Here is a 115,343-nt window from a genome sequence, read left to right on the forward strand (position 1 = left end):
ACGGGGTTGATAGGCCGGGTGTGGAAGCAACGACTAGCGAGTTGTGGAGCTGACCGGTACTAATAGGCCGATCACTTGTCTACTACGCACCAGCTTCCATCACGTGAGTGGTGGCGTTGGGTGTGTGCGATGAGTGCACGAGCATGAAATGAATCAGACCTCGGTTGAGGTCGATCTTCGATGACACTGCTGTAGTGTTTCGCGTCCATTGTGTGGTTCTCGGGAGAGAACCTGCGCAATCTTGTGCTGCTTCGGTGGCGGGGGGTTGTGTGTGGTGGATCCTGGCCTTTGTGGTCCGGTGGTCATAGCGGTGGGGAAACGCCCGGTCTCATTCCGAACCCGGAAGCTAAGCCCACCAGCGCCGATGGTACTGCTCGGGAGACTGGGTGGGAGAGTAGGTCACCGCCGGCCACTCACTCTTTTGCAGTGAGAATGTGGTTGAGGGGAGTGGCACCGCTACGGCGGTGCTGCTCCCCTCTTCTGCGTTCCCGGGTCACTCGGTGGTGCGCGGAAGGTTCCGGGCGAGGTCGGCGGCGCAGCCGACGTCGTGCCACTGCCGCCAGTCCCCGACGACGATCAACCGGTCCCGGGCGCGGGTCACCGCGACGTTCAGCAGGTTCGGCGTTCCCGCCACCCACTGCCGCGATCCGACGGAATGCCCGCCGAGGACGATGATGACCACCGCACGCTCCTGCCCCTGGAACGTGTGGACGGTCCCGAGCTCCACGGTGGCGTGGGCCGAGACCACGTCCCTGAGGCCGGCCACCACGTCACGGAACGGACTGATGACGGCCACCGACACCGCGGTGTCCTCGGCGTCCAACGACCCGAGAACCTGGGCGACGACGTCGGCGTCGGCGGGGGAGAAGTGCCTCCCGGGCGGGTGGGGCACGTCGATCCACCGGCTGTCGCCCACCGCTTCGACACCTTCCGCGGGACCCGTGACGCGTCCGGAGACCATCTCGCCGTCGTAGGCCATCTCGTTCGCGATGGTGAACATCGGGTCGAGACAGCGGTTGTGCACGAGGAGGGGTGATCCCACCCAACCACCGGGACGTGCTGTCCCGCAGCGGGACACCGCGTCGGCGGACCGCTGCACCGAACTTCGGGTGGGGGACAGCTCCGGGGGAGCGTCGTGGTGGGCGAGGAGCCGTTTGACGAGGACGTCGGGCAGGGCGACCACCGGCTCGAGCTGCTGGGGGTCACCGACGACGAGCGCCCGACGGCAACGGTGGAGACCCCCCACGGCCTGGGCCGGCGTCGCCTGCCCCGCTTCGTCGACGACGAGCCACCCGAGGGCGCCAGCCTCGACACCGGAGAACAGGCGGGCCATCGAGGCGAAGGTCGTCGACACCATCGGGACGAGCAGGAAGAAGGACCGCCACACGTCGGTGGCGAGCCGGTTCGCCTCGGGTTGCCGCACCTCCCCGGATTGCAGGTGCATCCAGGCCCGGAGGTTCGTCGCCACCTGCTGACCCGCCCGACGGGCGAACTGCTCGTGCACGGCCATCGCGGCGCCGAACACCTCGCACTGCAGGGCGTGCAGCTCAGCATCGACCCATGCTTGCCCCTTCTCCTGGTCGGCGCGGGTCCGGGACCACCACGCCTCGTCGACCGCGGCGGGTCCCAGCGCGGCGGCTGCCTCCCGCGTCCGACGCTCCGCCTCGTCGCGGGCGGTCCCGGCGTCGAGGAACGCCGCCTCGAGCCGGACGTGGGCCACGTGGGCTTCGGACACCACCTCGGCGAGGGACCGCAGCCGCTCTTCGGCTGCGGTGGAGTCGGTCACCGCTCGCTGGAACGCGGCCTCGGCCTCCCGCGCCGCGGCGGTCTTCCCCACGCGGGCCCAGAAGCCCGGGCGCGCGGCGCGCAGACGGACGACGGCGTCCGCGGCGAGGCGGGCGCGCTCCTCGGCGGCGGGGATCTCGCGGCGAGCGGCCGCGGCGGACGCCGTCGCGGCGGTGATCCCGTCACGGGCCGCCTCCCACCGCGCCGTCGCGGCGTCGGCACCAGCGCGGGCGACGAGCGCCGCGTCGCGGCCGCACGCCACGCCGACGAGGTGGGCCTCGACCGCCTCGAGAGCGGTGGTGAACCGTCGTCGCGCCGCCTGCCAGTCCTCGAGCGAGCCGCCCTGGCGGAGCGCTCCGAGAAGGTGGTCGCCGGGGTCGTCGGCCTTGAGGTACCGCCCGACGACGGTGCCGAAGCGGTGGCCAAGGCTGCGCCGTCCCAGCGTCGCCGCGGCGAGTCCCCAGGCGGGGGCGTCGTCCGTGAGCAGGCCGGGCCGCCCGCGGCCGGAGGACGGGTCCGGGGCGGTGGCGTCGCGGAAGTACGACACCTGCTCCCGCCACCCCTCCGCGATCTCCCCGAGGCCGGGAACCTCCTGGCTGACGTTCGCGACGGCCGCGTTGTTGGAGGAGGCGACGACGACCTCGAACCCGGTGAGCCGCTCGTCGACGCGGTGGAACCGGCGGGTGCCACCCTGGGTCAGCGGAAGCGTCTGTGCCGCACCGAAGGCCGAGCGCGGATCGTCGAACCCGACCATCACGCGGGCGCGGTCGGAGACCACGGCGGCGTAGAACTCCCGCAGCAACGTCGTCTTGCCCGTCCCCGGCGGACCGTTCACCGCGCACACCGGGGCCTCGCTCGTCAGGACGGCCTGGACGGCCACCTGCTGCGACAGCCGGGGCATGTTCTCGCCGGGCCAGGTGGACCGGGGGAGCGACAGGGGGTCCAGGAGCCGCTCACGGGCGTCGCGGCGCAGGACGTCGACCGCACCGGGCGGGGTCGCGCCGGGCCGACCGGTGAGGAACGTGGCGGCGGCCGGGGACGTCGGGTGGTTCGCGACGTGGAGGAGGTCGGCACGGTAGAAGCCGCGCGGCGGCGGGGAGGCCGCCTGGTCCTCCGGCACCCAGCGCGCGTCGAACCGCACGTGGCCGGTGCCGTCGTCGACGACGCCGAGGACGGCGCGGACGTGGTCGGCCGGTCGCCGGTCCTCGTCGTGCAGGACCTCGGTGAAGGCCTCCACCAGCGCCTGCTCGCGACGTTCCACGTGGCGGAGCGCGTCGGCGGTCCCACCCGGCGTCGTGCGCACCGCGGCCGTGAAGTCCACGAGCGGGTGGTACTGCAGGGATCCCTCGACGGGGACGCCGACCGCGTCGACGAGGAATTCCGCGCGGTACGTCAGGGGACCGTCGGTGCGAGCGGGGCGCACGGACTCCGTCAGGCGCAGGTCGTCGGCGAAGGCGGCGAGGAGGTCGTCCTCGACCTGCCGTCGCGGGACGCACCCCACGAGCACCGAGCACACGAGCACCTCGCCGGCGCGAGGTGCCTGCGGGGGCCGGGGCGGCCAGATCCCGTCGAGGATCTCCGTCCGCAGCCGTCCGGAGGCCCGGTACCGCGAGTCCTTCGGCACCTCGGGCGTCTCGAACCGGTCGAGGTCGGCCCAGGCCAGGAGCGCTCGTCGCGCGGCGTCGTCCACCCGTCGCAGAGCGGGCGTCGAGGTGGCCGCGGAAGGGATCACCCGACGACCATGGCAGACACCCCCGACAGGACGTCAGCCCTGCAGGTGCTCCAGCACCCGCCCCCAGTCGCCGGCGGGCAGGCTGTCGTGCTCCCGGTGCCAGGCGATCGCCGCGGCGAGCTCGGCGCGGGTCGGCACCCCCGCGGACCCGCCGAGCCGCTGCACCGACAGCGACGCCGCCAGCACCGCGAAGCCCACCGACGTCGCCAAGGACCACCCGGCGGTCCGGCCGCCGCAGAACGCCGCGACGAAGCAGTCGCCGGCCCCGGTCGGGTCGACCGCGTCCACGCGGGGGGCGGCGACCTCGCAGCGTTCCCCGGTCGCCGCGTCGACGGCGATCGCGCCGGCGGACCCGCGCGTCACCACGACGAGACTCGTGCGCGCGGCGAGGGCGTCGAGCGCGGCGGAGGCGTCCGTCGTGCGGGTGTACGCGAGGGCCTCGTCCTCGTTGGGCACGAACGCGTCGAGCTCGGCGAGCCGGTCGAGCACAGCGGTGTCCCACTGCTCGGTCTCGTCCCAGCCGACCCCGCCGACGACGAGCGTCCCGGCCGCGCGCACCTCGGCGACCCAGGCGGGGATCCCCTCGGCGATCCCGACGTGGCAGGCGCCGACCGAGGGCAGGGGAACGGGCAGTGCGTCGGGCAACCACGTCGCGCGCTCCTCGTACGTGACGAAGCTGCGGTCGGCGGCGTTCGTCAGCGCGACGGTCACCGCGGTGTGGGCGTCGGGGAGCTCGGCGAGCCAGCGCAGGTCGAGGCGGTCCTCGGCGGCCAGTTCGGAGCGGACGGCCGCGCCGAACATGTCCGACCCGGTCGCCCCGACGAGCGCGGTGCGGAACCCGAGCCGGGCGCCGGCGACGGCGCGGGTGGCCGTCCCGCCGGCCGTCACCGTGAACCCGTCGGCGAACACCTCGGCCCCGATCGTGGGGGCGGCGACGCCGGACATCACGAGGTCGCAGAACACGCGCCCGCCGAAGACGAGGTCGAGGTCGGACACGGGCGGGCTCCTCGCGGACGGGTGATCGATCGTGCAGGCGATTGCGCAACAGACTAGTCAAGGATGCGCGTTCGGTCATAGTCTGCGTGCGTGAACGAGCAGCGAGGGGTGGGCGCGTGAAGCTGGCGATCCTCGGGGGTGGCGGTTTCCGCACCCCCTTCGTGTGGCAGGCGCTGTTGCGCGACCAGGGCGACCCGCGGATCACGACGGTGACCCTCCAGGACGCCGACGAGTCGCGCCTGGCGGGGATGCGCTCCGTGCTCGACCAGCTCGCCGAGGGGTTCACCGACCCGCCGCGGCTGGAGACGACGACGGACCTCGACGTCGCGCTCGAGGGCAGCGACTTCGTGTTCTCCGCCGTCCGCATCGGCGGTCTCGCCGGTCGCTGCGCCGACGAACGCGTGGCCCTCGACCTCGGCGTCCTCGGCCAGGAGACGACCGGCCCCGGCGGCCTGGCGTACGCGCTGCGCACCGTGCCGTTCATGGTCGACGTCGCCGAGCGCGTGAAGCGCCTGGCCCCGTCCGCGTACGTCCTGAACTTCACCAACCCCGCGGGCATCATCACCGAGGCCATGCAGGGCGTGCTGGGGGACAAGGTCCTCGGCATCTGCGACACCCCCTCCGGCCTCGGCCGTCGCGTGGCGATGCTCCTCGGCTACGACCCCGACCACGCGCGCCTGGACTACGTCGGCCTGAACCACCTCGGCTGGCTGCGCCGCGTCGAGGTCCACGGCCGCGACGTCCTGCCCGACCTCCTCGGCGACGACGGGCTGCTCGCGCACCTGGAGGAGCAGCACGTCTTCGGCGCCCCCTGGCTCAAGACGCTCGGCGCGATCCCCAACGAGTACCTCTACTACTGGTACCGCAACGTCGAGGCCGTCGCCCGCATCCGCGAGTCCTCCCTCACCCGCGGGGAGTTCCTGCTCAAGACGCAGGGCGACTTCTTCGACCAGCTGCCCCGCGCCGGTTCCCGCGCCGCGCAGCTGTGGCGCGACACGGTCCTGGACCGCAGCGCCAGCTACATGGCCGAGGCCAAGGGCGGCGAGCAGGGTGCGCCGGAGAACCCCGAGCCGCCGGAGACCGACCCCTCGCAGCAGGGCTACGCCGGGGTGGCGCTCGCCGTCATGGCCGCCATCAGCCGCAACGAGCCGTCGACCGCGATCCTCAACGTCCGCAACGGCGCGACGATCGCCGGGCTGCCGGCCGACGCCGTCGTCGAGGTCCCCGTGGCCGTCGACGGGTCCGGGGTCCGCCCGTTCGCGACGGCTGCGCCCGACCTGCACCAGCTCGGGCTCATGCAGCAGGTGAAGGCCGTCGAGCGGCACGTCATCAACGCCGCCCTGCACGGCGACGAGTCCGAGGCGCTCATGGCCTTCGCGACGCACCCCCTCGTGCGCTCGGTCGACATCGCCGAGAAGCTGCTCGCCGGGTACGTCGACCGGATCCCCGAGGTCGCCGCCGTCTTCGGCCGGTCCTGACCCACCAGCTCGCCCCCCGACCGCAGAACCCCTCAACGAGGAGCCCCCGTGCACGACGACCGTTCCCTGGTCGAGGGCCGCGTCCAGCGCGTCCTGAACCACCGCATCCGCCCGGCGGTCCACCCGCAGCGCGTCCCCATGACGCTCTCGGCGTGGCTCGTCCCGGACGAACCCGTGCCCGCGCGCGACGCCGTCGCCGCGCTGGAGGCCGGGGAGTTCGGCGAGTTCTCGATCGGCACGACGTGGGGTCGGCCGTGGTCGACGACGTGGGTCCGCGCGCAGGCGCAGGTCCCGGCCGAGTGGGCGGGCAAGCGCGTCGAGGCGCAGTTCGACCTGGGGTTCATCGGTGACTGGCCGGGCAACCAGGCCGAGGCACTCGTGCACTCCCTCGACGGGGTCCCGATCAAGGGTGTGGCCCCGGACAACAAGATCGTCCCCGTCGTCCGCGACGCGCAGGGCGGCGAGACGGTCGACTGGCTGCTGGAGATGGCGGCCAACCCCGACATCATGGCCGACGACATGCGGCCGACCCCGCTGGGCGACAAGTCCACCGCGGGCGAGAAGCACCTGTACACCATGAAGGTCGCCGACCTCGTCGTCCTCGACGAGGAGGTGTGGATGCTCGCGGTGGACGTCGAGTGCCTCGACGACCTCATGCGGCACCTGCCGGAGAAGGAACCCCGCCGGTACGAGATCGCCCGTGCGCTCGACCGCGCCATGGACGCTCTCGACCTCGACGACATCTCCGGCACCGCGACCGCCGCGCGCGCCGAACTCGCGAGGGTCCTCGCGGCGCCGGCCGTCGGCAGCGCGCACACGCTGTCCTCCGTCGGACACGCCCACATCGACTCGGCGTGGCTGTGGCCCCTGCGCGAGACGCAGCGCAAGACCTCCCGCACGTTCGCCAACGTCACGGCGCTCGCGGACGAGTACCCCGAGTTCGTCTTCGCCTGCTCCCAGGCCCAGCAGTACGCCTGGGTCAAGGAGCGCTCCCCCGAGGTCTACGCCCGGATGCAGGCCGCCGCGAAGGCCGGCCAGTGGGTGCCCGTCGGCGGCATGTGGGTCGAGGCCGACGGCAACCTGCCCGGCGGTGAGGCCCTCGTCCGGCAGTTCGTCACCGGCAAGGCGTTCTTCCGCGACGAGTTCGACGTCGACTGCAAGGGCGTCTGGCTGCCCGACTCCTTCGGCTACTCGGGTGCCTACCCGCAGATCGCGCGCCTCGCGGGCATGGACTGGTTCCTCACGCAGAAGATCTCGTGGAACCAGACGAACAAGTTCCCGCACCACACCTTCCGCTGGGAGGGCATCGACGGGACGCAGATCTTCACGCACTTCCCGCCCGTCGACACCTACAATGCGATCTTCTCCGCCGAGGAGCTCACGCACGCCGTGGAGAACTACTCCGAGAAGGGGCGCGGCACCCGTTCGCTCGCCCCGTTCGGCCACGGTGACGGCGGTGGCGGCCCCACCCGCGAGATGCTCGAACGCGCCCGCCGGTTCGCCGACCTCGAGGGCTCGCCCAAGGTGAAGGTGCAGGACCCGAACCAGTTCTTCGCCGACGCCCGCGCCGAGTACCCCGCCCCGCCCGTGTGGGCCGGGGAGCTGTACCTCGAACTGCACCGCGCGACGTACACGAGCCAGGCGCGGACCAAGGCCGGCAACCGCCGCAGCGAGCACCTGCTGCGCGAGGCCGAGTTGTGGGCGACGACCGCGGCGCTCAACGTCCCGTCGTACTCCTACCCGCACGCCGAGCTCGACCGGCTGTGGAAGATCGTGCTGCTGCACCAGTTCCACGACATCCTCCCCGGCTCCTCGATCGCGTGGGTGCACCGCGAGGCCGAGCAGACGTACGGCCAGGTCCGTGCCGACCTCGAGGCGCTCGTCACCGAGGCCGTCCACGCGCTCGGCAGCGGGTCGCGCGTCCTGCTCAACACCGCCCCACACGACCGCACCGAGGTCGTCGACGGCCGGCTCGTCCACGTGCCCGCCTCCGGGGCGGCCGTCCTCGCGGACGCCGCGCAGGAGGGCACCACGCCGGTGGTCGTCACGCGCACCGACGGCGGACTCGTCCTGGCCAACGGCGTCCTCACCGTCGTCGTCGACGGCGACGGGCTGCTGTCCTCCGTCGTCGACGAGGTGAACGACCGCGAGGTCCTCGCCCCCGGGACGCGCGGGAACCTGCTGCAGCTGCACAGCGACTTCCCGAACTACTGGGACGCCTGGGACGTCGACCTGCACTACAAGAACCGCGTCGTCGACCTCGTCGCGGCCGACGAGGTCACGGTCGTCGAGGAGGGTCCGCTGCGGGCCCGCGTGCGCGTCGTCCGCACGGTGCGCAACTCGCGCATCGAGCAGGAGTACGTCCTCGCCGCGGGGTCGGACCGGATCGACGTCCACACGCAGATCGACTGGCACGAGCAGGAGAAGTTCCTCAAGGCGGCGTTCCCGCTCGACCTGCACGCCGCGGTGAGCTCCTCGGAGATCCAGTTCGGCCACGTGCAGCGCTCGACCCACACGAACACCAGCTGGGACCACGCCCGCTTCGAGACGGCGATGCACCGCTGGGTGCACGTCGCCGAACCCGGCTACGGCGTGGCGGTCGCCAACGACTCCACCTACGGCCACGACACGACCCGCGCGGCCCGCGAGGACGGCGGCTCGACGACGACCGTCCGCCTGTCGCTCGTCCGCGGTCCGAAGATGCCGGACCCGCAGGCCGACCAGGGCCGGCACGTCCTGTCGTACTCCCTCGTGCCGGGGGCGCGGATCGCCGACGCCGTCCGCACGGGCTACGACGTGAACCTCCCGCTGCGCGAGGTCGACGGCCCGGCCGAGCTCCCTCAGGCGCCGGTGACCGTGACCGGTGACGGGTCGACGCTGGAAGCCGTGAAGCTCGCCCAGGACGGCTCGGGCGACGTCGTCGTCCGCATCTACGAGGCGTGGGGTTCGCGCGCGAAGGGTGTCCTGCGGACGTCGTTCCCGATCGCCGAGGCCACCGTCGTCGACCTCCTCGAGGACCCGGCGCAGGACGGGTCCGCGGCCGCCCGCGGGGTCGCCTCGCTGCTCGAGGACGGCAGCGTCGGTTTCGCGCTGCGGCCCTTCGAGGTCCTCAGCCTCCGGCTGGCCCGCGCGTGAGGGAGTGGCTCGAGCCCGAGCACGTCGGGCGCCGCCGCGAACCGCTCGGCACGGTCCGGCGGGCCGTCCCGGACGACGGGTTCACCTGCGTCGACCTCGACGGCGACTGGGAGTTCCAGCTCCGGCCGCACCCCGAGGCCGCGGAGCTGAGCACCTGGCTCACCGCGTCCGTCCCCGGGTGCTGGACGACCGAACCCTCGCTGTGGGGGGAGGTCGCCGACCCGCCCTGGTACACGAACGACCAGATGCCGTGGCCGGACCTGCCGCCGACCCCGCCCACCGCGCACAACCCGACCGGTGTGTACCGCCGGGACGTCACCGTCCCGGCGGACTGGGCCGGCCAGCGCGTGCTCCTGCACGTCGGTGCGGCCGAGTCGACGCTGCTGGTCCGCGTCGACGGTGAGCCCGTCGGCTCCAGCACGGACTCCCACCTCGCGGCCGAGTTCGACGTCACCGCCTGGGCCGCACCCGGCTCGACGGTGCAGGTCGAGCTGACGGTCGTGAAGTGGTCCGCGTCCACGTTCGTCGAGGACCAGGACCAGTGGTGGCACGGCGGGATCACCCGTTCCGTCCGCCTCTTCACGCGACCGTCGCTGCACCTGTCCGACGTCCGGACCGTCGCCGCCGCCGACGGAACCCTCGCCGTCGACGTCCGCGTGGGCTGCGACCTCGGGGAGGGAGCCCGCCGCGGCTACCTGCCCGACGGCTGGCGCGTCGCCGTGAGCCTCGGCGAGACCGCCCTGACCTTCGACGCCGCGGCGCACGCCCGCGACCTCGACGACGAGCGCCTCTCCCTCTACCGGGGTCGCGCCCGGTTCCGCGGCGAGTTCCCCGGCATCGCGACCTGGACGGCGGAGACGCCCGTCCTGCACGACCTCACGGTCGAACTGCGCGACGCCGAGGGGACCCTCGTGGACTCCGAGGTCCAGCGCGTCGGTTTCCGCACCGTCGCCGTCGTCGGTCCCGACCTGCTCGTCAACGGCCGGCGCATCTTCGTCCGCGGGATGAACCGGCACGACCGCGACCCCCTCACGGGTCGCGTGGTGACGACGGCGCAGGTCCGCGAGGAGCTGCTGACCCTCAAGCGGTTCGGGTTCAACGCCGTCCGCACCTCGCACTACCCGAACGACCCGACGTTCTACGACCTCACCGACGAGCTCGGGTTCTACGTCGTCGACGAGGCGAACATCGAGTCGCACGCGTGGGCGCACGAGATCTGCGACGACCCGGCCTACCTGCCCGCGTTCACGCAGCGCGTGGCGCGGATGGTCCGGCGCGACCGCAACCACCCGAGCGTCATCGTCTGGTCGCTGGGCAACGAGAGCGACTACGGCGCCAACCACGACGCCGTCGCGGCGTGGATCCGCCGCGACGACCCGACCCGGCCCGTGCAGTACGAGGGCGCGATCAAGGACGACTGGTCCGCGGGGTTCGCCTCCAGCGACATCGTCTGCCCCATGTACGCGCACCTGGAGCAGATGGTCGAGCACGTGACGCAGCGCCCGCCGCTGCGGCCGGTCATCCAGTGCGAGTACTCCCACGCCATGGGGAACTCCAACGGTTCGCTGTCGGACTACTGGGCGGCCATCGAGTCGCTGCCGGGTCTGCAGGGCGGGTTCATCTGGGAGTTCGCCGACCACGGCATCCTGCAGCGCGAGGACGACCGGCTGCCCGCCGGCCGCGCCGGAGCGGGGCAGTTCGCCGACGGCGTCCCCGCGCCGGGCTACCGCTGGGCGCACGGCGGCGACTTCGGGGACACCCCGAACGACGGCGCGTTCTGCCTCGACGGGGTCGTGCTTCCCGACGGCACGCCGAAACCCGTCATGTACGAACACCGCGAACTCTCCTCCCCCGTGCGGTTGACGTACGCCGACGGCGCCCTGCGCCTGCGCAACGCGTACGACTTCTCGGGCTTGGGGCACCTGCGCGGGCAGTGGGTCCTCGAGGCCAGCGACGGGACGTCGTCCTCCGTGCCGGCGCAGCTGCCCGACCTGGGGCCCGGCTGCACCGCGACCGTCGACATCCCCAGGGAACTCGCCGAGGCCGGGGCCGGTGAACGGTGGCTGCAGCTCGTCGTGACCCAGGCAGAGGGCACGGCGTGGAACCCCGCGGGCGCCGAGGTCAGCCGCCCGTGCGTCCGGTTGCCCGACCGGGACCGGACCCCGGCCGGGGAGGCCGCGCCCGTGGCGGTCGACGTCACCGGAGCCGTGGAGTTCCCGGGCCTGGCCCGGCCCGAGCTCACGCTGTGGCGGGAGCCGACGGACAACGACGACATCGCCGGTGACGGCGGGCGGTGGGTGGCCGCGGGTCTGCGCGACGCGCAGCCGGCCGTCGTGGTGGTCGACGGGTCGAGCGTCACGTCCGTCCTCAAGACCACCGCGGGCGAGGTCCGGCACGTCCAGCGCTTCACGCGCGGCGAGGACGGGCTGCGCGTCGAGGACACCGTCGAGCTGCCCGAGGGTCTCGAGGACGTCCCGCGCGTCGGGGTCCGCATCCCGCTCGCGGGCCGCGCCACCGGCGCCCGCTGGTTCGGCACCGGGCCGTGGGAGACCTACCCGGACCGCTGCACCGCGCCCGTCGGCTGGCACGAACTGCCCGTCGCCGACCTCGCCGTCCCGTACGTGCGGCCGCAGGAGAACGGGGCGCGGACCCACGTCCGCGAGCTCGCCGTCACGACGACGGCGGGGGTCCTGCGGTTCTCCTTCGACCAGCCGGTCACCGTCACCGTCCACCCCGACGCCGTCGTCGTGGACGTCGCGCACCGGGGTCTGGGGACGGCGTCCTGCGGCCCCAACGCGCTGCCGCCGTACCGGGTCGCGACCGGGACGCACCGGTGGTCGTGGTCCGTGCAGTCCTCGGAGCTCGCGTGAAGCTGCTGCTCGTCGGGCTGGACGGGGTCCGTCTGGACCTCGCCCTGCCCGACGTCGTGGCTCAGGACCCCGCGTTCGCGGTCCCCGACCACCCGGCGGACCCGAAGTTCGGGGCCGCTCCCCGGCAGACGCCGGTGGTGGAGGGCACGACCGAGCGGGTCGCCCCGACGCTGACCCGGCTCGCGGCCGGCGGCCGGGTCGTCCCGGTGTGGATGACGCCGCCCACCGACTCCGGTCCGGGGTGGTCGTCGCTGCTCACGGGCACGACGCACGAGCAGAACAACGTCTGGTGGAACGAGTTCGTCGGCCACCGGCTCGCGCGCTGCCCCGACCTGCTCTCGCAGGTGTTCGCCGCGGACCCCCGGGCGCGGACGTTCGCGGCCTGCACGTGGCCGGCGCTCGTCGACCCCAGCGGCCCCGGCCCGGTCGTCCACAGCCGTCCCGACCAGCAGGTCGGCGGTCAGCACCAGGTGTTCGGCGCCACCGACTTCAGCGACGGGTGCCGGTCCGCCGACCGGCAGGTGCGCACCCGGGCGTCGTGGGTGCTCAACCACGAGGGTCCCGATGCGGCGTTCGTCCACCTCGAAGGGCCGGACGAGGCCGCGCACCGGCACGGCTCGGCCGGGCCGGAGTACCTCGAGGCGCTCGCGACCGCCGACGAGCACGTGCGGTACCTCGTCAAGGCCGTCGCCGAGCGGTGCGAGCAGCTCGGGGAGGACTGGCTCATCGCGGTCACGACCGACCACGGCCACAAGCCGGAGGGTGGGCACGGGGAGGACGAGGTCGTCGTGCGGCGTTCGTTCCTGCTGCTGCACCGCATCGGCGGACCGTTGCCGCAGGAGCTGCTCGACCTCGGGACGCTGCGCAGCCACGAGGTCGCGCCGGCGCTGCTGGCCGCCGTCGGGGTGCGCCCGGGCTCCTACGCCGCCGACCACTCCGTCGGGGAGCTGCGGGACGTCCCCTCGGTCGGCCCCACGCGGGACCTGCGCTTCGAGTGGTGAGCCCTTCCGCCCCCCTGTCCGTGGGCGGAAGGCGTGCTCTCGGCCCGGAACGGGCTCCTCGAAGGGCGGAAAGAGTGTTTTCCGCGCGGCGTCAGGGGGTGGGGGTCAGGAGGAGGACGAGGTGTGGACGAGTTCGACGGCCACGCCGGCGTGCTGCAGGGTCGAGCGCGTCTCCTCGTCCGGGTGCACGTCCGTGACGAGGTGCCGGTAGGCGCTGACGTCGCACACCGTCGCCGTCCCGCTGCCGGGGAACTTCGAGGCGTCGGCGAGCAGGACGACCTCGTCGGCGGCGGCGATCATGGCGCGCTTGACGGGGACCTCGTCGGTCACCGTGTCGACGGAGTGGCCGCTGCGGCGGATGCCGCTCGTCCCCAGCAGCAGCAGGTCGGCGCGCAGCTGGCGCAGGCTCTCCTCCGTCAGGTAGCCCACGAGGGAACGGTGGGCCGGCCGCACCTGGCCGCCCAGCAGCACGAGGTCGACGACGGGGTCCTCGCACAGCTCGGCGTAGACGGCGAGGTTGCGCGTGACGACCGTGATGGGGCGTCCGTGCAGGTACCGGGCGACCCGGCCGACCGTCGTCCCGATGTCCAGGAGCACCGACTGGCCGTCCTTGACCCGGGCGGCCGCCGCACGGGCGATCGCCTCCTTGGGTTCTGCCTGCCGGTCGACGAGGTCGGCGTAGACGTCGTCGCGCACGTCGACGGGGCGGGCGCCGCCGTGGACGCGTTTGAGCAGACCCGCGTCGTCGAGCTTGACCAGGTCGCGCCGGATCGTGGCCTCGGACAGCCCCAGGCGCTCGACCAGCTCGGCGACCGCCACGGGCCCCTTCAGGCGGACGACCTCGACGATGGCCTCGCGCCGCTCCTTTGCTTGCACGATCGACAGAATACCTTGCGCGTTCGCGCATCTGGCAAGTAGCGTTCGCGCAACAAGCCCAGCGCTGGCTGCCGAGGATGACTGAACGGTCACGGCGCCCGGATGTCGAGAAAGGTCTCGCCATGAACCTGTCCCGTCGCAACCTCCTCCTTGGTTCGGGGCTGGCTGCCCTGGGAGCCGGGGCACTGTCCGCCTGCTCCACGAGCGCCGGCGGATCCGGAGGCAGCGGAGGCGGCTCCTCGAGCGGCCTCGCCCTCTGGTACTGGAACGGCGGTCTCAGCGACAAGGTCGTCGAGGCGTCCAAGACGCAGTTCCCCAAGGACGACATCAAGCCCAACAAGGTCGGCGGCGACTTCAAGCAGAAGCTGCAGACCACCCTCACCGGCGGGTCCTTCATCCCGCAGATCACCGGCGTCAAGGGCGAGGACATGCCCTTCTTCCGCTCCGTGGCGGACAAGTTCACCGACCTCAACGAGTTCGGCGCCAAGGACATCGCGGCGACGCAGCTGGCCTGGAAGTGGGCCGAGGCGCAGACCTCGGACGGCAAGCAGCTCGGTTTCCCGATCGACATCGGCCCGACCGCCACGTTCTACCGCGCCGACATCCTCGAGCAGGCCGGGCTGACGTCCGACCCGACGGCCGTCGCCGCGGCGACCACCACCTGGGACGACTACTACGCCTTCGGCCAGGAACTGCACGGCAAGGTCCCGGCCAGCTTCCCGGTCCCCTCGCTCGCGACGGTCTTCCAGATCATCGTCGGCCAGCTGAGCAACCGCTTCGTCTCGAAGGACAACACCTTCACCGGCGGCAGCGACGAGATGAAGCAGGCCTGGGACACCACGGTCAAGGCGCAGGCGCTCGGCATCAACGCCAACGCCGGGCAGAACCTCGGCCCCGCCCTCGCGGCCGGCACCATCGCCATGGACCTCGGCGCCGCCTGGCACGCCCTCGACATCTCCGACGCCGCGCCGGAGACCAAGGGCAAGTGGCGCATCGCGAACAACCCGGTCAAGCCCACGAACTTCGGTGGGTCCTTCCTGACGATCCCGTCGGCGACCAAGGACAAGCAGGCCGCCTTCGACGTCATCAAGTGGATCCTGAGCACCGACAACCAGGGTCAGGCCTTCACGGACGCGACGATCTTCCCGGCCGACCCCGCGGCCTGGAAGCTGCCCGCCCTCACCGGTGGCGACGAGTTCTTCGGTGGCCAGAAGACCATCGACATCTTCGGCCCCGCCGGCGAGAAGGTCCCCGAGCAGTACGTCGCGGCGTCCGACTCCGCCGTGTCCGCCGCGTTCTACAACGAGCTGACGAACGTCGAGGCCAACGGCAAGAACCCCGACCAGGCCTGGACCGACGCCGTCGCCGCCGCGAAGGACATCGCCTCGCGCCAGGGCGTGAAGTGAGCTCGGCCAGCCTCGACCGAGGGTTCCGGCGCAGCAGGTCGCGACCCCCGGGTCAGAAGCCGGCCGTGACCGGAGCCAGGAGGAACCCCCTGCGGTTCTGGCCGCAGTACATGGCCGTCAGTCCCTTCTTCCTGCTCTTCGCGGCGTTCGGGCTGTTCCCCCTGGTGTTCTCGGCGTGGCTGGCCTTCCACCGGTGGGACGGGATCAGCCCGGTCACGTTCGCCGGGTTCGACCAGTTCCGGTTCCTGCTGGCGGACGCGACGTTCCGCAAGGCCGTCGTCAACACCATCATCATCTGGATCATGGCCACCGTGCCCATGCTCTTCATGTCGCTGGGCCTGGCGTCGATGCTGAACTCGGTCAAGCGGTTCAAGACCTTCTACCAGGTGGTCCTGTTCCTGCCGAGCGTCACCTCGATCGTCGCGGTCGTCATCTTCTTCAAGGCGATCTTCGACAACCAGGTCGGCGTCGTGAACCAGGTGCTCGAGGCGGTCGGCCTGTCGGGCGTCCAGTGGCTCAACGGCTACTGGACCATCAAGATCGTCCTGGCCGTCATCATGACCTGGCAGTGGGTCGGCTACAACGCCATCATCTACTACGCCGGTCTGCAGGCGATCTCCGGTGAGGTCTACGAGGCGGCCAAGATCGACGGCGCCGGCGTCCTGCGCACCTTCTGGTCCATCACCGTCCCGCTGCTGCGCCCCGTCATCATCTTCACCGTCGTCGTCTCGACGATCGGTGGGATGCAGACCTTCGCCGAACCGCAGGTCCTCTTCGGGTCGAACGCCTCGATCAACCCGAACAGCGGTGGCCCCGGTCAGGCCGGTCTCACGATGGTCCTGTACTTCTACCAACAGGCCTTCAACAACAACAACTACGGCTACGGCGCCGCCATCGCCTACGGCGTGTTCGCCATCGTCGCCGTGTTCACCCTCATCAACTGGCGGATCACCGCCCGTGCGGAGAAGTGACCGACATGGCTGCTGAGAACACGGCGACGCTCGCCCGCAAGGGGTCCTCCCGGCCGGCCCAGGCCCTCAACGGCAAGGGGGTGCGCAGCGCGTCCCGGTGGGCGCACCTGCCGCTGGTGCTCGCCACCCTCCTGCTCCTCTTCCCGTTCTACTGGACCGTGGTCATGGCCACGAACACGAACGCGGACTACTACGCGACCCCGCCCAAGGTCGTCCCGGGCACGCACCTGCTGGAGAACATCGGCTCGGTGCTGACGAGCATCAACTTCTTCGGCTCGATGGCCAACACGGCCATCGTGGCCGTCTCGGTGACGGTGCTCGTCCTGTTCTTCGACTCCCTCGCGGCGTTCGCCTTCGCCAAGTACGAGTTCCCGGGCAAGAAGTTCCTCTTCGGCCTCATGCTGGCGTTCTTCATGGTCCCGGCCCAGCTGTCGACCGTCCCGCAGTTCATCACCATGATCAACCTGGGGTGGGTCGGCACCCTGCAGGCGCTCATCGTGCCCGCGGCCGCGAACGCCTTCGGCATCTTCTGGATGCGCCAGTACATCTCGACGTCGATCCCGGACGAGATCCTGGACGCCGCCGTCATGGACGGGTGCGGGTTCTTCCGCCAGTACTTCCTCGTCGTGCTCCCGGTCATCCGGCCGGGTCTGGCGTTCCTGGGGATCTACACGTTCGTCCAGGCGTGGAACGACTACGTCTGGCCGCTCATCGTCCTCATCAACCCGGACATGCTGACCCTGCAGGTGGCGCTGTCGCAGCTGAACGTCAGCCGCGGCACGGACTACGCCGTCGTCATGGCGGGTGCGGTGCTGGCGATCATCCCGCTCGTCGCGGTCTTCCTGGTCTTCTCCAAGCAGTTCGTCGCCGACTCGGTCAAGGGCGCGGTCCGCTGATGGCGCGGACCGTCGTGCGGGCCGCGCGCCCGGAGGAACGCCCGGCGGCCGAGGCCCTCGTGGGGGCCGCGTTCTCCGCCGAACCCCCGGCGCCACGGCCCGCCGACGGTTCCGAAGACTGGTCCGACCACCTCCCCAGGGTCGCGGTGGACGAGGAGTCCGAGCGGGTCCTGGCCACCTCCGTCGTGCGGTTGTGCGGGCAGTGGTGGGGCGGTCGCCGCGTCCCGGCGGCCGCCCTGGCCGGGGTGGCGGTCGACGCCACCGCCCGCGGTCACGGCGTCGGGCGCGCGCTCGTCGCCGACACCTTCGCTGCGGCCCGGGAGGCCGGGGCGCTCGTCGTCGCCCTCATCCCCTCCACCCACGCCTTCTACCGCAAGGCCGGCTGCGGGATCGCCGGCCGCCGCTCGGTCTACGCGGTCGGCACCCACGACCTGCGCGACCTGCCGCGCGACCGGTCGCTGAGCTACCGCGCGGCGACGCCGCAGGACGCACCGCGCGTCGCCGAGCTCGTCGCCGCCCACGCCACCCGCACGAACGGCGTCCTCGACCACGACCGGGGCACCGGGTCCGCGGTCCAGTACGTCGCGGAACGCGACGGTGCCGTCGTCGGCTGGTGCGCCCTCGGGCGTCGCCCGGTCCGCCCGGGGCACGGCGGGAACTACGCCGTCACCGTGCTCGACCTCGTCGGCGCCGACCCCGCAGCGGAGTTCGGGTTGTGGCGCGACCTCGCCGCCGACGAACCCAGCGCCCGCGAGGTCCACACCCTCGTCCGGCCCGGTGGACTGCTCGAGCAGCACCTGCCCCGGCAGACCGACGTGGTCGAGGACTCCACCTGGATGCTCGGGCTCCTCGACGTCCCCGCAGCGCTCGCGGCGCGCGGGTACCCGCACGGCGTGGCGGGTCGGGTCGTCCTCGACGTCACCGGGCACGGTGTCCTGACGCTCGACGTCGCGGCCGGCGTCGCCCGCGTCACGGACGGCGGCACCCCGACCGTGCAGCTCGGCCCGGCCGACCTCGCGTCCCTCTACGCCGGTCACCTCGACCCCGTCACCGCCCGCCACACCGGTGCGCTGCACGGCGAGGACGACGCCGTCGGCCTGCTGCGCACGTTCTTCGCCGGACCGCCCGCGGTCCTCGACCGTCCCTTCTGAACCACGTCCACGAAGAGAGAACACCCGTGACCCTGCGCTGGGGAGTCCTCGGACTCGGCACCATCAGCCGCGCGATCCACCTGCCGCTCATCGCCCGGTTGCCCGGGCACGAGCTCGCGGCCGTCGCCGACCTCGACCCCGAGCGGTGCGCCGAACTGGCCACCGCGTACGGCGCCCGGGCGCTCACCCCGGAGGAGCTGTTCGCCGCCGACGACGTCGACGCCGTCCTCGTCGCGACGCCGGGCCGGCACGCCGCGCACGCCGTCACCGCCCTGCGGGCCGGCAAGCACGTCCTGGCGGAGAAGCCGTTCGCGCTGTCGGCCGAGGAGGTCCGCGAGGCCATCGCCGTGGCGCGCCACACGGGGCTGCACCTGCAGGTCGGCTACATGAAGGTGCACGACCGGTCCGTCGAGGTCGTCCAGGAGGCGTTGGCCGGTCTCGGCGAGGTCCGCCTCGTCCAGATCAGCGTTCGGCACCCCGTCGACGCCCCGCAGGTCGAGCACCTGCGGATGCTGCCGCCGGGGCCGCTGCCCGCCGCGGCCGTCCCGCTCGTGGCCGCCGACGACGCCGCGGAGAACCTCGCCCTCGACGCCTCCGTCGGCGCCGACACGGCCCCGCAGCTGCGCCGGCTGTTCCGCTCGGTCCTGTGCGGATCCGTCGTCCACGAGCTGTCGCTGCTGCGCGGTCTGGGGTTCGGGTCGCCGGACGTCGACCACGTCGACCTCCTCGCGTGGGACGGCCTGGCGCCGCCGACCGTCTTCGCCACGGGCCGCCTCGCGGGCCACGCCCGGTTCGTCCTGGACTGGGCGTGGACCCCGGACCGGCCCGACTACACCGAGACCGTGCGGATCACCACGACGGCCGGTGAGGTCGTCGTCGACGTCGCCCCGCCGTACCGCCTCGACGCGACGAGCCAGGTCACCGTCACGGGCCCGACCGGGACGCACCGTCCGCCCGCCGGGGCCGACGGCGCGTTCCAGCGCCAGCTCGAGGCCTTCGCCTCCGCCGTCGGCGGCTCCGCGCCCCACCCGGACTCGGCGCCCGAAGGTGCCCTGCACGACCTCGCCGTCCTGCAGCGCATCGTGGAGCTGGCCCGGTGACCGGCCCGGGCACGGGGCACTGGATCGCCGGTGCCCCGGTGAGCTTCGGCGTGTGGGGTCCGCACGCGGGCGCCCCCGACGGGGACGGCGACGCCATCCTCGGAACGCTGGCCTCCCAGGGGTACACCGGCAGCGAACTCGGCGACACCGGGTTCCTCGGCGACCCCGGCCAGACCGCGACCGTGTTCGCCGCGCACGGTCTGGCGCCGGCCGGCGTGTACGTCGGTCTCCCGCTGGCGCAGGGGGAGTGGAGTGCGCAGGGCCGCGCGGGTTTCGAACTGACGTGCCGCACGCTGCGCGCCGTCGTCGACCGCCACGCCCTCGGCACCGCGTCGTCCGGTGCGCCGGCGGCGCGGATCGTCCTCGCCGACGACGGCGCCCCGGGCCTGGCCGCGCCCCGGGACCCGGCCGACGAGTCCTCGGGGCTGGACGCCGCGGCCTGGGCGAAGGCCGTCGACCTGCTGGCCGAGGCCGTCGCCGTCGCGGCCGACCACGGGCTCGCGACGACGTACCACCCGCACCTCGGCACGTACGTGGAGTCGACGTGGGAGGTCGACCGCCTCCTCGCCACGACGCCGCTGACCGTCACCCTCGACACCGGTCACGCCCTGCTCGCCGGGACCGACCCCGTCGAGGCCGCCGTCCGCTGGGCGGACCGGATCGACCACGTCCACGTCAAGGACGTGCGGCTCGCCCCCCTGCAGGAGGCGCGGCAGGCCGGGCCCGCGTCGTTGCGGGACTGGTGGGCCGCGGCGAACGTGCCGCTCGGACGGGGGGACGTCGACCTCGCCGGTGTGGTGGACGCGTTGCGCCGCACCGGGTACGCGGGGTGGCTCGTCGTGGAGCAGGACGCCGCCCCGCACGGCGGGCCCCAGCTGGCGCAGTTCGCGGCCGACCAGGAGCACAACCTCCGGGTGCTGCGCGGGTTGCTCGGCGACGACTGAGAACCGAGCAGGACCGACCTCGCACGGCCTCGTTCGGACCTCAGTCGTTCTGGGCGGTCCAGGCGGCGTGCAAACGCGAGTAGGGCCCGCCCGCGTGGGCGAGTTCCGTCGCAGGCCCCACCTCGACGACGTGACCGGAGTCCACGACGACGACCGTGTCGGCGGCCTCGGCCGTCGACAGCCGGTGGGCGATGGCCACCGAGGTGCGTCCGCTGAGGACTCCTTCGAGCGCCCGCTGCAGGCGGACCTCCGTCGCCGGGTCCACCGACGACGTCGCCTCGTCCAGGACGAGCAGGTCCGGGTCCGCGAGGTGGGCGCGGGCGAGGGCCACGAGCTGGCGTTCCCCGGCGGAGAGCCGTTCCCCGCGCTGACCCACCGGCGTGGCCAGCTCCTCGGGCAACCCCTCCAGCCACGCCGTCAGCCCGAGGTCGGCGAACGCCTCCCGGACGTCGGCGTCGGTCGCGCCCGGGCGGCCGCGGCGGACGTTGTCGCCGACGGTCGTGTCGAAGAGGAAACCCTCCTGCGGGACGGCGACCACGCGGCGGTGGAGTTCGGCCGACGGCAGGTCGCGCGCGTCGACCCCGGACAGGAGCACGCGGCCCTCGACCGGGTCGACGAGGCGCGTGATGAGCCGCGACAGCGTCGTCTTCCCCGACCCCGTCTCCCCGACGACCGCCGTGCGTGAACCGGCGGGGAAGTGCAGCGTCACCCCGGACAGCACGACCGAGACCGACCCCGGGTAGGAGTACGCGACGTCCTGGACGCGGACGTCGACCGGGCCGTGGGGCAGGGCGCGGGGTTCGCGGGGTTCGGGCACCGCCACGGGGGTGTCGATGAGGTCGACGACGCGGCGCCACCCGGCGAGGGCGTTCTGCAGTTCGTTGAGGACCTCGGTCGCGGCCTGCACCGGCCCGACCCACAACTGCGCCAGGAACAGGAACGCCAGCAGCTTGCCGAGGGTGATGTCCCCGTCGAGACCGAGCAGGGTCCCGACGACGATGACGAGCGCCACGACCAACCCGGAGACGAACACCCCGGAGGAGAACGTCACGGCCGTCGCGGTCTGCGCCTTCACGGCCTGCTTGCGGTGCGCCTCGATGGCGCCGTCGATCCGCTGCCAGGAGCGTTCGGACGCGGCGTGCGCACGGATGACGTCCGCCCCCACGACGGTCTCGGACACCGCGGCGAGCAGGTCGCCCATGCGCACGCGGACGGCCTTGTAGGCGCGGGTCACCGGGCGCTGCAACCGTTGCCGCGCCAGCACGAGCGGGACGAAGCACCCGAGGACGACGAGGGCGAGCTGCCAGGAGTAGGCGAACATCAGCGCCGTCGCGAGCAGGACCTGCCCCGCCGAGAGCACCAGGACGAGCATCCCGGTCTGCAGGAACGTCGAGATCGTGTCGACGTCGCTCGTCACGCGGCTGACGAGGGAACCCCGGCGCTCGCCGCTCTGGGTGAGGACGGCGAGGTCGTGCACGTGCCGGAACGCGCGCACCCGCAGGCTCGCCAGGCCCGCCTCGGTGGCACGGAACAACCGGACGTTGACGATCCAGGCCGTGCCCGCCGTCACGAGGACGACCAGCGCGGCGACCGAGCACAGCAGGACGATCCGCCCGACGTCGGGGCCGCCGTCGGCCTGCACCCCGGTGTCGATCGTCTGCTGGACGGCGACGGGGACGGCGAGCTTGCCGAGCGTCGTCGCGGCCGCGATGGCGAGCGTGACGCCGATGCCCTCGGCGAACTCGGGGGTGAGTTCCCGGGCGCGGGCGACGACACCGCGCTCGACCGTGCTGGTCTGGACGCTGCTGGTCTGGACGCTCACGCGACCCCCTCCTCGGCGGCGCGTTCGGCGGTGGCCCGGTCCGCGGCGGCGCGGGCGTAGGCGGTGACGAGGTCGCGGTACCCCGCGTCGCGGGCGGCGACCTCGGCGGCCGGTCCCCGGTCGACGACGCGGCCGTGGTCGAGGTGGACGACCTCGTCGGCGAGGGCGATGGTGGCGGGCCGGTAGGCGACGACCACGACGGTCGTCCCGCTGCCGGACTCCTCCAGGCCGTCGAGGACGGCGCGTTCGACGGCCGGGTCCAGCGCGCTCGTCGCGTCGTCGAGGACGAGCAGCCGGGGTCGGCGGACGAGTGCGCGGGCCAGCGCGAGGCGCTGCCGCTGACCGCCCGACAGCGTGGATCCCCGTTCGCCGACGAGTTCGTCGAGGCCGTGGGGGAGCGCGGCGACGAAACCGTCGGCGCGGGCCAGGCGCAGCGCGTGCCACACCTCGTCGTCGGACACCTCCAGGCCGAGGGCGACGTTGCCGCGGATCGAGTCGTCGAAGACGAACGTCGACTGCGGGACGAGCGCGGCGGCCCCGGCGACCTGTCCCTCGGCGAGGCGGCGGACGTCGACGCCGTCGAGGAGCACGTCACCGGAGGTCGGGTCGACGAGGCGGACGAGCAGGCCGGCGAGCGTCGACTTGCCCGACCCCGTGCCCCCGACGACGGCGACGGTCGTGCCCGCGGTGACGTCGAGGGTGACGTCGGTCAGCACGGGCGCGGGTTCGGGGTGGGTCACCCCGGGGTCGGCCAGCGGGTCCGGCGCGGGGGCGGGGTGCCGGTAGGACAGGCCCGTGGTCGTGACGGTGAGCGGGCCGCCGGCCGGGGCGGGGTGCGTGCCCCACTCCGTGCGGGCCTCCTCCTGCAGCACGTCCTGCACGCGGGTGTTCCCGGCGACCGTGCGGGGCAGGTCGCCCAGCAACCACCCGAAGGAGCGGACCGGGAACGCCAGCAGGCTCAGCAGGTAGGCGACCTGCACGAGGTCGCCGACGTCGGTGGCGCCGGAAGCCACCCGCGCCGACCCGACGACGAGCACGAGCAGCGTGCCGAGGGAGGGCAGGGCCTCGATGACCGGGTCGAAGGCGCCGCGCGTGCGGCCGGCGGCGACGTTGGCGTCGCGCAGGCGTTCGGCGTCGGCGCGGAACCGGGTGACCTCCTCTTCGGCCAGGCCGAGGGTCTTGACGACGAGCGCGCCCTCGAAGCTCTCGTGGGCCGTCGCGGACACCTCGCCGCGCAACCGCTGCACGGCGACGACGAGGGGGGACATGCGGCGCTGGTAGACGATGTTCGAGGCGAGCAGCGCGGGCACGACGAGCAACCCGACGGCGGCCAGGACCGGGTCCGCGGCGACCATCGCGATCCCGGCGAACAGGATGAGCACGGCGGTGCCGAGCGCGAACGGCAGGACCATCGTCGCCTGCCAGGTCGCCTCGACGTCGGAACTCGCCGTGGCCAGCAACCGGCCCGCGGGGTGGGCGTGGTGCCACGTGAGCGGCAGGTCCAGGTACCGGCGGGCCAGCAGACGGCGGTACCGCGCCTGGAGCGCGAACGTGAACGCGCCGCCGAAGATCCGACGCAGCAGCACACCGCCGACGAGCACGACGGTGACGGCCATGAGCGTCGCGCCGGCGAGCCACACGTCGCGGACCCCGACCGACCCCGACCCCGTGACGGCGGGGACGACGACGTCGCTCGTCACCCGGCCGACGAGGAAACCCGAGGCCGCGTTGCCGACGCCGTAGATCACCGAGCCGATGATCGCGATGCGGAAGGGGCGGGGCTCTTCGCGGACTCCGCGGGCCAGTGTTCGCACGCCGTCGAGGAACGTTCCACTCACTGCCTGAGCCTTTCACAGGGAAAGCGCTTCCGCCCCGTGGTGGTGTCCCCGGGACGCCACGCGGAGGGCGGGAAAAGATCTAGACATGACCTCTTGACCGTCGATCGTGCACGATCTACGGTCGATGACACCACGAACCGCTCGACGAGGAGCAGGCGCCGACGGCGGCGCCGGAGGAGGTGACGACCGTGCCGCACCCCGCAGGACCCCCGGACTGGATCCCGACCACCGTCAGGAGGGCTGTCTACGATGACGCTCGTGGACCAGACGAGGACCCGTCGTGCACCGGCGCCCAGCCGCCAGATGCTCGCCGACCACGTCTACGACGCCGTGCTCGACCTCCTCATCGACGGGGAACTGAAAGCCGGTGCGGCACTGGGGATCGACGGTCTCGCGCGGGAGTTCGGGGTGTCCCAGACCCCCGTCCGCGAGGCGCTGGCCCGGCTGGAGTCCACCGGACTCGTGCGGCGCACCGCGCTCAAGGGCTACCGGGTGGCGCCCGTGGCGACCCCCGAGGAACTCGTCCGTCTCATGCAGGCCCGGCTCGTCCTCGAACCGGCGCTCGCCGAGATGGCGGCCGGCCGCCTCACCCCGCAGGTCCTCGCCGACCTCGACCGGGCCGTCCACGACCTCGCGACCGCACCGCTGGGGCCGTCGTTCCACGAGTTCCGCCAGTACTGGGAGGCGGACGAACGCTTCCACCGCATCATCGCCGCCGCGACGGGCAACGAGTTCCTGCTCTCGGCCTACCAGGCCCTCGGCGGCCAGATCCAGCGCTTCCGCCTCTTCGGCGGCGGGGGCGTCACCGACTCCGACCACTGCGTCGCCGAGCACACCCGCGTCCTCGACGGCCTGCGCACCGGGGACCCGGCCACGGCCCGCGCGGCCATGGCCGCCCACATCACCGAGGCGCGCGACCGCGCCCTCGGGGCGTACGACGCCCCCGCCTGAACACCCCCGCCTGACCACCCCGCCTGAAGACCCCCAGCCGTCACGCGGCTGCACCCTGCCCTGGAGGGCCTACCATGAGCACCAGCACCGCTCACAACCCCGGTCTGTCGACCGACGATCACAACCCCGGTCTGTCGACCGACACCAACCACTTCCCCCGCTCGGCACCGAGCGACCCGACCGCCCCGCACGTGGAGTCCGCCACCGTCGTCGTCGACGCGGGCAGCGACCGGGGTCCGCTGACCCGGCTCTGGGAGAGCATCGGGTACGACGAGATCAACTGGACGTACACGCCGACCGGCCGGTCCCTCCTGAACACCTTCGGGGAGTTCTCACCGCGGCCCTTCCTCGTCCGGCCGCACTACGTGTTCTGCTCCGGGACGGGTTTCGGGCTGCCGCACTGGGGCAACGGGAACGTCTACCACGAGGACGCGGACGGGAACCCGTACTACGACTTCACCATCGCCGACCAGGCGTACGACGCCATCGTCGAGGCCGGCCACCACGTGCTCATGGAGATCGCGTTCACCCCGCGCGACCTCCTGCCGCCGGAGGCCGAGGAGCTGACCGTCGTCCCGAGCCCCACCGTCTACAGCAACTACGAGGCCGGTGCCTGGGCGTACCCGCCGAAGGACTACGAGAAGTGGCGCGGCCTCGTCGCCGCCCACGTGCAGCACTGCGTCGAGCGGTACGGCGTCGCCGAGGTCCGCGAGTGGCTCTTCGAGCTCTGGAACGAGCCGGACATCTTCTACTGGAAGGGCACACCCGAACAGTTCTGCGACCTGTACCGCGTCACGGCCGAGGCCGTCCGCAGCGTCCTCCCGGACGCGAAGGTCGGCGGACCCGCAGTGACGGGCGGCGGCGTGGAGTTCCTCCGCACGTTCCTCACGTACACCTCCGAGCACGACGTGCCGCTCGACTTCGTCTCGTTCCACACCAAGGGGTCGGCCTTCACCCCCTGGCGGGTGTACGGCCCCACCGGCGGACCGGCCCCGGAGAAGCAGAACCCCTCGACGCACAAGATGCTCTACGAGATCCGCCGCCTGCAGCGCGTCGTCGCGGAGTTCCCGCAGTACCACGGCCTGCCCGCCATCGTCGACGAGTGCGACGCCGGTGTCCCCGCGCACTACAGCGTCTACGACAACGCCAACTTCCAGTTCCAGAACACCGAGTACTACCCGGTGTTCCAGGTGAAGCTGTTCAAGAAGATCCTGGACCTCAACGAGACCGAGACCGTGACGGTCGAGCAGGCAACGTCCTGGAGCTTCTACTTCGAGGGCGAGCGGTACTTCGAGGGGACGCGGGCCTTCCTCACGGCCGGCGGTGTCGAAAAACCGCTGCTCAACGCCTACCGCATGGTGTCCCGCCTCGGCGGCCGCCGGCTGACAGCGACGTCGGACGCCATGAGCCCCGTCGAGGACCTCGACGCCGGTGACGGCCGCAGCATGCGCGAGGAGGTCGACGCGCTGGCCTCGGCCGACGCGGCGGGCCGCGTGAGCGTCGTCGTCTGGCGGCACACCGACGACCAGTACCACGAGGACACCCGGGCGACCCCCGTCGCGCTGCGCGTGGAGAACCTGCCCGACGGGACGTACTCGCTGCACCACCAGCGCATCGACGCCACCCACAGCAACGCCCACACGGTGTGGACGGAGCTCGGCAGCCCGCAGGACCCGACGCCCGGGCAGCTCGCCGCGGTGAAGGCCCGGCAGGGCCTGGAGGACCTCGAACCCGTCCGCAACGTCACGGTGAGCGGCGGGACCTTCGCCACCACCGTCGACCTGCCACTGCCGTCGGTGTCGCTGCTCGTGCTGGAACCGCGGTGACCGCCCCGGAGCTGGACGCCGTCCGGCTGCTCGACGGCGTCGCCGTCCCGCAGCTCGGGGTCGGGGTGTTCCAGGTTCCGCCGGACGACGCCCAGCGCGTCGTCGAGGACGCCCTCGACCTCGGCTACCGGCACGTCGACACCGCTGCCGCCTACGTCAACGAGGCGGGGGTCGGCGCGGCGCTGGCGGCCAGCGGGTTGCCCCGCGAGGACGTGTTCGTCACGTCCAAGCTGCGCAACGGCGACCAGGGGTACGACTCCACCCTGCGCGCCTACGACGACACGTGCGCCCGGCTGGGTCTGGAGCACCTCGACCTCTACCTCGTGCACTGGCCGAACCCGGCGGCCGGGCGGTACGCCGACAGCTGGCGCGCCCTGCAGCGGCTGCACGCCGAGGGGCGGGTCCGGGCGGTGGGGGTCTCGAACTTCCTCGTCGAGCACCTCGACGCCCTGGACGGGGTCCCGGCGGTCAACCAGGTCGAACTGCACCCCACCTACCAGCAGCGCGACCTCGTGGCCGCCTGCCGGGACCGCGGGATCGTCGTCGAGGCGTACTCCCCGCTCGGGCAGGGCGCCGACCTCGCCGACCCGGTCGTCGTCGGCCTCGCCGACGCCCACGGCGTCACCCCGGCCCAGGTGGTGCTGGCCTGGCACCTGCAGTCCGGGCACGTCGTCATCCCCAAGTCCAGCCGCCGTGAGCGGCTGGCCGAGAACCTGGCCGCCGCCGAACTGGTCCTCACGCAGGACGAGCTGGCCGCGGTGACCGCGCTGGACCGCGGCCACCGGACCGGCGGCGACCCGGCCACCTTCTCGCTCAGCCAGATCCGGTAGGGAGGGAACCCTCGATGGCGAGAACGATCAGCCCACCCCCGGCCGTGGCTCCCACGGAGCTCGCGACCACCGGACGCCGCCCCCGCGGGGTCGACACCCGGCGCCAGACGATCTGGATCTGGGCGTTCCTGACCCCGACGATCGTCCTCTACGGCCTGTACACGCTGTACCCGATCGTGGCCAGCTACTGGTACTCGCTCGTGGAGTGGAACGGGTTCTCCTCCAGCCAGCGCTTCGTCGGGATCAGCAACTACCAGGCCGTCCTGGCCGACCCGGCGTTCTGGTCGTCGGTGAAGATCACGCTGGTCTTCATGCTCCTGGTGGCCCCGGCCCGCATCCTGTTGAGCCTGTTGCTGGCCATGCTGCTCAACTCGCCGAAGCTGCCGTTGCGGAACGTCTTCCGGACGGTGTACTTCCTCCCCGTGGTCACGACGACAGCCATCGTCGGGGTCGTCATGCAGTTCGTCTTCGACCCCGCCAGCGGCCCGTTCACGGCCTTCCTCAAGGCGCTGGGCTCCGACGCCGGCATCGACTTCCTCGGCGACTCCGGCACGGCGCTGGTGACGGCTGCCGCGGTGTACGTGTGGAAGTTCTTCGGGATCACGATGGTCTACTGGCTCGCCGCCCTGCAGACCATCCCGAACGAGCTCTACGAGGCCGCCCGCATCGACGGGGCCGGGTCGTTCCACATCTTCCGGTACGTCTCGCTGCCGCTGCTCACGCCGTTCCTGCTCATCATCACCGTGCTCACCGTCGAGGACACCTTCCACGCCTTCGACCTCATGCAGACCATGACCGGCGGTGGGCCCTTCTTCTCCACCGAGATCATCGAGATCTACATCTACCGCTGGGCGTTCAGCGCCTCGATCCCCCAGCTCGGGTTCGCCTCCGCGGCCGCCGTCCTCTTCGGGCTGTTCGTCATGCTCGTCGGCGCCCTGCAGGCCTGGGCCCTCGTCGTGGCCCGTCGCAGCCGGAAGGAGCTCTCGTGACCACGCTCACCCGGTCTGCCCGGCCCTCCTCACCGCCGGCGGAGTCGTTCGGCCACCGGATCGCCCGCCGTGCCCCCTGGTGGGGGGTGCTGCTCCTGCTCGCCGTCCTCGCCCTCGTCTGGGTCTACCCCTTCGTGTGGATGGTGTCCGCCTCCCTCAAGAGCTCGCTGGAGGTGTTCACGGCCGGGTTGAAGCTCGTGCCGGAGGACTTCGCCTGGGAGAACTACTCCCGGGCCTGGACCGACGCGAACTTCGGTCGGTACATGGTCAACACGGTGGTCCTCACGGTCTCCACGGTCGTCATCGTCGTCGTCCGCTGCGCGCTCGCCGGTTACGTCCTGGGTCGCTACGCGTTCCGCGGGCAGAAGGCCATCGTGGGGGTGCTCGTGGCGACGCTCTTCGTCCCCACGGGGTACACGATCATCCCCATCGTCAAGCTCTCGATGGAGCTGGGGCTGCTGAACTCCCTCACGGGGATGGTGCTGGCCCTGTCGGGGGCGGCCAACGTCTCGGCCATCCTCATCTACGCGGGGTACTTCCGGCAGCTCCCCAAGGAGCTGGAGGAGGCCGCGACCGTCGACGGGGCGGGTTTCGGGCGGGTGTTCTTCCAGATCATGCTGCCGCTGTCGATGCCCGTCACGGCCACCGTCGCCCTGCTGACGTTCCTCTCCACCTGGAACGCGTTCTTCCTGCCCCTGGTCTTCTCCTTCAGCGACCCGGACCTGCGGACCCTGTCCGTCGGGATGCAGGCCTTCGTCGGGGAGAACGCCACGGACTGGTCCGGGATGGCCGCCGCCGGTGTCATCTCGATCCTGCCGATCGTCGCGCTGTTCCTCTTCCTCCAGCGGTACTTCGTCGAAGGCATCGCCGGAGCCGTCAAGTCCTGACCCCCAGCGTCACCCCGCGCACCACGAACCCCGCACGACCACTCTCGACGAGGAGAAACGTCATGCCCCAGATCTCGCGCCGCTCACTGCTCGCCGGTGGCGGCGGCCTGTCCACCCTCGCTCTGCTCACCGCCTGCGGCGGCAGCAGCGGCGCCGGTCCCGGCGCCACCGTGTCCCTGCGGTGGTGGGATCACTTCAGCGCCCTGCAGAAGTTCCACGCGGAGTGGGCGAAGACCCAGTCGCAGGCACTCGGCGTCGCCATCGAGTACACGTACAACGACGTCAGTCGCTCCACCGAGGCGCTGCAGCTGGCGAACCAGTCCAAGCAGCTGCCGGACGTCTACAGCAACGTCGTCGGACTGCCCCTGCCCGCCCTCGTCGCCGAGGGATGGGTCCACGAGATCGCCCTGCCGGCGGAGGCGAAGGCGGCGCTCCCCGAGGGCGCCTACACCGAGGGCATCACGACGATCGACGGCAAGCTGTACGGCCTGCCCCTCTTCAGCTACCAGCAGTACGCCGCGGCCCAGTGGTTCAACGTCGACATCGTCTCCGACGCGGGACTCGACCCCGACGCCCCGCCCGCCTCCTACGACGAGTACCGGGCGAACCTGCAGAAGATCAAGGCGAAGGGGGGCGACGCCGCGCCCATGGTGCTCGCCCTGGGTGGGGTCGCGCGGATGCGGGAGCAGATCGACGACCTCGCCCAGGCCGCCGGCTTCCCCGGGTTCCAGGGCCAGAAGTACACGACGGGGGAGTTCGCGTACGACGACGACACCTACGTGAACGCCATCGAGTTCTGGAAGGAGCTCAACGGGTCCGGGCTCATCCTCGCCGGCAGCGGCAGCCTGACGGTCGCCGACGCCCGCACCCGATGGGCCTCGGGCGTCGCCGGGTACTTCCCCGACGGGCCGTGGTGCGCGGGCGGGGCCAAGAACGTCGTCCCGACCTTCGTCGAGAAGATGGGCGTCGGCCCCATCCTCACCCCCGACGGGACGGCTCCCACGACCTACCGCGGGACCCCGCCGTCGCAGTTCTTCATCGCGGGGAACACGAAGAACCCCGAGCAGGCCACGGCGGTCATCGCCTCGATGACGACGACGGACTACCAGAAGGGGCTGGCGGCAGGCATGGACCAGCCGCCGTTCGACCTGTCGGTCGTGGAGTCGGCGGACGTCATCGCCCCGTACAAGAAGCTCTGCGGGTGGTTCGCCGACACGGTGAAGCGGGCGCCGGAACCCGTCGTCCGCAACCCGCAGGTCGCCAAGGTGCAGGCCGCGCAGAAACCCGTCAGCCCGCACCTCGGCGACATCGTCCAGGGCTACCTCGGCGGCGACGTCAAGGACCTCAAGGGCGCCCTGCGGGACCTCAGCGCCCGCTCGAACGCGGACCGCGACCAGGCCGTCGCCGCGGCCACGTCGGCCGGGGCACAGGTGTCCCTGGCGGACTACGCGTTCCCCGACTGGCAGCCGGGGCAGGACTGGATCCGTCCGGCCTGACGGGAGCCCGGCTCAGGAGGGGGAGAAGACGGCGCGCAGGCAGCCGTCCTCCTTCTCCTTGAAGATCCGGTACCCCTCGACCGCGTCCTCCAACGGCATTCGGTGGGTCGCGAGGAACGAGGTCTGCAACTCCCCCTCGGCCAGGTGGTGCAGCAGGCGCGGGACGTACCGCTGCCCGTGCTGCTGCGCCGCCCGGATCGTCAGCCCCTTGTTGAGGACCACGCCCGTGGGGAAGGAGTCGGTGAGGCCGTAGACACCGAGGAGCGCGACGACACCGCCCTTGCGGCAAGCCAGGACGGCCTCGCGCAACGGGGTTGCGCGGTCCGTCTCCACGCGCACGGCCTGCTTGGCGCGGTCGACGACGTTCTGCAGTCCGGTCCCGTGACCCTCCATCCCGACGGCCTCGACGACCGCGTCCGGTCCCCGTCCACCGGTCGTCTCGCGCAGCAGTTCCTGCACGCTGTCGACCTCGGAGTAGTCGACCGTCTCGGCGCCGACGTGCTCGCGGGCCGCGGCGAGCCGCTCGGGGAGGCGGTCGACGACGATGACGCGTTCGGCGCCGAGCAGCTTCGCGCTCGCCGCCGCCATGAGGCCGACGGCACCGGCGCCGAACACCGCGACCGTGTCGCCGGGGGAGATGTCGCAGAAGTCCGCCCCCATGAACCCGGTGGGGACGGCGTCGGAGACGAACAGCGCGGAGAGGTCGTCCACTCCCTCCGGGACGGGGAAGCAGTTCACGTCACCGAACGGCACGCGGACGAACTGGGCGTGCGAGCCGGCGTACCCGCCGAAGGGGTGCGTGTAGCCGTAGATCCCGGCCGAGGGGTAGCCGAGCAGGGGTTGCTGCGCCGCGGCGTTCGGGTTCGTCGTGTCGCACAGCGAGTACAGCTGACGGTCGCAGTACCAGCAGTTCCCGCAGGCGATGAACGACGGGACCACGACGCGGTCCCCGACCTTCCGGTCGTGGACGTCGGGACCGACCTCGACGATCGTGCCGGTGAACTCGTGGCCGAACACGTCGCCCCGGCGCATCCCCGGTAGGTAGCCGTCGATGAAGTGCAGGTCCGATCCGCAGGTCGTCGTGAGCGAAACCTGCAGGACGACGTCGCGGGGGTTCACGACGTGGGGGTCGGGGACGGTCTCGACGGCGAGGTCGTTCACGCCGTTCCACACGAGGGCCCGCATCAGCGGTCCTCCTCCCGGGTCGTGGGCTGGGGTCCGAGGGTGGGGATCTCCCCGGTCTGCAGCAGCGCCCGCAACCGGTAGAGGAACGTGAAGTCCGCTGTTCCCCCGGGCAGCTGCGACCGTGCCCGCACCTCCGAACCGGTGCCGTCCCGCGTGGGGGTGACCGTGAACTCGGCGAACAGGTCGACGGCGCGTTCCGCGCCGCCCTCGGTGTCGTCCTCGGGTTCGGCGACGCCGTCGGGACCCGTGCGGGCGAAGCGCAGACCGTCGGTGGTCTCGGCCAGCACCGTCGAGACGCCCTCCTCGCCGAGGGTCCAGGAGTAGCGGGAACCCTGCGCCGACACGTGGCCGAGGTCCCCGAGGAGTCGCGTCAGCACGGCGGGATCGCGCAGCGCGGCGAACACCTGGTCGGTCGGGCGCTGCACGGTGAGCGTCTGGGACGCGCCCGAGGCCCCGCCGTCGCGGCGGTGGACGTGGGCGAGGGCTCGGTTCAGGACGGTGCGGGGCAGCGCCACGGCGGTCTCCAGGGACGGGGACGACGGATCGGCGGCTGGCTGCACCGGGTCCGACGCTACGGCCGGCCCGCCGGCCCCGCAGTGCGGAACTCCGGGGTGCGAGCCCCGCAGGACGGACCACACTCGGACCGTCCGGAACGACCACGACGAGATCGAAGGAGAACTCCGTGCCCGACTTCGGAGACATCACCGAGAAGGCCAGCGACGCCGCCATCGACAAGGCCGGCGGCGCCGCGGACGCCAAGACCGGCGGCCAGCACGAAGAGCAGGTCGACAAGGTGCAGCAGGCGGCCGACGAGAAGATCGGCGAGTGAGCAACCCGACCGGGTGACCTCCCGGGGTCCACAGGTCCGGAACGGTCCGGGCCTGTGGACAACCCCGGGGGACGAGGGCCCGTTCCGCCTACGGTGAGGCTCCGCCGGAGGAAGGGGTTCCGTGGGAGAGCAGCGCACCGTGCGCGAGGTGGACCGGAGTTTCGCGCAGTGGCTGGCGGAGCAGTGCCCGCACCTGGGGTCGGAGGACCTGGCCGCGCACCTGCGCACGTGGCGGGACTTGCGCCGAGAGGTCCTGGCCGCGCGCGGCGAGGGGTCGCTCGACCGGGTGGTGACGTCCCTGGACCCGGCCGACGTCGCGGCGCTGGTGCGCGCGGCGTGGCGGCGAGCCGACCTCGACGGACTGGACCGCCGCTCCGAGGCCGCCGCGGTCGCGGTCGTGTGGCTGCACCACCTGGCCTTCCTGCGCGAGCGGGGCGAGTGGCGCGGTGGTGACGACGCGGCCGCCGCCCTGGCCGCGACCGCGACGGACCGCCGCGGGGGTCTGCTGGGTCGCGGCGCGCACACCGCCCGTCTGAGCCTGCCCGTCGAACTCGTCCCCCTGCGCCGGACCCGCGTCGTGCGGGACGCCGAGGAGGTGCTCCGCGGACGCGCGGCCGGCACACCCTGGCTCCGGGCGCAGCTCACGGCCCTGGGCTTCCTGCGCCCGGACGGAGGGCGGGGGCCGCAGTGGCCCGCCTGGGACTCGGCGCGCGACGTCGACGCCGCCTTCGCCCGTCGCCGGCTGGTGGTGGCCGACCTCGTGCACCTGCTGCGGCACGACCCCGCGGTCGCGACGGCCCTGGCCCTCGCCACCTCCGACCTGCCCGCCGAGGTCGCCGAGGGTGGGCGGCGCCTGCGCGACCTCGTCAGCACCGGCCGCGCGACCGAACTGGTGGCCGGTGGTGTCGTGCCGGGACGCAGCCCGTGGCGGGTGGTCCGCGGGTTGCAGCTGTCCGTCCACGTCGCGCTCACCCGGCTCGCCGACGAGGGTGCGCTGGACCTGGAGGACCCGCAGGACCGCGCCGAGGCGCGGGCGGGGTGAACGTTCGCGGGATGCTCACGCCCGGGACCCCGCCGACGGTGGAGCCCACCCGCGCCGGGATGACAGGCTGAGCCGGTGGACGACACCCTCGAACCCGGCTCCTACGCGCTCGGCCGGCAGGCCATGGCCGACCTCCGCGCCCCGTTCACCACGTGGCTCGACGAGAACGTGCACGTCGACGAGGAGGTCGGGCCCGAGGCGGTCGTCGAGGCCCTCACCGTCGGCGCGGGCGGTCTGCTGACCCTGCGGCCCCAGGCCCGGCTCACGCGGCTCACCCCCGAGGACGTCGACGTGCTCGTCACGCGGGTCATCCCGGCGATGGTCGAGGACGCCGGCACCGACGAACCGGACGAGATGGCCGAGGACCTGCAGGCCGTCTGGTGGCAGCTCCTGACCTTCCTCGGGGAGACGGGCCGCTGGCAGGGCACCCCGGGCGACCTCGAGACCAGTCTCGTGCTCGTCGCCGGTGAGCCCCCGGAGCTCACGGACGTGCTCGCGGCCGCGGCCGAGGACGTCGAGGAGGGGGAGGAGGACGAGACGGTCCTCGCCTCGTTCCCCGTGCGCGCCGCCCAGGCCGTCTTCGCGCACGTCGGCGACGGGCTCACCGTCCCCGACGACGCCGAGCTCGCGGGCGACGACGTCACCGCGATCCTGGCGGCCTTCGAGCACCCCGTCCCCATCACGGCCGACGAGGAGGGCGAACCGCAGGAGCTCGAGGACGTCCCGTGGCTGCGCCAGGTCGTCCTGCTCATGCTCGACCTCGGCCTGCTCGACGGCGAGGACGAGACGCTGCTCGTCCCCGGCGCCGAGGCCGACGGCTGGCTCGAGCCCACCCCGGAGCCGCGGGAACTGCGCCGGCAGCTCGTCGGGCGCTTCGTGCTGGAGGACCCGGCGACCCTCGACGAGGGGTTCTCGATCGCCGAGGCCGTCCTGCCCACCGTCCTCGCCTCGGCCGTCACGGGCCAGCCCTTCGACGACGCCGCCCTCGACGCCCTCGTCGACAACGCGGCCGTCCTCGGCCCCGCGGCCGGCGTGGCGGTGGAGGAGCTGCGGGAGCGGCTCTCCGACCTCGGGACGCTGGGCATCCTGTCCGAGTCGGCGCCGTGGACGATCGCGCGCGGCTTCTGGCCCGCGATCGCGGCCGCCGCCGAGGACGAGGAGGAGGACGACCTGCTCGGCGGCCTCTTCGGCGACGGCGAACCGCACTGGCTCGAGGGTGTGATGGGCCAGCTCGGCCTCGGCGACGACCAGGTGCAGCAGATCCGCGGTCTCCTCGGCGGTCGCTGACCCGTCGGCGGGCGGGCTGCGGTCAGTCGACCTCGACGGCGAGGTCCGCCCACACCGTCTTGCCGTGCTCGGCCACCTCGACGCCCCACGCGTCCGCGACGGCGTCGACGATGGCGAGCCCCCGCCCGCCGAGCGCGTCGGGCGGGGCGTCCCGGCCGTGCGGGGAGCGCGTCGAAGAGTCCTGGACCGCGATCCGCAGCCGCCGGTCGGCCCCGTCGAAGCGCAGGGCCACACCGGCGCCGCCGCCGGTGTGCACGAGCGCGTTCGTCACCAGCTCGGACAGGACGAGCTCGGCCTCGTCGAGCAGCTCGTCCGTCGACCACGCCGTGAGGCGCTCGCGCAGGAACTCCCGCGCCGCGGCCACGGCCCGGATGTCCGGCGGCAGCCACAGCGCGGCGTCCAGCCGGCTGACGTCGGCGCCGGCGAACGTCGCCACGAGCAGGGCCGCGTCGTCGGTGAGCTCGTGCGGGATCGCCGCCATCAGGGACGTCGCCAGCTCGTCGGCGGTCGGAGCGGGCGCACGGCCCGCGGACTCGCGCAGGGTGTCGTGCAGCGCCTGCTCCCCGCGCTCGGAGCCCTCGCCGAGCACCTCGACGACCCCGTCGGTGTGCAGGACGAGGACGCTGCGGCCCAGCAGCCGGTAGCGGGTCGCGGGGTAGACGGCACCGTGGTCGACGCCGAGCGGCGGCCCGGGGTCGACCACGAGCTCGCGGAAACCCGCGTCGTCGACGACGAGTGGGGCGTTGTGCCCCGCCGAGGCCACGGTGAGCATCCCGGTCGCGGTGTCGAGGCGGACGAGGCAGCACGTCGCGAAGCGCCCCGCGTCGAGGTCGACGAGCAGCCGGTTCGTGCGCTCCAGGGCGGCCGAGGGGTCGTGGCCCTCGCTGACGTAGGCGCGGACGGCGGTGCGCAGCTGGCCCATGAGCCCGGCCGCCCGGGTGTTGTGGCCCTGCACGTCGCCGATGATGAGCGCCACGTCGGTCCCGTCCTGGACGGCGTCGTACCAGTCGCCGCCGATGTCCGCGCCGGCCAGCGCGGGGGCGTACCGCGTCGCGACGTCGAGCCCGGCCCGGTGCGGCAACCGCTGCGGCAACAGGCCGCGCTGCAGGTCGCGCGCCAGCCGGGCCAGGGCCTCGTGCGAGCGGGACAGCTCGATCCGCGACGACCGCTCGGCGTCGAGCAGCTGCGCGCGTTCCAGCGCCACCGCGAGCTGCGCGGCCACCGCCGCGAACAGGCCGAGGTCGGTGTGCTCCAGCGGCGAGCGGTCGCCCCAGTTGACCGTGAGGGTCCCGATGACCAGGTCGTCGCGGCCCGTCAGCGGGACGACGAGCGCCACCCCGATGCGGTCGGGGTCCAGCCCCTCCAGGTCCCGGTAGCGCCCGATCTCGGCGCGCGTGAGGACGACGGGCCGTCCCGTGCGGACGGCCTCGGTCATCGGGGTGTCGGCGTCGCGGGTGATGCGGCGCAACCGGGAGCCGACGGGTTCCGCGATCGGCGGGTGCGACGCCCCGACGAGGTCCGCGCCGTCGACGACGTAGAGCGAGGACGAGAGGCAGTCGAGGACCTCGACGACCGCCGTCGGGATGCGGGCGGTGATCTCCGCCGTCGTCGCGCTCGTCTGCAGCAGGCCCGTGATGCGTTCCAGCAGAACGCCTCGGGTCGCCGTCGCCGCCGCGGACCGCTCGGCCGCGGTCAGCCGGGTGACGTCGACGGCGAGCCCGAGGCTGAGCCCGAGGACCGTCGCCGCCTGCTCCTCCTCGGGGGTGAACCGGGTGGTGCGGGTGAGCACGAGCACCCCGGCCGCGTCCTCCCCGCGGCCGAGGGGGACGACGAGGGCGTGCGGGGCGGGGGCGGCGAGGCCGGGAACGGTGAGGGCGCGGGCGACGAGGAGTTCCCCGCTGCTGCGCACGGCCCACGCGGGGGGTTCGACGTCGAGGAAGGCGTCGCCGTCGACGAGGTGCAGGCGTCCGTGCGGACCGTGGCCGGGACCCACCACCGTCACGACGCTGTGGTCGGCGCCCACCGCCGCACGGGCCGCGCGGCCGGCCGAGCGCAGCAGCGCGGGCAGGTCCCCGACGAGGTCGGGACGTGAGACGGCCTTGAGGTGGCGGTGCAGACCATCGAGCACCTCCGCACCGTAACCGGACGGGCTGTGCAGTCCCTGGTGACTCCGTGTCACGTCCACCGGAGGGTCGACCGTCGCGTCCACCGGGGTGTCCACCGTCCCGGTCGTCGGGTCAGTCGTCGGGTCAGTCGTCGGGTCGGCGTCCTGGTCAGCGGTCCGGGGACAGGCCCGAGGGGCCGCTCGCCAGGACGGCTGCGGCCAGGGCCCGCGAGGCCGGCCGGTCCCGCGTCTTGGGGTTGGTGAGCAGGACGAGGTCGATCTGGCCGAGCTCGGGCAGCTTGTGCTGGGCGCCGAGGGCGACGAGCTGCTGCGGGACGAGCGAGCTCGCCAGGCACGAGACCCCGATGCCCGCCGCGACGGCCGCGATGAGGCCGTTGACCCCGCGGCACACGCACGCCGACCGGTACCCGATGCCCACGCGGTCCAGCGCCTCGTGCATCGCCGTCCCGCTCAGCGACGGCGACGGGTAGACGGCGAGGGGGACCGGCTGGGTGAGGTCGAGCCGGGTCGAGGGGTTGCCCACCCAGACGAGCCGCTCGCGCTTGACGAGCTTGCCCTCCCCGGAACCGCGGGGGCGCTTGCCGATGAAGATGTCGAGGCGGTCGTTCTCCAGCCGCCGGTGCAGCGTCCCGGACTGGTCGACGGTGAGCTCGAGGTCGACCCGGGGGTTCTCCGACCGGAAGTCGCGCAGGATCTGGGGCAACCGCGTCAGGGCCAGGTCGTCGGACATCCCGATGCGCAGGCGACCCACGGGCCGGGCTCCCGTGAAGTACGCCGCGGCCTGTTCGTGGGCGGCGAGGATCGACCGCGCGAAACCGATCATGGCCTCGCCGTCGGGGGTGAGCGTCACCGAGTGGGTGTCGCGGTGGATGAGCTGACGGCCCACGGAGTCCTCGAGCTTGCGGACGTGCTGGCTCACGGTGGACTGCCGGACGCCCAGTCGCGCGGCGGCCTGGGTGAACGAGTGCGTCTGCGACACAGCGAGGAACGTCTTCAGCTGCACGGGCTCGAAGGTTCCCGTCGGCCCCTGTCCGGCGCTCACGTCCACCGCCCCGTCGCGCGGTCATCACGACCCGTGATGACTGATAAGCCCTCAACTGCGGTGCAGCCTACCCCTCGCGTCGCCGATGATGGTGACGCAGCGTCAGTGGCCCGGGGGCACCACCCGGGACCACCACCCCAGGTCAGCACCCGAAGGACAGTACGAGAGGCACGCGTTCGTGACACCGGCAGCCGCCGAAGCCAGCACCGAGTCGACCCCCACCAGCCCCGCCCGGAACCGCACCGCCCGCACGGGCAGCACGTTCGCCGCCCTGCGCGTCCGCAACTTCCGCATCTACGCCACCGGACAGGCGTTCGCGAACACCGGCGTCTGGGTGCAGAACATCGCCCTGGACTGGCTGACCCTCGAACTCACCGGCTCCCCGGCGGCCGTCGGCATCGCCATGGCCCTGCAGTTCCTGCCCATCCTGCTGTTCGGGATGCACGGCGGCATGATCGCCGACCGCTACCCCAAGCGGACCATCCTGCTCGTCACGCAGCTGTGCAGCGCCTCCGTCGCCACCACCCTCGCGGTCCTCACGATCTCCGGGCACATCACCGTCGGCGCCATCTACGTCATGGCCCTCGTCGGCGGTTTCGTCGTCGCGCTCGACAACCCGACCCGGCAGTCCTTCGTCGGCGAGGTCGTCCCCGCGCAGTACGTGCGCAACGCGATCGCCCTCAACGCCGCGGTCTTCCAGACGACGCGCCTCGTCGGACCCGCCGTCTCCAGCATCCTCATCGGGACCGTCGGTTCCGGGTGGGCATTCGCCGTCAACGCGCTGCTCTACGTCGGGCCCACGATCACCCTCGCCTCGATGCGGACGGCGGAACTGCACCGCACCACCCCGTTGCCCCGGGAGAAGGGGCAGTTGCGGTCGGCGCTGCGGTACGTCCGCGACCGCCCGCACGTGGGCTGGACCATCGCCCTCGTCGGCGTCTTCGGCACCTTCGGGCTGAACTTCCCCGTCGTCCTCACCGCCATGGCGTCCGAGACGTTCCACGCCGGTGCCGGCATGTACGGGACGTTCAACATCGTCATCGCCGTCGGGTCCATCGCGGGCGCGCTCATCGCCGGCGGCCGCAGCCACTCACGCCTGCGGCTCATCCTGCTGCTCGGCGCCGCGTTCGGTGCCGCGCAGACCCTCGCCGCGTTCGCCCCGACCCTCACGACGTTCACGGTCGTGCTCGTGGTCATGGGCGTCACGAACCTGGCCTTCCAGGCCATCGCGAACTCCTCGGTGCAGCTGTGGGTCGACCCCGAGTACCGCGGCCGGGTCATGGGGCTCTACGTCCTCGTCTTCATGGGGGGCACCCCCATCGGCGGACCGATCATCGGGTGGATCACCGAGAACGTCGGCGTGCGGGCCGGGATGGCCGTCTGCGGGATCGTCCCGCTGGTCGCCGCCGTCGTCCTCGCCGCGGTCCTCGCGGCGCAGCCGGCCCTGGCGCGTCGACGCCAGGGCGCGGCGGCGCTCGCGGGCTGAGGCTCAGCCGGACTGCCGCACCGCCTCGCGCGCGGCCAGGTCGGCGCGGACCCGTTCCAGCGCCTGTGCCACCGGAACCCGGCGGCCCCGGGCGCCGCGTTCGGCGAGGTCGACCTCGTCCCCGGCGACCTCGGCGTCCCCCACGACCGCCACCCACGGCACCCGGCCCTCGCGGGCGGCCCGCACCCGGCGCGGCAGCGGGCCGTCGGCGTCCACGTCCACCCGGAGCCCGGGGAACCGGCGGGCGAGCCGTTCCGCGTGCTCGCCGTGGCGTTCGCCGCTGACCGGCAGGACGCGCAGCTGCACCGGGGAGAGCCAGGTCGGCAACCAGCCGGCGTCGACCTCCAGGAGCATCGCGACGAGGCGTTCGGCCGAGCCCAGGACCCCGCGGTGGACCATCACCGGCCGGTGACGAAACCCGTCGCGGCCCACGAACTCCAGGCCGAACCGTTCCGGCTGGACGTGGTCGACCTGGACGGTGGACACGGTCTCCTCGCGACCGGCGGCGTCGGCCACCTGGACGTCGACCTTCGGGCCGTAGAACGCGGCCTCGCCCGGCGCCTCGTCGAAGGCGCGGTCGCCCAGGGCTTCCCGCAGGGCCTCCTCGGCCCGTCGCCAGGCGTCGTCGTCGCCGAGGTGCCCCTCCCCGGACCCGCGCAGGGACAGGCGGAACCTGCTCACCGGAAGGCCGAGCAGCGCGTAGGCGGTCTCGACGGTCTCCAGCGCGAGGCGCACCTCGTCGACGACCTGGTCCTGGCGGCAGAAGGAGTGCGCGTCGTCGAGGCTGATCTGGCGGACGCGCCGCAGCCCCGTGAGGACCCCGGACAGCTCGCTGCGGAACATGGAGCCGAGTTCGGCGTAGCGCACGGGCAGGTCCCGGTAGCTGTGCGGTCGCGCGGCGAACACCTGGGTGTGGTGGGGGCAGTTCGCCGGGCGCAGCACGTACTCCTCCTCGCCCACGAGCACCGGCGGGAACATGTCGGCGGAGAACTTCTGCCAGTGCCCGGACCGCTCGAAGAGGGCCCGCTTGCCGAGGACCGGGGTGTTGACGCGGCGGCAGCCGGTCGCCAGGGACAGGTCGACGGCGAGCCGTTCCAGCTCACCGCGGACGACGCCGCCGGCCGGCAACCACAGGGGCAGACCGGGTCCGACGAGCGGTGAGGTGTCGAAGAGGCCGAGGTGGCGACCGACGGACGAGTGGTCCTGGGGTGCGAGGTGTGGCACGGGTTTCCTCCCGGGTTCGTGGGGGTTCCCGGGGACACGAGAAGAGCCCCGGGGGTGACCCCCGGGGCTCTTCTGACGTCAGCTCAGCGCTGACGGCGACGCCGGAGGTGGACCGGCGTCGTCGTGCAGGACGGGCTGAACTTCACCCCGTCACCGTCGCACGACCGGCGGCGTCCTGTCGAGGGGTTTCCCCGTCCCCGGGTCGGAGCGCGCGTCGCAGGGCGCTCGTCCCGAGCTGGAAGGAGGTCCGTGTCACCTCGGCGTCGACGACCATCTGGTAGCCGTGGAACGCGCCCGGGTACACGTGCAGCTCGGTCGGGACTCCCGCCCTCGTCAGCCGCCGGGCGTACTCGACGTCCTCCTCGAGGAACAGGTCGAGCGACCCCACCTCCAGGAACGTCGGCGGCAACCCGGCGAGGTCCTCGGCCCGCGCCGCGGCGGCGTAGGGAGAGACCCCGTCGGCACCCGGTTCGCCGCCGAGCAGGGAACGCCAACCGAACGCGTTGAACTCCGGGGTCCAGATGAACTGCCCCACGGTGGGGTTCGGGTCCGGTGCGGTGACCGTCCGGTCGTCGAGCATCGGGTAGACGAGGAACTGCAGCACGAGGGGGACCTCGCCCCGGTCGCGGGCGAGCAGCGCGAGGCACGCGGCGAGCCCACCGCCCGCGCTGGCCCCGCCGACGGCCAAGCGGGACCGGTCGACCCCGAGGTCGTCCGCGTGGTCGTGCAACCACCGCAGCGCCGCGTAGCAGTCCTCGACCGGTCCCGGTGCCACGTTCTCCGGCGACAACCCGTAGTCGACGGAGACGACGACCGCGCCGAGGAGCTGGGCGTAGGTCCCCGTCTGCGCCCGGTCGGCGTCGGGGCTGCCGATGAGGTACCCGCCACCGTGGATCCACAGCAGGCCCGGTGCGTCGTGGGCGGTTCCGGCGGGCCGGTGGACGAGGACGCGGACCGGGTCCTTCCCCTCGCGCGGCACGAACACCTCCTCCTCCGTGACGCCGTCGGGCAGCGGGGGCGGGGGCGCCGCGGCCAACTGCTCGCGGACGACGGGCAGCGCCTCCGGAGTGAGCTGCAGCGGTGGCAGCTGCTGGAGGGTGTCGAGGAGTTCGGGATCGACGAGGTGCGTGGTGTCCACGGTGCGCTCCGGGTGTCGGCGGTGACAGCGAACCTGTCCTACCAGGTGGTGACGACACCCACCACCGGCGCCACGGGACGTGCACGCTGCGTGGTCCCGGCGACGACCCTGTGGACGACGGACGTCGTGCTCCCCGCTGCGTGGCTAGTTTCCCGGCCACCGGAGGAGGTGGTGCGTGGACGAGTTGTCGGGGTTGTCGGTCGGAGCTGCGGACGCGGCCGCCACCGCCGCGCGCGAGGTCGCGGACGGTACGGCCGACGTGGCCGCCGACGTCGACCGCGCGGTCGCCTCCCTCGGCGGGTGGTGGGGTGTGGCGCGGGACGGTTTCGCCGAGCAGGTCCTCGCACTGGACCGGCACGTGCAGACGCTGCAGACCACGGCCCGCGCCGGCGCCCAGCTCGTGGCCGAGTACGCCCGGGACCTGGGGATGCTGCAGGGGCAGCTGGCCCGGGTGGACGCCGGCCGCGCCCAGGTGCAGACCCGGATCGACGCCGGTGTCGGTGACCTGGCCTCGTGGCACGCGGACTGGGCGGAGCTCGACCGTTGGGAGGCGAGTCGTCGCGTCGTGCTCGCGGAGTTCGACGAACTGACGCAGACGTTCGCGGCCCGGGTGTTCGCCGTCGTCGACCAGGTGCCCCGTCGCCCGCGTCGTCTGGGTGAGCACGTGGACGACGCGGCCCGGACCGTCGGTGGGGCGCTCCTGGACGGGGCGTACCTGGCGGCCGGGTGGGCGTGGGACCGGCCGGGGTGGACGGGGACCGTCCGGAGCCTCCCGGCTGCGACGCTCGACGCGGTCGTCCACCCGGTGCGGACGCTGGCCGACGCGGTGGCCTGGGACGACTGGCGGGACGGACGCTACGGCGCGGCCGGGGCGACGCTCGGGATGGCCTTCGTCGGGCGGAGTCTGAGGGGCGGCCCCCTCGGGAAGACGCTGCCGGAAGGGCACCCCCTCAGGAAGCACCTCGACGACGACGGGAACCCGGAGCCGCAGAGCGTCGACGAGCTCTACGGCGGCGTGGACCTCGGGCGCAGCGAGGTCTTCTTCTCGGCGCACACCCTCGGGCGGCACGTCGACGTGGATGATGAGTTCTTGAAGCGGCGGTTGGAGACGGGGCAGGTGGAAGACGGCGTGGTCCAGCGCAGACCTCCGCCGTTCGCCTCACGGTTCACGGACCGGGAAACAGCGGAGGCGGTCATCACCGGTGCGCTGAAAGCCTCCGCGCCGAAGATCAACGAGGCCATCGACAGGGGAGAGAGTGGATACGAGTTCTCCGCCCCGGCCCCGGCAGGATCGGGGGTGATCTGGAGGAAGACCGCGGCGGGTGACTTCGAGACGGTGGAGGTCTCGACCGTCAAGGTGGTCCTCCTCGAAGCGGACGACGGATCGTGGTACGTCCACACGGCGTACCTGGAAGGAGCGCAGTGAGAGGTGACCTCATCACCGCCAGCCTCTACGGGGACTGGGACTGGGGTTTGTGTCCTCGGGAGGCCTTGGAACACCACCTGCGCATCAACGTGTCGGACTACGCGCTGGTGCGCGACAACTGGAGCTGGTTCCTGGAGGACGCGCGAACCGGTGACTACGAGCGGGAGATCGCCAGGAGGAGCGGCGTCTACTCGGTTGCTCCTCCTGAGGGGGTGTCGTGGGCCCGCTGGGCCGACTGGCTCGAGGGGCGGCTGACCGAGGTCGCGGCGGACGAATCGACGGTCTACGACCTGCCGCGGCACCCGTCCCACTGGCGTGCGTTCGCTGCGGACGTCGACCCCGGGGCGGAGGACTTGGTGCACCGCGCGCTGTCGAGTGTCGAGCTCCCGCAGGTGCAGGGAGTCCGGGACTACGTCGTGGTCGAGGCCCCCGGCACGGTCGGGGTCGTCATGCGTCCCGGTCCGACCCAGACCAGTCCCCGTCTCACGTTCACGTCCTGGCTGGGGGTCGTGGTGGAGCGGACCGACGAGACGCGTGTGGTGCGGGTGAACGCCGTCGACCCGGGGAGGGACGAGCGGTTCCCGGAGTGGCGCGTCCGGTGGCCCGCGCTGACCGCAGCCCTCGGTGGGTGGTTCAGCGACGCGGCCCTCGGCACAGGAGATCCGTGGTACCAGCAGAGCCGGATGCTGGAGCTGGAGAGCGACGAACGACTGGCTGTTCTCGTGCGCGAAGGGCGCGAGCTCCTGCAACTGGACGACGAGGACGTGCTGGCGTTCGTCGCTTCGGCGGGGTCGTGCGTCCAGCCGTCCCACCTGCGGTGGTGGCTGGAGTGGATGTTCTGGCGCGTCGAGACCTTCGACTGGAAGGAGCACGGTGAAGGGTGACCTCCTCTCCGCCAGCGTCTACGGAGAACGCAACTGGGGTCTGTGTCCTCGCGAGGCCTTGGAACACCGTCTGCGGAACGGGGTCTCGGACTACGCGCAGGTGCGCGACGAGTGGAGCCGGTTCCTCGAGCGCGCGCGAACCGCGGATGACGAGCGGGAGATCGCGCAGAAGAGCGGGGTGTGTTCGGTCGATCCTCCGGAGGGGGTGTCGTGGACCAGCTGGGCCGAGTGGCTCGAGCGGCGCTTGACCGAGGTGGCGGCCGATCCCTCGACGTTGGTGACCCTCCCGCAGTTCCTGTCGATGTGGCGCCCCTCCACCGCGCGGCTCGACCCCACGGCGGGGGAGGTCGTCCGACGGGCGGTGGCCGGCGTGTCGCCACCGGAAGGTGGTTCGGTGCGCGACTACGTGGTGGTCGAGGCCGCCGGGACCGTGGGGGTTGCCGTGTGGCCGTCGATCTCGTCGCCGTACCCGGAGTTGACGTTCACGCGAGAGCTCGGGGTGGTGGTGGAGCGGACCGACCGGACGCGCGTGGTGGCCGTGAACGCGGTGGACCCGTGGGTGGACGAGCGGTTCTCGGAGTGGAGTATTCGGTGGCCAGCCCTGACCGCCGCGCTGGGTGGGTGGTTCAGCGACGCCGCGCTGGGTCGCAATGGTCCGTGGTCGCAGCAGCGGGCCATGCTGGAGAGGGAGAGCGACGAGCACTTGACGGAGATCGCGCGGGAAGCGACGGACCTGCTGCATCTGGACGACGAGGTTCTCCGTCACTTCGCGGTGTCGGCTGGATCGTGTGTGCTCCCTCAGGGGCATCGGCTGCGCTGCTGGTTCGGGTGGATGGTCTGGCGCATCGAGACCTTCAAGTGGAAGAAACCTGTCTGAGTGGGCCGAGCCCGGGCCGGCCCCGCCACCGTCGACCCCGGCGGCCGCGGGCATCATGCGGCGGACCCGGCGTCGGGACACGGCGCCGGAGCTGGCGCTGCGCCGGGAACTGCACCGACGGGGGCTGCGGTACCTCGTCGACACCGCGCCGGCAGGGACGAACCGTCGGCGGAGGGCGGACGTCGTCCTGCGGGGGTCCCGCATCGCGCTCTTCGTCGACGGGTGCTTCTGGCGCTCCTGCCCGGTGCACCTGCACCTGCCCCGGGCGAACGCCGCCTGGTGGGCGGTGAAGCTCGCGAGCATCACCGCCCGCGACCGGGACACCGACGCGCACCTGCGCGCGCACGGCTGGCTGCCGGTGCGTGTGTGGGAGCACGAACCCGTCGGGGCCGCCGCGGACCGGATCATCGACCTCCACCACCAGCGCAGGGCGGAACGGCTCAGGCGGCCCGGTCGTCCCGTTCGAGGGCGCGGCTGAGTTCCTCCACCTGCTGCCGCAGGGCGGGGTGGTCGTTGCGGGTCCAGGGTCCTGGGGTCATGAGCTGGCCGAGGTCCCGTTGGAGTCGCCTGGCCTCGGGCAAGCCGTCGTCGCCGAACCGGACTTCGAGGCGGCCGGCGTGCAGGGCTCGGTGGTCCCGCCCGCAGAGCAGGACGAGGTTGTCGATGCTGGTGGGGCCGCCGTCTGCCCAGTGGACGACGTGGTGGACGTGGCAGGCCCAGGCCGGGGCCCCGCAGCCCGGCGCGATGCACCCGCGGTCCCGTTCGGCCACGATCAACCGCTGGGCCTCGGTGGCGTGCCGGTCCAGGGTGTGCAGGGAGCGGGGGCGGCCGAGGCGGTCGATGACGGCGACGGTGACGTCCCCGTCGCAGGAGGCGGCGCGCAGCGTCGCGTCGGCGACGGGGCCGTGGGTGTCGGCGGTGGCAGAACCGGCCTGCAGTTCACCGGTGTCGTCGAGGGTGACGCGGAGGACGACGGTGGCCTTGTGCGCCACGACGGGGTCGACGTCGCTGGCGGGGTGGTGCGCACCCGTCGTCACCAACTCGACGAGGCCGTCATGCCGGCGCTGCCCGACCGAGCGGGTGTCGCTCTCTCCGCCCAGCCCGCTGCTTGCGCCGGTGTCCCCGGCAGAAGCGTTGGGGAGGGGTTTGGCGGCGGCTTCGACGGCGGAGCGGACGACGACGGCCGCGGCCTCGTCCAGGTCGACGGTCATGCGCAGCATGCCGTGGCGGCGGGTGAAGGTGAGGGTGCGGCGGCTGGCGGAGTCCGGTTCGAGGTCGCGGACGTGCCGGTCGACGCGTTCGGGGTCGACGAGGTGAGGATGTCCTCGACGAGGGCGGCGGCGGTGCCCAAGGGTTGGGTGGCGATGGAGGTCGTGAAGAACCCGTCGAGCACGTCACTGCGGTTGTAGGTGGTCCACACGATCTCACCGTCCTGGCGCGCCTTGACTGCGATGGTGCCGCGGCGCAGTGGGGTGGGGATGGACTGCAGGGCGGTGACGGCGCCGTGGAAGTGCGCGAGGGTGGTGTTCCCGGCCGCGAGTTCCCCACCCATCAGAGCGAGGGATCCGCGGTCGCCGTCGAGGCCGCCGATGCGTCCGTCCCAGGGCACGTGAGGGTCGGTGTGGCGGGCGGCGGTGACGTCCTTGCGGGCCAGGGTGCGGGACAGGTTCACCGGGGAGGTGGCGAGCAGGTCGACGACGGAACTCTCGGGGGCGTGCTCCAGGGCGCGGCGCAGGAGGTGCAGTTTGGTGGCGTCGAGGCGGTTGCCGAGGGCGTAGAGACTGCGGGTGAGGTGTTCGACGTCGTCGCGGTCGAGGGTTCCCGTGGGCAGGGTGAGGAGGTCGTCCAGGACGGCCGCCAGACGCGTGAGGGCGTCGGCTGCTTGGTCCTGAACGGTGGGGTTCATGTGTTCCAGGTTAGTCGAACAAGAGCTGTGGTGGTAGGTCAAATGCCTCGTAACTTTGTGCGGCAGAGGAGTTTGCGGACTGTTGGCTGTGGATGGGGGTGTGGACGGTGGTGCCTCGGTCACCGTCCACACCGCCAGCTCCGTCAGCCCCAGACGCGCTCTGCCACGCGCACGACGAGGTCGAGCTTGCGCCACTGCTCGTCCTCGGTGAGGTCGTTCCCCTCCTCGGTCGAGGAGAACCCGCACTGCCCGCTGAGCGCGAGCTGCTCCAGCGGCGCGAAGGTCGCGGCCTCCTCGATGCGCCGCAGCAGGGCGTCCTCGTCCTCCAGGTCAGGAACCTTGGTGGTGACCAGTCCGAGGACGACGCGCTTGCCCGGAGGCAGGAACCGCAGGACGTCCAGGGAACCCGAGCGGTCGTCGTCGAACTCGAGGAAGTAGCCGTCCACCTGCAGGGAGTTGAACAGCGCGTCGGCGATCTGCTCGTACCCGCCCGTCTGCGCCCACGAGGACTTGTAGTTCCCGCGGCACAGGTGTGTCGCGACGGTGAGGTCGGCGGGCCGGTCGGCGATGGCCGCGTTGAACAGCTCGATGAACGCGGGCAGCCGGGTCTGCGCGGTGCCCTCGTTCTTGGGGTCGCCGAAGAAGGTCAGGGAGACGTCGTCGAGCTGGGCGTACCGCAAGCCCTGGGCGTGCAGCCGTCGCAGCTGCTCGGTGTACGCGGCCGCGATGTCGGCCCGCAGCGCGGCGTCGGCGTCCGTGCCCGGACCGCCCTCGCCGTAGGCCGCGGTGCCGTCGAGGGGGATGAAGCTGTTGTGCACCTGGTTGGGCGAGGGCATCGTCAGCTTCGGCACCTGCCCGGCGCCCTGCTCCTGCGCGGCCTGCTGGAGGAAGGCGAGGTGGTCGCCGAAGACCGTGTGCTCCAGGTGGACCGGGGCCGTGGCCTTCACCCGGGTGAGCGGGACGTCGACCGGCTCTCCGTCGAGCGTGCGGAACTGCCGCGTGAACGACTCCTTCGCCTCGATCCCGCCGAGGGAGAGGATGAAGTCCTCGTGCCAGTAGTGGCGGCGCAGCTCGCCGTCCGTCACCACCCGCAGGCCCAGCTCGGCCTGGCGGCGCACCGCGTCGCGGACGGCCACGTCCTCCACCTCGCGCAACTGCTCGGCGTCGATCTCGCCGGCGTCACGGCGGGCGCGGGCCGTCCGCAGCGCGGGTGGGCGCAGGAGGCTGCCGACGTGGTCGGCGTGGAAGGGGGCGGTGTCGTCGCGGCCGGGAGCCGCACTGCTCGACGTCATCGCCCCAGTCTCCTCGCGGGCGGCCGTCTCCACGCGTCGGGCCGGTCGCGCGGGTCGGGCAGGATGGGCGTGTGACCGACCAGGGACCTTCGACGATGCGCTCGCTCGACCGCAGCCTCGACGTCCTCGACACGCTGCAACGCGCACCGGGGCCGTTGCGCCTCAGTGACATCGCGCAGGGCACCGGGCTGACGTTGCCGACCGTGTCGCGCATCCTCGGCACGTTGCAGTCCCGCGGGTACGTGGCGGCCGAGGGGCGACGGTTCCGGATCGGACCGTCCGTGCTGGCGGCGGCGCACTCGTTCCTCGTCAACGACCGCCTCGTCACGACGGCACGCCCGTTCCTGCAGGAACTCGCCGCCGCGACGGGACTCACGTGTTCCCTGTACGAACGCGTGGGGTTCGACCGGGTGCTCGTGGCGCGCGTCGACGGCCGTTTCCCGCTGCGCTACGAACTCCCCATCGGCCGGCGCCTCCCGCTGCACCTGGGAGCCGGGAAGGCGATCTCCGTCGACTTCGGCGAGGACGACCTGGTGGCCCTGTCGGCTCACCTCGAGCGGCACCCGGACGTCAGCGGCGTCGGATTGGACCGGGCGGCGCTCGAGGCCGACCTGGACGCACTGCGCCGCAACGGGTACCACGTCTCGGTGAGCGAGCGGGCGGTGGGGGTGGCCGCCGTCAGCGTCCCAGTCCGCACGCCGGCGGGGGAATTGCTCGGTGCGCTCTCGCTCGCGGGACCCGTCGAGCAGAGCCCGGCCGCAGAACTCCGCGACCGCGCCGGTGAGGTGCTGCGGACGGCGGCCGCGGTGGGGGAGAGCTGGGCCCGCGGTCTGTGAACCACGGGCCGGGCGACCTCAGGCGGCGCGGGCGGTGCCGTCCGCCGTGTGGTGGGCGTCCTCGTCACCGTCGGCGGCGGCGCCGTCCTCCCGGCGGTAGCTGAGGACGAAGGCGAGCAGACCCGCCACACTCGCCGAGACGAGGGTGGGGGGACCGACCACCTCGGGAACGGCCTCGAGCCACGCGCCGCGCCCGAGGACGAGCGCGAGGGCCTGCGCCGCGACGAGGACGATCCCGCCGAGGACGAGGGCCACGGTGGCGAGGGTGAAGAGGAAGCGGATCACGGACAGCGTGCGGGACATCGGTCGGCTCACCTTCGAGACGAGGGGTGGGGGTGGGTGGGTCAGACGGGCAGGGCGCCGAGGCTGATGAGCACCCCGATCGCGAGGATCGGCAGGCAGAAGTACCCGACGAGGGGTTTGAAGGTCTTCCCCGGGTCCGCGCCGGCGATGCCGCTGGCGACGTAGATGGGGGCGGCCGACGGCGGCGACGCACCCTCGGTGGAGGCGAACACCAGCACCGCCGACGCCGCGACGGGAGCGGGAACCCCGGCCCCGACCAGCGTCACGACGGCGACGGGCCCGATGGCGGCCATCGTCGCCGAGCCGGTGAGCGGGATCGCCACGGCGACCACCAGGACACCGACGCAGATCGCGAGTACCCACAGCGGGGCGTCGAGCCTGCCGAGCAACGTCGTCAGCTGCGCGGGCAGACCGAGGTCGGCCAGGGCGGCCGACGCGGCGAACGCGCTGACGATGGTCACGCCGACGACCCCGATGCGCGGTGCGCTGTCCCCGAACAACGTCCACCACTCGCGCGGACGCTTCGGCAGCGCGTCCCGGCCCAGGAACGCGACGAGGGCCGTGAGCAGGACGGGGATCCACAGCACGAGGCTGATGGCGTCGCCGACGTCGACCCCCGTCCAGGAGTTCAGCGCCCGCCCGGTGGGGCCGAGCGTCAGCATCACGGGGACGGCGATGGCGACGAGCAGCAGGAGCGAGGTCCAGCCGACCTTGACGCTGCGCCGCACGGGCAGCAGGTCGGCGGGGTCCATCGCCTGGATCCCGTGCCGGCGGACGATGACGAACGCCGCGACGAGGCGGTAGAGCAGGCACCAGGAACCCGCGATGAACAGGGGCAGGACGATCTCGTCGGCGTCCATGAGCTGGGACACCCCGGCGGACCCGACGAGGATGAACATGGTGCCGCTGAAGGGGAACGTGATGCCCATGCCCGCGCACCCGGCGACGACGGTCGCCGACATGGCGGGCGTCACCCCGGACCGCTTCATCCAGGGGATCGTGATGGACCCGACGGCCGCCGTCACGGCGGCACCGATGTGCGCGATCGCGGCGAACGCGGCCCCGCCGAGGATGCTCGTGTAGACGGGGCCACCGCGCACCCGGCCGAGCAGGGAGTTCAGGATGTCGATGAGCCGGAACAGGATCGGCGTCCGGCTCATGAGGTGGCTGGCCACCACGAACGCGATCGCGGCGTAGGTGACCTCCTCCTGCATCGCGTGCGCCACGGACGTCGCGAGCAGGGAGAACAGGTCCGTGCCCGCGAACGCCACCGTCACCAGCAGGCCGACGAGCATGGCCTCGCCGATGTTCCGCTTGAGCGCCGCGTTCCACACGATGATCGAGGTGATGTAGGCGCCGAGCGCCCAGATCGCGATCACCGCGACGCACCGGAGGCGACGATCGCGGCGCGCCGGGCGGCCTCGTCGGCCTGCACGGCGAGGGCGTCGACGAGCGTGCGCTCGGCCTCGGCGGCCGGGACCACGGCGACCCCGTCGCCGTCGCCCACGACGAGGTCGCCGCGGTGCACGACGACACCGCCGACGGCCACGGGCCGGCCGGCCCAGCCGGGTCCGTTCTTGTACGGACCGGCGGGGGAGGACCCCACGGCCCACACGGGGAACCGGAGTTCCTGGAGTTCCTCCACGTCGCGGACGGCGCCGTCGACGACCATGCCGAGGACGCCCTTGACGCGGGCGCGTTCGGCGAGGAGTTCGCCCATGAGGGCGCGGTCGGGATCGCCCTGACCGTCGACGACGAGCACGTCGCCGGGCTGGGCCACGTCGAGGGCCGCGAGGATGCCGATGTTCTCGCCCTTGCGGCAGAACACGGGCAGGGCGCGACCGACGACGCGGGCGCCGGGCCAGACCGCGCTGATCCGACCGGCCAGCAGGCCGAGGCGTTCGCGGGCGTCACCGATGTTGGCGACGGGAACCCCGGCGTAGGCGTCGAGGAGCCCCTGCTCCAGCCGGTGCTCGTCGCGGACGGCACCGAGGTGCAGGTCGGCCGCCGCGAGCGTCATCGTCGGACTCACTCCGAGCTCGCGCAGCACCTGCGCGGCGGCGACCGACTCGTGGCTGCGTCGCACACCGTGCTTGACCGTGCCCTGCGCGAGGCGGTCCATCCACGCGTCCCCGCCGGCGAGCTGGGCGGCGACCTGGCCGCGCACCCAGTCGAGGTCCCCGGCGGCCTCGCCCGCGGCGAGGGTCTCCACCACGAGCGCGCCGAGGCCCTTCATGAACACGCTGCGCAGCAGCTTGCGGCGCGCGGCGGCCCCGGCCTCGGCGGCCAGGACCTCGACGGGTGCGCCCAGGGCGCGGAACTCGGCGGCCGTGGCCTCGGCGCCGTCGCCGGACACGACGAGGGCCGTCCGGGCGCCACCCTCGGGGACGGACCCGACGACCGCGACGTCGGCGACGGCGACGCCGCCCGCGCGGCGGGCCAGCCGCTGCTTGAGGGACGGGGACGCCGAGTTCATCTCGACGAACACCGCGTCGGGGCCGAGGTGCGGGCGGGCCGCGTCGAACACGGCCTCGGCGTGGGCGGCACCCGTCAACCCCAGGACCAGGTGCGCCCCGTCGACCGCCTCGGCGACCGTCGCGGCGCGGACCACCCCGTCGGGGGTGGGGACGTCCGCGGGGTCGAACCCGACGACCGTGCGGCCTGCGGAGACGAACCCTTGTGCGTAGAGCGACCCGGCCTCACCGAGTCCCAGGACGGCGACCGTCATCGACTACCTCCTCGTAGCTTGGAACAGCTCCACACTTTCATTGTGTGGAAGCCGCTAACACCAGGGGGTAGTCTGCGTCCGGAACCGGGTACCGGTCAACCCCGGAACGTGCGCCGGGGCCTCAGTGCCCGACGGAGGGCAGGAGCATCGCGACGATCGTCGCGTCGGCTGCCGCGTGCGCCAGGTAGGTCGCGACCAGCCCTCCCGTCCGGTGGCGCAGCACGGCCAGCAGGACCGCCCACGTGCCGGACATCGCCACCCCCACCCAGCCGTCGGGTACTCCGTGCAGGTGGAGCAGGCCGAAGCAGATCGCGACGACGGCGACGGACGCGCGCGGCGGCAGGAACCGGTCGAGGAGGCCGAGGAGGAGTCCGCTGAAGATCGAGTCCTCGATGAAGGAGTTGAGCAGCAGGAAGCCGACACCCGCGCCGGCGACCAGCCAGGGCGGGCGCCCCTCCGCCAGTTCCACGTACGGGGCAGGCAACCGGCGGTCGACGACGTGGTGCCAGGTGAGGAGCGCGACGACCGTCACGACCACCACACCACCCACCAGGGCCCAGCTGACCGCGTCGATGCGCCCGACGCGCCACCACGTCCGCCACCGCGACCACCCGCCCCGGGCTGCGGCCAGCGCCGCGGTGAGGAGCAGGGCCGCGCCGGCGGGCAGGGGCCACAGGCTGACGCCGGGAACGAGGGCGAGGACGTACAGGCACGACGCCAGGACGACCACGTCCCGGTACTCGGGCACTCGCGAGCGCACCGCGACGGCCCCCAGGACGGCGAGGACGACCCAGGAGGTGGTCGACCCCGAGAGGACGGGGAACAGGCCGACCAGCACCGCAGCAGCCACCGCGCAGACGGCCAGCGCGCCGCCCCGTCGCGGTCCCGCCGACGGTGACAGAGTTCCGTCGCCATCGGCTGTGTCGTTGCGCCGCATCGGTTCCGCCCCACGTCCTGCGGGAGAGTGGGGCACCGTCGGTGACGCTGCCCGGACGTCCGTTCGACCGTAGTGAGGGCCCGGGGGGTGGTCAAGGGAACTCCCCGCCGCGCCGTGTCCCGGTGGGCCGGGCGGAACTCCTCGGCGGGCGAGCACGGTCACCCGCGCTGACCCGGCCGTGCGCAGTTCCCGGGACGGCTCGGTGGGGAACACCAGGTGCGTCAGCGCGACGGGGCCCGCGAGGACCTCCACCGGACATCGGTCCAGCAGGACGAGGTTCCCCGCCTCGACGGCCTACCGCAGCACGTCGTCACCGGCGGCGAACTCCCACGCCGCGTCGCCCGAGAACGAGCACCGCACGAGCGCGGCGACCGGCGGGTCCTCGACGGGACGGGTGAAACGTGCGGGCACCTCGGGCGAAATTCCTCCCCGTCCGGGCCGTCGAGCCGGAGGGGGAACAGGTCGTCGAGCGCGGGGGGTTTTCCGGGTCCTCCGCGAACGTCTCGCCGTCCCCGGCGCTGCCGGAGATGATCGCCTCGTCCCCCCTCGCACGGGATCGCGACGGGGTGGTGCTCCCACGTCAGGAGGTCGCGGGAACGCCGAACCTACCGTCGGGTCGCAGCCCCCGACGTGGCCAGCAACCCCGCGAGCAGGGCCGTCCGCTGCAGCAGACCGGACACCGTCGCGTGCTCGCTCCGCGCGTGCGCGCCGCCACCGACCGCACCGAGGCCGTCGAGCACGGGCGCCCCCACCGCGGAGGCGAAGTTCCCGTCGCTCGCCCCGCCGACGGAGACCTCCGCGAGCTCGAACCCGGACTCCGCGGCGAGCCGCCGGGCCCGCGCGAACAGTTCCGCGGTGGAGTCGGTGCGGGCCATGACGGGGCGGTTCCAGCGGCCCGTCACCTCGTACGTCACGCGGTCGTCGCCGGTGTCCAGGGTCCGCAGGACCTCCTCGACGCGGGCCTGCTCGGCCGGGTCGGCGACGCGGACGTCGAGGCTGGCCCACGCCGCGCCCGCGGTGACGTTCGGCCGCGTCCCGCCCGTGACGACCCCGACGTTCACGGACGTACCGACGGCGAGGTCCGTCGCGGCGTGCAGCTGCTGCACGACCCGGGCCAGCGCGAGGACGGCGCTGGCCCCGGCGGTCGGGTCGAGCCCGGCGTGCGCCTCCACACCGCGCAGGTGCACCTGGAACAGGCCGACGCCCTTGCGGGCCGTCTTGAGCGCACCCCCGGGGCCGCTCGCCTCGAGCACGAACACCTCACCGGCCCCGCGGGCCTCGGCCTCGATGACGGGCCGCGCGACGGGGGAGCCGATCTCCTCGTCGCCGTTCAGCAGCAGCCGCACCGGCGGGTGCGAGACACTCGCGTGCCGCAGCGCGGCCACGGCCCACACCGCCTGCACGAGACCCGACTTCATGTCGAAGACCCCCGGACCGCGCAGGACGTCACCGTCGAGCGAGAACGGGATCTCCGCCAGGGTCCCCAGCGGCCAGACCGTGTCGTAGTGGGCGAGCAGGAGGACGGGCGGTCCGTCGAGGTCGCCCGGGAACTCCAGGACCACGACGTCCCCGTGCTCACCGCCGGCGGTGACCTCCCGGTGGGACGGTTCGCCGAGGCGGCGGACGACGAGCTCCTCGACGACCGCCAGTCCCCGGTCGAGCGCGGCCCGGTCGTCGGACGGGGTCTCCACCTCCACGAGGGTGCGGACGTCGCCCAGGAGGTCGTCGCGGTGGGCGACGATCCACTCCGAGAGAACCGCGGCGGGGACGGTCGTCGGTTCGCTCGGCACCCCGCCATGCTGTCACCGCCGCGCCGCCGGGGCCCGGTCGGCGGCCGTTGACACCCGGTGCCGCAACGGCGAGGGTCGGCGGAGGAGGTCCGGTGCGGTCGTACGTCGAGGTGCTCAGCCCGCGGGCGCACCTGCTGCTGGCCGTGAGCGGTCTGCTGGCCCGCGTCCCGCTCGCCGTCGTGGGGTTCGCCGCCCTGCTCGTGGTGCGCCGCACGACGGGGGAGTTCGCGCTCGCCGGGACCGTGTCGGCCGTCGTCGTCGCGACGGGGGCGCTCGTCGGCCCGGCCCTGGGGCGCTGGGCCGACCGGGCCGGCCAACCCGTGGCCCTGCGCGCGGCCGCCGCCGTCGGGGTCGTCGGTGCCGCCCTCTTCGTCGTCGTGACGGGGCTCGGCGCCCCACCCCCGGTGGTCCTCGTGGCCGCCGCCGTCGTGGGGGCGGGCGTCGCCCCCGTGGGCTCGTTCACCCGCACCCGCTGGGCCCGCCGGTACCCGCGGCGCGACGGGTCCGCGGACCCGCGGCTGGCGACGGCGTTCGCGCTCGAAGGCGTCTTCGACGAGCTCGTCTGGGTCGCCGGACCCGCCCTCGCCTCCCTCGTCGCGGCGGCGGCCGACCCCCGCCTGGCCCTGCTGCTGGCCTGCGGCGCGGGTGCGGCCGGCTGCCTCGCGCTGTCCGCCCAGTCGCACGGGCAGGGGAGCGACGCCCCGGGAGGCCACCGGCGCCGCACCCTGCCCGTCACCCGCCCCGACGTCCTCGGGGTGCTGGCCGCGGGGGTCGCCGTCGGCGCCGTCTTCGGGCTCGCCGACCTGTCCGCCGTCGCGCTCACGACCGAGCGCGGGGTGCCCCAGCTCGCCGGGTCGGTGCTCGGCGCCGGGGCGCTCGGTGCCGTCGTCGGCGGACTCGTCGTCGGGGTGCTGCCGCCCGTGGCCGACTCCCGGCGCGGCGCGGTCGCCGCGGCAGCGCTGTTCGGGGTGGGGTACGCCTCCCTCGCGACCGTGCCCGGGGTCGCCGGGGTCCTCGTGCTGAGCTTCGTCGCCGGGGCCACCTACGCCCCGCTCGGCGTCGCGGTGAACCGCCTCGTCGAGGAGGCCGCCCCGGCCCACCGGCTGAGCGAGTCCCTCGCCTGGGTCAGCACCGCCGTCACGGCCGGCACCGCCCTGGGCACGGTCGTCGGCGGGTTCGTCGTGGACGCCGCGGGGGCCCGGGGCGGGTACCTCCTCGTCGCACCCCTCGCCGTCCTGCCGGTGCTCTGCACCCTCGTCGGCACCCGCCTCGTGCGGCGGCGGGAGCCGACCGGCAGGATCGGCGGGTGACCCCCACTCCACTGCCCGGCCGCTTCGCCGACCGGGACGTCGTCGTCACCGGTGGGGCGCACGGCATCGGCCGCGCCTGCGCGCTGCGGCTCGCCGCGGAGGGCGCCCGCGTCGCCGTCCTGGACCGCGACCTCGGCGCGGCGCAGGCGCTCCTGCCGGAGCTCGCGGGCACCGGTCACCGGGCGCACGCCGTCGACGTCCTCGACGACGCCTCCGTCCGGGCCGCGTTCGACGGCCTGGCCGTCCACGCCCTCGTGCACGTCGTCGGCCTCGCCCTCGCGCAGGGCGAGTTCGAGGAGTCCCGCGACGAGGAGTGGACGGCGAACCTCGACCTCAACCTGCTCGGCGCCGTCCGCTGCGCGCGGGCCGCGCTGCCCGCCCTGCGGACGCACCCGACGTCGGCCGTCGTCCTCGTGAGCTCCATCAACGCCCTCGCCGGCCTGGGCAGCGAGGCCTACGCGGCCGGGAAGGCCGGGCTGGGGGCGCTCGCGCTCAACCTGACCCGCAGCCACGCCCGGCACGGGGTGCGCACGAACGTCGTCGCCCCCGGCACGATCCGCACCCGCGTCTGGGACGACCGGCCGGGCATGCCGGACGCGTGGGCGGACTGGTACCCGCTGGGCCGCGTCGGCGAACCCGAGGACGTCGCGGCCGCCGCCGCCTTCCTCGCCTCCGACGACGCGGCCTGGATCAGCGGTCACACCCTCCCGGTGGACGGCGGTTTCCTCGCGAACGTCCGCTGATCACAGCGGCGGGGCGACGAGCGCCTCGTACGCGTCCAGCTCGGCGAGGAACTCCTCCTTGACGTCGTCGGGGGCCCAGGAGATCTCGATGGCGTTGCGCTGCAGCTGGACGAGCTCGTCCGGGCCGAGGTCGGCGGCGCGGGTCAGGGCGATGAGGTTCTCCGTCACGTACCCGCCGAAGTAGGCCGGGTCGTCGGAGTTCACCGTCACCTTCACCCCGCGGCGCAGGAGGTCGGCGATGACGGGGGCCTTGCTGTCGTCGGTGACGAACGAGTTCGAGATCGGGCAGCACGTCAGGCCCGTTCCGCGCTCCTGCAGCAGCGCGAGCAGGCGCGGGTCCTCCACGACGTTCGTGCCGTGGTCGATCCGGTCGACCTCGATGTCCTCGAGGACCTGGCGCAGGTGCTCGAGGGTGTCCTCCTGGTCGATGTCGCAGTGCGCGGTCACCTTGAAGCCGGCCGCCCGGGCCTTGGCGAACAGGTGGGCGAACTTCGCGGGCGGGTTGCCGCGCTCGTCGGAGTCCAGGCCGATGCCGACGACCTGCTCGCGGAACCCCAGCACCCGCTCGACGACGTCCTCGGCGCTCTCGACGGGCAGGTCGCGCACGATGCACAGGACCAGACCCGCGCTCAGGCCCAGTTCCTCGCGGGCCTGCACGACGGCGTCGTGGTAGCCGAGCACGACGTCCTCGAAGGCCACTCCGCGGGCGACGTGGACCTGCGGGTCGAAGAACACCTCGGCGTGCCGGACGTTCTGCTCCGCGGCCTTGCGGAAGTAGGCCAGCGCGAGGTCGCGGAAGTCCGCGCGGGTCACGAGGACGTCCATCGCGGGGTAGTACACGGCGAGGAAGGAGGCGAGGGAGTCGAAGACGTAGGTGGCCCGCACCTCCTCGACCGTGCTCTGGCCGATGTCGACCCCGTTGCGGCGGGCCAGTTCGAGCTTGAGGTCCGGTTCGAGGGTCCCCTCGAGGTGCAGGTGCAGCTCGACCTTGGGCAGGGCGGCGGTGAAGACGTCGAGGTCCATGCCGCGATCCTGCCGTGTCCGGCGCGGCCCGCGGCCAGCCGGGGCAACACGACCGCAACACGACGGCCACCGGCCGGAAACCCACCGGGAGCCTGCGCGGGGCACGCTGGGAGCTGCGCTGCACCTGAGATCGAGGAGGCCCACGTGCCGACGTGCCCCGTGCTCGACCCCCGCCTCACCGACGAGCAGGCGGCGCAGGCCTTCGCCGCCCGCGCGCTCGTCGACGGATCGCTCACCCCGCGCCACCTCGCCGGGCTGGCCGTCGCGCGCGCCCGCGCCTGCCGTCCCGCCCCGTCCCGCCCGGACCTCGGCGTGCGCACCGAGGACCTGGCGGTCCGTGGTGCCGCCGGTCCGCGCCCGGCGCGGCTCTACGTCCCGGAGGAGCTGCGGCAGTCGGCGACGGTGCTCTTCCTGCACGGCGGCGGCTGGGCGCTCGGCGACCTCGACTCCGACGACCTGCTGTGCCGGCGCCTCGCGGCGGCGGCCGGCGTCACCGTCCTCAGCCTGTCCTACCGGTTGGCGCCCGAGCACCCGTGGCCCGCCGCGCTCGACGACGCCTCGGCGGTCCTGGAGGCGCTCGCCGCGGGCCGCGTCCCCGGGCTGACGGGACCCCTCGTCGTGGCCGGTCACGGCGCGGGTGGCCAGCTCGCCGCCGTCCTGGCCCTGCGCGCCCGCACGGGGCAGGTCCCGCCGCTGGCCCACCAGCTGCTGTTCTGCCCCCTCCTGGACGACGACCTCGACCGCGACTCCCACCGCCTCTTCGGTGACGGACTGGGGCTGTCGGTGGCGGACCTGGCCTGGTTCTGGCGCATGTACGTCCCCGACCGTGCGACCCGGCACCGCAGCGACGTCGCCCCCGCGCGGGCCACGGACCTCACGGGGTGCGCCCCCACGACCGTCGTCGTGGCGGGTGCCGACCCGGTCCGCGACGAGGGGCTCGCCTTCGCGGCGGCGCTGCGGGCCGCGGGCGTCGACGCGCGCGAGGTGCTCGTCGAGGGGGTGCCGCACGACGTCCTCACGACGCCGGGGGTGGTCGCCGGGGAGCGGGCGGTCCTCGCGGCTGCCGACCACCTGACCGCGACCCTGTCCGCCACGAGGGTGCTGGACTTGCGCGAGGCCGTCCCGCAGCCACGCTGAGTACGGCACCATTTCGCAGTGTGAGCGGGGGAGGCACGGAGGAGTTCGTCGTCGACGCCGCCACGGCCCGGCGGGCCGACCGGGCCGCCGTCGTCCTCCTCGGGCTCGCCGGCGTCTACGGGCTCCTCTCGGCCGGTGTCGCCCTGGGCTTGTGGTCCGTCCACGTGGGCCGCCTCGCCGACCTCACGCTCGGCAACCTCGTCGAGATCGGGGTGCTCGCCGCCATGGTCTGGCGGGCCCGGCACTGCCACGGGATCTCGCCCTTCTGGACGTTCATGGCGGTCGGGGTGGGCGCGTACTGCGCCTCCGAGATCGCCTTCGACGTCGCCGAGGCCGTTCTCGGGCGGGGCGTGCGCGGTCTGACGGGTCTCGAGCTGGGGTACGTCGTCGGGTACGGCACCTTCCTCGTCGCGGGGATCCGGCTGGTCTGGGTGGGGGCCCGGCGCTGGCGCGTGGGGTACGTGGCCGAGGCGCTGGGCATCCTCCTGCTCTCCGCCGCGCTCGCCCAGGAGTTCCTCGTGCGGCCCGCCGTGGACGTCAGCGGCATGCCGGCGGCCGCGGTGACGACCTGGGTCATGCTCGTCGTCCTCGACGCCCTGCTCTTCCTGGCCGCCCTCGTCGCGGCCGTGCGCTCCCGCGGGCGGTGGTGGCTGCTGGCGGCCGGCTTCGGGCTGCTCACGCTCGGCGACACGACCTTCACCGTCGTGTCCCTCACCGGCCGCTACACCCCCGGCGGGGGCGTCGACGGCCTCGCCGCCGCGGGCCTGGCCCTCCTCGGCGTCGGGGCGCTGCGCATCCGCACCGAGGCGGGCGGGCGGCACCGCAGCCGCCTGTCCATCGTCGTCACCCCCGCGGTGGTCCTGCCGCTGAGCTTCGCGCTCCTGGCGGTCGACCACGTCGAGCGCCTCGACACCTCGGCCGTGTGGCTGACGGCGCTCGCCGCGACGGCCGCGATCGTCCGCCTCGTCCTGTCCCAGCAGGAGCTGCTGGAGCTGGCGACCCTGCGGCGCGAGGCGCACACCGACGACCTCACCGGGGTCGCCAACCGGCGCGCGCTGCTGGCCGACCTGGAGCGCCGGTGCGCGGCGGACGCGCCCTTCGCGCTCGCCATCGTCGACCTGGACCGCTTCAAGGAGGTCAACGACGGCCTCGGCCACGCGGCGGGGGACGAGCTGCTGCGCCAGGTCGTGCTCCAGTTGCTGCAGGCCGCGCCGGACCCCGTCCTCGTCGCGCGCCTGGGGGGCGACGAGCTGGCCCTCGTGCTGCCCGGCAGCGGTGGCCCCGGGGTCGAGGCGGCCGGCGAGGCTCTCGCCCAGGCCACGGCCGTGCACACCGCGATGGTCCGTTCCTACGACCTGCTCGGCCACCGCGTCCACGTGGCCGCCAGCCTCGGCGTCGCGACCTTCCCCGGGGACGCGCAGCGGCCCTCGGACCTCCTGCGCTGCGCCGACATCGCCATGTACGAGGCCAAGACGCTCGGGGGGACGGTGTGCGCCTTCGGCGCCGACGCCGCCCGCGACGCCAGCCGCGGCGCGCTCACCCTCATGACCCAGCTGCGGACGGCCCTGGGCCTGACCGACGACGCGCCCGCCGCCCCCGCGGACTGCGGCCGGCTGACCGTGCTGTTCCAGCCGCAGCTCGACGTCCTCAGCGGCGCGGTCTGCGGTGCCGAGGCCCTCGTCCGGTGGGACCACCCCGACCTCGGGATGCTGACCCCCGCCCGCTTCCTCGAGGAGGCGGAACGGCACGGGCTCATGGGGCACCTCACCCACCGGGTCCTCGACGACGCCCTCGCCGCGGCCGCCACCTGGGCCGTCGAGCTCCCGGGCCGGTCGCTGCGGCTGGCCGTCAACCTGTCCGCCACCAACCTCCTCGACGTCGACCTGCCCACCCGGGTCGCCGAGCTCCTGGCCCGGCACGGGCTGCCGCCCACCGCCCTCGTCCTGGAGATCACCGAGACCGTCCTCATGAGCCGCTCACCGCGCACGCGGTCGGTCCTGGAGGGTCTGCGGGCCCTCGGCGTCGGGTTGTCCATCGACGACTTCGGGACGGGGTACTCCTCGCTGGCCTACCTCAAGGAACTCCCCGTCGAGGAGGTCAAGCTCGACCGCAGCTTCGTCGCCGACATCGTCGCCGACCCGCGCTCGGCGGCCATCGTGGCCTCGACGATCTGGCTCGGTCACCAGCTCGGCGTCCGGATCGTGGGGGAGGGGGTGGAGTCCGAGCACACCCTCGGCGTCCTGCGCCGGCTCGACTGCGACACCACCCAGGGGTTCCTGCACTCCCCGCCGCTGCCCGCGGCGGAGTTCTGGGACTGGTGCGCGGTCCACCTCGCCGGGCTGGAACCCGCCCCGTAGGGTTCCCGGGGTGACGATTCCCACCATCCAGCTCCACGACGGCGTCAGCATTCCCCAACTGGGTTTCGGGGTGTGGCAGGTCCCCCCGGAGCAGACCGCCGAGGTCGTCCTGCAGGCCCTCCAGGCGGGGTACCGCCACATCGACACCGCCGCCGGGTACGGCAACGAGGCAGGTGTGGGTGACGCGTTGCGCGCCAGCGGGATCCCGCGCGAAGAGGTCTTCATCACCACCAAGCTCGCGAACGGCGAGCACGGTCGGGACAAGACGCTCGCGGCGTTCGACGCGTCCCTGGCCAAGCTCGGCCTGGAGTACCTCGACCTGTACCTCATCCACTGGCCGCAGCAGGCCGACGACTACGTCGAGACCTGGCAGGCGTTCGAGGAGCTCAAGGCGTCCGGCCGCGTCCGGACCATCGGGGTCTCGAACTTCCAGAAGACGCACCTGCGCAAGCTCCTCGACGAGACGGGGACCGTCCCGACCGTGAACCAGGTCGAGGTGCACCCCTACCTCGTCCAGGAGGACCTGCGCGCCTTCAACGCCGAGCACGGCATCGCGACCGAGGCGTGGAGCCCGCTGGCCCAGCGCCTGGACCTCGTCGCCGACCCGGTCGTGACCGGCATCGCCGACGCGCTCGGCCGCACCCCGGCGCAGGTCGTCCTGCGCTGGCACCTGCAGCAGGGGAACGTCGTCATCCCCAAGTCGGTCACGCCCGAACGCATCGTGTCGAACTTCGACGTCACGGGCTTCGAGCTCACCGGCGAGCAGGTCGACGCGCTGACGGCGCTGAACCGCGACGAGCGGACCGGCCCGGACCCCGACGTCTTCGGCTGACCCGCTAGTCCAGCGGGAGTTCGAACCAGACGGTCTTGCCGTCCCCCGCCGGGTCCAGACCCCACCGGTGGGCGAGGGTGTCGACGAGCGCGACACCCCGTCCACCGGTCGCGGTCGGCGGCACGTGCCGCACCAGGGGCCGTCCGGCGCCGCCGTCGCTCACGGACACCCGCACCGACCCCTCGACCCGGCGCAGCCGCACCTCGATGGGCTCCCCGCCGTGGCGGACGGCGTTCGTCACGAGCTCGGTCGTCAGCAGCTCCAGCGTCTGCCGGACCCGGGTGGGGAGGGGGACGGCCGCGAACTGCTCGCGCAACCAGGAACGGGTGCGCCGAGCAGCCGACGGATCAGCCCGCAGCTCCAGACGCGTCATGCCACCTCGTTCGTCCCCGACCTCGTTGGTCCCGTGACAACTCTGGCACCCGCGGCGGCCGAGGCAACCCGGACCCGCCGCGCCGACCACCGAGAGGGTGCCGTCGCCGCGCTCGACCAGGGATGATGCACCGGTGCTCACGCCGGCGAGGGACCAGACCCCGACGGGACTGGGGGAGACCACCCTCCTGCCCGCCCGCCCCGACGTCGACCTCGACCGCTTCGCGCGCCTCGGGACCCTCGCCCTCGGCGTCCCCGTGGCGCTCGTGTCGATGGTCAGCCGGCACGGTCAGGTCTTCCCCGGCGCCGTCGGCCTGCCCGAGCCGTGGCAGACCGAACGGGCCACACCCCTCACCCACTCCCTGTGCCAGCACGTCGTCACCACGGGGGCCGTCTTCGCCGTCGAGGACGCCCGCCTGGACCCGCTGACCGCGGACTCCCTGGCCATCCCGGACCTCGGCGTCGTCGCCTACGCGGGCGCCCCGTTGCGGCTGTCCGACCCGAGCGCCGGCGCGGCGGAGGGCGACTCGCCCGTGGTCGGCGTGCTGTGCGCGATCGACGGCGAGCCGCGCCGCTGGACGCCCGACCAGCTCGGGGTGCTGCAGGACCTGGCGGCCGCCTGCTCCGCCGAGCTCGGCCTGCGGATGCTGGAGGAGCGCAACCGGCTCCTGCTGCGCCTCGGCGACGCCCTCGTCGGGGCGCGCACGGTCGAGGAGGTCAGCGCCACGGTCGCGAACGTCACGAGCTCCGAGCTCGGGGGCGCCTGGAGCGGGCTGCTGCTGCCCGACGGGCACGGCCGCCTGCGGTTCACGACCCTCGCGACGCTGCCCCCGGACACCCTGCCCGAGTGGGAGACCATCGACCTCGACGCCCCCGTGCCCTCGGCCGCCGCGGCCCGCGAGCGCCGGGCGCTGCTCTTCCCCACGATCGAGGACCTGCGCGAGGCGTTCCCGCTGGTCGAGACGCAGGCGCTCATGCCCGAGTTCGCGGCCTCGGCGTACCTCCCGCTGCTCGTGCAGGACCGGCTCGTCGGGGTGCTGGACCTCGTGTGGGCCACCGAGCGCCCGACGCTCGAGGCCGAGGCGGACGTCTGGAGCGCGCTGGCGCGGTTCACGGCCCAGGCGCTGGACCGGGCGATGCTCGACGCGGAGCGGCGCTCGCGGGCCCAGGTGCTGCAGCAGTCGCTGCTGCCGCGGCTGCCGGAGTCCACGGGCCGGTTGCAGGTGCGGGGCCGCTACGTGCCGGCCACGCGCGAGGAGCAGATCGGCGGCGACTGGTACGACGTCGTCGTCGGCCCCGAGGGCGCGGTGACCCTCGTCCTGGGTGACGTCGTCGGCCACGACATGGCGGCGGCCGCGACGATGGCGCAGGTCCGCGGGCTCCTGCGCGCCTTCGTCTGGGACCGCGGTGCCTCGCCGACGGGCCCGGTGGAGCGGCTGGACCGCGCGCTGCCCGGTCTCGGGGTGGACGCGCTCGCGACCCTCGTCGTGGCGTGCGTGGAGGAGGGGCCGGACGGGTTCGCGCTGCGCTGGACGAACGCGGGGCACCCGCCGCCGGTCCTGCTGCACCCCGACGGCCGCACCGACCTGCTCACCGGGGCACCGGACCTGCTCGTGGGCCTGGTGCCGGACGCCCCGCGGCACGAGCACGTGGTGCCCGTCCCGTCGGGAGCGACGCTCGTGCTCTACACCGACGGGCTCATCGAGCAGCGCGGGCGCAGCCTCGTCGGGGGCATCGAACGCGTCCGGGAGTCGTTGCGCAGCAACCGGAGCACCGACCTGGACGTGCTGCTCGACACGCTGCTGGACGAGCTGGTCGGCAACCGGGGCGAGGACGACTGCGCCCTTCTGGCCGTCCGCTTCCCCTGAGGAGCCCACCGTGACCGGATCCCTCACCGACGTCGACGGCGTGCACGTCGGGCAGGTGACCCGCCGCGGCGACGGCTGGCTGACCGGCGTCACGGTCGTGCTCCCGCCCCCGGGGACCGTCGGGGGCGTCGACGTGCGCGGTGGCGGCCCCGGCACCCACGAGACGGACGCCCTCGACCCCCGCACGCTCGTCCCCACGGTCGACGCCGTCGTCCTCACGGGCGGATCGGCCTACGGCCTCGTCACCGCGCACGGCGTGCAGCGCTTCCTCGCCGAGCGGGGACGCGGGTTCCCCGTCGGGACCGCCCCGGGGGAGGTCGTGCCGATCGTGCCGGCCGCCGCGGTGTTCGACCTCGGCCGCGGGGGAGTCTTCGCGAACCACCCCACCGAGGAGATGGGCCACGCGGCCGCGGCGGCCGCCTCGGCGGGTCCGGTGGAGCGCGGGGTGGTCGGAGCGGGCACGGGCGCCGTCGTCGGCGGGCGCTGGAAGGGCGGGGTCGGCAGCGCGTCGGCGAAGGTCGCCGTCGCGGACGGCGAGGTGGTCGTCGCGGCGCTCGCGGTCGTCAACGCGGTGGGCGTCCCCGTGGGCGGGCCGCCGGGCCGGGGGGAGGCGTCCCCGCTCAACACGACCCTGGTGGTCGTCGCCACGGACGCGGCGATGGACCCGGCGGAGACGTCCCGGACGGCGACGGCCGCGCACGCGGGGCTCGCGCGGGCCCTGGACCCCGTGCACACGCTGGCCGACGGGGACACCGTCTTCGCGCTCGCGACGGGAGCCGTGCCGCTGTCCGCGGACCGTCCCGCGCGGGTGGGGCAGCTGGTGGAGCTGCAGCGCGTGGCGGCCGAGGTCGTGCGCGTGGCCGTGCTCGACGGGGTGGCCTCCGCCGAGGCCGTCGGGGAGTGGGCGCGCTTCCCCGGGTGAGCTCAGGCGCCGGTGCGCAGGTCGATCGTGCGGGGCGAGGGGGCGGAGCGGACGCGTCCCTTGCCCGAACCCTTGGCCTCGTACATGGCCTGGTCGGCCTGCTGGAGCACGCGGGTCGCGTCCTGGGACGCGTCGGCCATCGCGAGGCCGACGCTGATGCCGACGCGGAACTCCCAGCCGGCGACGGGGAACGGGTCGCGCATCGCGGCGACGATGCGCTCGGCGACGTCCGCGGCGGTCGCCTCGTCGGGCAGGCCGGGGCAGACGACGGCGAACTCGTCCCCACCGAGGCGGGCGACGGTGTCGCCGGGGCGCACGGCCGCGCTGAGCCGGTCGGCGACGTCGATGAGGACGTGGTCGCCGGCCGCGTGGCCGCCGGTGTCGTTGACGGGTTTGAAGTCGTCGAGGTCGCAGTACAGGAGCGCGACCTGGTCGCCGCTGCGGGCGGCGGCCGACAGCGCGTGCCGCAGCCGGTCCTCCAGCAGCGTCCGGTTCGGCAGCCCCGTCAGCGGGTCGTGCAGGGCGGCCTCGCGCAGCCGACGCTGGACGAGCCGGCGCTGGGTCACGTCGATGACCTGCACGACGGCCCCGACCTCGCCGGGCCGCCCGTCGTCGCCGGGGGTGGGCCAGGCGGCGGCCGCGAGTTCGAGCCACACCTCGCCGTCGCCGTGCTGCAGCTCGGCGTGCCAGTGCGCCTGCCGGCCCTCGCCGACCTCGAGCGCCATCTCGGCGGCGGCGGTCACGAAGGTCTCGCGGTGGTCGGGGTGGACCTGCTCGGACCAGTCCGAGCCGACGGGGACGTCGACGCCGAGCATCGACTGCAGGCGCTCGTTGACGCGGGCCACGACGGCGGACCCGTCGGGCCGCAGCCGCAGGAGCGCCACCCCGAGGAGGGCGTCGTCGAAGGTGCGGCGGAAGACCTCCTCGCGGCGTTCGGCGACGACGGCGGCCCGCTCGCGGGAGCGGACGACGAGCGACATGACGAGCGCGACGGCGCCGGAGACGAACAGGAGCGCCTGCAGCGCGAGGGAGCCCTGGAGGCCGTCGCCGTACGGGCCGTAGCCGCGGGCCGTCCCGGTGGTGGCGACGACGGCGACGACGAGCTGGGCGGACAGCGCCCGGCCCACCCCCAGACGTGCCGCGCCCCAGAGGATCGGGACGATGACGAGGAAGGCCCAGGGGCCGCGGGTCTGGTTCCAGAAGACGGTGCCGGACACGGCGGCGGACAGGACCAGCACGAGGAGCCACTCCGAGACCGCGGCCCGGGAGCGCCGGTCGTCCGGGCGGGCGAGCCCGGCCGAGCGCGGCGCGAGCAGCAGGAGCGGGGCGACGAGCAGGATGCCCAGGAGCTGGGCGAGCGCGTAGGGACCGCCGTCGCGGGGGTCGGCGGTCTGGACGAGCAGGGTCGCCGCGGCGACCCCGGCGCCCGCACCGGCCGTGAACCGCCAGGCGTCCCGGCCCCGACGCAAGCGCGCAGACTCCCCTCGGCCGAGGGCGGTGATCAGCGCTGCGCCGACCCCGCACTGCAGCGCCTGCGCGCTCGCGAAGATGGGTGCCTCGATGCCGCCCACGGGGACCAGGTGGGAGGCGAGCACCGAGCCGACGAGCGTCCCGCCGACGCACCACCACCGCCGGGCCGGACGGCGGACCGCCAGCCCGAGCGCCGCGCCGCCGGCCGGCCACCAGACGACCTGGGTGAGGTCGCGGGTGTCCGCCAGCAGCGTTGCGACCACGGCGAGGACGGTGACGACGAGGGCCGTCGTGACCGCGAGTCGGATTCCGCCACCGCGCACGGGGGCGTCGGGGCGGGTGGTCCGGGCGGGATCACCCGTCCGGCCCTGCTGCAGTCTCGCGATCATGCCCACCCTCTCGGCAGGAGGGACGCGTTCCTTGAGTGCTCCGAGCGGGTGAACCTCGAATCGTGGCCGAGCCGTGATCCACCGAGTCTGTGACGGAGCGTGATGATGCTCTCACCACTGCGTCACCGGGGTGCCGTGACCACGAGGTAGCGGGTGGGTGTGTCGCGCGGCGCGCGGAACGTGCAGTCCGCCGCCGGGCCGAGCAGGAGGCCGTCACCGGCGGCGAGGACGTGCTCGACGGTCCCCTCGGTCAGCGCGAGCGTCCCCGCGAGCACCCACACCTGCTGGTGGATGCGGGTGTACGCGGCGGCCGGGTAGGTCACGGCGGCGCCGGCGGGCAGCTCGACCTCGGTGAGCTCGAGGTGGCTGCCGGGCGGGGACAGCCCGCGCCGGCGGTACCCCGTCGCGGGGTCGGTCCAGACGGGGGCCTCGTCCGCGCGCACGAGCCGCTCGTCCTCGCGCGCCGGTTCCTCCACGCGGGCGAACAGCTCCGACAGCGTCAGGCCGAGGGGGCCGCAGAGCCGGCCGAGCAGGGCGGCAGAGGGCTGGGACGCCCCGCTCTCGACCTTCAGGACGGCTCCGCGCGAGACACCGGAGGCCTCGGCCAGGGCCGCGGTGCTCAGGCGCCGGTCGAGCCGGGCCGACCGGAGCACCCCGGCGAGCCGGGTGCCGAAGTCACCCGTTCCGCTGTCCTCCACGGCCCCACTCTACGGAGCACTCCAGTGAGCACTCTGGCGACACTCGTGCCTACTGTGGTGGTCATGGCCGCCTCTGCACCGCTCCCCGACCGCGCCCCGACCCCCGTGCGCACGCCGCCGCCCGGGGCCCACGCGCTCGTCGTCGGCGCCACCGGCATCACCGGTACCGCCCTGGCCGAGCAGCTCGTCGCGGCGGGCTGGCGCACCTCCGGTCTCTCGCGCCGGCCCCCGACCGTCGACGGGGTCGCGCACGTGCGCGCCGACCTCTTCTCGCGCGACAGCCTGCAGGCCGAGCTCGCCGGGCTCGCCCCCACCCACGTGTTCGTCACGGCCTGGGCGCGGCAGGAGACCGAGGCCGAGAACGTGCGGGTCAACGGCGGGATGGTCCGCGACCTGCTCGCCGTCCTCGGCCCCCAGGGGTCGGTGCGGCACACCGCCCTGGTCACCGGCCTCAAGCACTACCTCGGGCCCTTCGAGGCGTACGGGCAGGGCGACCTGCCGGACACGCCGTTCCTCGAGGACGCCCCCCGCCTGGACGCGGAGAACTTCTACTACGCCCAGGAGGACGAGCTCTTCGCCGCGGCCGCCCGGTACGGGTTCGGCTGGTCGGTGCACCGCGCGCACACCGTCACCGGGTTCGCGGTCGGCAACGCCATGAACCTCGTGCCGACCCTCGGGGCCTACGCCGCGGTCGTGCGGGCCACCGGTCGGCCCTTCACCTTCCCGGGCTCGCGCACGCAGTGGGACGGCGTCGTCGACCTCACCGACGCCGGGCAGCTCGCCGACCACCAGCTGTGGGCCGCCACGACCCCGGCCGCCGCGGACACGGCCTTCAACGTCGTCAACGGCGACGTCGTCCGCTGGCGCCGGCTGTGGCCGCGGCTGGCCGGGCACCTCGGGGTCGAACCCGTCGGCCCCGGGCGCGAACCGCTGACGCTCAGCGAGCAGATGCGCGACGCCGAGCCCGTGTGGGCGCGGCTCGTGGCCGAGCACGGCCTCTCCGAACCGGACCTGTCGAAGGTCGCGTCGTGGTGGCACAGCGACTCCGACCTGGGCCGGGACGTCGAGGTGCTCGCCGACATGACGCGCAGCCGGCTGGCCGGGTTCACGGGGTACGTCAGCACCGAGCGGGCGCTGCTCGGTCTCGTCGACCGCTACCGCGGCGCGCGCGTCCTGCCGGCCTGAGAACGGGCGCGGCGCTCGGCCTCGAGGAAGCGGTCGTGCGCCGCGTGCGCCGTCACGCGCGAGGTGACGTCCACCTGGTACCCGGCCACGTGCGTGACCACGTCGCCCTCGGCCCGCAGGGGAGCCAGCAGCAGCTCGTTCCAGAACACCGACCCGTCCGCCCGCCGGTTGAGCAGCGTCTCGCGGACCGGCTCGCCGGCGGCCAGGGCGTCCCGGATGCGGGCCCGTGCGTTCTCGCTCGTCTGCTCCGTCTGCAGGAAGCGGCAGTTGACCCCCAGGACGCGCTCGGCCGGGTACCCCGTCAGCGCCGTGAACGCCGGGCTCACCCAGCAGATCGGCAGGTCGGCCGTGCGGGCGTCGGAGATGACGAGGGAGACCCCGGCCTCGTCCAGCGCGGACTGCTCGTAGCCCACGAGTCCGGGCAGGACGTCGGCGTCGAGGGCGGGGGGACGGCGGGGGCCGTCGGCGGCTGGGGACATCGAGACCTCTCTCGGCGGCCGGGGTGGAACCTTTCACCCTCCGTTCCGATGATGCCGCGTCCGCCCGTCCGGCGCAGGCGAACCGTCCGGTGGGTGCGGGAACGCGTGCCCGACACTGGGGCGGTGAGCATCCCGCACTCCTCGCACTGGGGCGCCTTCTCGGTCGTCCCGACCGCTGGCGGCGTCCAGGTCCTGCCGCACCCCGACGACCCCGAACCGTCGGCGCTGCTCGCCAACGTCGCCGTCGCCGCCACCCCCACCGCCCGGGTCCTGCGCCCGCACGTGCGCCGCGGCTGGTGGGAGGACGGCCCGGGGCCCGACGAACGGCGCGGCCGCGACGAGTTCCTGCCCGTGGAGTGGGACGAGCTCCTGGACCGCGTGGCCGCCGAGTACCGCCGGGTCCTGGACGCACACGGCCCCCGCGGCGTCTACGCGGGCTCGTACGGCTGGGCCAGCGCCGGTCGGTTCCACCACGCGCAGAGCCAGCTGCACCGCTTCTCCCACGTCCTCGGCGGCGCCGTCCGGTCGTCCTGGACGTACAGCCACGGCGTCGGGGAGGTCCTCATGCCCCGCGTCGTCGGCAGCCAGGAACCCCTCATCTCCCCGACGTCCTGGTCCAGCGTGGAGGAGCACACCGACCTCGTCCTCGCGTTCGGCGGTCTGCCCGCGAAGAACTCCGAGGTCGCCAGCGGCGGGATCAGCCGGCACGAGGTCGCCGGCCGGCTGCGGCGGGCCCGCGCGCGGGGGGCGGAGTTCGTCCTCGTCTCCCCGCTGCGCGACGACCTGGCCGCCGAGCTGGGGGCGCAGTGGCTCGACGTCGTGCCCGGCACCGACGCCGCCCTCCTGCTGGCGATGTGCCACGTCCTGCGCGCCGAAGGCCTGCACGACGAGGAGTTCCTGCGGCGGTTCACGGCCGGGTCGCAGGAGTTCCTCGCCACGCTCGACCCCTTCACGCCGGAGTGGGCCGAGCCGATCACCGGGATCGCTGCCGGGACGGTCCGGGACCTGGCCCGCCGCGCCGCGCGCGGCCGGACGATGGTGACGGTCAGCTGGTCCGTCGCCCGCACCCGGTTCGGCGAGCAGCCCCTGTGGGCGGCCGTCGCGTTCGCCGCGATGCTCGGGCAGATCGGGCTGCCCGGCGGGGGTTTCGGCCACGGCTACGCCTCCACGGGCGGGGTCGGCAGACGGGCGGGTTCCTACCCGCTGCCGACGTTCCCGCAGTTCGCCGACCCGCTGCGCGTGCGCATCCCCGTGGCCCGGATCGCCGACGCGCTGCTGCACCCGGGGGAGGAGTACGACGTCGACGGCCGCCGCGAGACGTACCCGCACCTGCGCCTCGTGCACTGGGCCGGCGGGAACCCGTTCCACCACCACCAGGACCTCTCCCGGTTGCAGCGCGCGTTCCGCGCCGCCGAGACCGTCGTGGTCCACGAACCGTTCTGGACGGCCACCGCCCGGCACGCCGACGTCGTCTTCGCCTCCACGACCACGTTGGAGCGCAGCGACATCGGGGCCGCCCGCTACGACGACCGGCTCATCGCCATGGGGCGCGTGCACGAACCCCTCGGGCAGGCCCGGGACGACTACGACGTCCTCGCGGAGCTGTCCCGCCGGCTCGGCACGGGCGAGCGGTTCACGGAGGGCCGCACCGGACTCGAGTGGGTCGAGCACCTCTGGGAGGAGTGGCGCTCCGGTCCCGCCGCGCGCGCCGGGATCACGGCCCCGTCCTACGCGGAGTTCGTCGCCGCGGGTGAGTTCGTCCTGCCCCCCGAACCCAGCGAGAAGGTGATGTTCGCGAGCTTCCGCGCCGACCCGCAGACCTACCCGCTGCGCACCCCGAGCGGCCGGGTGGAACTGCACTCCGACACGGTCGCGGCGTTCGGCTACGACGACTGCCCCGGCCACCCGGTGTGGCTGGCGCCGGAGGAGGTCCCCGACGCACAGTTCCCGCTGCACCTGGTGGCGAACAACCCCGCGACGCGGTTGCACAGCCAGCTCGACCACGGCGCCACGTCGCAGGCGGGGAAGGTCGCCGGCCGCGAACCCGTCCGGATGCACCCCGACGACGCCGCCGACCGGGGTCTGAGCGCGGGGCAGGTCGTCGTCCTGCGCAGCCGGCGCGGCAGCTGCCTCGGCGGGCTCGTCGTCTCCGACGCCGTGCGGCGCGGGGTCGTCCAGATGTCCACCGGCGCCTGGTTCGACCCCGTCGCGGGGGCGGCCGCGGGGGTGACGTGCGGGCACGGGAACGTCAACGTCCTGACCCGCGACGTCGGGTCCTCGCGGCTCGCGCAGGCCTGCACGGGACAGCACGCGACGGTCCAGGTGAGCGCGTTCGACGGGGTCCCGCCGCGGGTGACGGTGTTCGACCAGCCGTCCTGACCCCCCGGGGCCGTGCGAAACCCGGTGGCGGCCACCCGGCCGCCCCGGGCAGCCTGCGTCGGGTGCTCCCCGTCGACTTGCACCCGTTCGCCGCCCTGCGCCTCACCGTGCCCCACCCCGAGGGGGACGTGGAACTGCGCACGGGGGACCTCGAGGGGGTCCTCGCGCTGTCCCGGGTCGCCGCCGCGGGCGTCCACGCCGACGACGCCATGCCCTTCGCGAACCCGTGGACGGACTGCGACCCGGTCGAACGGGCCCGGCGGACCCTGCAGTGGCAGCTCCTCGGGTGGGCGACGTGGACACCGCAGGACTGGCGTCTCGACTTCGTCGTGCGCCGCGCGGGTGTCGTCGTCGGGACGCAGTCGCTGGAGGCGCGCGACTTCCGCGTGCTGCGGGAGGTGACGACCGGCTCGTGGCTCGGGCGCGAGCACCAGGGCCGGGGGACGGGGACGCTCATGCGGGCGGCCGTCCTGCACCTGGCCTTCGAGGGTCTGCGGGCGGTCCGCGCCCGCAGCGACGCGTTCCTCGACAACCCGGCCTCGCTCGCCGTCTCGCACCGGCTCGGCTACCGCGACGACGGACGGCGGACCCTCGTGCGCCAGGACGCCCCCGTCGAGACGCAGCGGTTGCGCCTGGAGGCCGCCGACTGGGCCGCCCGTCCCCGGGTGCCGGTGCACGTCGACGGTCTCGACCCGGTGCTCGCCGCCCTCGCCTAGCGCGCCCGGGCCCGGTCGACAAGTCCAGAGCCGGTGGATCGGCCGAACGGGTCGGCGAGCGGCCCCGGGTGGGGCATCATGGGGCTCCGAACACGGCGCACCGCCCCGCGAGGGGGGACGCCGCCGAGGCGCGGAGGAGCCGCAGGTGACGACCGAGGGATGGCCTGACGACAGGCTCACCTCCTCCGACGTCCCGTCCCTCGTGCGTCACCACGCCGGGCCGGTCGAGGACCCCGACCGCTACGAGCTGCTCGGGGAGGCCGAGGGCGCCGACGAGGCGTGGCACGTGCTCGACCACCGGGCGGCCGCGGGCGAGGCCCTCTTCACGCTCGCCGCCCTCCGCCCGCGCGACCTCGAGGTCCGGCACACCCCGGACGACGAGGACGCGGTGGAGGGGGACGACGACGCCTCGTCCCCCGAGGAGCTCTGGCGCGACCGGGCCGCGGGGCTCGCCCGCGTCCGGCACGCCCGCCTCGCCGGGGTCGTCGACACCTTCTCCGGCCCCGCCCCGCACCCGCCGGGCCAGGCGCCGGCCGGTGCCGCGGACTGGAGCTACGCCGTCCTCGAGCAGGCCGCCGGGCGGTCCGTCGCCGACTGGCTGCGCGACGACCCGGGCGCGGGGGTCGAGGAGCGGTTCACCGTCCTGGCGACGGCGGCCAGCGTGCTGTCCGAGCTGCACCGCGGCTCCGAGGAGGCCCCGCCGCTGGTCCACGGCGACATCACGCCCCGGTCCGTCCGGCTCGGGGGCTTCTGGCCCGCCGACGGCGTCCGCCTCGCCGGCGCGAGCCTCGGCGGGTTGCGCCGGGGTCCGCTGCAGCAGTCCCCGCACTCCGTCTACACGGCCCCCGAGGTGCGGGCGGGCGCCCTGCCGTCGGCGGCCAGCGACGTCTTCGGCTTCGGCGCGACCGCGTTCTTCGTGTTGACGGGGACACCGCCGGCCACCTCGCCCGAGGGCGTCGTCGACCCCTCCCTCGTGCGCCGCCAGCTCGCCGCCGCCCCGCTCACCGCCGCCCACCCGGGGCTGGCCGACCTGCTGCTGCAGGCCCTGGCGGCCGACCCCGCGCAACGGCCGGACCGCCTGCCGGCGTGGGTCAACGGCATGCGCGCCTTCGTCGAACCCCGGCCGACGCTCGACCCCTACGACGGCCAGGACGCGGTGACGACCTACGTCCCCGTCGCCGCGCCCCGCACCACCCGGGCGCTGCCCAAGCGGCCCGTCGTGGTCGTCGTCGGCGCCCTGCTGCTCGCCACGGCGGGCACGGCCGTGGCCATCACGGCCGTCCAGCAGGGCAAGCTGCGCGACGTCCCGAACCCGGTGGCGATCGTCCAGCCGCCGCGGGAGTCCTCGACCCTGCCGACGTCGTCGGTCCCGCAGCCGGCGACGACCGCCGCGACGGGTGGCGAGGGGACCTCCACCGGCCGCTCCGGCGGCGGGGGCCAGGCGCCCTCGACCCGGCGCAGCACCTCGGCGCAGGCCCCCTCGGCCCAGGTCCCGTCCTCGGTCGTGCCCTCGGGCGCGCCGCCGCAGGCGCTCACGGGGGAGGGGACCCCGGGTGCTCCCGCCGTGCCCCCGAGCGTGCCCGGACCCGTCCTCGCCCCGCCGTTCGTGACGACCGCCCCCACGGCCTCGGCGATCCCGCCGGTCACGGGACCGACGTCGACCACGACGAGCCCCGCCCCGCCGCCCACGTCGGCCGCGCCCACGTCGAGCATCCCGTCGACGATCCGCCCGCCGACGCGACGACCCGTCGTGACGCCGCCGCCCGTGGTGACGCCGCCGCCGGTGACGCTGCCGGGCACGCCGCCCGCCAGCCCGACGACGACGCAGTCGACGACCGTCACCCCCCTGCCCACCCCCACGGACACGGCGACGGTGACGGGTACCGCGACGGGCACGGTCACCGATCCGGCCCGGCCCCGCGGCGGCCAGACCCCCTGAGACCGGGGCCTCAGACGGCGACGCGGCTGCGACCGCGTCCCTGCAGGAGCGCGCACACCGCGTAGCCCGCCCCCAGCGCGACGGCCACCCCGCCGAGCCGTCCGTCGGCGGGCACGAGGACGACGGCGGCCGCGCACGCCAGGCAGTAGCTCACGTTGAAGACGAGGTCGTAGGCCGTGAACACGCGGCCCCGGAACGCGTCGTCCACGCTGCGCTGGACGACCGTGTCGACGCCGATCTTGGCGCCCTGACCGCCCAGACCCAGCAGCCCCGCCGCGACCGCCAGCAGCGGTTGCGACGTCGTGAGCCCCAGGACGACCTGCCCGGCCGCGGCGACCAGCAGGCACCCGCTGATCCAGCGGTGGACGCGCCCACGTCCGGCCCCCCACGGCGCCAGCACGGCCGCCAGCCCCGAGCCGACCGCCACGGCGGCGAGCAGGACGCCCAGCGCGGCCAGCCCGGCGGACGGGTCGTCCTCGGCGGCCAGGACGCGCCGGCACAGCACGACCATCGCCACCGTCGTCAGCCCGAACGACCAGCGGTGCCACGCGATGAGCCCGAGGGCCGCCGCCGCCGGGCGACGCTCCCGCAGGTGCCGCACCCCCGCGACGACGTCGGCCGCGCTGTGGCGCAGGCTCCGCCGCCCCGGTCCGACCGCGCCCGGCGGCGGACCCAGCAGCGTCCGGGGGAAGGCCAGGGCGATGAGCCCGGAGGCGGCGTAGGCGAGCGCCGCCACGACGAGGGCCCCGACGTCGGCCCCCGAGCCCGTGCCGAGCGCGGCCGTGACGGCCACCGTCGCCGTGGCACCGACCCCGGCCGCGACGGTCCCGGCGGTCGGGGTGACGGAGTTCGCCAGCACGAAGCGGTCCGGGGTGACGACGTGCGGCAGCGCCGCGGACAGCCCCGCCAGCAGCGCCCGGTTCACCGACAGGACCGCCAGCGCGAGGACGCCCACGACGACGTCGGAGGACCCCGCGGCCAGCGCGCCGGCGCCCAGCAGGGCCACCGCGGCGCGCAGCACGTTCCCCCAGCCGAGCACCGACCGCCGGGGCCGCCGGTCGAGCAGGACCCCCGCCCACGGCCCGACGACGGTGAACGGCAGCAGCAGGACGGCGGCGGCGAGGGCGACGGCCGCGGGCGTCGCCTGCCGTTCGGGGGAGAAGAAGAAGAGGGAGGCCAGGCCCGCCTGGAAGGCCCCGTCGGCCGCCTGCCCCGTCAGCCGGACGGCCAGCAGGTGCCGGTACCGGGGCGTGCGCAGCAGCCCTCCCAGCTCGCGCAGGACCGCCACCGGCACACCGTAGCGAGCCCGCACGGGCCCGTCGGCAGCCCGGTGGCGAGGCTGTGGAGGTGTCGTGCGAACCCGTCCGGCCCCCGTCGGAGGGCGGGCGGGCCCCACCCGCCGACGCATACTGGAGCGGCAGCTGCCGATGGAAGGCTGCCCCACCCCACCGCTGGAGGACCAGACCCCCGTGGCTCCACGACGCCCCGCCCCCGCCCCTTCGCCCCGTCCCGCCGCCCGGCAGACCGGCCGCGGTGGTCGGCCGGTGCGTCGTCGCCCGCGCCGCCGGGCCGTCCTCGGCTGGCTGCTGGGGCTGTTCCTCGCCGGGGTGGCGCTCGCCGTCGGGGGCTTCGCCGCGGCCTACGAGCTGGTGAAGATCCCGGACCCGAACAAGCTCGCGGACGCGCAGACGAGCACCGTCTACTTCGCGGACGGCACGACCCAGCTCGGCACCTTCGCGGCGCGCAACCGCGAGAACGTCACGCTCGACCAGGTCCCCGACCACGTGCAGAAGGCGGTGCTGGCCGCCGAGGACCGCACCTTCTACGAGAACCGCGGCGTCTCGCCGACGGGCATCGCCCGCGCGGTGTGGACGAACCTCAGCGACGGGACCACCCAGGGCGGGTCCACGCTGACCCAGCAGTACGTCAAGAACTACTACCTGACGGACAAGCAGTCCTACACGCGCAAGTTCGAGGAGTTCTTCATCTCGTTGAAGATCGACCAGCAGGAGTCGAAGGACGAGACGCTGCAGAACTACCTCAACACCGTGTACTTCGGCCGCGGCGCCTGGGGCATCCAGGCCGCGTCCCAGGCCTACTTCGGTGTGGACTCCTCCCAGCTCGACGTGTCGCAGGGTGCGCTGCTGGCCTCGTTGCTCAAGGGCCCGAGCAACTACGACCCGCGCAAGGGCCCGGAGCAGGCGGCGGCCGCGAAGGCCCGCGTCGACTACGTCCTCGACGGCATGGTGTCCGAGGGCTGGCTGTCCCCGGCCGACCGCGCCAAGGCCGGTCTGCCGCAGACGATCGAGCCGAAGCCGAACACGCAGTGGCAGGGCCCCAACGGGTACCTGCTGAAGACCGTCCAGGACGAGCTGACCGGCAAGGTCGGGTTGTCGGAGGAGGACATCGAGCGCGGCGGGCTGAAGATCGTCACCACGTTCGACCCCAAGGCGCAGGCCGCGGCCGTCCAGGCCGTGCAGGACCAGCTGCCGTCGAAGCTGCCCGAGGGCTTCCACGTCGGCCTGTCGGCCATCGACCCGAAGACGGGCGGCGTCACCGCCATGTACGGCGGGGCGAACTGGGTCGACAACCAGTTCAACGACGTCACCCAGGCCCGGGCGCAGCCGGGGTCGACCTTCAAGCCCTTCGCGCTCGTCGCGGGCCTGGAGGACGGCATCTCGCTCAAGACGACGTTCAACGGCTCCAGCCCGCAGACCATCGACGGCTGGCCCGCCCGGAACTACGGCAACGAGCAGTTCGGTCGCATCGACCTCGTGACGGCCACCGAGAACTCGGTCAACACGGTGTACGGCCAGCTCAACGAGCAGGTGACGCCGGCCAAGACGCGGGACGTCGCCGTCGCGGCCGGCTACCCCGCCGACACGCCGGGACTGACCGGCCCGCAGTACATCTCCAACGTGCTGGGCACGGCCGCGCCGCACCCGATCGACGTCACGCAGGCGTACGCGACCTTCGCCGCCCAGGGCAAGCGCACCGCCTGGCACACCATCGCGACCATCGACGACTCGACGGGTGCGCGGACCTACACCGCGTCCCCGACGACCACGCAGGCCTTCCCGAGCGACGTGGCGGCCGACGCCACCTACGCCCTGCAGCAGGTCGTGAAGTCCGGCACCGGCTCCTACGCCGGCAGCCGGCTGGGCCGGCCCGCCGCGGGCAAGACGGGGACGACGAACGACAACCTCGCCGCCTGGTTCGCCGGGTTCACTCCGGACATGGCCGCGAGCGTCGCCCTCTTCCAGACCAGCCCGGACGGGACCAAGAACGTCTCGCTCGACCTCGGCGGCGGGGAGGTGACGGGCGGTTCCTACCCGGTCCGGATCTGGACGGCGTTCATGCGCGCCGCCCTCCAGGGCACGCCGAAGAGCACCTTCCCCGACCGCGCGGACGTCGGCACCGCGCGCGGATCGTCCTCCGGCTCGACGTCGACCTCGACGCAGCGCCCGACGCCCAGCGGCACGCCCTCGGACACCGCCACGCAGACCCCGACGGACACGCCGAGCGACAGCCCGAGCGGCAGCCCGACGTCGTCCGGCGGGGCCACCGACGGTGCGACGGCGACGCCGACCTCGGGGGCCACCGGCCGGCCCACGGGGCCCGGCCGTCCCACCGCCACGGCCACCGGCGACGGCGGCCCGGGTCAGGGCCCCGGTCCCGGACAGGGACAGGGACCGGGACCGGCGCGCGGTGACGCGGGACCCGGTGCGGGCGCGGCGCCGAACCCGGCTGCGGCCGCCGCCGACAGCACGGCGGCGGGCGCGACGGCGACCGGGTAGGGGAAGCTGCAGGGGTGACCTCGACCACGCCGGACCCCGGGTCCGTCCCGGAGGCGTCCACCGCGGAGGCAGCCACCCCGCAGACGCCGGTCCCCTCCGTGCCGCCGACGGCGGTGGACCCGCTGGCCCGGGCCGGCAGCGAGGTGCTCGGCGGGCCCGCGGGACGGCGCCTGGCGGGTGACGGTCCCTGGTGGGTGCGGGCCCTGCCCGTGTCGGTCCTGCTGGCCACGGTCGCGGTCGCCCTCGGCGCGGTCACCAAGCACCACTGCCGGGCCCAGGGCTGGAACACCCCGGACCAGTTCGTGCACGCCTGCTACTCCGACCTGCCGGTCGTCTACACCTCCTCCGGGCTCGCCTCCGGTGCCGGTCCCTTCTCCGAGGGGGTCAACCTCGGGCAGCCGCCGCTGACGGCCCTGCTGTCCTGGCTCGTGGCCCGGGTGGCCCCGCACGAGGTGACGGTCGCGGCCCAGCGGACCTACTTCGACACCGCCGCGGTGCTCCTGCTCCTCGCCGCCCTCGTCGTGGTCGTCGCCGTGCACTCGGTGACCGGTGCCCGGCGCGGCTGGGACACCGTGCTCCTGGCCGCGAGCCCGGTCCTCGTGCTCTCCTCGCTGCTGTCCTTCGACCTCGTCGCCGCGGCCCTGGCGACCGCGGGGCTGGCCTGCTGGGGACGCCGGCGCCCGGTGGCCGCCGGTGTCCTGCTGGGGTTGGCGCTCGCCGCCCGCGCCTACCCGTTGCTGCTGCTCGTGGCGCTCGTCCTGCTGGCGGTGCGGACCGGCCGGCGCCGCGCCGTCGGGCTGACCGTGGGCACCGCGTTCGGGACGTGGCTGCTCGTGAACCTCCCCGTGGCCCTCACGGCACCCACCGCGTGGGGGGCACCGCTGCGTTCCTTCCTGGACCAGCGGGCGGGGTACGGCTCGCTGTGGCTGCTGCCGCAGCTCGTGCAGCAGGCCGTGGGCGTCAAGGACGCCGCGGGGCTGCCCGGCGGGGCCGTCGTCGTCCTGACGATCGGGTCCTGGGTCGTGTGGGTGCTGCTCGTGGCGGTCTTCGTCCTGTGGGCCCCCCGCCGCCCGCGCCTGCCGCAGGTGGCGTTCCTGCTGGTGGCGGGCTTCTGCGTGCTCGGTGCGTCCTTCCCGCCCCAGGCCTCCCTCTGGCTGCTGCCGCTGGCGGTGCTCGCGGTCCCGCGCTGGCGCGACCACGTCCTGTGGTGGGGGGCCGAGGCGGCCTACTTCGGCGCCGTCTGGCTCTACATCGCCGGGCAGACGAACACGAACCGCGCGTTGCCGCCGGAGCTGTACGCGACGGTGCTGCTGGCCCGGGTCGCGGCGATCGCGTGGCTCGTGGTCTGCGTGGTCCGCGAGGTGCGGCACCCGGCCGACGACCCCGTGCGCGCCACCCGCGGCCTGGACGACCCCGCGGGCGGTGACGTCGACCGGGCGCCGGACGCCCTCGTCGTGCGGGTGGCCTGACGACCCGGTCTCCACAGGCACCGGCCGCCGGCCCGCTGTGGACGGCCGGGCCGGGCGCAGCGGACGCGGCGGCAGAGTGGACGTCGTGGGCCCGGTAGACTCGTCGGGTTCCCCTCCTCGCCGTGGCTCCTCCACGGTCGCGGGCGGGGGACGACACGCACCGAGACCCTCCTGCCACGGAGAGACCGTGGCCGCATGAGACCGAAGGAGGTGGGGAATGAGCGCGCGTCAGTACGAGCTCATGGTGATCCTCGACGCGGAGCTGGAAGAGCGGACCGTTGGTCCCTCGCTCGACCGCTTCCTCAACGTGGTTCGCCAGGGTGGTGGCGAAGTCGGCAAGGTCGACATCTGGGGCCGCCGCCGGCTCTCCTACGACATCAAGAAGAAGTCCGAGGGCATCTACGCCGTCGTCGAGCTCAACACCGAGCCCGCCGTCGCGCAGGAGCTCGACCGTCAGCTGAACCTCAACGAGAGCGTTCTGCGGACCAAGCTGCTGCGAGCCGAGGCTGCCTGATGGCGGGTGAAACCGTCATCACGCTGATCGGGAACCTCACGAACGACCCCGAACTGCGCTTCACCCCGTCGGGTGCGGCGGTGGCCAACTTCACGGTCGCCTCCACGCCCCGCTCCTTCGACCGTCAGTCGAACGAGTGGAAGGACGGCGAGACGCTGTTCATGCGCTGCGCGATCTGGCGGGAGGCGGCGGAGAACGTCGCCGAGTCGCTGACGCGGGGCACGCGGGTCGTGGTGACCGGTCGGCTGCAGTCGCGCACCTTCGACACGAAGGAAGGCGAGAAGCGCACCGTCATCGAGATGCAGGTCGACGAGGTCGGCCCCTCGCTCCGCTACGCCACGGCGAAGGTCAACAAGACCTCGCGCGGTGGTTCCGGCGGCGGCGGTGGTTTCGGTGGCGGCGGCGGGTTCTCCGGCGGCGGCAGCGGTGGCAACGGCGGCGGTGGTGGCGGCGGCTGGGGTGGCAACTCCGGCGGCGGCGCTCCGCAGCAGCAGGACGACCCGTGGGCCACCGGCCCGTCCGGCGCGAGCCAGGGCGGTGGCGGCGGCGGTTGGGGCGGCGCGTCGAACGACGACCCGCCCTTCTGACAGCTCTGAACACCATTCCATCCCAGGTCTGACCCCTGGGCTCTCACGAGAGGGGAGCACCACGATGGCCAAGGTGCCCGTGCGCAAGCCCAAGAAGAAGCAGAACCCGTTGAAGGCCGCCAAGATCGAGGCGGTCGACTACAAGGACACGGCGCTCCTGCGCAAGTTCATCTCCGACCGCGGCAAGATCCGCGCGCGTCGGGTGACGGGCGTGTCCGTCCAGGAGCAGCGTCAGATCGCCAAGGCGATCAAGAACGCTCGCGAGATGGCGCTGCTGCCCTACAGCAGCTCCGCACGCTGAGAAGGGGTCACGAGATGAAGCTCATCCTCACCCACGAGGTCACCGGCCTCGGGACCCCCGGCGACGTCGTCGAGGTCAAGGACGGCTACGGCCGCAACTTCCTGCTTCCCCGCAACCTGGCCACCCCGTGGACCAAGGGCGCGGAGAAGCAGATCGACGTGATCCGCAAGGCCCGCAAGGCCCGCGAGATCGCTTCGCTCGACGACGCCAAGGCCGTCAAGCAGTCGCTCGAGGCCCGCACGGTGGCGTTCGCCGCCCGGGCCGGACGGGGTGGTCGCCTCTTCGGCGCCATCACCCCGGCCGACGTGGCGCAGGCGGTCTCGGCCGCCGGCGGTCCGTCGATCGACAAGCGCAAGGTCGAGATCCTGCAGCCGATCAAGACGACCGGCACGCACAAGGCTCTCGTCCGCCTGCACGCGGACGTCTCCGCGACGGTGACCATCGACGTCGTCGAGGCCACCGCCTGAGTCGGGTCTGCTGAACGACCGGAGGCCGGTCGCACCCTGCGGGGTGCGGCCGGCCTCCGTCGTTCTCGTGCGGGCGTCAGGCCCGGTGGCCCTCCGGCTCCGGCTCCGGCTCCGGTTCCTGGTCCTGGTCCGGCGTCCGGACCGAGACCTGCGCGCCGCGGGCCTCCCGTTGCTCGACGAAGGTGTCGAGCGCCTCCCGGCAGGCCCGGTCGAGCTTGTCGGGCTCGGCCAGGTGAACGGTGAGGGGCCGGTCGGCGGGCACCGCCTCCAGGGTGTCGGCCAGCTGCGGCAACCGGACGAACGTCGCCGAGCCGGACACCTCCAGGTGCACCTCCTCGGCCTCCTCGCGGACCCGGGTGCGCAGGCTGCTGGCCTGGACCGCGGCCTTGACCAGCGAGAGCACCAGCCCGACGGCGACGCCCTCGAGCAGGTTCAGCGTGAGGATGGCGACGATCGTGGCGACGGTGATCGCCACCTCGCTGCGCGAGGTCGCCCAGAGCCGGCGGAAGGGGATGCCGGCCACGAGCTTCCACCCGGCCTGGACGAGGACGGCGGCCAGCGCGGCCATCGGCACGAGGCCCAGCAGCGCCGGAGCGGCGAGGGCGAAGAGCGCGAGCCACACCCCGTGCAGGACACCCGACGCCTTGGTCTTCGCGCCGGAGTTCACGTTCGCCGAGCTGCGCACGATGACGGCCGTCATGGGCAGGGCCCCGAGCAGTCCGCAGACGCCGTTGCCGACGCCCTGGGCGACGAGCTCCTTGTCGTACTGGGTGCGCGGGCCCGTGTGCATCCGGTCGATGGCCGAGGCGGAGAACATGCTCTCGGCGCTGGCGATGAGCGCGACCGTGACGGCCGCCCCCAGGACGGCCAGGGGGGCCAGCCCCTCGAGGGAGGCCGGGGTCAGGGGCGTCACGACCGACAGCAGCGACTGGACCTCGACCCGGTCCACGTCGAGACCGGCGGCGACGGTGACGAGCGTGGCCAGCAGGACCGCGACCAGCGGGCCCGGGACGATCCGCAGCCGGGCCGGCGCGTGCTTCCAGACCCGCAGGACGAGCAGCGACCCGACGCCGACGCCCAGCGCCGTGAGGGCGCGGGGGTCGCCCGGCAGGCTCGCGAGCGCCGCCGGGAAGCCCGTGACGTTGGCGACGGGGTTGCCTTCCTGCGGCCGGTCGGCGAGCAGGTACACCTGGCCGAGGACGAGCGTGAGCCCGATCCCGGCGAGCATGCCCTGCACGACGGCCGTCGAGACGGCGCGGAACCATCGTCCGAGGCGCGCGACGCCGAGCCCGATCTGGAGCAGTCCGGCGAGCAGCACGACCGCGCCGAGCGCCTTCAGGCCCTGCGAGCCGACGATGTCGGCGACGAGGACGGTGAGGCCGGCGGCGGGTCCGGAGACCTGCAGGCTGCTGCCGGGCAGGGAGCCGACGAGGATCCCGCCGACGATGCCGGTGACGAGGCCGAGCTCGACGGGCACGCCGGAGGCGACGGCCACGCCGGCGCACAACGGCAGGGCGACGAGGAAGACGACGATCGAGGCGCGCAGGTCGGCCCCGGCGACGGGTCTCCACGCGGCCCAGCGGCCGCCGGGGCTGCCCGTGGTGGCGGCGGCGTGCGCTCGCTGGGCGGGCACGGTGCCCTCGTGGGCGCTCACAGCGCGACGAAGGCGTCGGCGGCGGCGTCGTGGCGCAGGACCTGACCGCGGGTCAGGTCGATGAACCACGGGTGGACGGTCACGTCCTCGTCGACGGACGGGTGCGTCGTGAGGGCCTCCACCTGGTGCAGGACGTGCTGCTGGACGGCGACCGCCAGCGGTGGCGCGCCGTCGACGCGTTCGGGGGTGTCGTCGTCGGCGGGGACGGGCAGCGGGGCGAGCCAGCCGCTGACCTCGGGGACGGGGACCGGGGGCACCTCGCGACCCACGAGGGCGCTGACGGCGCCGCAGCCGGAGTGCCCGGCCACGACGACGTCGCGGATGCCCAGCACCTCCACGGCGTACTCGACGGTCGCCTGTTCGGCACCGGGCCGACCGGGGGCGTAGGGCGGGACGATCCCGCCGGCGTTGCGGAGCTCGAACACCTGCCCGGGACCGGAGTCGAGGATGGCCTCGGGGACCACCCGGGAGTCCGAGCAGGTGATGAGCAGGACCTCGGGTTCCTGCGGGGCGGCGAGCTTGGCGTAGCGCGCGGGGTCGGCGCTGACGGTCTGGGGGAAGCGGCGGGCGGCGTTCAGCAGGGCGTGCACGGCGGCTCCTCGATGCGCGTGACGGGCGGCGTCTCGGGTTTCGTCGGTCGGTGTCTGGCTGTCGGTCGGTTGATTACTTCCCGCAACGAACCACTACTCTTCGTTGCGACGGGGATTCACCCTGCCACGGTCCCTGGAGTTGTTCACCTGCACGGGTTGTGGCCCATCTCACAACGTTCCCAGGTTTCGGTGTGTTCTAGACGCCCTCCGCATGCATTGCGCCGCAACGACTCCAGAGTCGTGTTTCAGGCTCCCGGACATCGAGCGAGGCCCCTCGCCGCGGCCGTGCTCTTCAAGAGAACTTCAGGAACGAGGGCCTGCTCCCGTGACCATCCAGGCGTCGCGCCGTTCGCGACGGACGAGCGTGACGAGCCTCGCGAGGGTGTAGAGCCCGGCGAACGCGACCCACAACCACACCAGTCCCCACCGCCCCTGCGGGGCCAGCCAGAACACCGCGAGGGCGGCCGGCACGTAGCACAGGAGGGTGACGATCCCGGCCCGCGCGAGGTACCTCCCGTCACCCGCGCCGATGAGGACGCCGTCGAGGACGAAGACCCAGCCGGCCGCCGGCAGGCACACGGCGAGGACGACGAGGGCCGCGACGAGGAAGTCCCGCACCTCGCCCTCGGGGGCGAAGAACCCGGCGACCAGCGGACTGGTGAGGCCGACGAGCAACCCCAGGCCGACGCCCACGGCGACGCCCCACTGCACCATGCGGCGGATCGTCGCGCGGACCCCTGCGACGTCCCCGGCCCCCAGGGAGCGGCCGACGAGCGCCTGCGCCGCGATGGCGAGGGCGTCGAGGGCGAGCGCGGTCGTCGTCCACACCGTGTTCGCGACCTGGTGCGCGGCGATGCCCGCATCGCCCTGAGCCGCCGCGACGAAGGTCGTCAGCAGGGCCGCGACGCGCAGCGTCACCGTCCGCACGAGGAGGGGCACGCCGTCGCGGGCGTTGCGCAGGACACCCAGGGGGTGCGGCCGGACCCGCGCGCCGGTGCGCCGCACGCCGCGGGCCACGACGACGGCCAGGGCGACCGCCATGAGCAGCTGGGTGGTCGCGGTGCCCACCGCCGACCCGGCGATGCCCCACCCGACCCCGTGGACCAGCAGCAGGTTCATGGCCGCGTTCAGGACCGCCCCGGCCCCGGCGACGACGAGCGGGGTGCGGGTGTCCTGCAGCCCGCGCAGGACCCCCGTGGCGGCCAGGACGACGAGCATCGCCGGCAGGCCGGGCAGGCTCCAGTGCAGGTACGTCAGGGCGTAGGGCCGGGCCTGCGCGCTCACGCCGAGCAGGTCGACGACCGGCCCGGACCCCAGCCGCAGGGCCACCGCGACGAGGACACCGAGGCCCAGGGCCAGCCACAACCCGTCGACGCCCTGGGCCAGCGCACCGCGCAGGTCACCCGCGCCGAGGCGGCGCGCCACGGCGGCCGTCGTCCCGTACGCGAGGAAGACGAAGACGCTGACGGCCGTCGCCAGGACGGCACCGGCGATGCCGAGCCCGGCCAGCGGGAGCGTGCCGAGACGGCCGACGATCGCCGAGTCGGCGAGGAGGAACAGCGGCTCGGCGACGAGCGCGCCCAACGCCGGGACGGCCAGACGGAGGATCTCGGCATCACGCTCCGTCACCTTGAGCCTTCTGGACAGAGCGTTACCCCACCGCAACAGAACCAACGTCCCCTCGTCCGGACGAACCTTCTCTTCTCCACACCGGGTGGACAACCTGTGGGCAGCATCGTCGCAGTTCAGGGCCACTGGATCGCGAGGACGTCCCCAGGAGGACCTCCTCGTCCCAGACTTGTCCACAACCTTGTCCACCCCCTGTGCACAACGGTCCCCAGGCCGTCCACAGGCTGTCCACCGCCCTGTGCACAGGGGCATTTGACCCGTCCGGGGGTGGTCGGTCACTGTGCCGCGAGGACGTGTCGGAGCCGTCCGCTAGACCTGCGGCGGGAGATCGTCGCGGGGACGTCTCCGAGGGAAGAGGGCCTGCCGCTGTGACGACCTACGACGATCCACCGGTCGACTTCGGGCCTCCCCCGGAGGACGACGGACCGCGGGGTGGCCGGGGTCGCGGCGGTCGTGACGGGGGCCGGGACGGCGGCCGGGGCCGGGAGTCGCGCAACGAGTCGTTCGACCGGATGCCCCCGCAGGACATCGCCGCCGAACAGGGCGTGCTCGGCGGGATGATGCTGTCCAAGGACGCCATCGCCGACGTCGTCGAGGTCATCAAGAGCCAGGACTTCTACCGCCCGGCGCACGAGCTCATCTACGACGCGATCCTCGACCTGTACTCCCGGGGCGAACCGGCCGACCCCGTCACCGTGTCCGCCGAGCTCACCAACAAGGGCGAGCTGACCCGCGTCGGCGGGACGCCGTACCTGCACGACCTCATCTCCACCGTCCCCACGGCCGCCAACGCCGCCTTCTACGCGCGGATCGTCGCCGAGCGCGCCGTCCTGCGCCGCCTCGTCGAGGCCGGCACCCGCATCGTGCAGATGGGCTACGGCTCCGACGGCATGGACGTCGAGGCCGTCGTCAACAGCGCCCAGGCCGAGATGTACGCCGTGACGGAGAAGCGGACCAAGGAGGACTACGCGGTCCTCGGGGACGTCATCGAGGGGACCATCGACGAGATCGAGGCCAGCTCGCACCGCGGCGAGGGGATGGTCGGCGTGCCGACCGGTTTCGCCGACCTCGACAACCTCACCAACGGCCTGCACCCCGGCCAGATGATCGTCATCGCGGCGCGGCCGGCGGTGGGGAAGGCCCTGGCTCTCGACACGCCCCTGCCGACGCCCACCGGCTGGACGACGATGGGCGAGGTCGCCGTCGGCGACGAGCTCCTCGGCGCCGACGGTCGTCCCACGACCGTCGTGGCCGCGACTGAGGTCATGGTCGACCGGCCCTGCTACGAGGTGCACTTCTCCGACGGCAGCGTGATCGTCGCGGACGAGCAGCACCAGTGGCCCGTCGACGTCGACGGACGCCCGGTGGTCCGGACGACGGAGCAGATCCGCGTCGGTCTCCTCGCGGGCGCAGCGGTGCAGATCGCGCCCGCGGTGCTGCCGCAGCTCGTCGGAGCGGGTGGCGGGTCCGTCCGCCCTTCCCGGCACGAGGTCACCGCCGTCGTGGCGATCGACTCCGTCCCCGTCCGCTGCGTCGAGGTCTCGAACGACGACCACCTGTACCTCGCAGGCCGGTCGATGGTCCCGACCCACAACTCGACGCTGGGGCTCGACATCGCCCGCGCCGCCTCGATCAAGCACGGTCTCGCGTCCGTCATCTTCTCCCTGGAGATGGGGCGCAACGAGATCGCGATGCGCCTGCTGTCCGCCGAAGCGCGGGTCCCGCTGCAGAAGATGCGCAAGGGGAACATGGACGACGCGGACTGGACGCGGTTCGCCCGCACCATGGGTTCCATCAACGAGGCGCCGCTCTACATCGACGACTCCCCGAACATGTCGCTCATGGAGATCCGGTCCAAGTGCCGGCGGCTGAAGCAGCGGGCGGACCTGAAACTCGTCATCGTCGACTACCTGCAGCTCATGACCTCCGGCAAGCGCGTCGAGTCGCGCCAGCAGGAGGTCTCGGAGTTCTCCCGTGCCCTGAAACTCCTGGCCAAGGAGATCGAGGTCCCGGTCATCGCGCTGTCGCAGCTGAACCGTGGTCCGGAGCAGCGCACGGACAAGCGGCCGATGGTCTCGGACCTCCGCGAAAGTGGCTCCATCGAACAGGATGCGGACATGGTCATCCTGCTGCACCGGGAAGACATGTACGAGAAGGAGTCTCCGCGCGCGGGGGAGGCGGACTTCATCGTCGCCAAGCACCGCAACGGGCCCACGGACACGATCACCGTCGCGTTCCAGGGTCACTACTCGCGGTTCGTCGACATGGCCACCTGAGGTGTTCCGACCCGCACGCTGACGACCCGGCTGCCGTCCTCCTCGTCCTGCTCGTCCTCGGTGTCCTCGAGGACCCCGGACGCGACGGGGAGGACCTCCGCGTCCAGCCCGTGCTCGCGGGCCCACGCGACGGCAGGCCCGGTCTGCTCCGCGTCCAGTTCGGTGAACAACCGTCCCCGCGGAGTCAGCCGGTCACCGGCCGCAGCCAGGACGCGGCGCAGGACGTCGAGCCCGTCGGTGCCGCCGTCGAGGGTCCGCCGGTCCTCGTGCTCGCGCATCTCCGCGGGCAGGTGGGCGATCTCCGCGCTCGGCACGTACGGCACGTTCGCCAGGACCGCGTCGAACCGCAGCCCGGCGGGCACCGCGTCGAAGAGGTCGCCCGTGTGGACGTGCGCGCCGGGCAGGTTCACCCGCGCACACGCCGTCGCGGCCGGCAGCAGGTCGACGGCGTGGACCACGAGCCCGGGCACCCGGTCGGTCAGCGCGCCGACGAGGGCCCCCGTCCCGCAGCCCAGGTCCAGGACGGTGTCCCCGGGGCGGACGTGCGCGGCCGCCGCGTCGACGAGAGCGGTGCTGCGGTGCCGCGGCACGAACACCCCCGGCGCGACGACGTACCGGCGCCCGGCGAACGCGGCCCAGCCCAGGACGTCCTCCAGGCGTTCACCGACCACCCGCCGGGCGACGAGCGCCTCGACGTCCCCCGGTGCGGCCAGGAGCAGCTCGGCCTCGCGCTCGGCGAACACGCTCCCGCCCGCCCGCAGGCGGCGGACCACCTCGTCGGCCTCCACACCCCGAGTCTGGCAGGGGCAACGGCCACGGGGCCGTGACCCGGAATCGACGGGGCCTGCGCGCGGTTGGCACCTGCGGAAGCCACACCCTTCGAAAGGTCGCCCCAATGTCGCTCGCGCTCTCCGTCCTCGACCTGGCCCCCATCGCCCCGGGGCAGTCGGCGGGCGACAGCATCGCGGCGAGCGTCGCGCTCGCGCAGACCGCGGAGGAGCACGGCTACCGCCGCGTCTGGTACGCCGAGCACCACAACATGCCGCACATCGCGTCCTCGGCACCGGCGGTCCTCATCGCGCACGTCGGGGCGAAGACGTCGACCATCCGGCTGGGCGCGGGCGGCGTCATGCTGCCCAACCACTCGCCGCTGAGCATCGCCGAGCAGTTCGGCACCCTCGAGGCCATGTACCCGGGGCGCATCGACCTCGGCCTCGGGCGCGCCCCCGGTTCGGACGAGGCCACCACCTACGCGCTGCGCCGCGACCCGTCGCAGTCGGCGCAGTTCCCCGAGGACGTCCTGGAACTGCAGGCCTACCTCGCGGGCCGGTCCCGGGTCCCGGGCGTCCAGGCGACGCCCGGCGGCGGGTCCGGGGTGCCGCTCTACGTGCTCGGGTCCTCGACGTTCGGGGCGCACCTGGCCGCCCGGTTCGGGCTGCCGTACGCGTTCGCGTCCCACTTCGCCCCGCAGCAGCTGCGCGCGGCGGTCGTCTCCTACCGCAACGAGTTCCAGCCCTCGGACCAGCTCGCCGAACCCCACGTCATCGCGGCCGTCAACGTCGTCGCGGCCAACACGGCGGCGCAGGCGCGCGAGTCGTTCGCCCAGGTGCAGCGCCGGTTCGCCACGGCCCTGTTCGGCCGTGGCCGCACGTACACCGAGGCCGAGGTCGACATCCTCATGGAGACCGCCGCGGGCCAGCACGTGCAGCAGATGCAGCACTACTCCGCCGTCGGCACGCCGCCCGAGGTCCGCGAGTACCTGCAGGACTTCGCCCGCGAGGCCGGGGCGGACGAACTCATCGTCGCCCACCAGGCCCTGTCCACGCCGGCGCGGTTGCGCTCGGTGCAGCTGACGGCCGAGGCCTTCGAGGGCGCGACCGTCTGACGGCGACCGTCCGACCCTGACCACTGTTCCCGCAGGGCGAGCCAGTCGGCTCTGTTCCTGCCGACCAGCGGCCCGGACCTGCACCAGCAGGAGGACGAGCACGCGGCGATCCTCGACGCCCTGCGGGCCGGCAACGAACGGCTGGCGGAGTCGCTGGCCTTCGCCCACATCGAGGCCGGTCGCGAGCCGACGCTGGCGACCCTGGACCTGCCGGGCTGAGCCCGCCCGTCAGCGCGCGGGGCCGAGCCGGGCCTGGACACGGGCGACCGAGGCCCGCAGGAACGGTTCGCGCTCGGCCCGGGCCCGGCGCTCGACCTCGGGGGCGTCGCGGTGCCGCGCGTGCAGGTCGTGCAGCCGCTGGGCGAAGGGCACGCGCCGACCGTCGGGGGTCGTCGTCATGTCGCAGTAGAGCAGGGCGTCGGCAACCGGGCCCCCCTCGTCGGGGTAGACGTCGAGCAGGTCCTCCAGGCCGCGGGCGCGGGCGAGGAAGCGGGCCCCGCTGTGGTGGGCCACCAGGCTCACGACGCGCAGCGGCCAGCCGAGGCCCTTGAGGTGGTCGGCGCCGTCCAGCGGGTGAAACCCCGTGCGCTGCACGGAGGGCGCGTAGCCGATGTCGTGCAGGACGACCGCGGTGACGAGCAGCTCGCGGTCCTCGGCGGGCACGGTGCGCGCGATCTCGGTGGCGGTCCTGGCCGCCGTGGAGACGTGCTCGAACCGCTGGTCCACGTCCCCGAGGAGCTCGCGGGCCAGCGCCAGCGCCTCCTCGGTGCCCATCTCGTCCACCATCCGACTTCCCCGTTCCTGGAGACTCCGTCGTCACCCCGGTCGAGCCGTCACGATGGCACGTCCGCAGGTGCGCTGCCAACAGTCGGTGGAACGTTGTAGAGAGCCAGGAGTTCCCTGCCCAGGCGGGCGAGTTCGGCCCGGACGCTGTCCGGGGTCAGGACCTCGAGGTCGGCACCCCACCCGGCGAGTGTGCGGGCCAGGTCCAGCGCGGTGGGGGCCGCGAGTCGGCACCGGACCCGCCCCTCGCCGGCGTCCGCGACGTCCGTGCAGTGCCGCCCGAACTGCCGGCGGACGACGGGCAGGAAGCGCTGGGCCACGAGGACGGTGGCCGTCGTCGTCGAGCGGCGCCGTTCCACCTCCTCCACGACGCGGTCCCACTCCGTGGCGAGGTCGACGTCAGGCGGCGGCGCGAACGTCTCGCTGGTCTCCTGCGCGGACTCCACCCGGTCGACGCGGAACGTGCGGCGACCCGTGGGGCCGTCGGCCAGCAGGTACCAGGTCTCGTCCTTGGCCACGAGGCCGAGCGGTTCGACCACCCGCCGGCTCCGGCCGCGCCGGGAGGCGTACGTCAGCTCGACCCGGTGCCGGGTCACGACGCTGCGCTGCAACCGGTCCACCAGCTCCGGCCGGGACGCGGGCGAGCCGCCCCACGCGTCGGGGTCGACGACGACGGCCGCCGCCGCGGCTTCGGCCTCGGCGCGGAAGGTGCCCGGCAGGGCGCGGACGAGCTTGCGCAGCGCCGTGCGCGTCCGCGGGTCGCCCGCCGCGGGGCCGGCCGTGAGGAAGAGGGCCTGCGCCTCGTCGCGGGTCAGTCCGGACAGGTCGGTGCGTGCGCCACCGACGAGGGACCAGCCCCCGCCGCGCCCCGGCTGCGGGTAGACGGGCACCCCGGCGGTGGACAGGGCCTCCAGGTCGCGACGGGCCGTGGCGAGGGAGACCTCGAGCTCGGCGGCGACCTCGGCGGCCGTCACCCGCCCGCGGGTCTGCAGCAGCAGGAGGACGGCCACGAGGCGGTCGGCGCGCACAGGACGAGAGTGCCACCAGAAGTGCTCAGGAGGTGAGCACTTCACCCGCGAGCGTGGACCTCGACGGAACCACCCGGACGAGCGAGGAGCACGTGATGTTGCGAGGGATGTCGACCGTGGCGCTGCTGGCCGAGGACTTCGAGGGCGCCAAGCGCTGGTACGCGGACCTGCTGGGGTTCGCGCCGTACTTCGACCAGCCCTGGTACGCCGAGTTCCGCGTCGGGGACCAGCAGCACGAGCTGGGGATCCTCAACGCGCGGTACGCCGCCGACCTCGGGGGAGTGCCGGCCGTGGACCGCCCCGGGGGAGTGGTCCTGTACTGGCACGTCGACGACCTCGACGTCGCCCTCGCCCGGACGCTGGACCTCGGAGCGAGGCCGTTCCAGCCCCCACGGGACTTCAGCGAGGGTTTCCGGGGAGCCTGCGTCCTGGACCCGTTCGGGAACCTCCTCGGCCTCATGCACAACTCCCACCACCTCCCCGCCGGGGCGGGCGAGGGGTGAGGCTGTGCGCGCGGGACCGGGCGACTCACACCGTGGGCACGGTTCCGCCGTCGACGACGAACTCCGCCCCCACCACGGCCGAGGCGCGGTCGGAGACGAGGAACCCGACGACGTCGGCGACCTCGTCGGGTCGGGCGAACCGTCCCAGCGGCACGCCGCCGAGCGATTCCAGGAGCGCCTGTTCCGCGGCCTCCCGGGTGGTGCCCCCGCCGTCGGCGAGGCGCCCGATGAAGTCCCCGTAGGCCTCCGTCGAGATGCCGCCGGGGCTGGCGGCGTTGACCCGCACCCCGCGGGGGGCGAGGTCGTTGGCGAGGCCCTTGCTGTACGTCCGCAGCGCCGCCTTGGCCGCCGCGTACGGCAGGGTCGCGTCGTGCAGCGGGAGCTGGTGCTGGATCGAGGTCACGTGCACCACGACCCCGGACCCCGACCGGACGACCGCCGGCAGGAGGGCCCGGTCCAGGCGCACCGCGCCCAGGAGGTTGAGGTTCAGCTCGGCCAGCCAGTTCTCCTCGGCGTGGGCCGCGAACCCACCCGGCGGTGTCGTGGAACCGCCGACGACGTGCACGAGGACGTCCAGGGCGCCGACCGCCTCGGTGATCCGGTCGGCCACGTGCTGGGCCCCCTCGACCGTGGAGGTGTCGGCCGCGATGAACCGGTCGGGGCGGTCGTACCCCGTCGGCAGGGTGCGCGCCGTCGTCCAGACGTCGGCGCCCATCTCCCGCAGGCGGGCCACGACGGCCCGCCCCAGGCCCTTCGACCCGCCCGTCACCAGGGCGCGCCGGCCGTCGAGTCGGTCCTTGGTGTCGATGCCCGTGTCGCCGGTGCTCATCACGCCGCCTCGTGGTTGCCGACGACGAGTTCGGCCACGCGGTCCCCGCGGAGCGTGAACCGGTAGTCGAGGTCGGCGACGCCACCGGGGAACGTGCCCTCGAGCCGCAGGGTCACGACCCAGTGCGTGTCGTCGACGCGGTGGAACCCGGTCTGATGGGTCGTGTACTCGAACTCGGCGCCCGCGTCCCGGATGAACGCGTGCACCTCGTCGCGGCCGCGGAAGGTCTCGCCCTGGTCCACGACGACGACGTCGTCGGTGACCAGCTCCGACGTCGTGTCGGCGTCGTGGACGGTGCTGGCGGCGAGGAACCGGCGGACGGTGGCGGGGAGGGTCTCGGGGTGGGTCTCGGGGTGTGTCATGGGAGGACCGTGCGGCCTCGCGCCGACGGAGGGTCAAGCGCTGGACCCTCCCCCTGGGGGAGCCTCCAGACTGGCGGGGTGCTGACCATCGGGGAGTTCTCGCGCCTGACCCAGCTGAGCGTGCGGACGCTGCGCCGCTACCACGAGGGGTCGCTGCTCGAACCCGCCGTGGTCGACGAGGCCACTGGCTACCGCTACTACGCCGTCGAGCAGATCCCCACCGCGCAGGTCATCAACCGCCTGCGCGAACTCGACGTCCCCCTGGCCGACGTGCAGCGGATCCTGCGCACGCCGGACCCGGGGGTGCGCTCGGCGCTCGTCGCGGAGCACCTGCGGCGGCTGGAGGCGGAACTGGACCGCACGCGGGCGGCGGTCACCTCGCTGCGCCGCCTGCTGCAGCCCGACCCCGCACCCATCGCGGTGGACGTGCGGGCCGAACCCGCCCGCACGGTCGCGGCGGTGGAGGCGGTCATCGGCACCGAGGACCTGCCGGCCTGGTTCGCCGGGGCGATGGCCGAACTGCAGGCCGTCGTCGGGGCGGGCGTCACGGGCCCGCCCGGCGGCGTGTTCGACAACGCCCTGTTCGAGGAGGGACGCGGCAGCGCCCTGCTGTACCTGCCGACCGCGGAACCGCCGCGCACGGGGCGGGTGCACGCCGCGACCCTGCCCGCGGCGGAACTGGCGGTGACGACCCACGCGGGGGAGCACGACGGTGTCGACGTCACCTACGGGCAGCTCGGGACGTGGGTCGTGCAGAACGCCATGTCGGTGGCCGGTCCCGTGCGGGAGGTCTACCGCGTCGGCCCCCGGGACGACAGCGACCCGGCTGCGTGGCGCACCGAGATCGGCTGGCCGGTGTTCCGGGTCGCGTGAACCGTCACCTGAACCCGGCGCGCGTCAGCGCCCCACGGGGCGGACGAAGTGCGGTCCCGTCGGGCGCCGTCGGCCGGTCGTCGCGACGGTGAAGCGGACGACGTCGCTGCGGTACCGGTCGTCGCCGGCCTCGAACACGCGCCCGCCCGACCAGGAGAACCGCCGCAGGCGCAGGACGGGGGAACCGGTGGGCACCTCGAGCAGGCGGGCGTCGTCCTCGTCGGCCGCGACCGCGTCGATCTCGTGGTCGACGTCGCCCACGTCGTACCCGTGGGCCAGCAGCACCTCGGTGATCGACACGGCGTCCAGGTCCTCGGCGAGCAGCAGGCGCCCGACGTCCTCGACGTAGGTCAGGCGTTCGAGCATCGTCGGGCGGTCGTCCAGCGTCCGCAGCCGCAGGACGTCGACGACGAGGTCGCCGGGGTCCACCCCGAGGAGCCGGGCGCGGTCGCCATCGACCCGGTGCAGCGTCACCGACTGCGTCCGGGCTCCCGGCCGGGCGCCGATCTCCCGGGCCCAGCGGGTGAACGGCACCGAGGTGTCGACGGGGTGGCGCACCGTGCGGGCGGCGACCCGGCTCGGGCGGCCCCGGGTCGACTCGACGAGGCCCTCGGCGCGCAGCAGCGCGAGCGCGTTGCGGACGGGGCCGCGCGACGTGCGCCACCGGGCGGCCAGCTCGCCCTCGGTGGGGACGTCGTCGCCGGGGCGCAGGTCCCCGGACGTGATGCGTTCCCGCAGGTCGTCCGCGATCTGCTGGTAGACGCTCACCGCGGCACCGTAGCGACGACCGCGCCGAGGTGTACATCTCCGGACGCTTCTGCTTGAGTTGGGTAGACAACTTCCGGAGGTGCTGGTGGTGGACCACGACGACCGGGACCACAGCGACGTCGTCGTGGTGGGTGCGGGGATCGTCGGGCTCGGCGTCGCGGACGCGGCACACCGGCGGGGTCTGTCGGTGACCGTGCTCGACCGCTCGCCCGCCGCGACCGGGGCGACCGTCCGCAACTTCGGCCACGTCTGCCTCACCCCCCAGACCGGCCGGGCCTGGGAGTACGCCCGCGCGGCACGCGAACGGTGGATCCGGCTCGGCCACGACGCGGGGTTCGCGGTGCGGCAGGACGGCACCTGGGTCGTCGCCCGGCACCCCGACGAAGTCGCCCTGCTCGCCGCGGCCGCGGAGCGCGCCCCGGACGCAACGCCCGTGCACCTGCTCGACGCTGGGGAGTTCACCGCTCGCGCCGCCGTCGCCGGGGCGGTGGGCGGTGCGCACCTGCCCGCCGACCTCCAGGTCGACCCCCGCCGGGCCGCCGCGGCGCTCGCCGCCCACCTCGAACGCCGGGGTGTCCGGTTCCGGTGGCGAACACCCGCGCTCGGAGTCGAGGAGGGGCGGGTCGTCACCGGCCGCGGGACGCTCACCGCCGGCCTCGTCGTGGTCGCGGTGAACCACGACCTCGACCACCTGCTCCCCGGCCTGGCCGAGGCGGCCGGTGTCCAGCGCTGCGCCCTCGACATGCTCCGTGTCGACGCGGGTCTGCCGGCGCCGCTGCCCGGACCGCTGCTGACGGGGTGGTCCCTCGTCCGGTACCGCGCGTTCGCCGACCTGCCCGAGGCGGTGGCCGTCCGGGAGCGGTTGCACGCCGAGCACCCGCGCGCGGCCGCGTTCGACGTGAACCTCATGGCCACGCAGCAACCCGACGGGTCGCTCCTGCTGGGCGACACCCACCGCCGCGGCCCGGGGGTCGACCCGTTCCAGTCCGAGGAGGCGAACGAGGTCCTCCTCGCCTGCGCTGCAGACCTCTTCGGCGTCCCGCGCCCGCGCGTCCTGGAACGCTGGCAGGGCGTCTACGCCAGCGGGCCCGAGGAGTTCCTCGTGGCCCGCCCCGCCCCCGGTGTCGTCGTCGCGACCGTGACGACGGGCATCGGCATGACCACCGGTCTCGGCCTCGCCGAGGACGTCGTCCGATCAGCCGTCGGAGGAGATCGCCCGTGACCCGCACCGAACTGCTCGTCCTGGACCTGGCCGGCACGACCGTCCAGGACGACGGCGTGGTGGAACGCGCGTTCGCCCTCGCCCACGAGCGCACGGGCATCGCCCGGGGGATGCCGTGGTCGGAGGCGCTCGCCCACGTCCGCGCGACGATGGGGCAGTCCAAGCTCGACGTGTTCACCCACCTCGGTGGCGGCGACGTCGCCGCCGCCCACCGCGCGACGGCCGCCTTCGAGGACGCGTACGCCGAACTCGTCGCGGCCGACGGGGCGCAGGAGGTTCCCGGCGCGACGCAGTTCCTGCGCGAAACCGCCGAGCGGGGGATCCGGGTCGTCCTGACGACGGGATTCGCCCCCGCCACGCGGGACGTCCTGCTCGACGCGCTGGGCTGGCGCGACCTCGTCGACGGCGCCCTCTCGCCCGCCGACGTAGGTCGCGGCCGGCCCGCACCGGACCTCGTGCTGGCCGCCGCCCTGCGCGCGCAGGTCTCGGCGGTGTCCGCCGTCGCGGTCGCCGGCGACACCGTCAGCGACGTGCGGTGCGGACTGAACGCGGGGGCCGGGCTCGTCGTCGGCGTGCTCACGGGCGCCCACGACCGGGCCGCGCTGCAGGAGGCCGGGGCGCACCTCGTCCTGCCCGACGTCACCGCCCTGACCCCGCACCTGTGAGGACCGGGTGTGAGGATCGGACCGTGCCCGCGATCGCTCCCCACGCCCTGACGATCCCCGCCTCGCCCATCCGGCGGATCTACGACCTCGCCCGCGGCCTCGACGACGTCGTCCTGCTCAACGTCGGCGAACCCGACCTGCCCGTCGCGCCGCACGTCCTCGCCGCCGGGGCGCGCGCGTGGGAGGACGACCGGACGAACTACACGCCCAACGGCGGGATCCCGGAGCTGCGGGCGGCGATCGCGGCGAAGCTCGCGCGCGAGAACGACCTGCACGTGGACCCCGAACAGGTGTGGGTCACGGCCGGCGGGATGCAGGCGCTGCACCAGGTCCTGTCCCTCACCCTCGAGGCCGGGGACGAGGTGCTCGTCCCCGATCCGGGGTACGTGAACTTCTCGATGACCGCCCGGCACGTCGGCGCCGTCCCGGTGCCGTACCGCCTCGACCCCCAGGACGGGTTCCGGCCCGACTCCACCGCGCTCGAGGCCGCGGTGTCCCCGCGGACCCGCGTGCTGCTCGTGAACTCCCCGTCGAACCCGCTGGGGACGGTGTACCCGGCGGCGGTGCTGGAGCAGCTGCTGGAGTTCGCGCGCCGGCACGACCTGTGGGTCGTCTCCGACGAGGTCTACGAACGGTTCACGTTCGGTGTCCCGCACGTGTCCACGGCGTCGCTCGACCCCGACGGCCGGGTGCTGTCGGTGTTCTCGTTCTCCAAGACGTACGCGCTGACGGGGGCCCGTGTCGGCTGGTTCGTCGCGCCGCTGGACTGGGCGCCGATGCTGCGCACGGCGCAGGAGGCCGTGGTCAGCTGCGTCAACGCTCCCGCCCAGCACGCGGCGCTCGCCGCCCTCACGGGCGACCAGCAGGTCGTCGCCGACGCCCGCGAGCACTACCGAGCGAACATCGACGCGGTGTGCGAGGTGCTGTCCGCGAACGGGATCCGGTTCCAGCGGCCGCAGGGGTCGTTCTACCTCTGGGTCGACGTGTCCCACGTGAGCGGTGGCGACGTCGCGGCCTGGTGCGAGCGGTTCCTCGTCGAACGGCGCGTCGCGGTGGCGCCGGGGTCGGCGTTCGGTGCCGGCGGGGAGGGGTGGATCCGGTTGTCCCTGGCCGGGACCCGCGACGACGTACTGCTCGGTGCGTCGCGGATCCCGGCTCGCTAGGGAGTTCTCACCAGGCGTAGGCCTCCGGGGCCGGCTTGCTGCCGTGCGGGAACGGCGCGGGGAACAGTTCGTCGAGCCGGTCGAGCGCGGCCTGGTCGAGCTGGAGTTCCAGCGACCGCAGCGACCCCGTGAGCTGCTGCACGGTGCGCGGCCCGATGATCGGCGCCGTCACGGCCGGGCGGGTGAGCAGCCAGGCGATGCCGACGTCCGCGGGGTCGGCGCCGAGGTCCCGGCAGAACTCCTCGTAGGCCTCGATGGCCGCGCGATTCGCGGCCAGCCCGTCGGTGTTCGACGTGCCGCGCCCCTCGTCGCCGCTGGCCTGCTTGGCCAGGACCCCGCCGAGCAACCCGCCCGCGAGCGGCGACCACGGGATGACGCCGAGGCCGTAGTGCTCGGCCGCGGGCAGGACCTCGAGTTCGACCCAGCGCGACATGAGGTTGTAGAGCGACTGCTCGCTGACGAGGCCGACGATGCCGCGGTCGGCGGCGCTGGCCTGGGCGGCGGCGAGGTGCCAGCCGGCGAAGTTCGAGGACCCGGCGTAGAGGATCTTGCCCTGCTGGCGCAGGACGGACATGCCCTCCCAGATCTCCTCCCACGGCGTCGCCCGGTCGACGTGGTGCATCTGGTAGAGGTCGATGTGGTCGGTCTGCAGGCGCTTGAGCGACGCGTCGCAGGCCTGCCGGATGTTGTAGGCGGACAACTTCCCGTCGTTGGGCCAGTCGGTCATGTCGCCGTAGAGCTTGGTGGCCAGGACGGTCTTCTCACGGCGGCCACCGCCCTGGGCGAACCAGCGGCCGACGATCTCCTCCGTCTCACCCTTGTGGCTGCCGTAGCCGTTCGCGGTGTCGAAGAAGTTGATGCCGTGCTCGTGCGCGGCGTCCATCACGGTGTGGCTGTCGGCCTCGCTCGTGCGGGGGCCGAAGTTCATGGTGCCGAGGCACAGCGGCGAAACGCGCAGACCTGTGCGGCCGAGGTGGCGGTACTCCATGCCGGAACCCTACGACCGGGGTGAGGGCGCGGCGCGGTCGAGTCGGGGGCGTCAAGCGACCCGGAACGTGCGGGGTCGTGTGAGGAACGCGCGCGCTGACGGCTCCTGCGGGCCGAGGCGGAACCAGTGCACACGGCCGCGCTCGTCCACCGCTCTGAGGAACCGGCGACCGATGGCCCGGACCTGCGCCACCACGTAGCGCTCGTGCACGACGGCGGGGAAAGGCGTAGAGGGGTCGTCGATGGTGACGACGATGACGTGCGTCCGCGACAGCGCCAGACCGACGGAGCTCTGGCGCCGGCGCAGGGGGTTCGACACCGCGTGAGCCCGGCAGACCCACGCCACGGGCTCGTGTGCGGCCTTGGCGACGTCCCGCTTCAGCTGCTGGTCGGCGTTCGTCGGCGCGGGGTCCTCGCTCTCCTCGGCAGCAGTCGTCACCACCGGGTGGTCGGGCCACGAGGTGGTTCCGGTGACGCGGGAGGCGGCCGCGCGTGCTGGACGTCGGGTCGGGTCGGCCGTCGCCGCCGAGGCGCCGGGGGAAGTCGTTCCGCCCGTCGCCGTGGGCATCGGCGCTGACGTCGGCGCCGGTGGGGCCACGGTGGAAGGCGCTGGCGTGGTCGAGCGCAGAGGGGAGGGCATGTCGGACTCCGCAACTGCTGGCAGGGAGAGGATCGGACGAGGTCTTGAGCATGGAGCTTCAGTTGCTCCAGCACACGAACCCTCACTCGTTCGGGCCACTGAGCAACCGCGACGAAGGCCGCGGCCACGTCACGACGTGTGACACCGCCTCATGATCAAACGGAGAGTAGCCGATGTCGCCCACCCAGGAACACGAATGAGGTCTTTTCTTGCGTTCACAGTTCGGGGAGGGGGCCGAAGTTTCCGCTCGTCGGAAGACCTCCGCCGGAGCGAACTCCTCGCCCTAGCGGAGTGGACCACTGAGGCGTTGTGCAACAACGGGTTGGAGTGGTGAAAGCTCGCCTGCTCCCCGCGGGGCGTCTGGTGCGACTGCCGCGGGTCGGGTGCCCAGCGGGCACCGCTTGTCCTGGTCGCCGCCGTGAGACCCGGGGGAGGCCGAACTGGCAGTCCATTCCCAGGAACAGTGCAGCATCTGACGATACGTCGATCGTCGAGGTGTGGTCGTTCCAGCGCGGCGCTACCAGACAACCGCTGCAGCGCAGATGAAATTGATGCCATTACGTAGCAGCACGACAACGCTGACAGGGGTGGGCCAGGCCCGCGGTCATCGATCTCACGCGCCCGGGCAAACCCCATCCAAGGGTCAGTCGACTGTCAGGTGGGACCCGGTTCGTATCCGGTCAGCATTCAAGAAACTGGCGAATCTATTGCAGTGCAATGGAAGACATTCGCGTTACGGATTTTGTCGATGGTTTTTCTCACAGAACTCACTCGTTCGGACTCTGTCCGTGAGGTGCCTGCCTCGGGCAAAGTTCGTCACCGTCAGTCACTGGAATTCAAGGGCGCGTGCAGCGACCGTTCCGGTGTGTGGGGGAGGAACCTCATGGCAACACCCAACGGCGGGCGCACCCGCCGCACTCACCACCAGACCTCTGAGCCTCACCAGGCGCAGCCCGACCGACCCGCTCGCAAGGAAGCGTCGTCGATGACGCGAGCCACGGGACGCCTGGTCGGCCTGGTCGGCTTGGCCACCCCGCCCACCGCGATGTTGCGGGCCGGTGCGGGAGCCGGGCTGGCGGCGACGCTTGCCGCCGGCGTCGCCGTCGCGTTCGCCATGCCCGCCTCGGCCGCTGACCCCATGTCCACGCAATCGTCCACGCAGACGTCTCCTGCGGCGGCGGTACAGACCGCGTCACCGACCCGTGCACTGCCGCACTGGGGTTCTGGCCCGGCAACTCCGACCGATGGGTGGACCGCGGCGCAGAGCAGCAACGCCCCCCTGGCCGGCAACTGGGCGGCCGCCGCCGCTGCCGCATCCACTGGCTCCTCGGGCAGTCGTGTCGGCGCCCAGGCCGCTGGGTTGACAGGTGTTCGCGCAGCAGCTGCGCAGAAGGCGGCTGCACAGGCTGCCGCGGCCCGCGCAGCATCGGCCCACGCCCCCACGTTCACGCCGGGCACGGTGAACCGGACGGTCGTGGGCGGCACGCCGACCACCGCCTGGGCACCTCCGGCGAAGCCGGGCGGTGCGGGGAAGGTCGCGGCCTCGCCGTCGGACGCCAGTGGCACCGGCGCCAAACTCCTGGCGGCTCAGACCTCCACCCAGGCCTCGACCCAGACCGCGACGCAGTCGCAGAGCGCTTCCGCTGCCTCTGCGCAGTCGACCCCCACCACCGGGTTCCCGGGCGCGGGGGCCTCCGGCGCCGGCCTGGGCATCCAGTCCTACTACGGGCTGGAGTCGTTCAACCTCACCTCCACCCTCACCGCCGGCGTCAACCTCGCCAACGGCAACCTCGTCGTCCGCGACCAGGCCCTGACCCGCAACGCACCCGGCCTGTCGGTCAACCTCGACACCTTCTTCAACACCCTCAACACCGCCCAGGGGTCTCTCAGCTACGGCGGGTCGTTGTCCACCGGTCAGGACATCGGCCTGCAGGTCGGCACCTCCACGACCACGTTCTACGGTCCCAGCGGCTTCACCGCCGCGTTCACGGCCACCTCCTCCGGCGGCTGGACCAGCCCCGGTGGCGTCAACGCCGACCTCGTCCACAACAGCGACGGCACCTGGTCCCTGACCTACCACGTCAGCAGCGAGAAACTCACCTTCACCGCCGGCGGCTACCTCATCAAGGACGTCGACCGCAACGGCGTCGGGCTGACCTTGTCCTACGACTCGGCCAACCGCCTGTCCTCCCTGACCGACGCCAACGGCCAGGTGACCACCTTCACCTACAGCTCGCTGGGCCTGACCCAGATCACCGACCCCGTCGGCCGCTCGGTCACCATCGCCTACTACTCCGGTGGGGGAGTCCACACCATCACCGACGCCACCGGCGCGGTGACGACCTTCGACAACTCCCGCACCGGTGGTCTCGACGGCATCCAGACCCCCGACGGGAACTGGACGTACTTCACCTACGACGGCGCCTCCCGCGTCACCGCCGTCACGCGCTACCTGACGGCCGGGGCCACCAGCGGCAACGCCGCCGTCACAGGTTTCGCCTACAACACGACCAGCGGTACCTCCACCTCCACCCGCGAAACCAGCCCCACCGGCGGTGTCAGCACCTTCGCCCTGGACTCCACCGGCCGCGTCACCTCCGTCACCGACCCCCTGGGCCGGATGCGGTCGCAGACCTGGACCCCCAACTCCGACCTGGCCACCACGACCGACGCCGGGGCCAGCTCCGGGACAGGCACCGGCGGCACCGGCGGGGCGACGGGGGCGATCACGACCTACAGCTACGACACCCTGAACAACCGCACCGCGGTGCAGCTGCCCACCGGCGCCGCCGCCCGCGCCTCCTACACCGCCGCCAGCGGCAGCACCGGCACCGCCTACCAGCCCAAGACCGCCACGGACGCCGCCGGCAACACCAGCGCCTACACCTACGACGGTGTCGGCAACATCCTGACGGTGAAGGACACCACCGCCACCACCGCCGGCGGCACCGGCGCCACCACCAGCACCTTCACCTACCAAGCCGCGACCACCTCCACGACGTCGTCGCCGACCCAGTGCGGCGGCAAGACCGGGCAGGTGTGCACCAGCACCGACGGCAACGGCAACGTCACCACCTACCGCTACGACGCCAACGGCAACCTCACCAAGGTCACCCCCACCGCCCCCCTGGGCGCCACCACGCTGACCTATGACAGCGCCAACCGCGTCACCTCCGTCACCGACGGCAAGGGCCAGAAGACCCAGTACGCCTACGACGCCGACGACCGCATCACCACCACCACGTTCGCCGGGGGTGCCACCGTCACCAACTCCTACGACGCCGACGGCAACCTCACCCAGTCCGCGGACTCCGCCGCCGGCACCAGCTCCTACACCTACGACGCCCTCGACCGGGAGGTCTCGCGCCAGCAGCCGAACATGAGCGGCAACAGCTTCGCCACCGGCTACGACAACGCCGGCAACATCACCAGCGTCGACGACATCTACGGCCAGGTCACCTACTCCTACGACGCCGCCAACGAGCTCACCTCGATGACCGAACCGGACGGCTCGAGCAGCGACACCATCACCTTCACCTACGACACCAACGGCGCCGAGACCTCCCGGACCTTCCCCGGTGGCCTGGTCCAGACGACCACCCGCGACGCCTCCGAACGGCCCACCCGCATCACCGACGCCGTCGGCTCCTTCGTCGTCTCCGACCTGGGGTACTCCTACACCGTCGCGGGCGGCTCGGGGACCAGCGGAGACCGCGCCCTGGTGCAGTCCCGCACCGACTACGCCGGTACCACGGCCCCGGCCGGTTCGGTCACCGCCTACGGTCACGACGGCCTCAACCGCCTCACCAAGGCCACGGAGAAGACCACCACCGGTGCGGTCAACGCCTCCTGGGCCTACACCTACGACAAGGCCGGCAACCGCACCGGCGTCACCACCGCCGGGGCCACCACCCCGACCACCACCGCCAGCACCGGCACCGCCACCACCACGTGGGGCTACAACGGCGCCAACGAAGCCGTCAGCCGCAACAGCTCCACCACCGGCTGGTCCTACGACGCCAACGGCAACCAGACCGCCGCGCCCACCTGGGGCACCGGCAGCTACAACGCCCGCGACGCCCTCACCTCCGCCACCCCCACCGGCAGCAGCACCGCGGTGGCCTACAGCTACCTCGGGGCCGGCAACGGGGCCCGCCAGAGCGTCGGGGCAGTGGAGACCATCAACGGCCCCCTGGGCCTGCAGGCCACCTTCACCGGAACCTCCGGGACGGCCTTCCGGTACACCCCTGACGGGCGCCTCATCTCCGCCGGTCTGCCCGACGGGACCAACCGGTACTACACGAGCGACAACCTGGGTAACGTCACCGCCGTGGCCACCGACAGCGCCATCACCGCGCAGTACTCCTACGACCCCTACGGTGGCCTGCGCGCCAGCAGCGGCTCCGAGGCGGGCAACAACCCCATGCGCTACGGCCAGGGCTACACCGACACCGCCACAGGGCTGACCAAGCTCGGCGTCCGCTACTACGACCCCGCGCAGGGCCGATTCACCCAGCAAGACCCCACCGGCCAGGACCCGCAGTACATCTACGCCAAGGGTTGCCCCAGCACTTACAACGACCCTACAGGCGCTTTGCCTCACGCCTGCCTGGTTGGCACAGCTGCGCTGGTTCTGGGCTTTTTGGCACTCGTGGACCCGCCGACTACACCTTTTGGTATCGGCGTGACAGCAGGTTCCTTGGCGGGAGGCACGTACAGTACTGCGGATTGCCTTCCAGCCAACGGTGGTGGCCCCGACTATGGCTCCAAGGAGCACCTGACTGGTCGCAAGTTCCTCAACCCGTCGACCGGAGGCACTTACACGGCTGGCTGACCGCGATTCAAGCTTGAGTGGTGGGAGCATGCCGCGGGCGGATATGCTCCCACCGCCCCTCGCTGGAGGGTAGAGAGGAACTGACATGAGGTTGATTGGACTGATCGCTCGTACAGCCAGTGCTGTAGGTTTCGCAATCGCTGCAGTTCTGGCAAGCGGCGCCCTTCGCTGGGTGCTGGCTTTTGCCGCCATTGCGGCCGTTGCGGCTGTCGTTGCGGTCGAGAGGGATCATCGACGCCGCGACCGTCACTCGTCGTCTGAACGTGAGCCGCGACCGTGAACTACAGCACTTGACGTCGCATGCATGTTCGCTTGTGGTCCGGGGTTGACGGAACTCGGCGAAACCCCTCAGTCACTTCTCGTGTGTCGGATCCGCATAGGGGCTCAGAAACCTCTCCAAGTCCAGTGTCGACCCGGGGTGGGGTTCCCTCTGACGGGTAACCCCACCCCGTCCTGTCGCGAGAGGAACTCCAGGCGTGGAGGAACCCAGGAACGCCATGCTGCTCAGGGAATTCATCCCGAAGGCCGGGGGTGTCGTCGTGGCTCTGGTTGCTGTCCTCGTCCTGCTTGGCGTGGCGTCGACATCTGCGGTGGAGGGGCACATGGAAGACTGGGGTGCGGTCGTCTTCCTGTTGCCCGCGGTGGGCTTCCTGGCTCACGCGTCGACCAAGCTGCCGGGACGATTCCACGAGCTGCGTGAGTGGGAGCGATTCCAGAAGGAAGGGCCATCATCGGTCGAAGGTGGCGGTTCCGCCGTCGACGGGGAGGTGAAGGCAATGCCGACCAGGAGATCAGGGGGGTCCCGGATGGTGCCTACGCTGCGCTGGTTCTTCCTGGCGTTCAGCCTCATCTCCGTCTTTGCCCAAGCCGTGAACTGGCAAGACAGCGCCTGGTCGGGGCGGGTGCTTCAGCTCGCAGTGACGGTCGTGCTCGTGGTCTTCGCCGTCATCGGCTTCCGGGCGAAGCGGGTTCCACGTGGGGAGTGAGTCGCTGGAGCACGAACCTGGATGACATGCGGCGGTGCAGGCCGCCGCCGCATGTGGCGACATCACGTCTGCTCGTTCCGCACCTCGATCGCGATGTGGCGGAGGCCCGTGATCGGCGAGACATGGGTGCGGCATCGCGCCCGGTTTCGTTCCTGGCCGGCTGGCAGCCCGGATTCGGCATGATAGTCGGGTGCGCATCCTGCTCGTGGACGACGAGGTCACCCTGGCGACGACGCTCGCCACCGGTCTGACGGGGGCAGGGTTCACCGTCGAGGTCGCCCACGACGGCGTCGCGGGGTTGCACCGCGCACAGGAGGGGACGTTCGACGTCCTCGTGCTCGACATCATGCTGCCGCGCCTCAACGGGTACGAGGTGTGCCGCACGCTGCGGCAGCGGCAGGTGTGGACGCCCGTGCTGGTGCTCACCGCCAAGGACGGTGAGTACGACGAGACCGACGCGTTCGACCTCGGCGCCGACGACTACCTGCGCAAGCCGTTCTCCTTCGAGGTGCTCGTGGCCCGGTTGCGGGCGCTCGTGCGGCGCGGGGCCCCCGAGCGGCCAGCCGTCCTCGACGCGGGTCGGCTGACCCTCGACCCGTCGCAGCAGCGCGTGCATCTCGAGGGCGTCGAGGTCCGCCTGACGGCCCGGGAGTTCCAGGTGCTGCACCACTTCATGCGCCACCCCGGCGACGTCCTGACGAAGACGAACGTCCTGCAGAACGTCTGGGACGAGTTCTACGACGGCGACGACAACACCGTCGAGGTGTACGTCGGGTACCTGCGCCGCAAGCTCGGCCGGGAGTTCTTCGAGACCGTCCGCGGCGCGGGCTACCGGTTCGTCCCCGACCGCTGAGCGGTCACGCCCCGCCCAGCGGCAGCTCCACCCGGAAGCTCGTCCCGGGCGCCCCGTCGTCGGGGTCGGCGACGCGCACCGACCCGCCGTGCGCGCTGACGACGTCCCGGACGACGGCCAGGCCGAGCCCGCTGCCGCCGGCGTCGCGCGCCCGGCTCTCGTCCAGGCGCACGAACCGGTCGAAGATCCGTTCCCGGTCGGCGGGCGGGACGGGGGCGCCGTCGTTCGTCACGACGAGGACGGCGTGGGAGGCGTTGTGGCGCAGGTCGAGGGCGACCGAGGACCGGGCGTGCCGGACGGCGTTGTCGACGAGGTTGCGCAGGACCCGCGCGAGCGCCGAGGCGTCGCCCAGCACGCGCGCCGGTTCCCGGTGCAGGGTCACGTCCAACCCCGTCGTCCCGCGCAGGCGCCGGTGCTCCTCGGTGACGAGGTCGTCGAGGTCCACCTCCTCCCGTTCCGGTCCCGGCCCCGCGTCCGTCCCGGCCCGGCCCCGCTCGTCGAGGCGGGCGAGCAGCAGCAGGTCCGACACCAGCCGGTCCAGCCGCTGGCTCTCGCCCCGCACGAGCCGCGCGAGGTCGGCCGTGTCCGTGCGTCCGGGCTGGGTGAGCGCGATGTCGGCCGCCGCCCGCAGCGTGGCCACGGGACTGCGCAGCTCGTGGCTGGCGTCGGAGACGAACTGCCGCCGCACGGCCTCCCCGCCCTCCAGGCGGTCGAGCATGTCGTTCATCGTCGTCGCCAGCTTCGCCACCTCGTCGGCCCCCGGGGGCTGGTCCACCCGTTCGGACAGGTCCCGGTGGCTGATCCCCTCCACCGTCCGCCGGATCCGGGACACCGGCCGCAGCGAGCGGCCCACGAAGACGTAGGTGGCCACGCCCACCGCGAGCAGCAGCAGCGGCCCCGCGACGGCGAGCCCCGCGGCGGCGGCGTGCAGCGTGTCCTCGCCCGTGCCGAGGGACTGCGCCACGAACACCGTCGACCGGGCGCCGTCGACCTCCCCGGACAGGCTCGTCACGAGGTAGGCGTCGTCGTCGAAGGGCAGGTGCACCTTGGCGTGGTGCGTGCCCGTGCCCACCGTGGCGGGGTCCAGCAGGGGAGCGGCCCCGCGCAGGTCGGCGCTGGAGGCCACCACCTGACCGTCGGCGTCGACGAGCTGGACCGCCGCGCGGCGCCGGGCGGCAGCGTCGATCGCGGCCTGCAGGTCCGGCCGGTCGACCTCCGCGAGGGCCTGCACCGACTGCGCCGTCGCGAGGTTCGACGCCTCCAGGGACTGGCGCAGGTCGTCGCGCAGCAGCAGGAGCAGCAGGCCCCCGGCGGCCACCACGACGAGCGCCTGCACGAGGACGGCCGCCACCGTCGAGCGCACCTGGACGCCCGCGCCCCGCCACAGCGTCACCACCCGCGCCGCCAGGACCCCCAGTCGTCCGCGCACCGCTCCCCGTTCCCGGAACCTCACCGCCACGGCACCAGCATCGACCCTGCACGGGACCGGCACGTCGGTTCAGCTGACGTTCAGCCGACGACTGCCACAGTGTCCGCGTGGGTTCCGCTGTGCACGAGTTCCTCTCGACCCTGCTCGGGGTCCCGGCCGGCTGGCTGCTGGCCGCGGTCGCCGCGCTGGTGTTCGTCGAGGACGCCCTCTTCGTGGGGTTCGTCGTGCCGGGGGAGACCGCCGCGGTCCTGGCGGGAGCGGCCGCCAGCCTCGGACGGGTCCCGCTCGTCCCGGCCGTCCTCGTCGTGGCCGTCGCGGCCGTCACCGGGGACGCGGTCGGCTACCTCGTCGGACGGCGCTTCGGGGACCGGCTCCTCACGGTCCGCCCCCTGCGGCGGCACTCCGCCGGTCTCGAGCGGGGTCAGCGGCTGCTGCGCGACCGCGGTGGCGTCGCGGTGTTCCTCGCCCGGTTCACCGCCTTCCTGCGGGCCGTGACCCCCGCCCTCGCGGGCGCCTCCCGGATGCCGTACGGCCGCTTCGCGGTGTGGAACGTCGCCGGGGGCGTGCTGTGGGCCACGGCCGCGGTCCTCGTGGGCTGGGCGGCAGGCACGTCGTACACCAGGGCGGCCAGCGAGCTCGGCCAGGGCAGCGCCGTCGTCGTGGCGGTCGTCGTCGCCGCGGGGGTCGTCGTGCTCCTGGTGCGTCGGCACAGGGCCCAGCCGAACGCCTGAACCGCACCACCACTCAGACGTCCACCAGAAGGAACGGGGAAACACGTGCAGTTGTGGCAGGCCGTCGTGCTCGGGATCGTCGAGGGGCTCACCGAGTTCCTCCCGGTCTCCAGCACCGGGCACCTCACCATCGTCGAGAAGCTGCTGGGCCTGCGCGTCGACGACGCCGGGACGACGGCGTTCACGGCGATCATCCAGTTCGGCGCCATCGTCGCGGTCATCTGGTTCTTCCGCCGCGACATCGCCCGCCTGTTCCTGGCGTGGGTCCACGGCCTGCGGGACGCCGCCGAACGGGGGACGGACTACCGCCTCGCCTGGTGCGTCGTCGTGGGCTCGATCCCGGTCGGGATCGTGGGGTTCCTCGCCAAGGACGTCGTCGCCGGCCCCCTGCGCTCGCTGTGGGTCGTCGCCTTCGCCCTCATCGGGTGGAGCGCCGTCATGGTCGCCGCCGAGACGTACGCCGCCCGCCGCGCGCGGCAGCGCGGGGAGGGGGAGGTCTCGCTCAAGGACGCCCTCGCCATCGGTGTCGTGCAGTGCCTCTCCCTCGTCCCGGGGGTGTCCCGTTCCGGGGCCACGATCAGCGCGGGGCTGTTCCGCGGCCTCGACCGCGTCACCGCCACCCGGTTGTCGTTCTTCATGTCGATCCCCGCCCTGACGGCCGCGGGCCTGTACGAGGGCGTGTCGGCCGGGAACGACGTCTCCCGCACCGTCGGCTGGGGCGCGACCGCCGTGGGAACCCTCGTCAGCCTCGTCGTGGCCTACGCCTCGATCGCCTGGCTGCTGCGCTTCGTCGCCCACCACCGCATCAGCGTGTTCGCCGGGTACCGCGTGGGTCTCGGGGTCGTGCTCATCGCGCTCCTGGGCACTGGGGTGCTGTCCGCCGTCTGACCGGTCGCACCCACCGGGGTTCCAGCCCGCACCCAGCCGGGGCTGGTCCCCTGGACACCGTGACCCAGTTGCAGGAGCCGCCGAGCCTCGCCGCGCCGCCCGCCCCGCGCCGGCGCCGGACGCGACGGTGGATCGCCCTGGGCACGGCCTGCGTCGTCGCCGTGCCGGCCGTCTCCTTCGGCCAGGCGATGGTCGCCCCCGGCGCCGCACCGGCCTCGGTCCGGGCGGTGGAGTGGGTGCGCGACCACGGCGGCGGCCACCTCGTGGACCTGGCCGAGAACTGGTGGTTCTCCCGGCACGTCCCGCACGGCGCCGTCCCCGCCGTCCGCGGCGCGGAGGTCCCCGCCGGGACGCCCGACGCCCCGCCGGTCGTGCACGGCGCCGTGACGGAGTCCGGCGTCGAGGGGCACTGGACGGCCGGCCGCCTCGGCCGCGACGGGGAACCCGCGCTCTACACCACCTGGTTCCGTCCGGACGCCGCCGAACCGGGTGTCGTCGCGGCGGCCGCGTGGATCCGCGCCGGCAGCTACACCGCCCACCTCGTCGCCGGGACGAAGGAACCGGACACCGGGTCCTGGCCCGGGGGCGCGCGGGTCGCGCCGAAGGACGTCCCGAACCTCCTCGCCACCTTCAACGCGGGGTTCAAGTTCCACGACACCCCCGGCGGGTTCTTCGAGGACGGCCGGTCCTCCCGCCCGCTCGTCGACGGTCTGGCCACGGCGGCCGTGGAGAGTTCCGGTGCCCTGCAGGTCGGGGCCCTGGGCTCCGACGTGACGCTGGACGCGGGGACCACCGCCGCCCGGCAGAACCTCCACCTCGTCGTCGACGACGGCGCCCCGGTGCCCGGCCTGTCGGCGAACGGGTCCGGCCGCTGGGGCACGGCCCACAACCAGGGGCAGTTCACCTGGCGCTCTGGCCTCGGGGTCGACGCGGCCGGGGACCTCGTCTACGCCGCCGGCAACGGCCTCGACCTCGTGCACCTGGCCGACGCCCTCGTCGAGGCCGGTGCGGTCCGCGGCATGGAGCTCGACATGCACAGCGGGATGGTCTCGTTCTCCAGCTGGGTGCCCGCGCCGGCGGGGTCGAAGGAACCCGTCGAACCCGCCAAGCTGCTGCCCGACATGACCCGCGAGGCCGACCGGTACCTCGCCCCCGACCAGCGCGACTTCTTCTACCTCACGGTGGACTGAACCGGCAGGGGCCGCCGGCCGGTCCGGCGCAGGAGGACCAGGGACAGGAGCACGAGGCACGACAGGACCTGCGCGAGCGTCAGCACCGAGACGAGCACCAGCCCGACGTCCCCCACCGCGGTGCCGTGCAGCCCCGGCAGGGCCAGGGCCGTCGCGTGGCCGGCGTGCCCGCCGGGCGCGGCGCCCGGGGCGGAAGGTCCCGCCGGTCCCGCGAGCAGCGCCGCGTGGACCAGCAGCACCGCAGTTCCGACCGCGGCCACGACCGTCCAGGTCCGCGGTGACGGAGAGCGCCACAGGTGTCCCGCGCACGGCAGGCACGCCAGCGACATGACGAGCAGCCCGGCCGCCAGGACGAGCGAGGAACCGGCGTGCGCGACCGCCAGCGGCACGTGCAGGACGGCCGCCACCGCCCCGGCCACCGCGGCGCCCCGGGAGACCGCGACCTCCCGGGGCACCGCGGGACGGGCCGTGGTCACGCCCCGCAGCACCCGCCCTCGGACCCGCCGTGCGCGTTCTCCGCCACGGGAACCCCGAGCGCGGGGTTGCGGTCGAAGAACCCGACGGGCTTGAGCGTGAACCCGGCGTAGTCGACGGGCATGACCGGCCAGTCCTCCGGGCGCGGGAAGTGGGTCAGCCCGAACGTGTGCCACAGCACGAGGTCCTGGCCGTCGAGGTCGCGGTCACCCGCGACGAACTGCGGCAGCCCCGCGCCGCCGGGGTTCTGGTTGACGAGGTCCCCGGCGGGGTAGCGCTCCTCGCTGTCGTACTGCGTGACCCACAGGTGCTTGGTCCCGAACGTCGCCCGGTCGTGCACCACGGAGGTGTCGTCGGCCAGCAGCAGGGGCTGGTGCTCGGGGTGCAACGCGTACCCGGTGGGCTGGCCGAGCGCGTTCGTCTTCTCGGTGTTCAGCACGTGCCAGACCCGGCCCACGGCCCCGTTCGCCTCGCGCTGGGCCACGGCTTCGCTCGTCAACCGGGTCGCCCTGCTGGCGAACGCGTTGCCGTAGGCGTTCCCCTCGCCGCGGGGGACGCGGACGGCGTCGACCTCCTCGACCGCGTTGGCCAGACCGTCCACCATCATGTCCAGGCGCGCCGAGAACAGGTGCTGGTGGAACGGCGCCGCCAGACCCGGGGCGATCTCCGTGGAGTACTCCAGGCCCCCCTCCGGGTAGGCGGCCGTGAACACGACGCCCGTGGCCTTGGCCTCCAGCTCGATCGTCCCGTCGAGGTAGAGGTGCCAGTAGAACCCGTAGTCGTAGTTGCCGATCGTGGTGAAGAACGAGATGACGAGGCGGCGCTGGCGGCGGGTCTCGTTCATGCCGTTGAACATGTCGGAGTGCTTCCACAGCACCCCGTAGTCCTCCTCGTGCAGGCAGATGGCGTTCTGCACCGTCTTGGGGTGGCCGGTCTCGTCGGCCAGGACGGCGTCGAAGTAGTGGATCTCCCCGAGGCAGTCGCAGCCCAGCGCCAGGGAGTTGACGAACCGGCCGAACAGGTACTCGCCGGTGTCGAAGTAGTTCTGCCAGAACCGGACGGGGGAGGGGTCGGCGTAGGGCACGACCATCTCGGCGATGGAGGCGCGGTAGACGACGTCGCGCTGCACGCTCGGGTCCGGGCCGGTGTGGTCGGCCACGGACAGCTGGTGCAGCGTGAGCCCCTCGCGGGCGTCGAAACCGACCCGCACCTTCCAGCCCTGCCAGCTGATGACGTCGCCGTCCACGGAGAAGCTGGGCCCCTCCGGCTGGGTGATGACGATGGGCTTGAGGTCGGTCCGCTCGGCCTGGGCGTGCGGCGCCTCGTCCCAGTTCCCGCTCTGGGTCGGGACCTCGAACCGCTGGTGGTCCAGGACGTGCAGGACACGGCCGGCGGACAGGTCGACGAAGGCGACGATCCCGTCGACGGGGTGCGCCCACGGCAGGGCCGACCCGTCTGGCTGGGCGAAGGCGAACACGCGCATGATCCGGGCCGCGCCGGGGTCGGTGGCCGGGATGTCGTCGTAGTGGCCCGCGGACAGCGGCACGGTCACGACGTCGTCGGGGGCCAGACCGCGCGAGGCGAGGGTGGAGACCCAGCGCTCGTCGGCGCGCAGGATCGGGTCGATGGCCGCGAACTCCTCCTCGAGGATCGGCAGGTGGCCCTCGACGGCGCCGTCGACCGTGCGGTCGGACAGGATCCGGTGCTCCGACAGCGACACGCGCACGTCGCGCCCGACGCCCGTCGCGGTGTCCAGCAGCAGGACCCGCACGGTGCGCTCGACGGGGTCCCCGGGCGTGAAGGCGAGGACGGCGGCCTTGGGCGGTTCCAGCAGACCCAGGTAGGCGAACCGGGTCGTCGGCGTGAGCGTGGGTTCCAGCAGCTCGCGGGCGGCGTCGACCTCCGCGGCGGTGAGGCGGTCCAGCGGGTGGGCGGGGCCCACGGCGACGGACAGGTCGGCGGTCGGGGTCTCGAGCAGGCTCATGCGTGGTCCTCAGCGGTGTGGGGGGTGGGGCGGATCTGGTGGGGGACGGCCGGTTCGGTCGCGTCGAGCACGGCCTCGAAGGCCGCGGTGGCGAGCGGGTCCGCGCTGGGCTTCAGCAGGCCCACGACGGGCCCGACGACGTAGGAGGCGACGATGAGGACGAGGAACACCGCGCCCACGGTCCAGCCGCCCACGAGGAGCCCGAAGTTCGCGGCGGTCAGGTACGCCGCCACCAGCAGGCCGACGACCCCGATGGCGGGGGCGACCTTGGTGTTCCAGAGCCGGTGGTCGACGCGGGTGCGGGCGAAGAACACGAGGACGGCGATGCAGGTGAGCAGCATGAGGAGGATGAACCCGAGCGTCGCGATGCCCGACATCCACGTGTAGACCTGCAGGACGGGGTCCAGGCCCGCGGCGACGAACGCGACGACGAGGACGACGGAGGCGCCCGTCTGCAGCAGCGACGCGGTGTGCGGGGAGTGGTGCCGGGCGTGGGAGCGGCCCCAGAGCCGCGGCAGCACCCCGGTGTTGGCCATCGAGAACACGTAGCGGTTGACGACGTTGTGGAACGACAGGACGCAGGCGAACAGGCTCGTCAGCAGCAGCGCCTGGACGACGTCCCCGGCGGCGACACCGACGAAGTCGGACGCCGTGCGCACGACCATGCCCTCAGGGTCGGCGGCGGCCTCGGTGACCGCACCCTCGTCACCCCAGGCGGAGACGACCGACCACGCCGAGAGCGTGTAGAAGACGCCGATGAGGGCGAGGGAGGCGTAGGTGGCGCGCGGGATCGTCCGGTCGGGGTCGCGCGCCTCGTCGCGGAACACCGCGGTGCACTCGAACCCGATGAACCCCGCGAGGGCGAACATCAGCCCGATGCCGGGGGCGCCGGAGGCGATCCCCGACGGCGTGACCGACGCGGTGGAGAACCCGTCGGGGCCGCCGCCGGAGAGGACGACGCCCGCGTCGACGACGAGCACGATCCCGACCTCGGCCACGAGCAGGACCCCGAGGACCTTGCTCGACAGGTCGATGTGGCGGTACCCGAGGAACCCGACGACGGCGATGGCCAGCCCGGCCCACACCCACCACGGCAGGTCCGGACCGCCGAGGTCGTCGGAGACGACCCCGCCCAGGGCCGCCCCCAGGTAGCCGTACACCGCGGCCTGGATCGTCTGGTAGGTCAGCAGGGCGAGGAACGAACCGCCGAGGCCGTGGAGCCGGCCGAGCCCGGCCGCGATGTAGGTGTAGAACGCGCCCGCGTTCGGGACGTACCGCGTCATCGCCACGAACCCGACGGCGAAGAAGAACAGGACGACCGAACCGATCGCGTACATCGCGGGGAACCCCGCGCCGTTGCCGATCGTGATGCCCAGGGGCACGCTGCCGCCGACGACCGTCAGCGGTGCGGCGGCGGCCACGACCATGAAGACGATCGAGCCGACGCCGAGCCGGCCGGACAGGCGGCGCGGCTGCGCCGGTGCTTCCGTGGTGCTCGCGGTGGACGCCATGACGCTCCTCCGTGCGGGGGGTCGGGCGGTCGGCCGACCGCCCCGCCAGCGATCCTGCTCCCGGCCGGTTTCCGTGGTGTTGCTCCTGTGTGACGGACGATCTCGTCGACCGGGACGGGGTGGGACGGCGGTGTCCCGTTCCCCCGCGACGGCCGGAAACACCCGCGCAACACCGGTGAAACACCGTCGCGGGACCGTGCCTGCCGTGACGGTACCCGCGCTCCGCTCGGTCTCGCCGGTCGCGGGCCTGCGCCGTCGCCGGCTGGGTCCGCTGGAGGTGCTGGCCCAGTCGGTCGCGGCCACCGCCCCGGCCGCGGCGATGGCGACGTCGCCGG

96 protein-coding genes, 1 rRNA gene and 1 pseudogene (1 of these 98 running past the window's edge) are annotated in these 115,343 nt (G+C 73.5%); 57 read left to right on the top strand and 41 right to left on the bottom strand.

Annotated features, from left to right (window positions below):
• Nucleotides 1–294 precede the first annotated feature (294 nt).
• A 5S ribosomal RNA gene (rrf, locus tag AB0637_RS04875) occupies nucleotides 295–411 on the top strand.
• Nucleotides 412–493: 82 nt separating this feature from the next.
• Here the strand turns inward: rrf and AB0637_RS04880 are convergent.
• Complete coding sequence (locus tag AB0637_RS04880) at nucleotides 494–3,517, bottom strand: AAA domain-containing protein (protein ID WP_366170049.1); 3,024 nt, start codon at nucleotides 3,515–3,517, stop codon at nucleotides 494–496.
• 33 nt (nucleotides 3,518–3,550) lie between these two features.
• Complete coding sequence (locus tag AB0637_RS04885; protein WP_366170050.1) at nucleotides 3,551–4,513, bottom strand: PfkB family carbohydrate kinase; 963 nt, start codon at nucleotides 4,511–4,513, stop codon at nucleotides 3,551–3,553.
• A gap of 116 nt (nucleotides 4,514–4,629) precedes the next feature.
• Here AB0637_RS04885 and AB0637_RS04890 point away from each other — a divergent pair, with 116 nt between their 5' ends.
• From AB0637_RS04890 to AB0637_RS04905, 4 genes are read left to right on the top strand one after another with little or no spacing between them, the layout of a single operon-like run.
• Nucleotides 4,630–5,991, top strand: coding sequence for a 6-phospho-beta-glucosidase (locus tag AB0637_RS04890; RefSeq protein ID WP_366170051.1), 1,362 nt, complete (start codon nucleotides 4,630–4,632; stop codon nucleotides 5,989–5,991).
• A gap of 48 nt (nucleotides 5,992–6,039) precedes the next feature.
• Nucleotides 6,040–9,126 carry a glycoside hydrolase family 38 C-terminal domain-containing protein gene (locus AB0637_RS04895; protein ID WP_366170052.1) on the top strand — a complete coding sequence of 1,029 codons (3,087 nt, stop codon included), beginning with the start codon at nucleotides 6,040–6,042 and terminating at the stop codon, nucleotides 9,124–9,126.
• A complete protein-coding gene (locus AB0637_RS04900; protein WP_366170053.1) occupies nucleotides 9,123–11,996 on the top strand; it encodes a glycoside hydrolase family 2 TIM barrel-domain containing protein in 2,874 nt (957 codons plus the stop codon). Before AB0637_RS04895 ends, AB0637_RS04900 begins: the two co-directional genes overlap by 4 nt.
• Nucleotides 11,993–12,997: an alkaline phosphatase family protein gene (locus AB0637_RS04905; RefSeq protein WP_366170054.1), complete on the top strand. Its 1,005-nt coding sequence runs from the start codon at nucleotides 11,993–11,995 to the stop codon at nucleotides 12,995–12,997. Before AB0637_RS04900 ends, AB0637_RS04905 begins: the two co-directional genes overlap by 4 nt.
• Before the next feature lie 105 nt (nucleotides 12,998–13,102).
• Here the strand turns inward: AB0637_RS04905 and AB0637_RS04910 are convergent, their stop codons facing one another.
• On the bottom strand, nucleotides 13,103–13,873 hold the full coding sequence (locus AB0637_RS04910) for a DeoR/GlpR family DNA-binding transcription regulator (RefSeq protein ID WP_366170055.1): 771 nt from the start codon (nucleotides 13,871–13,873) through the stop codon (nucleotides 13,103–13,105).
• Nucleotides 13,874–13,995: 122 nt separating this feature from the next.
• Between AB0637_RS04910 and AB0637_RS04915 the strand changes: the two genes are divergently transcribed.
• From AB0637_RS04915 to AB0637_RS04940, 6 genes are all read left to right on the top strand, one after another.
• Nucleotides 13,996–15,279: an extracellular solute-binding protein gene (locus tag AB0637_RS04915; protein WP_366170056.1), complete on the top strand. Its 1,284-nt coding sequence runs from the start codon at nucleotides 13,996–13,998 to the stop codon at nucleotides 15,277–15,279.
• 65 nt (nucleotides 15,280–15,344) lie between these two features.
• Nucleotides 15,345–16,250 (top strand): sugar ABC transporter permease, encoded by a 906-nt coding sequence (locus tag AB0637_RS04920; RefSeq protein ID WP_366170057.1) that lies wholly within the window; start codon nucleotides 15,345–15,347, stop codon nucleotides 16,248–16,250.
• Between the two features lie 5 nt (nucleotides 16,251–16,255).
• A complete protein-coding gene (locus tag AB0637_RS04925) occupies nucleotides 16,256–17,146 on the top strand; it encodes a carbohydrate ABC transporter permease (RefSeq protein WP_366170058.1) in 891 nt (296 codons plus the stop codon).
• Nucleotides 17,146–18,297, top strand: a complete 1,152-nt coding sequence (locus AB0637_RS04930) for a GNAT family N-acetyltransferase (protein ID WP_366170059.1) — start codon at nucleotides 17,146–17,148, stop codon at nucleotides 18,295–18,297. Before AB0637_RS04925 ends, AB0637_RS04930 begins: the two co-directional genes overlap by 1 nt.
• Nucleotides 18,298–18,323: 26 nt before the next feature.
• Entirely contained in the window at nucleotides 18,324–19,397 is a 1,074-nt protein-coding gene (locus AB0637_RS04935; protein WP_366170060.1) for a Gfo/Idh/MocA family oxidoreductase, read from the top strand.
• Nucleotides 19,394–20,341, top strand: coding sequence for a TIM barrel protein (locus AB0637_RS04940; protein WP_366170061.1), 948 nt, complete (start codon nucleotides 19,394–19,396; stop codon nucleotides 20,339–20,341). Before AB0637_RS04935 ends, AB0637_RS04940 begins: the two co-directional genes overlap by 4 nt.
• Nucleotides 20,342–20,381: 40 nt before the next feature.
• Here the strand turns inward: AB0637_RS04940 and AB0637_RS04945 are convergent, their stop codons facing one another.
• Together AB0637_RS04945 and AB0637_RS04950 are read right to left on the bottom strand one after the other, a co-directional pair.
• On the bottom strand, nucleotides 20,382–22,163 hold the full coding sequence (locus tag AB0637_RS04945) for an ABC transporter ATP-binding protein (protein ID WP_366170062.1): 1,782 nt from the start codon (nucleotides 22,161–22,163) through the stop codon (nucleotides 20,382–20,384).
• A complete protein-coding gene (locus AB0637_RS04950) occupies nucleotides 22,160–24,001 on the bottom strand; it encodes an ABC transporter ATP-binding protein (protein ID WP_366170063.1) in 1,842 nt (613 codons plus the stop codon). Before AB0637_RS04950 ends, AB0637_RS04945 begins: the two co-directional genes overlap by 4 nt.
• A 303-nt stretch (nucleotides 24,002–24,304) precedes the next feature.
• On the opposite strand from AB0637_RS04950, the gene AB0637_RS04955 reads away from it, so the two are divergent.
• From AB0637_RS04955 to AB0637_RS04980, 6 genes are all read left to right on the top strand, one after another.
• Nucleotides 24,305–24,952 carry a GntR family transcriptional regulator gene (locus AB0637_RS04955; protein ID WP_366170213.1) on the top strand — a complete coding sequence of 216 codons (648 nt, stop codon included), beginning with the start codon at nucleotides 24,305–24,307 and terminating at the stop codon, nucleotides 24,950–24,952.
• 74 nt (nucleotides 24,953–25,026) lie between these two features.
• Nucleotides 25,027–26,778, top strand: a complete 1,752-nt coding sequence (locus AB0637_RS04960) for a glycoside hydrolase (RefSeq protein ID WP_366170064.1) — start codon at nucleotides 25,027–25,029, stop codon at nucleotides 26,776–26,778.
• Complete coding sequence (locus tag AB0637_RS04965) at nucleotides 26,775–27,608, top strand: aldo/keto reductase (protein WP_366170065.1); 834 nt, start codon at nucleotides 26,775–26,777, stop codon at nucleotides 27,606–27,608. Before AB0637_RS04960 ends, AB0637_RS04965 begins: the two co-directional genes overlap by 4 nt.
• 44 nt (nucleotides 27,609–27,652) lie before the next feature.
• Nucleotides 27,653–28,597, top strand: coding sequence for a sugar ABC transporter permease (locus AB0637_RS04970; RefSeq protein ID WP_366170066.1), 945 nt, complete (start codon nucleotides 27,653–27,655; stop codon nucleotides 28,595–28,597).
• On the top strand, nucleotides 28,594–29,484 hold the full coding sequence (locus AB0637_RS04975) for a carbohydrate ABC transporter permease (protein ID WP_366170067.1): 891 nt from the start codon (nucleotides 28,594–28,596) through the stop codon (nucleotides 29,482–29,484). The genes AB0637_RS04970 and AB0637_RS04975 overlap by 4 nt, the downstream gene beginning before the upstream one ends.
• A gap of 62 nt (nucleotides 29,485–29,546) precedes the next feature.
• Nucleotides 29,547–30,980, top strand: coding sequence for an ABC transporter substrate-binding protein (locus tag AB0637_RS04980; RefSeq protein ID WP_366170068.1), 1,434 nt, complete (start codon nucleotides 29,547–29,549; stop codon nucleotides 30,978–30,980).
• A 12-nt stretch (nucleotides 30,981–30,992) separates the two neighbouring features.
• Here AB0637_RS04980 and AB0637_RS04985 read toward each other — a convergent pair whose 3' ends face one another.
• Together AB0637_RS04985 and AB0637_RS04990 are read right to left on the bottom strand one after the other, a co-directional pair.
• The gene (locus AB0637_RS04985) at nucleotides 30,993–32,165 is read right to left on the bottom strand and encodes a zinc-dependent alcohol dehydrogenase (protein ID WP_366170069.1); all 1,173 of its coding nucleotides are present in this window, start codon (nucleotides 32,163–32,165) and stop codon (nucleotides 30,993–30,995) included.
• The gene (locus AB0637_RS04990; RefSeq protein WP_366170070.1) at nucleotides 32,165–32,725 is read right to left on the bottom strand and encodes a hypothetical protein; all 561 of its coding nucleotides are present in this window, start codon (nucleotides 32,723–32,725) and stop codon (nucleotides 32,165–32,167) included. Before AB0637_RS04990 ends, AB0637_RS04985 begins: the two co-directional genes overlap by 1 nt.
• Nucleotides 32,726–32,847: 122 nt before the next feature.
• Here AB0637_RS04990 and AB0637_RS04995 point away from each other — a divergent pair, with 122 nt between their 5' ends.
• The 3 genes from AB0637_RS04995 (at nucleotide 32,848) to AB0637_RS05005 (ending at nucleotide 35,323) form a co-directional block, all read left to right on the top strand.
• Nucleotides 32,848–32,994 carry an antitoxin gene (locus AB0637_RS04995; protein WP_366170071.1) on the top strand — a complete coding sequence of 49 codons (147 nt, stop codon included), beginning with the start codon at nucleotides 32,848–32,850 and terminating at the stop codon, nucleotides 32,992–32,994.
• Nucleotides 32,995–33,115: 121 nt separating this feature from the next.
• Nucleotides 33,116–34,036, top strand: coding sequence for a hypothetical protein (locus AB0637_RS05000; RefSeq protein WP_366170072.1), 921 nt, complete (start codon nucleotides 33,116–33,118; stop codon nucleotides 34,034–34,036).
• Nucleotides 34,037–34,111: 75 nt separating this feature from the next.
• Nucleotides 34,112–35,323 carry a hypothetical protein gene (locus AB0637_RS05005; protein WP_366170073.1) on the top strand — a complete coding sequence of 404 codons (1,212 nt, stop codon included), beginning with the start codon at nucleotides 34,112–34,114 and terminating at the stop codon, nucleotides 35,321–35,323.
• 22 nt (nucleotides 35,324–35,345) lie between these two features.
• Here the strand turns inward: AB0637_RS05005 and AB0637_RS05010 are convergent, their stop codons facing one another.
• Together AB0637_RS05010 and AB0637_RS05015 are read right to left on the bottom strand one after the other, a co-directional pair.
• Nucleotides 35,346–37,451 carry an ATP-binding SpoIIE family protein phosphatase gene (locus AB0637_RS05010; RefSeq protein ID WP_366170074.1) on the bottom strand — a complete coding sequence of 702 codons (2,106 nt, stop codon included), beginning with the start codon at nucleotides 37,449–37,451 and terminating at the stop codon, nucleotides 35,346–35,348.
• A gap of 145 nt (nucleotides 37,452–37,596) precedes the next feature.
• Nucleotides 37,597–38,490 carry a LysR family transcriptional regulator gene (locus AB0637_RS05015; RefSeq protein ID WP_366170075.1) on the bottom strand — a complete coding sequence of 298 codons (894 nt, stop codon included), beginning with the start codon at nucleotides 38,488–38,490 and terminating at the stop codon, nucleotides 37,597–37,599.
• Nucleotides 38,491–38,668: 178 nt separating this feature from the next.
• On the opposite strand from AB0637_RS05015, the gene AB0637_RS05020 reads away from it, so the two are divergent.
• Complete coding sequence (locus tag AB0637_RS05020) at nucleotides 38,669–39,976, top strand: MFS transporter (protein ID WP_366170076.1); 1,308 nt, start codon at nucleotides 38,669–38,671, stop codon at nucleotides 39,974–39,976.
• Between the two features lie 3 nt (nucleotides 39,977–39,979).
• Here AB0637_RS05020 and thrS read toward each other — a convergent pair whose 3' ends face one another.
• Nucleotides 39,980–41,200 (bottom strand): threonine--tRNA ligase, encoded by a 1,221-nt coding sequence (gene thrS / locus AB0637_RS05025; RefSeq protein ID WP_366170077.1) that lies wholly within the window; start codon nucleotides 41,198–41,200, stop codon nucleotides 39,980–39,982.
• Between the two features lie 142 nt (nucleotides 41,201–41,342).
• Nucleotides 41,343–42,338 (bottom strand): alpha/beta hydrolase, encoded by a 996-nt coding sequence (locus AB0637_RS05030; protein WP_366170078.1) that lies wholly within the window; start codon nucleotides 42,336–42,338, stop codon nucleotides 41,343–41,345.
• 175 nt (nucleotides 42,339–42,513) lie between these two features.
• On the opposite strand from AB0637_RS05030, the gene AB0637_RS05035 reads away from it, so the two are divergent.
• From AB0637_RS05035 to AB0637_RS05050, 4 genes are read left to right on the top strand one after another with little or no spacing between them, the layout of a single operon-like run.
• On the top strand, nucleotides 42,514–43,764 hold the full coding sequence (locus AB0637_RS05035; protein WP_366170079.1) for an RNase A-like domain-containing protein: 1,251 nt from the start codon (nucleotides 42,514–42,516) through the stop codon (nucleotides 43,762–43,764).
• Complete coding sequence (locus AB0637_RS05040; RefSeq protein WP_366170080.1) at nucleotides 43,761–44,648, top strand: hypothetical protein; 888 nt, start codon at nucleotides 43,761–43,763, stop codon at nucleotides 44,646–44,648. The genes AB0637_RS05035 and AB0637_RS05040 overlap by 4 nt, the downstream gene beginning before the upstream one ends.
• Nucleotides 44,638–45,525 carry a hypothetical protein gene (locus AB0637_RS05045; protein ID WP_366170081.1) on the top strand — a complete coding sequence of 296 codons (888 nt, stop codon included), beginning with the start codon at nucleotides 44,638–44,640 and terminating at the stop codon, nucleotides 45,523–45,525. Before AB0637_RS05040 ends, AB0637_RS05045 begins: the two co-directional genes overlap by 11 nt.
• A gap of 55 nt (nucleotides 45,526–45,580) precedes the next feature.
• On the top strand, nucleotides 45,581–46,003 hold the full coding sequence (locus AB0637_RS05050; protein ID WP_366170082.1) for a very short patch repair endonuclease: 423 nt from the start codon (nucleotides 45,581–45,583) through the stop codon (nucleotides 46,001–46,003).
• On the opposite strand, the gene AB0637_RS05055 is transcribed toward AB0637_RS05050, so the two are convergent.
• From AB0637_RS05055 to AB0637_RS05070, 4 genes and pseudogenes are all read right to left on the bottom strand, one after another.
• The gene (locus tag AB0637_RS05055; protein WP_366170214.1) at nucleotides 45,966–46,295 is read right to left on the bottom strand and encodes an HNH endonuclease signature motif containing protein; all 330 of its coding nucleotides are present in this window, start codon (nucleotides 46,293–46,295) and stop codon (nucleotides 45,966–45,968) included. The genes AB0637_RS05050 and AB0637_RS05055 overlap by 38 nt on opposite strands.
• A gap of 45 nt (nucleotides 46,296–46,340) precedes the next feature.
• Nucleotides 46,341–46,763: pseudogene (locus tag AB0637_RS05060) on the bottom strand (DUF222 domain-containing protein); the annotation flags it as partial.
• A complete protein-coding gene (locus AB0637_RS05065; protein ID WP_366170083.1) occupies nucleotides 46,733–47,431 on the bottom strand; it encodes a hypothetical protein in 699 nt (232 codons plus the stop codon). The gene AB0637_RS05065 and the pseudogene AB0637_RS05060, both read right to left, overlap by 31 nt.
• A gap of 143 nt (nucleotides 47,432–47,574) precedes the next feature.
• Complete coding sequence (locus AB0637_RS05070; RefSeq protein ID WP_366170084.1) at nucleotides 47,575–48,723, bottom strand: 5-methyltetrahydropteroyltriglutamate--homocysteine S-methyltransferase; 1,149 nt, start codon at nucleotides 48,721–48,723, stop codon at nucleotides 47,575–47,577.
• Between the two features lie 71 nt (nucleotides 48,724–48,794).
• On the opposite strand from AB0637_RS05070, the gene AB0637_RS05075 reads away from it, so the two are divergent.
• On the top strand, nucleotides 48,795–49,559 hold the full coding sequence (locus AB0637_RS05075) for an IclR family transcriptional regulator (protein ID WP_366170085.1): 765 nt from the start codon (nucleotides 48,795–48,797) through the stop codon (nucleotides 49,557–49,559).
• A gap of 18 nt (nucleotides 49,560–49,577) precedes the next feature.
• Here AB0637_RS05075 and AB0637_RS05080 read toward each other — a convergent pair whose 3' ends face one another.
• The 5 genes from AB0637_RS05080 to AB0637_RS05100 form a co-directional block, all read right to left on the bottom strand.
• Nucleotides 49,578–49,862: a hypothetical protein gene (locus AB0637_RS05080; protein WP_366170086.1), complete on the bottom strand. Its 285-nt coding sequence runs from the start codon at nucleotides 49,860–49,862 to the stop codon at nucleotides 49,578–49,580.
• 41 nt (nucleotides 49,863–49,903) lie between these two features.
• Complete coding sequence (locus AB0637_RS05085) at nucleotides 49,904–51,241, bottom strand: TRAP transporter large permease subunit (RefSeq protein ID WP_366170087.1); 1,338 nt, start codon at nucleotides 51,239–51,241, stop codon at nucleotides 49,904–49,906.
• Nucleotides 51,238–52,590, bottom strand: coding sequence for a DUF1932 domain-containing protein (locus tag AB0637_RS05090; RefSeq protein ID WP_366170088.1), 1,353 nt, complete (start codon nucleotides 52,588–52,590; stop codon nucleotides 51,238–51,240). Before AB0637_RS05090 ends, AB0637_RS05085 begins: the two co-directional genes overlap by 4 nt.
• Nucleotides 52,591–52,711: 121 nt before the next feature.
• A complete protein-coding gene (locus AB0637_RS05095) occupies nucleotides 52,712–53,440 on the bottom strand; it encodes a CPBP family intramembrane glutamic endopeptidase (protein ID WP_366170089.1) in 729 nt (242 codons plus the stop codon).
• A gap of 692 nt (nucleotides 53,441–54,132) precedes the next feature.
• Entirely contained in the window at nucleotides 54,133–55,317 is a 1,185-nt protein-coding gene (locus tag AB0637_RS05100) for a M20 family metallopeptidase (RefSeq protein ID WP_366170090.1), read from the bottom strand.
• Nucleotides 55,318–55,409: 92 nt separating this feature from the next.
• Here AB0637_RS05100 and AB0637_RS05105 point away from each other — a divergent pair, with 92 nt between their 5' ends.
• Entirely contained in the window at nucleotides 55,410–56,627 is a 1,218-nt protein-coding gene (locus AB0637_RS05105; RefSeq protein ID WP_366170091.1) for an MFS transporter, read from the top strand.
• Entirely contained in the window at nucleotides 56,624–57,370 is a 747-nt protein-coding gene (locus tag AB0637_RS05110) for an SDR family oxidoreductase (RefSeq protein ID WP_366170092.1), read from the top strand. The genes AB0637_RS05105 and AB0637_RS05110 overlap by 4 nt, the downstream gene beginning before the upstream one ends.
• Here the strand turns inward: AB0637_RS05110 and add are convergent, their stop codons facing one another.
• Nucleotides 57,371–58,393 carry an adenosine deaminase gene (add, locus tag AB0637_RS05115; protein ID WP_366170093.1) on the bottom strand — a complete coding sequence of 341 codons (1,023 nt, stop codon included), beginning with the start codon at nucleotides 58,391–58,393 and terminating at the stop codon, nucleotides 57,371–57,373.
• Between the two features lie 144 nt (nucleotides 58,394–58,537).
• Between add and AB0637_RS05120 the strand changes: the two genes are divergently transcribed.
• From AB0637_RS05120 to AB0637_RS05130, 3 genes are read left to right on the top strand one after another with little or no spacing between them, the layout of a single operon-like run.
• Nucleotides 58,538–59,530 (top strand): alpha/beta hydrolase, encoded by a 993-nt coding sequence (locus tag AB0637_RS05120; protein ID WP_366170094.1) that lies wholly within the window; start codon nucleotides 58,538–58,540, stop codon nucleotides 59,528–59,530.
• Nucleotides 59,531–59,550: 20 nt separating this feature from the next.
• Entirely contained in the window at nucleotides 59,551–61,887 is a 2,337-nt protein-coding gene (locus tag AB0637_RS05125; protein ID WP_366170095.1) for a bifunctional diguanylate cyclase/phosphodiesterase, read from the top strand.
• Between the two features lie 10 nt (nucleotides 61,888–61,897).
• Entirely contained in the window at nucleotides 61,898–62,719 is an 822-nt protein-coding gene (locus AB0637_RS05130; RefSeq protein WP_366170096.1) for an aldo/keto reductase, read from the top strand.
• A gap of 4 nt (nucleotides 62,720–62,723) precedes the next feature.
• Here the strand turns inward: AB0637_RS05130 and AB0637_RS05135 are convergent, their stop codons facing one another.
• On the bottom strand, nucleotides 62,724–63,092 hold the full coding sequence (locus AB0637_RS05135) for an ATP-binding protein (RefSeq protein WP_366170097.1): 369 nt from the start codon (nucleotides 63,090–63,092) through the stop codon (nucleotides 62,724–62,726).
• A 133-nt stretch (nucleotides 63,093–63,225) separates the two neighbouring features.
• Between AB0637_RS05135 and AB0637_RS05140 the strand changes: the two genes are divergently transcribed.
• On the top strand, nucleotides 63,226–64,959 hold the full coding sequence (locus AB0637_RS05140; RefSeq protein ID WP_366170098.1) for a SpoIIE family protein phosphatase: 1,734 nt from the start codon (nucleotides 63,226–63,228) through the stop codon (nucleotides 64,957–64,959).
• A gap of 10 nt (nucleotides 64,960–64,969) precedes the next feature.
• Nucleotides 64,970–65,881 (top strand): P1 family peptidase, encoded by a 912-nt coding sequence (locus tag AB0637_RS05145; protein WP_366170099.1) that lies wholly within the window; start codon nucleotides 64,970–64,972, stop codon nucleotides 65,879–65,881.
• A 2-nt stretch (nucleotides 65,882–65,883) separates the two neighbouring features.
• On the opposite strand, the gene AB0637_RS05150 is transcribed toward AB0637_RS05145, so the two are convergent.
• Nucleotides 65,884–67,740, bottom strand: a complete 1,857-nt coding sequence (locus tag AB0637_RS05150; RefSeq protein WP_366170100.1) for a diguanylate cyclase — start codon at nucleotides 67,738–67,740, stop codon at nucleotides 65,884–65,886.
• Between the two features lie 122 nt (nucleotides 67,741–67,862).
• On the bottom strand, nucleotides 67,863–68,438 hold the full coding sequence (locus tag AB0637_RS05155; protein ID WP_366170101.1) for a helix-turn-helix domain-containing protein: 576 nt from the start codon (nucleotides 68,436–68,438) through the stop codon (nucleotides 67,863–67,865).
• Nucleotides 68,439–68,501: 63 nt separating this feature from the next.
• On the opposite strand from AB0637_RS05155, the gene AB0637_RS05160 reads away from it, so the two are divergent.
• On the top strand, nucleotides 68,502–69,623 hold the full coding sequence (locus tag AB0637_RS05160) for an SDR family oxidoreductase (protein WP_366170102.1): 1,122 nt from the start codon (nucleotides 68,502–68,504) through the stop codon (nucleotides 69,621–69,623).
• On the opposite strand, the gene AB0637_RS05165 is transcribed toward AB0637_RS05160, so the two are convergent.
• Nucleotides 69,593–70,102 carry a PAS domain-containing protein gene (locus AB0637_RS05165; protein ID WP_366170103.1) on the bottom strand — a complete coding sequence of 170 codons (510 nt, stop codon included), beginning with the start codon at nucleotides 70,100–70,102 and terminating at the stop codon, nucleotides 69,593–69,595. The genes AB0637_RS05160 and AB0637_RS05165 overlap by 31 nt on opposite strands.
• A 123-nt stretch (nucleotides 70,103–70,225) precedes the next feature.
• Here AB0637_RS05165 and AB0637_RS05170 point away from each other — a divergent pair, with 123 nt between their 5' ends.
• The 3 genes from AB0637_RS05170 to AB0637_RS05180 all read left to right on the top strand — a co-directional run bounded on the left by AB0637_RS05170 (nucleotide 70,226) and on the right by AB0637_RS05180 (nucleotide 75,136).
• The gene (locus AB0637_RS05170) at nucleotides 70,226–72,481 is read left to right on the top strand and encodes a molybdopterin-dependent oxidoreductase (RefSeq protein WP_366170104.1); all 2,256 of its coding nucleotides are present in this window, start codon (nucleotides 70,226–70,228) and stop codon (nucleotides 72,479–72,481) included.
• A gap of 62 nt (nucleotides 72,482–72,543) precedes the next feature.
• The gene (locus tag AB0637_RS05175; RefSeq protein WP_366170105.1) at nucleotides 72,544–73,197 is read left to right on the top strand and encodes a GNAT family protein; all 654 of its coding nucleotides are present in this window, start codon (nucleotides 72,544–72,546) and stop codon (nucleotides 73,195–73,197) included.
• Nucleotides 73,198–73,342: 145 nt separating this feature from the next.
• Nucleotides 73,343–75,136 (top strand): hypothetical protein, encoded by a 1,794-nt coding sequence (locus tag AB0637_RS05180; RefSeq protein WP_366170106.1) that lies wholly within the window; start codon nucleotides 73,343–73,345, stop codon nucleotides 75,134–75,136.
• A gap of 10 nt (nucleotides 75,137–75,146) precedes the next feature.
• Here the strand turns inward: AB0637_RS05180 and AB0637_RS05185 are convergent, their stop codons facing one another.
• On the bottom strand, nucleotides 75,147–76,424 hold the full coding sequence (locus AB0637_RS05185; RefSeq protein WP_366170107.1) for an MFS transporter: 1,278 nt from the start codon (nucleotides 76,422–76,424) through the stop codon (nucleotides 75,147–75,149).
• A 181-nt stretch (nucleotides 76,425–76,605) separates the two neighbouring features.
• Here AB0637_RS05185 and AB0637_RS05190 point away from each other — a divergent pair, with 181 nt between their 5' ends.
• The 6 genes from AB0637_RS05190 to rplI all read left to right on the top strand — a co-directional run bounded on the left by AB0637_RS05190 (nucleotide 76,606) and on the right by rplI (nucleotide 82,271).
• Entirely contained in the window at nucleotides 76,606–78,933 is a 2,328-nt protein-coding gene (locus AB0637_RS05190; RefSeq protein WP_366170108.1) for a transglycosylase domain-containing protein, read from the top strand.
• A 14-nt stretch (nucleotides 78,934–78,947) separates the two neighbouring features.
• Nucleotides 78,948–80,402 (top strand): hypothetical protein, encoded by a 1,455-nt coding sequence (locus AB0637_RS05195; RefSeq protein WP_366170109.1) that lies wholly within the window; start codon nucleotides 78,948–78,950, stop codon nucleotides 80,400–80,402.
• 217 nt (nucleotides 80,403–80,619) lie between these two features.
• Nucleotides 80,620–80,916 (top strand): 30S ribosomal protein S6, encoded by a 297-nt coding sequence (rpsF, locus tag AB0637_RS05200; RefSeq protein ID WP_366170110.1) that lies wholly within the window; start codon nucleotides 80,620–80,622, stop codon nucleotides 80,914–80,916.
• The gene (locus AB0637_RS05205) at nucleotides 80,916–81,503 is read left to right on the top strand and encodes a single-stranded DNA-binding protein (RefSeq protein WP_366170111.1); all 588 of its coding nucleotides are present in this window, start codon (nucleotides 80,916–80,918) and stop codon (nucleotides 81,501–81,503) included. The genes rpsF and AB0637_RS05205 overlap by 1 nt, the downstream gene beginning before the upstream one ends.
• A 64-nt stretch (nucleotides 81,504–81,567) precedes the next feature.
• Nucleotides 81,568–81,804 carry a 30S ribosomal protein S18 gene (gene rpsR, locus AB0637_RS05210; RefSeq protein ID WP_012085900.1) on the top strand — a complete coding sequence of 79 codons (237 nt, stop codon included), beginning with the start codon at nucleotides 81,568–81,570 and terminating at the stop codon, nucleotides 81,802–81,804.
• 14 nt (nucleotides 81,805–81,818) lie between these two features.
• Nucleotides 81,819–82,271 carry a 50S ribosomal protein L9 gene (gene rplI, locus AB0637_RS05215; protein WP_366170112.1) on the top strand — a complete coding sequence of 151 codons (453 nt, stop codon included), beginning with the start codon at nucleotides 81,819–81,821 and terminating at the stop codon, nucleotides 82,269–82,271.
• Nucleotides 82,272–82,347: 76 nt separating this feature from the next.
• Here the strand turns inward: rplI and AB0637_RS05220 are convergent, their stop codons facing one another.
• The 3 genes from AB0637_RS05220 to AB0637_RS05230 form a co-directional block, all read right to left on the bottom strand.
• Nucleotides 82,348–83,925: a SulP family inorganic anion transporter gene (locus tag AB0637_RS05220; protein ID WP_366170113.1), complete on the bottom strand. Its 1,578-nt coding sequence runs from the start codon at nucleotides 83,923–83,925 to the stop codon at nucleotides 82,348–82,350.
• The gene (locus tag AB0637_RS05225) at nucleotides 83,922–84,506 is read right to left on the bottom strand and encodes a carbonic anhydrase (protein ID WP_366170215.1); all 585 of its coding nucleotides are present in this window, start codon (nucleotides 84,504–84,506) and stop codon (nucleotides 83,922–83,924) included. Before AB0637_RS05225 ends, AB0637_RS05220 begins: the two co-directional genes overlap by 4 nt.
• Nucleotides 84,507–84,818: 312 nt before the next feature.
• Nucleotides 84,819–86,144: an MATE family efflux transporter gene (locus AB0637_RS05230; RefSeq protein WP_366170114.1), complete on the bottom strand. Its 1,326-nt coding sequence runs from the start codon at nucleotides 86,142–86,144 to the stop codon at nucleotides 84,819–84,821.
• 512 nt (nucleotides 86,145–86,656) lie between these two features.
• Here AB0637_RS05230 and dnaB point away from each other — a divergent pair.
• The gene (gene dnaB, locus AB0637_RS05235; protein WP_366170216.1) at nucleotides 86,657–88,420 is read left to right on the top strand and encodes a replicative DNA helicase; all 1,764 of its coding nucleotides are present in this window, start codon (nucleotides 86,657–86,659) and stop codon (nucleotides 88,418–88,420) included.
• Here the strand turns inward: dnaB and AB0637_RS05240 are convergent.
• A complete protein-coding gene (locus AB0637_RS05240; RefSeq protein ID WP_366170115.1) occupies nucleotides 88,390–89,208 on the bottom strand; it encodes a methyltransferase domain-containing protein in 819 nt (272 codons plus the stop codon). The two genes, dnaB and AB0637_RS05240, sit on opposite strands and share 31 nt — an antisense overlap.
• A 107-nt stretch (nucleotides 89,209–89,315) precedes the next feature.
• Here AB0637_RS05240 and AB0637_RS05245 point away from each other — a divergent pair, with 107 nt between their 5' ends.
• Entirely contained in the window at nucleotides 89,316–90,305 is a 990-nt protein-coding gene (locus AB0637_RS05245; RefSeq protein ID WP_366170116.1) for an LLM class flavin-dependent oxidoreductase, read from the top strand.
• A gap of 228 nt (nucleotides 90,306–90,533) precedes the next feature.
• Here AB0637_RS05245 and AB0637_RS05250 read toward each other — a convergent pair whose 3' ends face one another.
• Both AB0637_RS05250 and AB0637_RS05255 read right to left on the bottom strand, forming a co-directional pair.
• Nucleotides 90,534–91,079: an HD domain-containing protein gene (locus AB0637_RS05250; RefSeq protein WP_366170117.1), complete on the bottom strand. Its 546-nt coding sequence runs from the start codon at nucleotides 91,077–91,079 to the stop codon at nucleotides 90,534–90,536.
• Between the two features lie 59 nt (nucleotides 91,080–91,138).
• Complete coding sequence (locus AB0637_RS05255; RefSeq protein WP_366170118.1) at nucleotides 91,139–92,116, bottom strand: WYL domain-containing protein; 978 nt, start codon at nucleotides 92,114–92,116, stop codon at nucleotides 91,139–91,141.
• Between the two features lie 32 nt (nucleotides 92,117–92,148).
• On the opposite strand from AB0637_RS05255, the gene AB0637_RS05260 reads away from it, so the two are divergent.
• Nucleotides 92,149–92,619 (top strand): VOC family protein, encoded by a 471-nt coding sequence (locus AB0637_RS05260; protein ID WP_366170119.1) that lies wholly within the window; start codon nucleotides 92,149–92,151, stop codon nucleotides 92,617–92,619.
• A gap of 25 nt (nucleotides 92,620–92,644) precedes the next feature.
• Here the strand turns inward: AB0637_RS05260 and AB0637_RS05265 are convergent, their stop codons facing one another.
• Nucleotides 92,645–93,448, bottom strand: coding sequence for an SDR family oxidoreductase (locus AB0637_RS05265; RefSeq protein WP_366170120.1), 804 nt, complete (start codon nucleotides 93,446–93,448; stop codon nucleotides 92,645–92,647).
• Nucleotides 93,448–93,810, bottom strand: a complete 363-nt coding sequence (locus AB0637_RS05270; protein WP_366170121.1) for a nuclear transport factor 2 family protein — start codon at nucleotides 93,808–93,810, stop codon at nucleotides 93,448–93,450. The genes AB0637_RS05265 and AB0637_RS05270 overlap by 1 nt, the downstream gene beginning before the upstream one ends.
• Before the next feature lie 78 nt (nucleotides 93,811–93,888).
• Here AB0637_RS05270 and AB0637_RS05275 point away from each other — a divergent pair, with 78 nt between their 5' ends.
• Nucleotides 93,889–94,683, top strand: coding sequence for a MerR family transcriptional regulator (locus tag AB0637_RS05275; protein WP_366170122.1), 795 nt, complete (start codon nucleotides 93,889–93,891; stop codon nucleotides 94,681–94,683).
• Between the two features lie 24 nt (nucleotides 94,684–94,707).
• Here AB0637_RS05275 and AB0637_RS05280 read toward each other — a convergent pair whose 3' ends face one another.
• Entirely contained in the window at nucleotides 94,708–95,451 is a 744-nt protein-coding gene (locus AB0637_RS05280; protein ID WP_366170123.1) for a GntR family transcriptional regulator, read from the bottom strand.
• An 88-nt stretch (nucleotides 95,452–95,539) separates the two neighbouring features.
• Between AB0637_RS05280 and AB0637_RS05285 the strand changes: the two genes are divergently transcribed.
• From AB0637_RS05285 to AB0637_RS05295, 3 genes are read left to right on the top strand one after another with little or no spacing between them, the layout of a single operon-like run.
• Complete coding sequence (locus AB0637_RS05285) at nucleotides 95,540–96,673, top strand: TIGR03364 family FAD-dependent oxidoreductase (protein WP_366170124.1); 1,134 nt, start codon at nucleotides 95,540–95,542, stop codon at nucleotides 96,671–96,673.
• A complete protein-coding gene (locus AB0637_RS05290; protein ID WP_366170125.1) occupies nucleotides 96,670–97,338 on the top strand; it encodes an HAD family hydrolase in 669 nt (222 codons plus the stop codon). The genes AB0637_RS05285 and AB0637_RS05290 overlap by 4 nt, the downstream gene beginning before the upstream one ends.
• A gap of 23 nt (nucleotides 97,339–97,361) precedes the next feature.
• Nucleotides 97,362–98,501, top strand: a complete 1,140-nt coding sequence (locus AB0637_RS05295; protein ID WP_366170126.1) for an aminotransferase class I/II-fold pyridoxal phosphate-dependent enzyme — start codon at nucleotides 97,362–97,364, stop codon at nucleotides 98,499–98,501.
• Nucleotides 98,502–98,508: 7 nt separating this feature from the next.
• Here the strand turns inward: AB0637_RS05295 and AB0637_RS05300 are convergent, their stop codons facing one another.
• Entirely contained in the window at nucleotides 98,509–99,489 is a 981-nt protein-coding gene (locus AB0637_RS05300) for an aldo/keto reductase (protein WP_366170127.1), read from the bottom strand.
• Between the two features lie 51 nt (nucleotides 99,490–99,540).
• Nucleotides 99,541–99,927 carry a hypothetical protein gene (locus AB0637_RS05305; RefSeq protein WP_366170128.1) on the bottom strand — a complete coding sequence of 129 codons (387 nt, stop codon included), beginning with the start codon at nucleotides 99,925–99,927 and terminating at the stop codon, nucleotides 99,541–99,543.
• A gap of 1,660 nt (nucleotides 99,928–101,587) precedes the next feature.
• Here AB0637_RS05305 and AB0637_RS05310 point away from each other — a divergent pair.
• The 3 genes from AB0637_RS05310 to AB0637_RS05320 all read left to right on the top strand — a co-directional run bounded on the left by AB0637_RS05310 (nucleotide 101,588) and on the right by AB0637_RS05320 (nucleotide 106,801).
• Nucleotides 101,588–104,962, top strand: coding sequence for an RHS repeat-associated core domain-containing protein (locus AB0637_RS05310; protein WP_366170129.1), 3,375 nt, complete (start codon nucleotides 101,588–101,590; stop codon nucleotides 104,960–104,962).
• Between the two features lie 476 nt (nucleotides 104,963–105,438).
• On the top strand, nucleotides 105,439–105,948 hold the full coding sequence (locus AB0637_RS05315) for a hypothetical protein (RefSeq protein WP_366170130.1): 510 nt from the start codon (nucleotides 105,439–105,441) through the stop codon (nucleotides 105,946–105,948).
• A 190-nt stretch (nucleotides 105,949–106,138) separates the two neighbouring features.
• Nucleotides 106,139–106,801 carry a response regulator transcription factor gene (locus tag AB0637_RS05320; RefSeq protein WP_366170131.1) on the top strand — a complete coding sequence of 221 codons (663 nt, stop codon included), beginning with the start codon at nucleotides 106,139–106,141 and terminating at the stop codon, nucleotides 106,799–106,801.
• Between the two features lie 4 nt (nucleotides 106,802–106,805).
• Here the strand turns inward: AB0637_RS05320 and AB0637_RS05325 are convergent, their stop codons facing one another.
• Complete coding sequence (locus tag AB0637_RS05325) at nucleotides 106,806–108,260, bottom strand: HAMP domain-containing sensor histidine kinase (RefSeq protein WP_366170132.1); 1,455 nt, start codon at nucleotides 108,258–108,260, stop codon at nucleotides 106,806–106,808.
• A gap of 77 nt (nucleotides 108,261–108,337) precedes the next feature.
• Here AB0637_RS05325 and AB0637_RS05330 point away from each other — a divergent pair, with 77 nt between their 5' ends.
• Genes AB0637_RS05330 through AB0637_RS05340 form a run of 3 tightly spaced genes read left to right on the top strand, consistent with a single transcriptional unit; the run spans nucleotide 108,338 to nucleotide 111,039 of the window.
• A complete protein-coding gene (locus AB0637_RS05330) occupies nucleotides 108,338–108,961 on the top strand; it encodes a DedA family protein (RefSeq protein ID WP_366170133.1) in 624 nt (207 codons plus the stop codon).
• A gap of 45 nt (nucleotides 108,962–109,006) precedes the next feature.
• On the top strand, nucleotides 109,007–109,849 hold the full coding sequence (locus AB0637_RS05335; protein WP_366170134.1) for an undecaprenyl-diphosphate phosphatase: 843 nt from the start codon (nucleotides 109,007–109,009) through the stop codon (nucleotides 109,847–109,849).
• Nucleotides 109,850–109,908: 59 nt separating this feature from the next.
• Nucleotides 109,909–111,039 carry a hypothetical protein gene (locus AB0637_RS05340; protein ID WP_366170135.1) on the top strand — a complete coding sequence of 377 codons (1,131 nt, stop codon included), beginning with the start codon at nucleotides 109,909–109,911 and terminating at the stop codon, nucleotides 111,037–111,039.
• Here AB0637_RS05340 and AB0637_RS05345 read toward each other — a convergent pair.
• The 3 genes from AB0637_RS05345 to AB0637_RS05355 are packed head-to-tail and all read right to left on the bottom strand — an operon-like array spanning nucleotide 111,021 to nucleotide 115,008.
• Nucleotides 111,021–111,515, bottom strand: coding sequence for a hypothetical protein (locus tag AB0637_RS05345; RefSeq protein ID WP_366170136.1), 495 nt, complete (start codon nucleotides 111,513–111,515; stop codon nucleotides 111,021–111,023). The two genes, AB0637_RS05340 and AB0637_RS05345, sit on opposite strands and share 19 nt — an antisense overlap.
• Nucleotides 111,512–113,497, bottom strand: a complete 1,986-nt coding sequence (locus AB0637_RS05350; protein ID WP_366170137.1) for a primary-amine oxidase — start codon at nucleotides 113,495–113,497, stop codon at nucleotides 111,512–111,514. The genes AB0637_RS05345 and AB0637_RS05350 overlap by 4 nt, the downstream gene beginning before the upstream one ends.
• A complete protein-coding gene (locus tag AB0637_RS05355; protein ID WP_366170138.1) occupies nucleotides 113,494–115,008 on the bottom strand; it encodes an APC family permease in 1,515 nt (504 codons plus the stop codon). The genes AB0637_RS05350 and AB0637_RS05355 overlap by 4 nt, the downstream gene beginning before the upstream one ends.
• A gap of 205 nt (nucleotides 115,009–115,213) precedes the next feature.
• Here AB0637_RS05355 and AB0637_RS05360 point away from each other — a divergent pair, with 205 nt between their 5' ends.
• Nucleotides 115,214–115,343 carry the start of an APC family permease gene (locus tag AB0637_RS05360; protein ID WP_366170139.1) on the top strand. Its footprint extends 1,319 nt past the window's final position, so 130 of the gene's 1,449 nt are visible here — the first part of the coding sequence; its start codon is at nucleotides 115,214–115,216; the stop codon falls past the right edge of the window.

It is taken from the genome of Kineococcus sp. NPDC059986, assembly GCF_040702905.1.
Lineage (GTDB): Bacteria > Actinomycetota > Actinomycetes > Actinomycetales > Kineococcaceae > Kineococcus.

Coding starts and splice junctions, on each gene's coding strand:
- dnaB (WP_366170216.1), top strand. CDS start 86,657: ATGCCCCCGCAGGACATCGCCGCCGAACAGGGCGTGCTCGGCGGGATG.
- AB0637_RS05355 (WP_366170138.1), bottom strand. CDS start 115,008: ATGGCGTCCACCGCGAGCACCACGGAAGCACCGGCGCAGCCGCGCCGC.
- rplI (WP_366170112.1), top strand. CDS start 81,819: ATGAAGCTCATCCTCACCCACGAGGTCACCGGCCTCGGGACCCCCGGC.
- add (WP_366170093.1), bottom strand. CDS start 58,393: ATGGACCTCGACGTCTTCACCGCCGCCCTGCCCAAGGTCGAGCTGCAC.
- AB0637_RS05135 (WP_366170097.1), bottom strand. CDS start 63,092: ATGACGCGTCTGGAGCTGCGGGCTGATCCGTCGGCTGCTCGGCGCACC.
- AB0637_RS05250 (WP_366170117.1), bottom strand. CDS start 91,079: ATGGGCACCGAGGAGGCGCTGGCGCTGGCCCGCGAGCTCCTCGGGGAC.
- AB0637_RS04985 (WP_366170069.1), bottom strand. CDS start 32,165: ATGCGGGCCCTCGTGTGGAACGGCGTGAACGACCTCGCCGTCGAGACC.
- AB0637_RS05070 (WP_366170084.1), bottom strand. CDS start 48,723: ATGACGTCGAGCAGTGCGGCTCCCGGCCGCGACGACACCGCCCCCTTC.
- AB0637_RS05350 (WP_366170137.1), bottom strand. CDS start 113,497: ATGAGCCTGCTCGAGACCCCGACCGCCGACCTGTCCGTCGCCGTGGGC.
- AB0637_RS05300 (WP_366170127.1), bottom strand. CDS start 99,489: ATGGAGTACCGCCACCTCGGCCGCACAGGTCTGCGCGTTTCGCCGCTG.
- AB0637_RS04960 (WP_366170064.1), top strand. CDS start 25,027: ATGAGCACCAGCACCGCTCACAACCCCGGTCTGTCGACCGACGATCAC.
- AB0637_RS05265 (WP_366170120.1), bottom strand. CDS start 93,448: ATGAGCACCGGCGACACGGGCATCGACACCAAGGACCGACTCGACGGC.
- AB0637_RS04925 (WP_366170058.1), top strand. CDS start 16,256: ATGGCTGCTGAGAACACGGCGACGCTCGCCCGCAAGGGGTCCTCCCGG.
- AB0637_RS05205 (WP_366170111.1), top strand. CDS start 80,916: ATGGCGGGTGAAACCGTCATCACGCTGATCGGGAACCTCACGAACGAC.
- AB0637_RS05270 (WP_366170121.1), bottom strand. CDS start 93,810: ATGACACACCCCGAGACCCACCCCGAGACCCTCCCCGCCACCGTCCGC.
- AB0637_RS05080 (WP_366170086.1), bottom strand. CDS start 49,862: ATGTCCCGCACGCTGTCCGTGATCCGCTTCCTCTTCACCCTCGCCACC.
- rpsF (WP_366170110.1), top strand. CDS start 80,620: ATGAGCGCGCGTCAGTACGAGCTCATGGTGATCCTCGACGCGGAGCTG.
- AB0637_RS05050 (WP_366170082.1), top strand. CDS start 45,581: ATGCGGCGGACCCGGCGTCGGGACACGGCGCCGGAGCTGGCGCTGCGC.
- AB0637_RS04980 (WP_366170068.1), top strand. CDS start 29,547: ATGCCCCAGATCTCGCGCCGCTCACTGCTCGCCGGTGGCGGCGGCCTG.
- AB0637_RS04915 (WP_366170056.1), top strand. CDS start 13,996: ATGAACCTGTCCCGTCGCAACCTCCTCCTTGGTTCGGGGCTGGCTGCC.
- AB0637_RS05245 (WP_366170116.1), top strand. CDS start 89,316: ATGTCGCTCGCGCTCTCCGTCCTCGACCTGGCCCCCATCGCCCCGGGG.
- AB0637_RS05165 (WP_366170103.1), bottom strand. CDS start 70,102: ATGTCCCCAGCCGCCGACGGCCCCCGCCGTCCCCCCGCCCTCGACGCC.
- AB0637_RS05065 (WP_366170083.1), bottom strand. CDS start 47,431: ATGAACCCCACCGTTCAGGACCAAGCAGCCGACGCCCTCACGCGTCTG.
- AB0637_RS04930 (WP_366170059.1), top strand. CDS start 17,146: ATGGCGCGGACCGTCGTGCGGGCCGCGCGCCCGGAGGAACGCCCGGCG.
- AB0637_RS04955 (WP_366170213.1), top strand. CDS start 24,305: ATGCTCGCCGACCACGTCTACGACGCCGTGCTCGACCTCCTCATCGAC.
- AB0637_RS05090 (WP_366170088.1), bottom strand. CDS start 52,590: ATGACGGTCGCCGTCCTGGGACTCGGTGAGGCCGGGTCGCTCTACGCA.
- AB0637_RS05160 (WP_366170102.1), top strand. CDS start 68,502: ATGGCCGCCTCTGCACCGCTCCCCGACCGCGCCCCGACCCCCGTGCGC.
- AB0637_RS05150 (WP_366170100.1), bottom strand. CDS start 67,740: ATGATCGCGAGACTGCAGCAGGGCCGGACGGGTGATCCCGCCCGGACC.
- rpsR (WP_012085900.1), top strand. CDS start 81,568: ATGGCCAAGGTGCCCGTGCGCAAGCCCAAGAAGAAGCAGAACCCGTTG.